The sequence below is a fragment of the Streptomyces sp. NPDC087440 genome (assembly GCF_044744005.1).
Taxonomy (GTDB): Bacteria; Actinomycetota; Actinomycetes; order Streptomycetales; family Streptomycetaceae; genus Streptomyces.
On sequence record NZ_JBIUXN010000034.1, the window covers coordinates 1 to 81,269 of the forward strand.

Sequence of the window (81,269 nt, forward strand, 5' to 3'; positions counted from 1 at the left end):
GGGCGGCACCCGGGCGGGCCGGGAGCGGGAGGGGCCGCCCCCTTGCCCGCCCGTCCCGCCCCCGGGGGGCGGCCCCGCCGCCCAAGGGGGCTGGGGGGGAGGGGGCCTGCCCCGCCGCCCAAGGGGGCTGGGGAAGGGGCCTGCCGTCGCCTAAGACTCCTGTTCGCGCTCGACCTGCTCGTTCCACTCCCTCTTCACCGCACGCCACGCGTCATCGTCCTGCCCCAGGCGCCAGTACCCCGAGATGGACAGCCGCTCGCGCGGGATCTCGCGCTCGACCCGCAGCAGCCGCCGCAGGTCCTTCACGAAGCCCGCCTCGCCGTGCACGAAGGCCTGGACGTCACCGGCCGGGAAGTCCAAGTCGCGGACCGCCGCGACCAGTTGCTCCCCCACCGGTGCCGCACCCCGGTGCAGCCAGGTCACCTCGACGCCCGCCGGGGACTCGATCTTCTGCTCCTCGGCCGCGTCCGCGACCTCCACGAAGGCGTGCACGACGGCACCCTCCGGCATCCGCTCCAGCGCCGCCGCGATCGCGGGCAGGGCGCTCTCGTCACCGACGAGCAGGTGCCAGTCGGCGGCGGCGTCCGGGGCGTACCCGCCGCCCGGGCCCAGGAAGCGGACCGTCTCGCCGACCTGGGCGCGGGCCGCCCACGGTCCGGCCAGGCCCTCGTCGCCGTGCACCACGAAGTCGATCGCCAGCTCGCACGCCTCCGCGTCCCAGCTGCGGATCGTGTACGTGCGGTTCGTCGGCCACTGCTCGGCCGGGAACTCCTCGCGGATGCGGGCCATGTCGAAGGGCTCCGGGTAGGTCACCCCGGGCGCCGGGAAGAGCACCTTGACGTAGTGGTCGGTGAACTCGTCGGCGGCGAGGCCCGCCAGAGCCTCGCCGCCCAGGACGACGCGCACCATGTGCGGGGTGATCCGCTCGGTGCGCACCACCTTGGCCTCGTGGGCTCGCGGTGCCTTGCGGGCCGGTCGTTCTGCCACGGTGTTCTCCCCAAACTGTGACTCAGGTACTTAGGTATACCTAAGCTAACAGCTCAGTCCTGGAGCACCGAGAGCAGGCGCTGCAAAGATCCGCCCAAGCCCCACTTCCCGGCCAGGGCCTCCAGCGCCGCCGGATCGCGCGGGGCGTGCGGCAGTGCCGCGTCGAAGTCGGGCACCGGAACGTCGTCCGCGACCCGCACCACCTTCGGCGCGACCGCGATGTACGGCCGGGCCTCGTCCAGCTTCTTGCGCTGCGACGGCGTGAGCTTGGCGGCGGGGTCGTCGACGGCGGCCATGATCCCGGCCAGGTCGCCGTACGCGTCCAGCAGCTTGGCGGCGGTCTTCTCGCCGATGCCGGGGACGCCCGGCAGGCCGTCGCTCGGGTCGCCGCGCAGCAGGGCCAGGTCGACATAGCCCGGGCCGTCCACCCCGTACCGCTCGCGGAGCCAGGCCTCGTCGGTGAGCTGGAGGGTGCCGACGCCCTTGATCGGGTAGAGGATGCGGCGCTTCCGGGCGTCGTCGACGAGCTGGAAGAGGTCGCGGTCGCCGGTGACGACGTCGACCGGGCCGGTGGCGCGGTGGGTGAGGGTGCCGATGATGTCGTCCGCCTCGTACCCGTCGACTCCCACCCGGGCGATGCCGAGCGCGGCGAGCACCTCCTCGATCACCGGGACCTGCGGGGAGAGCGTGTCCGGGGTTTCCTCGGCGTCGGGGGCGCCCTCGATCTCCTCGGCGACGCGGTGCGCCTTGTAGGAGGGGATGAGGTCGACCCGCCACTGGGGGCGCCAGTCGTTGTCCCAGCAGGCCACCAGGTCGTCCGGGCGGTGGTCCTGCACCAGGCGGGCGATGAAGTCCAGCAGGCCGCGCACCGCGTTGACGGGGGTGCCGTCGGGGGCGCGGACCGAGTCCGGGACCCCGAAGTAGGCCCGGTAGTAGAGGGAGGCGGTGTCGAGGAGCATCAGGCGTCGGGTCACCTTCCTGATGATGCCGTACGGCACTGACACCGGCCGGGCACGCGGCGGAGTCCGCCCCCTGCCCTACCGAAAAGAGGACAAAACCAGGCCGAACGTCACCTGTGAAGTGAACTGGATCACTTTCCGTTTGGCTCGTGTCACCCCGGGAAGCAGCGCAGTCGGAGCGGACCTCGTCCGAAGTTCAACTTCTTGATGTCACGTGCATCTGTCGCGTGCCTGGTCGGAAGCGGTGCTTCGGGGCGGGCGAAGCGGGCCGAATCCGCGCCGCTCCACGACCTGTGCACGGGGGTGACGGGTCGTCTTCGGTTCAACGCGTGAGGTGTATGTGTCCAGGCTTCAGGCCGAAAACCTGTACAAGGTGTTCGGCAGACGACCCAGCGAGGCGGTCCGCAAGCTCGAAGGCGGTGCGGACCGCGAGGAACTGCGCGCCGACGGGACGACCGCTGCGGTGATCGACGCCTCGTTCAGCGTCGAGCCCGGCCAGATCTTCGTCGTGATGGGCCTCTCCGGCTCCGGCAAGTCCACGCTGCTGCGCATGCTCAACGGGCTGCTGGAACCCACCTCGGGCCGCGTCCTGTTCGACGGCCAGGACGTCACCGCCCTGTCCGCCAAGGAACTCCGCGACGTACGCGCCAAGAAGATCTCCATGGTCTTCCAGCACTTCGCCCTCTTCCCGCACCGCAGCGTGCTGGAGAACGCCGCCTACGGCCTCGAAGTGCAGGGCGTCCCGCGCGCCGAGCGCGAGAAGCGCGCCCTGGAAGCACTGGAGATGGCCGGTCTCAAGGGCTGGGAGAAGTCCTGGCCCGACGAGCTGTCCGGCGGCATGCAGCAGCGCGTGGGCCTGGCCCGTGCGCTCGCCACCGACGCCGACCTGCTCCTGATGGACGAGTCCTTCTCGGCGCTCGACCCGCTGATCCGCCGCGACATGCAGGACCAGCTGCTCACGCTCCAGAAGACCCTGAAGAAGACCATCGTCTTCATCACCCACGACCTCAACGAGGCCATGCGCCTCGGCGACAACATCGCCGTGATGCGGGACGGCCGTATCGTCCAGCTCGGCACCGCCGAGGACATCCTCGTCACGCCCGCCAACGAGTACGTCGCCTCCTTCACCCAGGACGTCGACCGCTCCCGCGTGCTGACGGCCGGCGCCATCATGGCCGAGCCGCACACCGCGATCGGCACGCAGGACGACGCGGGCAAGGAACTGCGCACCCCGCAGGACGTGCTCGCCGCCGCCCCGGCGAAGGTCGGCGCGGACACCCCGATCATCGAGCTGTTCACGCCGTGCTCGACGAGCGGTGTGCCCGTCGCCGTGACCGACGCGAAGGGCTCCCTGATCGGCGTCGTCCCGCGCTCCCGCCTGCTCGCCGTGCTCGGCGAGCCGATGGAGCCGGCCGAGCCCCTTGCCGTACCGGAAGCCAAGGACCAGCAGGACGCCCAGAACGTGAAGAAGGTGTCCGCAGGTGCCTAGGCTCCCTCTCGGCCAGTGGGTCGACTCCGCCGTCGACTGGCTCATGGCCAACGTCAACTGGCTCTTCGACTTCATCTCCACCGTCATCGGCGGCATGCAGGAGGGCATCTACGCCGTCCTCGGCGCCCCGAACGCGCTGCTCATGGCGGGCATCCTCGCCGTCATCGCGTTCTGGCTGCGCGGCCTGACCGCCGGTGTCGCCTCCTTCGTCGGTTTCGCGCTGATCGACTCCATCGAGCTGTGGGACGACGCCATGTCGACCCTCTCGCTGGTGCTCGTCGCGACGATCATCACGATGATCATCTCGATCCCGCTGGGCATCTGGGCGGCGCGCTCCGACAAGGTCAGCGCCGTGGTGCGGCCCGTCATGGACTTCATGCAGACCATGCCCGCCATGGTCTACCTGATCCCCGGCGTCCTCTTCTTCGGCGTCGGCCCGGTCCCCGGCATCATCGCCACGATCATCTTCTCGCTGCCCCCGGGCGTGCGCATGACCGAGCTGGGCATCCGGCAGGTCGACGGTGAACTGGTCGAGGCGGCGCAGGCGTTCGGCACCAAGCCGGGCAACATCCTCAAGCGCATCCAGCTGCCGCTGGCCCTGCCCACCATCATGGCGGGCATCAACCAGAAGATCATGCTCTGCCTCTCCATGGTCGTCATCGCGGGCATGGTCGGCGCGGGCGGTCTCGGTGGCGCGGTCTACCGCGCGATCGGCAACGTCGACATCGGCCTCGGCTTCGAGGCGGGCATCTCCATCGTCATCCTGGCGATGTACCTGGACCGCATGACCAGCGCGCTCGGCACCGCCGTCTCCCCGCTGGGCCGCCGCGCCCTGGCCAAGGCCCGCGCGATGATGACCGGCGGCGCCAAGGTCTGGTCGTACCGTCCGCAGCCCGTCGTGGCCGTCGCGGGCATCGTCGTCCTCGCGCTGGTCGCGGGCAGCATGAGCCTGTTCGGCGGCAAGAAGGACGACACGGCCTCCGACCCGTCGCAGATCGGCAAGGGCAAGAAGATCTCCATGGGCTACATCCCGTGGGACGAGGGCATCGCTTCCACCTTCCTCTGGAAGGAGCTCCTGGAGCAGCGCGGCTTCACCGTCGACGCCAAGCAGTACGAGGCGGGCGCCCTCTACACCGGTCAGTCGACCGGCCAGATCGACCTGAACACCGACGCCTGGCTGCCCACCACGCACGCCCAGTACTGGGCCAAGTACAAGGACAAGCTGGAGGACATGGGCGCCTGGTACAGCCCGACCTCCCTGGAGCTGACCGTCCCGGCGTACATGAAGGACATCAACTCCCTCGACGACCTCAAGGGCAAGGCCGACCAGTTCGGCGGCAAGATCGTCGGCATCGAGCCGAGCGCCGGCGAGATGGGCCTGCTCAAGGACAAGGTGCTGGGCGCCTACGGCCTGGACAAGGAGTACAAGCTCGTCGAGGGCTCCACGCCCGGCATGCTGGCCGAGCTGAAGCGCGCGTACGCCAAGCAGGAGCCGATCGTCGTCCCGCTCTGGTCGCCGCACTGGGCGTACAACGACTTCAAGTTGAAGAAGCTCAAGGACCCGAAGGGCGCCTGGGGCAAGGGCGACGGCGTCCACACGCTGGCCTCCAAGGACTTCTCCAAGAAGAACCCCGAGGTCGCCAAGTGGATCAAGGACTTCAAGCTGACCGAGAAGCAGCTCACCAGCCTTGAGGCGCAGATCCAGAAGTCCGGCAAGGGCAAGGAGCAGGACGCCGTCCGCACCTGGCTGAAGGACAACCCGGGCCTGGTCGACAAGCTCGCCCCGGTCGCCAAGACCGCGAAGAACGCCGACGGCAAGGACGAGCGGGACCGCGCGGTCGAGATGGGCTGGTTCCCCTGGGAAGAGGACATCGCGGCCACGCACCTGTGGAAGAACGTCCTGGAGCAGCGCGGCTACAAGATCAACCTCAAGCAGTTCGAGGTCGGCCCGATGTACGCGGCCCTCGCGGGCGGTGACGTGGACGTCCAGCTCGACGGCTGGCTGCCGTACACGCAGAAGAACTACTGGGACAAGTACAAGGACAAGCTGACCGACGTCGGCTCCTGGTACGGACCCACCTCCATCGAGGTCGCCGTCCCGTCCTACGTCAAGGACGTGAAGTCCCTGGAGGACCTCGAGGGCAAGAGCGAGCAGTTCAAGGGCCGGATCGTCGGCATCGAGGCGGGCACCGCCACGATGAAGAACCTCAAGGAGAACGTCCTTCCCGGCTACGGTCTGGACAAGGAGTACGAGGTCGTCGACAGCTCCACGCCGGGCATGCTGGCCGAGCTGAAGCGCGCGTACGCCAAGAAGGAGCCGGTCGCGGTCCTGCTGTGGACGCCCCACTGGGCGTACAACGCGTACGACATGACCAAGCTCAAGGACTCCAAGAAGCTCTTCGGTGAGGGCGACCGCCTGCACATCATCGGCAACAAGGACTTCGGCAAGAACTACCCGCAGCTGACCAAGTGGTTCAAGGACTTCAAGCTGAGCGAGAAGCAGCTCGCCAGCCTGGAGGACGAGATCCAGAAGCGCGGCACCGGGCACGAGGACGAGGCCGTGAAGGCCTGGATGAAGGTCAATCCGGGCATCGCGGAGAAGATGGCCCCGGCCGCGGGCTGACCCTCCCCCTTCCGACCGCCGGGCCCCGCCGTTCCCATCGAACGGCGGGGCCCGGCGCTGTGCGTTCCGACCCGAACCGGCGCTCTGCGTTCCGGCCCGAGCGGGACCAAGGCCCCTGGCCCCACCTGCGGTCTTTGCTTAGACTTTGCGGAAGTATGAACGACGAAAGCCGCACTCCGCCCGCCCCTGCCCGCTCCCGCACCTGGTCCGCCCTCGGCTGGGGGCTGGTCCCCCTGCTCAGCCTCGGCTCCCTGACCGTCGTGCCCTTCGTCTGGTGGACCGCCAGGACGAAGAAGTGGATCTACGCCGCCGCGGGCGGCCTGTGGACGGTGCTGGTCGTCACCGCCGCCGTCCTGGTGCCCGACACGGAGGGCCCCTGGGACGTCCTGCCCCTGCTGCTGTGGCTGGGCGGCGTGGTCGCCGTCGTGCTCACCGGGCTGCTGGCGGTGCCCGCGGTCGGGCCCACCGTCGAGGACGGCAACCGCGACGCGGTCCGTGACGCGATGCGCCGCGAGGTCCGCCGCGAAGAGGCCCGCGCGCTGCTCGTCAAGAACCCCGGCGCCGCCCGCGACCTGCGCATCGGCCGCCCCGACCTGCCCCGCCAGTACGACGACGGCGGCCTCCTCGACGCCAACGCCGTCCCCGCCGCGACCCTCGTCGAGCACCTCGGCTGGACGCCCGAGCAGGCCGCGGACGTCGTGGCGGTACGCACCAGGCTCGGCCGGTTCGCCGATGCCACCGAGGTCATCGCCTACACGGACCTGCCCCCGGCGACGGTCGACGCGGCCCGCCCGCTGCTCGTCTTCTCCCGCTGACCGCCGGGGCGCCCGTGCCCCAAGTGGCCTCACGACCGCCTCTGTTGTGTCACCCAGGTGTGACATGTGTACGAAACCATGGCGTGAAGCTGCGTAGTCTGCTGTGCGTCGGTGGAAAGAACGAGATGGGGAAGGGAGACGAGCCGTGTCGATGCCCGAGGAACACCAGCGGGACAAGAAGGACGACAAGGAAATCCTCCGGGTCGGCACCGCCGTCCGGAGGCGGCGCCGCGCCCTGGAGCTCACCCTCGCCGTGGTGGCCGAGCGCAGCGGCCTCTCGGTGCCCTTCCTCAGCCAGATAGAGAACGAGCGGGCCCGCCCCAGCATGCGCTCCCTCCAGCGGGTCGCCGAGGCCCTGGAGACCACCACCGACCAGCTGCTCGCCGCCGCCGACTCGGCGCTCTCGGTCGGCCTGGTGCGCGCGGACGACGACCCCGGGCTCGAACTGGGTTCAGGGGTACGTCCGTTGGTGCGCGGCCACCACCAGTTGCACGCGCTGGAGTTCACCGGCATGCAGGACGCGGGCCGCGAGTACCAGCACCGCAACGACGAGCTGATGTACGTCGCGGAGGGCGCCGTCGAGGTCGAGGCCGAGGGCCGCGCCTACCGGCTCTCGCGCGGCGACGCCCTGCACCTGTCCGGGGGTGTGCGGCACCGGTGGCGGGCCACCGAGCCGGACACCAAGATCCTGGTGGTGGCGGTCGCCGAGCACATCGACGCCGCCGACGAATCCAGGCGGTGAGGCTGCGGTGCGGATCGTTGCGCCGGGCGACGGGCCCCGGGTGGTCTCCCTCGTCCCCTCGCTGACCGAGGCCATCGCGGTCACCGCGCCCGGTGTGCTGGTCGGCGCCACCGACTGGTGCACCCACCCCGCCGACCTCGGGCCCGGCGTCGTCCGGGTCCGGGGCACCAAGAACCCCGACGTGCCCGCGATCCTCGCCCTGCGCCCCGATCTCGTCGTCGCCAACGAGGAGGAGAACCGGGAACCCGACCTCGCCGCCCTCCGCGCGGCGGGCGTCGACGTCCTGGTGACCGAAGTGCGCACGCTGGAGCAGGCGTTCACCGAGCTGGAGAGGGTACTGCGCGCCTGCGGCGCGGACCCTCGGCCGCACTGGCTGGCGGTGGCCCGCACCGCCTGGGCGGACCTGCCCGCGGCGGCGGCACCGCGCCGGGCCGTCGTACCGGTCTGGCGCAAGCCCTGGATGGTGCTCGGCCGGGACACCTTCGCCGGGGACCTGCTGCGCCGCCTCGGCGTCGAGAACGTGTACGCCGGGCACCCCGACCGCTACCCGCGCGTCCCCCTCGACGAACTCCGCGCCCACGCACCCGAGATGGTGGTCCTCCCCGACGAGCCCTACCGCTTCACCGCCCAGGACGGCCCCGAGGCCTTCCCCGGCACCCCCTGCGCGCTCGTCGACGGGCGGATGCTCACCTGGTACGGCCCCTCGCTCGCCGAAGCCCCTACGCTGCTGGCCGGGGCGCTGCGAGCAGCACACCGCTGAGCAGGCCCCGTACCGTACGAAAAGCCGTCACCGCCCAGGCCAGGACCAGCCCGGCGAACAGGGCCGCCGCCAGCCAGCCCAGCGCGTCCAGGCCGGTGTGCCGGGCCAGGCCCGCCGCGCCCGTCACGCAGGTGCCGACGGGGAAGGTGAAGCCCCACCAGGTCATCGCGAAGGGCATCCCCGCGCGGGCCGCGCGGACCACCAGCAGCGCCGCCAGGGCCAGCCACAGCAGGGCGAAGCCCAGCACCGGCACCCCGTAGACGACCGCGAACACCTGGAAGCCGTGTGCGTACTGCTCCCCGACCGCACCCGGCGCGACGTCCGCGAGCTGGTTGACGGCGGTGGTCGACTGCCCGAGCGGGCCGAGCACCAGGAACAGGGTGGGGGTGAGCGCCAGGGGCAGCGGGCCGTGGGTGAGCAGCCGGGCGAAGACCAGCGGCAGCAGGAGCAGCGTGGCCAGCAGGCTCAGCCCGAACATCGCGTAGCAGCCGAGCAGCATCGCGGTCCTGGCCTGCCCCTCGGGCAGGTGCGGGATCAGCTGGGGGCCCAGCGCCGCCGCCACCATCGGGGCCACCACCGGCAGCAGCCACACCGGCGTCGCGCTGCCGACGCCGTCGATCCGGTGCCGTACGACCATGAGGTACGGGACGGCCAGCGCGGCCAGCAGGGACAGGACGGTGCCCGCCGTCCACAGCACCCAGGCGGCGGCGAGGGCCGCGCTGTCGCCGACGACGTCCCGGCCCGCGGCCATGGTCGCGCCGCCCACCGCCAGCACGCCCATTGCGAAGCAGCCGTAGAAGGGGGCGACGGAGGCGTCCGCGAGGTGGGCGCGGGCCTGGTCGCGGTGGTGGCGCCAGTGCAGGGCGCGCGCGGCGAGCAGGACCAGGAGGGCGAGGGCGGCCAGTGCCCAGGCGGCGGACAGGAGCGCGCGGGGCGGGGTGAAGGGGGCCGGGAGGGCGTTTCCGGCGGTGGCCAGGATCGCGGTGCCCATCACGGCGGCGTACCAGTTGGGGCCGAGATGACGGGTGCGAGGGGCCGGGGGACGTGCGGTGGTGACCATGTCTTTCATGCTCCGCCGGATGGATCGCCCCTGGTAGGAGCCGGTTTGCGATGAGGGCATAAGCTGGGGTTATGAGTCTGGAGCCGTCGATACCGCTGTCCCACCGGGTGCCCGAGCTGGGCGCGCTGGAGCTGTTGCTGGCCGTGGCCCGGCTGGGGAGTCTGGGGCGGGCCGCGAAGGAACTGGGCATCACGCAGCCCGCCGCGAGCGGCCGCATCCGGTCGATGGAACGGCAGCTCGGGGTGACCCTGGTGGAGCGCTCTCCGCGCGGGTCGCGGCTGACGGCCGCCGGGGCGCTGGTGACCGACTGGGCGGGGCGGATCGTGGAGGCGGCGGAGGCCTTCGACGCGGGCGCGCGGGCGCTGCGCGGGCGGCGGGACTCGCGGCTGCGGGTGGCGGCCAGCATGACCATCGCGGAGTACCTGCTGCCCGGGTGGCTGGTGGCGCTCCAGGCGGAACGGCCCGGCACGGCGGTGTCGCTGCTGGCCGGGAACTCCGCGGCGGTGGCCCGGCAGTTGCTGGAGGGGGCGGCGGACCTGGGCTTCGTGGAGGGGCTCGCGGTGCCGGAGGGGCTGGACGGGGTGGTGGTCGCCCGGGACCGGCTGATCGTGGTGGTCGCGCCGGGGCACGCGTGGGCGCGGGCGGGGCGGGTGGTGACGGCGGGGGAGCTGGCGGCGACGCCGTTGATCCTGCGGGAGGAGGGATCGGGGACGCGGCAGGTGCTGGACGCGGCGCTGGCCGCGTACGGGGGACTGTCGGCCCCGCTGCTGGAACTGTCCTCGACCACGGCGGTCAAGGCGGCGGCCGTGAGCGGGGCCGGGGCGAGCGTCCTCAGCGAACTGGCGGTCGGCGAGGAGGTCGGGGCGCGCAGGCTGGTGCGGGTGGAGGTCGCGGGGGTCGCGCTGACCCGGGACCTGCGGGCGGTGTGGCCCACGGGCCCGGGACCGGCGGGCCCGGGCCGGGATCTGCTGGCACTGACGCGCAGAGGGTCCGGGGGCTAGGGGGTGTGGGGGACGTTCAGGGCGTCGAGCCGGTCGGTGTGGGTGGCCAGGCGGCGGGTGAAGTCGGGGTAGGAGCGCTGGCCGGGGGCGGCCCAGGCGACCTCGGCGAGGGCGCACAGGCGGGGGAAGGCCAGGTATTCGGCGTGGGCGGGGGTGGACCAGTACTCGCTCCAGAGCTGGGCCTGGGTGCCCAGGACCCGGGAGGCGGCCTCCGGGGGCCAGTCGGAGGGGGCCGGTTCGAAGGCGTACACGTCTTCGAGGGTGACGATCACGCCCGGCTGGGCGGGGGGTTCGGCGGGGGCGGGGGACTGGGCGTAGTCCAGGTACGTCGAGCGGTGCGGGGCCATGATCACGTCGAGGCCCGACTCCGCCGCCGTGCGCCCGTGCTCCGCGTCCAGCCAGCTCATGGAGGTGAAACGGGGGCCCAGGTCCCGGCCGTCGGAGGTCCAGCCGATCGGCGTGCGGCCGTGTGCGGTGAGGAAGGACGCGATCTCGTTCATGAACCAGCCGTGCAGGGCCTCCGGTCCCGGCAGGCCGAGGGCGGCGGCGCGCTCGCGGGCGGAGGGGGTCGCCGCCCACTCCGTGGTCGGGCATTCGTCGCCGCCGACGTGGATGCGCCGGGAGGGGAAGATCGACAGGGTTTCGCGGAGGACCGCACGGCAGAAGGCGAGGGCCTCCTCGTGCACGCCGAAGGTGTTCTCGCAGACGCCCCAGCGGGTCCACACGTCGAGCGGTCGGGTGGGGTCGTTGCCCAGTTCGGGGTAGGCGGCCAGGGCCGCCCGCGCGTGGCCCGGCATCTCGATCTCCGGGACGACCGTCACGCCCCGCTCGCTCGCGTACGCCACCAGGCCGGTCAGTTCCTCGCGGGTGTACGCGCCGCCGTGCGGCGTGCCGTCGCCCAGCGTCTCGGACCGTACGGAAGCCACTTCCGTCAGCCTCGGGTAGCCCGGCACCGGCAGCCGCCAGCCCTGGTCGTCCGTCAGGTGGAGGTGGAGGACGTTCAGCTTGTGGAAGGCGAGGAGGTCCACGAAGCGGTGCAGGAAGGAGACCGGCTGGAAGTGGCGGGCCACATCCAGCATCGCCCCCCGCCAGGCGAACCGGGGTACGTCGGTGATCTGGGCGCAGGGGAGCGTCCAGCGGAAGCCCGGCAGGGGGACGTCCAACAGGGCTTCCGGCGGCAGGAGTTGGCGCAGCGTCTGGATGCCGTTGAGGAGGCCTGCCGGGCGGGCCGCGCGCAGCATCACCGCGTCCGTGCCCACCGTCAGCCCGTACCCCTCCTCGCCGAGCCCGCTCAGCGCCGGGTCCACGGCGAGGACGATCCGGCCGTCGGGGGACGCGGGCAGGGGCAGGCCGGTCGCCGGGCGCAGCAGCGTGCGCAGGAGGGCGGCCGCCGCCTCCGCGCCGGGGCCGACGCGCAGGGCGGTCGCCCCGTCGAGGACGAACTCGCCCTGGATGCGCGCGAACTGGGTGGGGCGCGGGACCAGGTTCAGTCCCGGGGAGGTGCGGGGTGCGGGCATGGCGGGTGGGGGCTCCTTGGTGGGAGTGGGGGCGAGTGGAACGCGTACCGCTGTCGGACCGTGGCGTCAGCCCTTGACGGCCCCGCCCGTCATCCCCGCGGCGACCCGGCCCTGGAGCACCAGGAAGAGCACCAGCACGGGCAGGGCGAAGAGCGTGGAGGCGGCCATCGTGGCGCCCCAGTCGGTGCCGAAGACGTTGGAGAAGGAGGACAGCCAGACCGGGAGCGAGCGGTCGTCCTGACTCTTGATGATCAGCATGTTGGCGTACGCGAACTCGTTCCACGCGGTGATCGTCCCGAAGAGGGAGGTGGAGAGCAGGCCGGGGGCCAGCAGCGGGAAGGTGATGCGGCGGAAGGCCCCGGCCCGGGTGCAGCCGTCGACCTGGGCGGCCTCCTCCAGCTCCACCGGGATGCCGACCAGGAAGCTGCGCAGCGTCACGATGGTGAAGGGCAGGTTGATCATGAAGTAGATCAGGGTCAGCATCGGGAGCTTGTCGAGCATGTCGGTGTCCCGCGCGATGATGTACATCGGGATCAACAGCGAGCCCCAGGGCGCCACTTGGGCCATGAAGACCAGCAGGTAGAAGCCGCGCCGGCCGCGCCAGCGCAGGCGGGCCACGGCGAAGGCCGCGCCGAGCGCCACCGCCAGCGCCATCAGCACGCTGCTGAAGGTCAGAAAGAGGCTGTTGCGCCAGAACATCCAGAAGCCGTCGGCCGCGATCGCCTTCGAGAAGTGGTCGAGAGTGAAGGAGGTCGGGAAGAACAGCGGGGTGTCGGCCTGGATGTCCTTCGTCGGCTTGAAGGCGGTCGTCACCATCCAGTAGACGGGGAAGACCGACAGGACGAAGGTCAGCAGGGCCGCCAGGTTCAGCGGCAGGCGGCGCAGGAAGCGGCGGGGCTCGCGGGCCGTCGCGGTGGCGGTGGTCGCGGCAACCGCCTTGTGGGGTACGGCGGTTGTCGGCGCGGTGGTGGTCACAGGTCCGCCTCTTCCTTGAACATCTGCCGGGCGTACGCGATGAGCATCACGACCAGGATCAGCACCGTGACGGTCGACGCCGCGCCCGCCAGGTCGTACCGGTGCAGCGACTGGGCGATCTGGTACGCGTACACCGGCAGTGTGGTGGTCGAGCCGTCCGGGCCGCCCTTGCTGATCGCCCAGATCTGCGCGAAGCAGGTGAAGGTCCAGATGATCTCCAGGCTCAGCACCAGGCCGAAAATGGGGCGCAGGATCGGCAGCGTGATCGAGCGGAACATGCGGGAGCCGCTCGCCCCGTCCAGCCGGGCCGACTCGTACAGCTCGCTCGGCACCGTGATCAGCGCGGAGTGGAGGGTGATCGCGGCGAACGGCACCGACTGCCAGACGATCAGGACGACCAGGATCGCGAAGGTGGCGGGGCCGTTCGCGAACCAGGAGTAGTTCTCGTACGAGGAGAAGCCCAGGTGGACCAGGACCCAGTTGACGACGCCGTAGCGGGAGGCGAAGAGCCACTGGAAGACGGTGGTGGTCGCGATGACCGGGCTCGCCCACGCCAGGACGAGCCCGCTCATCACGAGGATGCGCATCACCTTGCGCAGCCGCTGGATCATCAGCGCGACCAGGGTGGCGATCACCATGATCAGCGCGGTGTTGAGGGCCGTCCACCACAGGGTGCGCCAGACGACCGTCCAGAACTCCTCGTCGCCGAGGATCTTCCGGTAGTTCTCGAAGCCGACGAACTGGGCTTCACCCCGGATGAGTTCGCCCATGCCGTAGCGCTGGAACGAGATCACCACGTTGCGCACCAGTGGATAGACCAGCAGGTACGCGGCTCCGGCCACCGCCGGTGCGATCAACAGGTACGGCCAGAACGTGCGCGGCAGTGCGCGCGGCAGGGTAAGACTCATGGTCCGGGGCGCCAACCTTGCTCGTTTGTGCCGTTACTTGGTCAGGGTCTTGGTGATGCTGTCCGAGGCCTTCTTCGCCTCCGTGGCCATGTCCTTGCCGGTGAGCACCGCGGTCATGTAGCCCTTGATCGGGTTGGTGGCCTCGACGGCCGCCCACTCGGGGGAGTTGGGGGTGGCCCGGCCGTTGGCGGCGGCCAGCGCCATCGCGGCGCCGCCCGCGTCGCCGTCGAGCGCCTTGGCGAAGGACGTCTTGTTGGGGACGTAACTCATGGTCTTGGCCATGTCCGTCTGCCACTTCTCGCCGGTGAACGCCTTGATCACCTCGTACGCGGCGTCCTGGTGCTTCGACGCCTCGGGGATGATCAGGTCGGAGCCGCCGGTGAAGGACGCGCCGGGCTTGTCGGCGGTCTTGCCGGGGACCGGGAAGAAGCCGAACTTGCCCTTGAGCGCCGGGTTCGCCTCCTCGACCAGCTTCACGTTGCCGGGGACGGCGATGTACTGCGAGACGTCGCCCTTGGAGACCACGTCCGCCAGGTTCGGCTTGGCCTCGTCGGAGTCCTTGGGACCCTTGCCGAGGGCCTGGAGCTGCTGGTAGAACGCCATGCCCTGGAGCGCCTCGGGGGTGTCGAGGGCGCCCTTGTAGTTCTTGCCGTCCTTGACCGCGAGGTCGCCGCCCTCGTCCCAGATGAAGCCCGCGAGGGTGTACCAGGTCTGGCCGGGCAGGTAAATCCCCTGGTTCTTCCCGGTGTTGAGCTTCTTGGTGATGGTGATCCACTCGTCGCGGGTCTTCGGCGGGGCCGTGATGCCGGCCTTCTCGAAGTGGTCCTTGTTGTAGATCACCACGCGGTTGGCCGCGTACCACGGGATGCCGAACTGCTTGCCGTCGATGTTGCCCGGCTCGGCGAGACCGGGCAGCCAGTCGTCGCCCTTGAGGTCGGACTTCTTCCCGCTGAGGTCCTTCACGCCGCCGCTCGCCGCGTACTGGGCGACCTGGGTGTTGCCGACCTCGATCACGTCAGGGGCGTCGTTGCTGGCCAGGGCGGCGGTGACCTTCTCGCCGATGCCGTCCCACTCCTGGATCTGGACGTCCAGGGTGACGTCCTTGTGGGTGGCCGCGAAGTCCTTCTTGAAGCGGTCGAGGTACTCCTTGGTGACGCTGTCCTTCATCATCCACATCGTGACCTTCTGCGGTCCATCGGTGGAGGGCTTGTCGGAGTCGGAGCCGCACGCGGAGAGGGCCAGGGTCAGTCCGAGGACCGCGCAGCCCGCGACGAGGCGGAACGTCCGGGGGAGGGCTGAGGATGCAGAGGGCACTGTAGGCACTGAGGACACCTCGAAGGGGATGTGACCAGCTGGTCAATTGGTCAACTGGTGTAGACATTTCCAGAAGGTGGCATGGAGGTGGCGCAACGTCAATACCCTTGCGTACAAGGGGTTTTCGGGGTGCCGTCAATGGTTACGATGGCTTTACCAGTTCGCAATGAGTTGACCAGTTGACCGGAGACACGCCGTATGGAGATCCACAGTCGGAGCGGGCCGCCCGGTGCCGTGCTCAAGCGCGAATGGGTCCGCGAGCATCTGCTCGGCATGATCGAAACGCGCTCGGCCGGGGACCCGATCCCCTCCGAACGCGTCCTGAGCTCCGAACTCGGCGTCTCCCGGCCGACGTTGCGGGCCGCCGTGGACGAACTCGTCGCCACCGGACAGCTGGTGCGCGAACACGGGCGCGGCACCTTCGTCGCCCCCGCGAAGATCACTCAGGAGCTCGTCCTGGACGACGCGCGGTCCCCCCGCTTCCACGCCCCGATCGCCACCGGGGTGTGGACGAGTTCCGTACTCGAACTCACCACCCGGCAGGCGGGCGCCCGCATCGGCCGCAAGCTGCGGATCTCGCCCGCCGCCGACCTCGTCTACATCGCCCGGCTGCAACGCGTCGACGGCATCCCCATGGCCATCGAACACCTGCATTTCCCGGCCGCGCTGGTGCCGCACCTGAGCCGGGAGGAGCTGGAGGCGGGCGAACTGTACGACCACCTGCGCGACCGCCATCAGGTGTACGTCCGCGAGGCCAGCCAGTCCATCGAGCCGACTGTCGTCAACGAGGCGGAGGCGGCCGTGCTCGACGTGCCGGTGCTGTCGCCCGCGCTGCTGATCGAGCGGCTCACCACGGACACCTCGGGGCGGCCGATGGAGTACGTCCACTCCCTCTACCGGGGCGACCGGTACCGCATCATGTCCCGGCTCACCTTCGGTACGTCACCGGGGGCGCCGACGGCACCGCCCGCACCGGAGGCACACCTGCCGGGTCTGCCGCCGGGGGACTTCGCGGCGGGGGACCGGATCACGTCGTCGACGCGGGGGGACGTACAGGACGGAGGGTGAGGCTCGGGGGGTGGTGAGTGTTTGCGGCGCTCACTTGCGGTTACCCGATGGCCATGACTGCACAGAACGCTAACGCCAAGTCCACTGCCGCCACGGCGAAGAAGACCGCGGCGCGCGCCACCGACCAGGCCAAGGAGGCCACGGGTACGGCGAAGGACGCCACGACGAAGGCGTCCACGGCGGCCCAGACGGCGACGACGGCCGGGCTCAAGGGGGTTCAGGCCGGTAAGCAGGCGCTGGAGTCCGCTTCGGGGAAGGTCGTCTCGACGGCGACGACGGCGTGGACCCTCATCCAGAACCGCAAGGCGATTGTGGCGGGGGCTGGGGCGGGGGTTGTCGCCATCGGGGCGGTGTCCTTCGCTGTGGGGCGCAAGGTGGAGCAGCACAGCCGGGGGCCGCTGACGAAGATGCTTGCGGGCACGCGGCTCTGACGGCTCCGCCTCGGGTTCGGGGGTGTCCGGGTGCGGCCCGGGCCCTCGCCCGGCTGCGCCCGGCCCCTGCTTGTGCCGTCGCCCCGTACGGGGCCGTTTCCGCCCCAGCCCCACCCCTTCACCTAAACTCGCGAGGCTGGGTGGTGGGTTGCTGTTCCTGATGGGGCTACGCCCCTCGCCCCCTGCACGGCTGCGCCGCGCGTCCTCAAACGCCGGACGGGCTGAAGTGCCCGTTCCGGGCAGGGGGACAACCTAGGGGCGCGGGGAACTGCGCGACCAGCCACCCACCCACCCGCACGGAACCTGCAACCGCCCCGCGCCCTAGCGGCCCGCCGCCACCGCGATGTTCCGTACCATCCCCCCGAACACCACCCCGTGGAACGGCGCCACGCTCCACCAGTACGCATGCCCCGCCAGCCCGTGCGGGTGGAACACCGCCCGCTGGTGGTAGACCGTGCGGCCCTCCCCGTCCCGTCCCACCCCCAGCTCCAGCCACGCCAGCCCCGGCACCCTCATCTCCGCCCGCAGCCTCAGCAGGGTTCCCGGCTCGATCTCCTCGACCCGCCAGAAGTCCAGCGAGTCCCCGACCCGCAGACGTGCCTTGTCCCGGCGGCCCCGGCGCAGGCCCACGCCCCCCACCAGGCGGTCCAGCCAGCCCCGTACCGCCCAGGCCAGCGGGAACGAGTACCAGCCGTTCTCGCCCCCGATGCCCTCGATCACCCGCCACAGCCGCTCCGGCGACGCGTCCACGACCGCCTCCCGGACATCCGTGTACAGGCTGCCGCCCGCCCAGTCCGGGTCGGTGGGCAGCGGGTCGCTCGGGGTGCCCGGCACCGAGGCCGACGACCACCGGGTGGTCACGTTCGCGTCCTGCACCCGGCGCAGCGCCAGTTCCACCGCCCGGTCGAAGCCGACGGGGGCGTCCGGCGGAGTGGGGACGTACGACTCGATGTCGTACTCCGTACGGACCACCTCGTGCCGCAGCGACTCCGAGAGCGGGCGGGCGAGCGAGGCGGGCACCGGGGTGACGAGGCCGACCCAGTGGCTCGACAGGCGCGGGGTGAGCACCGGCACCGGCAGGATCAGCCGCTTCGGCAGGCCCGCCACCCGGGCGTACCGCTGCATCATGTCGCGGTAGGTGAGGATGTCGGGGCCGCCGACGTCGAAGCTCCGGTTGACGTCGGGCGGCAGGTCGGCGGAGCCGACGAGGAGGCGCAGGACGTCGCGGACGGCGATGGGCTGGATGCGGGTACGGACCCAGCTCGGGGTGACCATGAGCGGCAGCCGCTCGGTCAGATAGCGCAGCATCTCGAAGGACGCGGAGCCCGAGCCGATGATCACCGCCGCGCGCAGGACGGCCGTCGGCACCCCCGAGTCCAGCAGGATGCGGCCGACCTCGGCGCGCGAGCGCAGGTGCGGGGAGAGCTCGTCCTCCGGTACGCCCGACGGGGTGAGGCCGCCGAGGTAGACGATCCGGCGGACGCCCGCCCGCTGCGCCTCCTCGCCGAAGACGCGGGCCGCGCGGCGGTCCGTCTCCTCGAAGCGGGTGCCGGAGCTGAGGGCGTGGACGAGGTAGTACGCCACGTCCACCCCCTCCATCGCCCGGCGGGTCGACTCGGGGTCGGTGACGTCGCCCCGGACCACCTCGACCTGTTCCGCCCAGGGGAAGTCGCGGAGTTTGGCGGGCGTGCGGGCGAGGCAGCGGACGCGGTGGCCGGCGGCGAGGAGTTCGGGGACGAGCCGTCCGCCGATGTAGCCGCTGGCTCCGGTCACCAGGCAGTGCATGAGGGCTCCGTACGTCGTCGGGTGGGGCCTGCTTCCACTGTGGTCGACGGTGCGGGTACCCGCCCTTCCACCGCGCTGACCGGGCGGGTGCGGGAAATGTGTTGCCCGGGGCGCCGGGAGCGGTCGACCATGAGCCATGGAAAAGCCGTCCCCGCAGGTCACCTCCCCACCGGCCACCGGCGTCCGCCTGGAGTGGCACGCCCTGCCGCCCCACGTCCGCACCGCCGTCGAGCGCGACATCCTGGGTGCGGCCGTGGTCGGGGCCCGCACCCAGCCGGGCGGTTTCTCCCCCGGCGTCGCCGCCCGGCTCACCTGCTCCGACGGCACCCGCGCCTTCGTGAAGGCGGTCAGCTCCGAGGCCAACCCGCACTCCCCGAAGCTGCACCGCCGCGAGGCCCGCAACACCGCAGCCCTCCCGCCCGGCGTCCCCGCCCCGCGCCTGCTCGGTTCGTACGACGACGGCACCTGGGTGGTCCTGGTCCTGGAGGACGTCGAGGGCGTCCAGCCCCGCATCCCCTGGCAGCGCGCCGAACTCGACCGGGTGCTGGCCGCCCTCGCCGACCTGAGCACCGCCCTCACCCCGGCCCCCTACGACGCGCCCCGCACGGAGGATGCCGACGCGCACACCTTCCGCGGCTGGCAGCAGCGGCTGGAGTCGGGGGAGTGGGGCGGACTCGATCCGTGGGTGGCGGAGAACCTCCCCAGGCTCGTCGAACTCTCCTCCCGCTGGGCGGAGTTCGCCCACGGCGACACCCTCTGCCACGCCGACCTGCGGGCCGACAACATCCTGCTCACCCCCGACGGCGGTGCCGTCTTCGTCGACTGGCCGCACACCGTGCGCGCCGTCGCGTGGTTCGAGCTGCTGGTGATGCTGCCGAGCGTGGCGGCCCAGGGCGGCGGCGACCCGGAGGAGATCTTCGCAGCCCACCCGTCCGCCGAGGGCGCGGACCCGGACGGCGTCACCTGCGTGCTCGCCGCGCTCGCGGGCTACTTCGTCCACCACTCGCTGCTGCCCGCCCCGCCCGGCCTCCCCACCCTCCGCGCCTTCCAGGCCGCCCAGGGCGCGGTCACCGTGTCCTGGCTGCGGCGCAGGCTGGGGGAGTGAGGGGGAACCCTCCGGGGCAGCGCCGGGCGGCTCGGTGCAGTGCGGCTCAGTGCAGGGCGGCTCGGTGCCGGGCGGTGCGCTCGCCCGCCGCCTGCACCAGTGCCCGCATCACCCGCTGGTCCTGGCCCATCTCCGGATGCCACTGCACGCCCAACACCCAGTCCTCTCCCGGGAGTTCGACCGCCTCCACCGTCCCGTCCTCCGCGTGCGCCGAGGCGAGCAGGCCCTCGCCGAGCCGGTCCACCGCCTGGTGGTGGTAGGCGGGCACCAGGTCCAGGTCCGGCACGACGTCCGCGTACCGGGTGCCCGGGACCGGCTTCACCGGGTGCTCCCCGAAGACGCCCACCGTGTCCCCGTGCCCGTCGAGATGCTGCACGAGGGTCCCGCCGAGCGCCACGTTCAGCAGTTGCATGCCCCGGCAGATCCCCAGCAGCGGCGTGCCGGACGCCAACGCCGCCCGGATCAGGGCGAGTTCCCACGCGTCCCGCTCCGGTGCGGGCGGTCCGGTGCGCGGGTCGCGCTCGGCCCCGTACCGTACGGGATCGACGTCCTGACCGCCCGCGATCACCACGGCGTCCAGCCGGGCCACCACCTCGGCCGCGTCCTGCGGGTCGTCGGGCGGCAGCAGCACCGCGTGGCCGCCCGACGCCCGCACCAGCCGCGGATACCCCGCCGGGACCAGGGCGGCGGGCAGGTCCCACACCCGCCACTTCACGGACTCCTCCAGATACGTGCTGATACCGACGAGGGGCTTGCGCGGCACGGGCGGTTCCTCCATGAGGTGGTGCGGTACGGGGTTTACGTGCGTTCGAGTTCCGCCTCGGCGGCGGCGAGCGCCGCGAACTCCTCCTCCGGCGCGGACGCGACGAGGTGGTGCCGAGAGTAGAGCGCGAAGTAGCCGAGCGCGACGACGTACACGATCAGCGCGATGACCGCCGCCGTGATGTCCACCAGGAACGTCGCGACCAGCGCGAACAGGGCCAGCACAAAGGCCGTGCCCGAGGTCGCGATTCCGCCGGGAGTGCGGTACGGGCGCGGGAGTTCGGGCTCGCGGCGGCGCAGCACCAGGTGCGAGAGGGCCATCAGGGCGTACGAGATGGTCGCGCCGAACACGGCGATGTTGAGCATGCGGGCGCCGTCGCCCGTGGCGGCGGCGAGCGCGAAACCGATCGCGCCGGGGATGAGGAGGCCCAGGTAGGGGGCCTTGCGGCGGCTGGTGAGGGAGAGGAAGCGGGGCAGATAGCCGGCCCGGGAGAGCGCGAAGAGCTGGCGGGAGCCCGCGTAGATGAGCGAGAAGAAGGAGGCGACGAGCCCGGCGAGGCCCGCGTAGTTGACGAAACGGCTCAGGCCGGTGGCCGCGCCGTCGCCCTGGAGGGCCACCACCAGGGGGTTTCCGGCGTCCTGCACGGCCGCCGAGCCGCGCGCGCCGGTCGCGGCGAAGAACGTCAGCATGGCGAGGAGCACGAGGATGCCCATCGCGGTGGACAGGGCCTTCGGCATCGAGCGCACCGGATCCTTGGCCTCCTCGGCGGCGAGCGGCACGCCCTCCACGCCCAGGAAGAACCACATGCCGAACGGGAACGCCGACCAGATCCCGATCAGCCCGAACGGCAGCCAGGAGTTCGCCCCGAAGGCGTCCTTGTCGACCGGGATGTCGTTGAGGCTGTCCGCGGTGAACTCGGTAAAGGCCCCGACCGCGAAGATCAGCAGCGCGGCCACCGCGACGGCCGTCACCACCAGGCTGAAGCGCAGTGCCTCGCCGACGCCCCACAGATGGATGCCGATGAAGATCACGAAGCAGGCGAGGTAGACCGGCCAGCCCGCGGTCAGCCCGAAGAGGTTGAGCGACTCGACGTAGTCGCCGATGAAGATGGAGATCGCGGCCGGGGCCAGGATGTACTCGATCAGGATCGCGGTGCCGGTGAGGAAGCCGCCCCAGGTGCCCAGCGCCCGGCGGGCGAAGCCGTAGCCGCCGCCCGCGGTCGGCAGGATCGCGGACAGTTCCGCGAGGGCGAAGACCAGGCAGGCGTACATCACGCCCATCAGGAGGGTGGCGATGGCGAGCCCGCCGAAGCCGCCCTTGGACAGGCCCACGTTCCAGCCGGAGAAGTCCCCGGAGACGACGTACGCGACGCCGAGTCCGGTCAGCAGCAGCCAGCCCGCGCTGCCGCGGCGCAGGGCGCGCCGTTTGAGGTAGTCGGTGTCGTGGGAGGAGTCCTGCGAGACCTCCGACCCGTTCGCCTGTGGTGCCTCGTGTGCCGTTGGTCCGTCCGTGGCCATGGGCCGCTCCCGCCGTCGCCTGGCAAAGGTGTGGCTCCACACCTTTGCGGGCGGGGTCGTCGTTGGCAACCCCCTCAGGTGACAGGGGAGTTACGTCCTGGGCTCAGGTGAGGAATCCCCGCAGCAGCGCCGCCGTTCCCGAGCAGTGCTCCCGCATCACCTCGCGGGCGTCCTCCGCCTCCCCGGCCAGGACGGCGTCCACCAGGGCGGTGTGCTGGAACTGGGAGTGCTCCAGGTTCCGCACCAACAGCGGGATGCAGTCCAGGAGTTCGTTCACCTCGGCCCGCACCGCCGCGTACTGGGCGGCCAGCCGGGGCGAGCCCGACAGCTCCGCCAGGGTGAGGTGCAGCAGGGTGTCCCGGCGGCGGTAGTCGGCGAGCGGGGCGTCGTGGGTGGCGGCCAGGGCGTCGCGCAGCCGGGCCGCTTCCGGGCCGTGCAGGCCGCGTGCGGCGCACAGTCCGGCCGCGCCGACCTCCAGCACCTCCCGGAAGCGCAGGGCGTCCTCCACGTCCAAGTCGCCCACCCTGCGCCGCAGTTCCGCCTCGCCGGGGGTGTCCGGGCGGCGGCGCACGAACGTACCGCCGTAGCGGCCGCGCCTGCTCTCCACCAGGCCCTGCTCCTGGAGGACCTTCAGCACCTCGCGCAGGGTGACCCGGCTTATCCGCAGCCGGTCGGCCAACTCGCGCTCGGCGGGCAGGCGTTCACCGGGGGGCACCAGACCCAGGCGCAGCACCTGGAGAACCTGCTCCAGCGCCTCCTCGAAGCCGTTGCCCGCGCGCACCGGGCGCAGGACGGCCGTCAGCCTGTCGTCCCGCCCGTCGTGCTCGTACCCCTCGTCCGACCCAACACTCGACACGCGCCCGAACCCCCTTCCCAATCAATGGTCTTGGGCCATACCTTAGGGCTCCCGGTGGCTTCCGGCTGACCCAAGGAGGAACTTCCCGTGGCAGACCGCACACCCCCGCTCCTGCTCGAAGAGCTGCGCGCCCTGGTGGCGGGCGGAGAGATCGACACCGTCGTCCTGGCCTTCCCCGACATGCAGGGCCGGCTGACGGGCAAGCGGTTCGCCGCCCCCTTCTTCCTCGACGAGGTGCTGGAGCACGGCGCGGAGGGCTGCAACTACCTCCTGGCCGTCGACGTCGACCTCAACACCGTGGACGGCTACGCCATGTCCTCCTGGGAGAGCGGCTACGGCGACTTCGGGATGCGCCCGGACCTGAGCACCCTGCGCCGGGTGCCCTGGAACGACGGCACCGCGATGCTGATGGCCGACCTGACCTGGCACGACGGCTCGCCCGTCGTCGCCGCGCCCCGGCAGATCCTGCGCCGCCAGATGGAACGGCTGGCCGAGCTGGGTTACACCGCGCACGCGGGCACCGAGCTCGAATTCATCGTCTTCAAGGACACGTACGAGGAGGGGTGGGACGCCGGTTACCGGGACCTGACGCCGGTCAACCAGTACAACGTCGACTACTCCATCCTCGGCACCGGCCGGGTGGAACCGCTGCTGCGGCGCATCCGCAACGAGATGGCGGCGGCCGGGCTCGTCGTGGAGTCCGCCAAGGGGGAGTGCAACCCCGGGCAGCACGAGATCGCGTTCAAGTACGACGAGGTGCTGCGGACCTGTGACCAGCACGCCATCTACAAGAACGGTGCGAAGGAGATCGCCGCGCAGGAGGGCGTCTCGCTGACCTTCATGGCGAAGTACAACGAGCGGGAGGGGAACTCCTGCCACATCCACCTGTCGCTGCGGGACGGGGAGGGGCACAGCGCGATGGCGGGCGACGGCCCGGACGGGATGTCGCCCCTGATGCGGCACTTCCTCGCGGGGCAGCTCGCCGCGCTGCGGGACTTCTCGCTGCTGTACGCGCCGAACATCAACTCCTACAAGCGCTTCCAGCCGGGGTCCTTCGCGCCGACCGCCGTCGCGTGGGGGCTCGACAACCGGACGTGTTCGCTGCGGGTCGTCGGGCACGGGGCGTCGATGCGGTTCGAGAACCGGCTGCCGGGCGGGGACGTCAACCCGTACCTGGCGGTGTCGGCGATGATCGCGGCGGGGCTGTACGGGGTCGAGCACAAGCTCGAACTCCCTGCGGTGTGCGAGGGGAACGCCTACACGGCGGACTACGAGCACGTGCCCACCACCCTGCGGGAGGCGGCCGAGCTGTGGGGCGCCAGCCCCATCGCCCGGGACGCCTTCGGGGATGAGGTGGTGGCGCACTACGCGAACATGGCGCGGGTGGAGCTGGCGGCGTTCGACGCGGCGGTGACGGACTGGGAGCTGAGGCGCTCCTTCGAGCGGATGTAGGGGGCTCGTTGCCCGGTGGGGCCGGGCGGGTGCGGCCCGGCCCGCCCTTCCCGCCAGCCGTCTTGGGCGGCGGGGCCATCCTTCCCACGCTTCCTCGTAGCCCCCTTGGGCGGCGGAACCGCCCTCCACCTCCTTCTCCCTAGCCGCCTTGGGCGGCGGGGCCGCCCCCCGGGGGCGGGACGGGCGGGCAAGGGGGCGGCCCCTCCCGCTCCCGGCCCACCCGGGTGCCGCCCCTGGCCCAGCCCCCGTGCCGGACGCGCGTCCAGAGGGGTCCCGGCCAGGCCCCGACACCGGACGCCCGTCCAGGAGGAGCCCGGCACCTCCCGTACCGGAAAGGCAGGTCCCCAACCCCGCCCCTTCACCTAAACCCGCGGGGCAATTGCACGGTTCCCGTGCAGGCGCGTCGTGGCTGGTCGCGCAGTTCCCCGCGCCCCTAAAGGGGCACGAAGCGGTCGCGCCCGCGCGGCGGAGCCGCAGATCAAGCACAGTTCCGCGCCCCTGAAGGGGCGCATCCGCGCGGCGGAGCCGCAGATCGAGTACGGTCCCGCGCCCCTGACGGGGCATGGGCGAGTCACCCAGAAATCCCCCGACAAGGACACCCGTGAAGATTCTCAACCCCGCCACCGGCGAGACCCTCGCCACCGTCACCGCCTCCTCCCCCCAGGACGTCGACGCCGCCGTCACCCGCGCCGCGCACGCCCAGCAGGCGTGGGCCCGTGAGGCCCCCGCCGCCCGTGCCCGCCACCTCCACCGCTTCGCCGCCCTCGTCGACGACCACGTCGAGGAGCTCGCCCTCCTGGAGGTCCGGGAAGCCGGTCACACCCTCGGCAACGCCCGCTGGGAGGCGGGCAACGTCCGTGACCTGCTGACGTACTCCGCCGGCGGCGCCGAGCGGCTCAACGGCCGCCAGATCCCCACCCCCGGCGGCCTCGACGTCACCATCCACGAACCCCTCGGCGTCATCGGCGTGATCGCGCCCTGGAACTTCCCCATGCCGATCGCCGCCTGGGCCACCGCCCCCGCCCTCGCCGCGGGCAACGCGGTGATCCTCAAGCCCGCCGAGACCACCCCGCTGACCGCCCTGCGGCTCGCCGAGCTCGCTCTGGAGGCCGGTCTTCCCGAGCACCTCTTCCAGGTGCTCCCGGGGGAGGGTCCGGTCGCCGGGAACGCCCTCGTCGAGCACCCCGGCGTCGCCAAGATCGTCTTCACCGGCTCCACCCGTGTCGGCAAGCAGATCATGGCCAAGTGCGCCGAGCGGGTGAAGCGCGTGACCCTGGAACTCGGCGGCAAGAGCCCCAACATCGTCTTCGCGGACGCCGATCTGGAAGCCGCGGTGGCCGCGACCCCCATGTCGTTCCTCGACAACTCCGGGCAGGACTGCTGCGCCCGCACCCGCATCCTCGTCGAGCGCAGCGTCCACGACCGGTTCCTGGAACTGCTCGCCCCGCTCATCGAGCAGATCGTCGTGGGGGACCCGTCCGACGAGAAGACCCAGATGGGCCCGCTGATCTCGCAGGCCCAGCTGGAGAGGGTGCGGTCGTACGTTCCCGACGACGCCCCCGGCATCCGGGGCACCGCGCCGGAGGGGGCGGGGTTCTGGTTCCCGCCGACCGTCCTCACCGGACTCGCCCCCGACGCCCCCGCCGCCGTCGAGGAGATCTTCGGGCCGGTCGCCGTCGTGCTGCCCTTCGACGACGAGGCGGACGCGATCCGGCTCGCCAACGACACCGAGTACGGGCTTTCCGGGTCGATCTGGACCCGCGACGTGGGGCGCGCGCTGCGGGTCTCGCAGGCCGTCCGGGCGGGGAACCTCTCCGTCAACTCCCACAGCAGCGTCCGTTATTGGACGCCCTTCGGCGGCTACCGCCAGTCGGGGCTCGGCCGCGAGCTCGGCCCCGACGCCCTGACCGCATTCACCGAGACCAAGAACGTCTTCATCAGCACGGAGGCCTGAACCACCATGAGCAACACGAACAACGAGAACCAGGTCGTCTGCCGTCGTCTCGTCGGCCGCACCGCCGTCATCACCGGCGCCGGCAGCGGCATCGGCCTCGCCACCGCCCGGCGCCTCGCCTCCGAAGGGGCGAACGTCGTCTGCGGCGACATCGACGAGAGCGCGGGCAAGGCCGCCGCCGAGGCCGTCGGCGGGATCTTCGTCAAGGTCGACGTCACCGACGCCGAGCAGGTCGACGCCCTCTTCAAGGCCGCGTACGACACGTACGGCAGCGTCGACATCGCCTTCAACAATGCGGGGATCAGCCCGCCGGACGACGACTCCATCCTCACCACCGGGCTGGAGGCCTGGAAGCGCGTCCAGGACGTCAACCTCACCTCCGTGTACCTGTGCTGCAAGGCGGCCCTGCCCTACATGCAGCGGCAGGGGCGCGGCTCGATCATCAACACCGCCTCGTTCGTGGCGATCATGGGGGCGGCGACCTCCCAGATCTCGTACACCGCCTCCAAGGGCGGCGTGCTCGCCATGTCGCGCGAGCTCGGCGTGCAGTTCGCCCGCGAGGGCATCCGCGTCAACGCGCTGTGCCCGGGGCCCGTCAACACCCCGCTGCTGCAAGAGTTGTTTGCATCCGACCCGGAGCGGGCCGCCCGCCGTCTCGTGCACATCCCGCTCGGCCGGTTCGCCGAGGCGGACGAGATCGCGGCGGCCGTCGCCTTCCTCGCCTCCGACGACGCGTCCTTCGTCAACGCGACGGACTTCCTGGTCGACGGCGGCATCTCGGGCGCGTACGTCACGCCCCTCTAGCCCCGTCGCGGGTGCCGTCTAAGGTGTGCCGCATGAGCATGACGACCCCGCCCGGCTGGTACCAGGACCCCAGCGCTCCCACCCAGGAGCGCTGGTGGGACGGCAACGCCTGGAGCGCGCACACCCGGGCCCCCGGCCAGCCGCAGCAGGCGCCGCAGAATCCTCCCGGCCAGCCGCAGCAGGCGCCGCAGAACCCGTCCGCCCCGCAGTACGGCTACCCCCAGCAGCCGCCGCAGCAGGGGTACGGATTCCCGCCCGCCCAGCCGCAGTTCGGCACCCCCGCGCCCCCCGCCGCACCCCCGGCGGGCGGCGGCGGAGGGCTCAGCAAGGGCGGCCTGATCGCGGTGATCACCGCCGGAGTCGTCCTGGTCGCGGCCATCGTCACCGGCGTCGTCGTCCTCGGCGGCGAGGACGACCCGAAGCCGCCACCGGTGGCCGCCACCACGCCGCCCGTCCCCGGCGGCAGCGGCGCCCCGAGCCCGCCGCCCGCCACCACCGGCCCCTCGGGGGACGCCACCGTCCTCGCCGACCAGCTCAACGGCGTCACCCTGCCCATCCTCGACGGCTGGGAGATCCCCGAGTTCGGCGGCGACCGCGAGGCCGCCTCCATGCAGACCGAGGAGTCGTACGACTGCCCGGGCGAGCGCGGCTTCTGCTTCCACGGCGCGGTCAGCTCGCGCACCGCCCCCGCCGAGCAGACCACCCCCGAGGCCGTCGCCAAGGCCGACATCGGCAAGGCCGCGGAGCTCGCCTACGGCAAGGACGTCCTGGACCGCCAGAAGTACGGCGGCATCACGTCCCACCAGGAGGTCAAGGCCGAGGCGGTCACCGTCGCGGGCAAGCAGGGCTACCTGGTCCGCTGGAAGGTCGTCACGGGCAAGGGCCCCGGCGGATACGTCCAGTCGCTGGCCTTCCCCAGCAGCATGGGCCCGTCGTCGATCGTCCTCGTACGGTTCTCGTTCGACGCGGGCCCCGACGGACCGCCGCTGGACGGCATGGACAAGATCACCCAGGGCATCCGCAACGCCACCTGAACCCCTCCGGGGGTCTACAGGAAGGTGTGCCCCTCGCCCCGGTACGTCGGCGCGGTGCCCGTCACCCGGTCGCCCTCTATCAGCTGCAACTCCTCGAACCGTTCGCACAGTTCGCCCGCCTTGGCGTGCCGGAACCACACCTTGTCACCGATCAGCAGATCGTCCGCCGCCGCACCCAGCAGCGGCGTCTGCACCTCGCCCGCGCCCTCCTGCCCGTCGTACCGCAGCCCCTCGGGCAGGTACGGCACGGGGGAGCGGTCGGGGCCCGCCGCGCCCGACGCCGGGTAGCCGCCGCCGAGCACCGTCACCACGCCCACGCCAGGACGGCGTACGACAGGCATCGCGAACAGCGCCGCCGGACGTCCGTCGAACGCCCGGTAGTTGTCGAACAGCCGCGGCACGTACAGCCCCGACCCGGCCGCCACCTCCGTCACCGAGTCCTCCGCGACCGTGCTCTCCACGCTCCCGGTCCCGCCGCCGTTCACGAACTCCAGATCCGGTACGACGCCGCGCACGGCCCGCACCACGGCCGCCCGCCGCACCGCCAGCTCCCGGCGCGCCGCACCCTGCATGGCCCGCACCATCCGCGAGCGCAGCGGCCGCCCGGGGATCGTGTCCCCGACACCGGCCACATGCCCCTCGTACGCCATGATCCCCACCAGCCGGAAGCCCGGCCGCCGGTCGATCGACCGGGCCAGCTCCGCCAACTGGTCCGGCTCGCGCAGCGGCGAGCGCAGGGCGCCTATCCGCACCCGCCCGCCGAGCATCCGCAGCGAGGTGTCCATCTCCAGACAGACCCGGATCTCCTCGGTGCCGCCGTCCCGCGCCCGGTCGATCAGCTCCAACTGCGCGACGTCGTCCACCATCACCGTCACGGCGGCCGCCAGCTTCGGGTCCGCCGCCAGCTCCGCGTACCCCTTCCGGTCCGGCGACGGATACGCCAGCAGCACGTCCTCGAACCCGGACCGCGCCAGCCACAGCGACTCCGCGAGCGTGTACGACATCACGCCCGCGAAGCCGTCCGTCGCCAACACCCGCTCCAGCAACGCCCGGCAGCGCACCGACTTGCTCGCCACCCGCACGGGCTTGCCGCCCGCCCGGCGCACCAGGTCGGCGGCGTTGTCGTCGAACGCCTCCAGGTCGACGACGGCGAGGGGACCGTCCAGGTGCGCGGTCGCACGGTCGTAGCGGGCACGGTCGGCGGCCCGGGGGGCCTGGGCATGAGCAGCACGGAGAGTCATGGGCGCAGCTTGCCAGAGTCGATTACCCCCCGGTAGGCCCCGACCGGAGGACAACTCCGGAATCCGGCATGCGGACCGGCGGGCAGATCCCGAAGGGACGTTCCGGTCAGATCCGCCCCACGCCGCGCATCGGTTCCCGTCCCGGCGCGGCCAGCCCGTAGAGTGACGGAACTCCGCTGGAAGCCCCGGGTGACGGGACCCCGACGGGGTACGAGCCGGGAGAACGAGAAGAGACGGACCTGGGGGCCGGATGACCACCGAACCACACCGCCCCCACATCCCTCCCCGCCCCTCCTTCCCACCCGCTCCGCCCTCTTCCCACCCCGTCCCCCCGGACACGCGAACCACCCCGGCACCTCCGCACGACGCCCTGCGGCCTGCGGCCCCGGTGCTCCCGCACGACGGCTTGCGGCCCGCGGCCCCGGCGCTCCCGCACGACGGCTTGCGGCCCGCGGCCCCGGCGCTCCCGCATGACGCCCTGCGGCCCGCGGCTCCCGCCGCCCCGGCGTCACCGCACGACGGCCTTCCGGTCGCGCACTCCGGCGTATCGGCAGCGGCCTCCGGCGTTCGCGCGGCGGATGGCGGTCCGGTGGCGCGGGCCGGTGCGTTCGCGAGTGCTTCCGCAGACCTCGGGGCGCTCTCCCCTCCCCGGGCCGTGTCCGCACACCCGCAGGCCGAACGCGCCGGTGTCCCCGGCTCCGTGGCGGCGGCGCCGTCTCGTGAACCGGCCGGTGCGCCCCTGCCGTCGCCCCACCACGGCGGTGCGGGCACCGCGCCCACGTCGCCCCACCACGGCAGTGCGGGCACCGCCCCCACGTCGCCCCCGTACCCGCCCCCGGCAGCACTGCCCTCCCGTGTCGATACGATCGCGGGCCCCAGTCCCTCCGGGGACGCCGAGCACACCGGCGACGGGTCCCGACCCGTGCGCGACCCCCGGACGCCCGCGTCGCCCGCGCGCGGGGAGGCCGAGGTCCGTGCGCCGTCGCCCCGCGAGGCCGGGCGCGTCGACCTGACGCCCCGTACGGACGCAGCCGCCCCCCTGACCTTCGCACCGCCGCAGCACTGGGCCCGCGACGACGAGGAGAGTCCCGCCGAGCGCACCACCCGGCTGCGCCCCGTGGGAGCCCGAACTCCCGCCCGTATCGCGGCAGTCGCCGCCTGTGCCGTGCTCGGTGCGGGGCTTCTCGGCGGAGCAGTCGCCGGAAGCCTGCTCGCCGTCGACGACCCCGCGGCCGCCACCCCCGACAGCCGCTTCCAGAGCGCCCGCACCGCCTGGCACAACGTCCCCGTCGACACCCTCTTCCCCCGCACCCTCAAGGGCCAGGGTGCCGGTCCCGGCGGCGCCGACCGCGCCTGGACCCGGGTCGCCGTCGCCCCCGACGGACCCTGCGCGGACGCCCTCGACCCGCTCCTGCTCAAGGCCCTCGGGCCGGTCGGCTGCGCACGGCTGCTGCGGGCCACCTACACCGACGCCACCACCAGCAGCGTCACCACCGTCGGCATGGTCTTCACCCAGGGCGACCGCGCGGCGACCACCGCCCTGCGCACCCGCTTCGTACGCGAAAAGCTGGCGGAGCGCGCCGATCTGATGCCGCGTGCGTTCCCGGTGCCGGGAACCGTCGCCGCCGGATTCGGCGACCCGCAGCGGGCCAGCTGGACGGTGCGCGTACTCAAGGACGTACCGGTCGTGGTGTACGCGGTGTCCGGCTTCGCCGACGGACGCACCGTCACCGACCCCCAGCCCGCCCCCCTCGCGACCGCCGACGGCGCGACCACCGCCCCCGCCCAGTCCGGCCTCGGCCACGAGGCCAAGGGCATCGCCGACCGGGTCGAACGCGGCCTGCGCAAGACCGTCGAGACGCCCACGGAGCCACCCGGATGAACCGCCGCCGCCGCACCGTCTTCGCGGGCACCGCCGCCGCCCTGCTGGTCGCCCTGCCCGCCGCCCCCGCGTACGCCGACACCATCCGCGACAAGCAGTGGGGACTCGCGGCGATGCACACGCAGGAGGCGTGGCGCACCACCAAGGGGCAGGGCGTGACCGTCGCCGTCCTCGACACCGGCGTCGACGACAAGCACCCGGACCTGGCGGGCAACGTCCTGCCCGGACACGACCTCGTCGGCTTCGGCGCGAAGAGCGGCGACCGCTCCTGGGCCCGGCACGGCACCGCGATGGCGTCCATCATCGCGGGCCACGGACACGGCCCCGGCGGGGGCGAAGGCGTGCTCGGCGTCGCCCCCGAGGCGAAGGTGCTACCGGTACGGGTCATCCTCGAAGGCACGGACCCCTCCCGGGACAAGGCCCGCGAGTCGCGGGGCAACGCCCTGGCCAAGGGCATCCGTTGGGCGGTCGACCAGGGCGCGGACGTCATCAACCTCTCCCTCGGCGACGACAGCGAGTCCGCGCACCCGGAGGCCGAGGAGGACGCGGCCGTCCAGTACGCGCTGCGCAAGGGCGCGGTGGTCGTCGCCTCCGCCGGGAACGGGGGAGAGAAGGGCGACCACATCTCCTACCCGGCCGCCTACCCGGGCGTGATCGCGGTGACCGCGGTGAACTCGGCGGGCACGCACGCCTCCTTCTCCACCCGCCGGTGGTACGCGACGGTGGCCGCCCCCGGCGTCGACATCGTGATCGCCGACCCCGACCGCAGCTACTACGAGGGGTGGGGCACGAGCGCGGCGTCCGCCTTCGTCTCGGGGGCGGTGGCGCTGGTGCGTGCCGCGCACCCGGACCTTCCTCCGGCGGAGATCAAGCGGCTGCTGGCACGGACGGCGCGTGATGCTCCGGACGGGGGGCGGGACGACTCGCGGGGGTACGGGATGGTGGACCCGGCGGCGGCGATCGGGGCGGCGGGGCGGGGGCGGGAGCGGGTCCGCTCCACGGCGGCGGGGTATCCGAACGCCTACTTCGGGCCGGGGCCCGTGGCCCCCGCTGTGTCGTCGGCGGGGCCGGAGACATGGGCCCTCGTCGCCGGCGGGGCGGGCCTGGGGCTTCTCGCCGCGGGCGGCGTCCTCTGGCGTACGTCCCGGCCCCGATAGGGCCTTGCCCGGCACCGGGCTTGTTTCCGCCCCTGCCCCGCCCCTTCACCCAAACCCTGCGGGGCGTGGGGTGGGTGCTGTTCCTGATGGGGCTACGCCCCTTGCCCCCCTGCACGGCTTCGCCGCGCGTCCTCAAACGCCGGACGGGCCGAGGGACCGACTACCCTCGACCCCGTGCAGCTCAAGAACATCCCGGACCCCGGTTTCTCCGAAGACGACGGCTCCGCCCACCCCGCCCTCGCCGCCGCCCTCGCCTCCTGGGCGCAGGGCCCCAAGGACGCGCAGAGTCATCAGCGCGTCATCGAGGCCCTTCCCGGCGCCCGCCTCCTCGTTCCCGTCGTCGCCGTCCTCGGCGAGGTCGAGACCGACCCCGAGACCGGGCTGAAGCGCGAGAAGACCAGCGACATGGCCGTGCCGACGCTGCGCGCGGGGGAGCGGAAGGCCCTCCCGGCGTTCACCTCCACCGAGGCCCTCGCCCTCTGGGACCCCGCCGCCCGGCCCGTCGCCGTCCCCCTGCACCAGGCCCTCCAGGCCGCCGCCCACGAGCAGGCCGACACCGTCGTCCTCGACCTCGCGGGACCCGTTCCCTTCCAGCTCACCGGGCCCGCCCTGCGCGCCCTCGCCGAGGGGCGCACCAGCACCCGGCCGCTCGACGACCCCGCCGTCGTCGAAGCGGTCCGCGCCCTGGTCACCGCCGAACCCGCCGTGCTCCGCGCCCACCTCGGCCCCGGCGAGGCCGACGGCACCCTCGCCCTGGTCCTGGCCCCCGACGCCGCCCCCGCCGAGGCCGCCCGCCGCATCGCGAACGCCCTCGCGCAGGACGACGTCCTGCGCGCCCGCCTCGTACGCGGACTGGACCTGGCCCTGCTGCCGCCGGACAGCACCCCGCCCGGGGAGCCGCTCCTCACGCGCTGAACAGGCGCGACCACGCACACCGGCAGACAATGCGAAGACAGTCAACGATCTTCGCGAGGTGTGTCATGGACAGACGGACACTGGTCTCCGAATTCCTCGGGACGCTGCTTCTGGTCTTCTTCGCCGTCGGCTCGGCCGTCCTGGCGGGCGCCTACATCGGGACTCTCGGCATCGCGCTCGCCTTCGGCTTCACCCTGTTGGCCCTGGCGTACGCGCTCGGCCCGATCTCCGGTTGCCACGTGAACCCGGCGGTCACCCTCGGCATGCTGATGGCGGGGCGGATCAACTCCCGTACGGCAGTGGGCTACTGGGTCTCCCAGTTCCTCGGTGGCATCGCCGGAGCGGCCCTGCTGTTCCTGCTCGCCAAGCAGGTCCCGGGACTGAAGACCAGTGAGGCCTTCGGGTCGAACGGGTTCGGCGACCGGTCCGCCGTGGGCATCAACACCGGCGGTGCGTTCCTCGCCGAAGTGGTGCTCACGTTCCTGCTGGTGTTCGTGGTGCTCGCCGTCACGCACAAGGTGGCCGTCCTCGGCTTCGACGGGCTGCCGATCGGTCTCGCCCTCGCCGTCATCCACCTGGTGGGCATCCCGCTGACGGGTACGTCCGTCAACCCGGCCCGCAGCCTCGGGCCGGCCCTCTTCGCCGGGGGCGCGGCACTCTCCCAGCTGTGGCTGTTCATCGTCGCCCCGCTGGTCGGCGGGGTGCTCGCGGCGCTCGCGCACCGGCTGACGCACCCCGTCGGCGAGAACCGCATCCACGCGGACGCGACGGCGGCGGAACGGGGCAACCCCGTTCTGCCCTGAGCCGGGACCGGCTCAGCCGTAGACGGGACCCGTGTACTTCTCACCCGGGCCCTGACCCGGCTCGTCCGGTACGACCGAGGCCTCGCGGAAGGCGAGCTGGAGGGACTTCAGCCCGTCCCGCAGCGGGGCCGCGTGGAACGAGCTGATCTCCGTGGCGCTGGCCGTGATCAGACCGGCCAGTGCCTGGATCAGCTTGCGGGCCTCGTCCAGGTCCTTCTGGTCCTCGCCGCCCTCGGCCAGGCCGAGGTTGACGGCGGCGGCGCTCATCAGGTGCACGGCCACCGTGGTGATCACCTCGACGGCGGGCACGTCCGCGATGTCGCGGGTGATGTCGTCGAAGCCGGGGTTGTGGTCTTCGGTGGTGTCGGTGCTGCTGGTCGCGTCGCTCATGGCGTCAACGATAGGTCCCGGCCTGCGCGCCTTTGCACACCGGACCGGTTCGCCCGTTCCGCGTACCCCTGGTAGTCTGGTCAAGCGACCGGCCGGACACATCTGTGCCCGGCCCACAAGTGGAGGCTCCGATCTCCCACCTGACCGTCCCCCGGGACGGCGGGTCACCGGTCAGAAGACGGTCCCCATCGTTCCGTACGGACGATGGAGCTGTCCGATGTGTGCGCCCCGCGGTTTCAGACGCGGCGGTGCTCCGGTATATCCAGGAGCCCTGCCTGTGTCCCGTCCGGGGCATTTTTTGTATCCCGATGCGGTTGGTCCGAAGAGATAAGACGTCTCGCGGCTGTCTGCCAGACAGTCGTGTGGTGCTACTGAGGAGGATCCATCAGCGCCGAGCCCCGCATCAACGACCGGATTCGCGTTCCCGAGGTGCGACTTGTCGGACCCAGCGGCGAGCAGGTGGGCATCGTCCCGCTCGCTAAGGCCCTGGAACTGGCGCAGGAGTACGACCTCGACCTGGTCGAGGTCGCGGCGAACGCCCGTCCGCCCGTGTGCAAGCTCATGGACTACGGGAAGTTCAAGTACGAGTCGGCCATGAAGGCCCGTGAGGCGCGCAAGAACCAGGCGCACACGGTCATCAAGGAAATGAAGCTCCGCCCGAAGATCGACCCGCACGACTATGACACCAAGAAGGGTCACGTCGTCCGGTTCCTCAAGCAGGGTGACAAGGTCAAGATCACGATCATGTTCCGTGGTCGTGAGCAGTCCCGTCCCGAGCTTGGCTTCCGGCTGCTTCAGCGACTCGCCTCCGACGTGGAGGAACTGGGCTTCATCGAGTCCAACCCGAAGCAGGACGGCCGGAACATGATCATGGTTCTTGGCCCGCACAAGAAGAAGACCGAGGCGATGGCCGAGGCCCGTGAGGCCCAGGCCGCCCGCAAGGCGGAGCGTCAGGGCGTTGCCCAGGACGACGAGCCGGCGGCTGCCGAGGTCGTCGCCGAGGCCCCGGCCGAGGCACCTTCCGAGGCGTGATCCACGGGGCCGCCACCCAGGCGGCCCCAGGATTCCGTACCGGAAACCCCCAACCAAAGATCTGACGCTCCCGCAGTCCGGTGCCCGCACCGGGGGCCGGGGGAGCGGCACTGACGAGGAGATACGGCGCTATGCCGAAGAACAAGACGCACAGCGGTTCCAAGAAGCGCTTCAAGATCACCGGCTCCGGCAAGGTGCTCCGCGAGCGCGCCGGCAAGCGCCACCTGCTTGAGCACAAGTCGTCCCGCGTGACGCGTCGCCTCACCGGCACCGTTGAGCTGGCCCCGGGCGACGCCGCGAAGATCAAGAAGCTTCTCGGCAAGTGATCCCGCAGCCTCGGCTCTGACGCCGCAGGCACTGGATCGAGACCGGGACCAATTCATTTCCGGGTCGTGTGAACACCCCCACGACCCCGCTACAAGGAGTCAAAAGTGGCACGCGTCAAGCGCGCAGTAAACGCCCACAAGAAGCGCCGGGCAATCCTCGAGGCGGCCAAGGGCTACCGCGGCCAGCGTTCGCGCCTGTACCGCAAGGCCAAGGAGCAGGTCACCCACTCCCTGGTCTACAACTACAACGACCGCAAGAAGCGCAAGGGCGACTTCCGCCGTCTGTGGATCCAGCGCATCAACGCCGCTGCCCGCGAGAACGGCATGACGTACAACCGCCTCATCCAGGGTCTGAACGCCGCCAACATCGAGGTGGACCGCAAGATCCTCGCCGAGCTGGCCGTCAACGACCCGAACGCGTTCGCCGCGCTCGTCGAGGTCGCCCAGAAGGCGCTTCCGAGCGACGTCAACGCCCCGAAGGCCGCCGCCTAGTCCTCCCCGGACAGGCAGAGCCCTTCTTGGCTTGAAGCCGGACCCGCAGGCGCATTCCGCGCCTGCGGGTCCGGTTGTTTCCCGGCCGGGGGTCCGAGGGGCGTCCCCCGGGAGAACGCCGTCGCCCCCTCTCGTACGTACGCAAAGAAGTGAGCCGCACACCCATGGGCACCCCCGAGCTGATCTCCCCGCGTTCCCCCCGCGTCACCGCCGCCAAGCGGCTGGCCAAGCGCAGCTTCCGGGGCAAGGAGCGCCGGTTCATCGCCGAGGGCCCGCAGGCCGTGCGCGAGGCCGTCGGGCACCGGGGGCCCGACGGGACGCCCACGCTGATCGAGCTGTTCGCGACCGTGGAGACCGCCGAGCGGTACGCCGACATCGTGGACGCCGCGCACGCCGCCGGGGCCCGGGTGCACCTGGCCGGGGACGACGTCCTCGCCGAGATCTCGCAGACCATCACCCCGCAGGGCATCGTCGGCGTCTGCCACTTCCTGGACTCCCCGTTCGAGGACATCCTCGCGGCGAAGCCCAAGCTGGTCGCCGTCCTGGCGCACGTCCGCGACCCCGGCAACGCCGGTACGGTGCTGCGCTGCGCGGACGCGGCGGGCGCCGACGCGGTGGTCCTCACGGACGCCTCCGTGGACCTCTACAACCCGAAGTCGGTGCGGGCCTCGGTCGGCTCGCACTTCCACCTGCCGGTCGCCGTCGGCGTACCCGTCGAGCAGGCCGTGGCCCAGCTCCAGGCCGCGGGCGTGCGCATCCTGGCCGCCGACGGCGCGGGCGACAACGACCTCGACGACGAACTCGACGCAGGGACCATGGGCGTCCCCACCGCCTGGGTCTTCGGCAACGAAGCCTGGGGCCTGCCCGAGGAGACCCGGGCGCTCGCCGACGCCGTCGTCCGCGTCCCCATCCACGGCAAGGCCGAGAGCCTGAATCTCGCTACGGCAGCCGCCGTGTGCCTCTATGCATCCGCGCGGGCACAGCGGGTACGCACCACTGCCTGAGGGCCTCCCGGCCGGAGTAGGGTGACGGGCTCGGGGGCCCTACTGCGCTACTCGGAGAGTGGGGGACGGGGATGGCCGCGGAGATCACGGAACAGGCCGCTGTGGCAGGGGAGTTCGGCACGTCCGGGGTCGGGGCGGACGACCTCCCCGACGGCCTGGTCGTCGCCGACGAGGCCGGGCGCATCGTCTGCTTCAACGCCGCCGCCTCCCGGATCACCGCCGTCCCGGCCGATCTCGCGCTCGGGCGCGCGCTCGTCGACGTACTCCCGCTGGAAGACCTCAAGGGGCGGCGGTGGTGGACGCTCACCGATCCGTACGACGGGCTCGCCATCCGCGTCGGGCAGCCCGAGCGGAACCTGCTGCTGCCCGGCGGGCGCGAGGTGCTGGTCTCCGCGCGGTACGTACGCGAGCACCCGCGCGGACCGGTGCGGCGGGTCGTGGTGTCGCTGCGCGGGACCGAGGCCCGGCGGCGCACCGAGCGCAGCCACGCCGAGCTGATCGCCACCGTCGCCCACGAGCTGCGCTCGCCGCTGACCTCGGTGAAGGGGTTCACCCGCACCCTGCTGCGGAAGTGGGCACGCTTCACCGACGACCAGAAGCTGATGATGCTGGAGACCGTCGACAACGACGCCGACCGCATCGCCCGCCTCATCGCCGAACTGCTCGACATCGCACGGATCGACACCGGCAGGCTGGAGCTGCGCAGGCAGCCCGTCGATGTGGCCGCCGCCGTAGGACGCCATGTCCACGCACGCATCTCCGCAGGTCAGGCCGCCGATCGTTTTCTCGTGCGGATCGAGCACCCGCTGCCCGACCTGTGGGCCGACCCGGACAAGATCGACCAGGTGCTCGGGAACCTGCTGGAAAATGCGGTGCGCCACGGCGAGGGAATGGTCACCATTGAGGTGGCGCCCGCCACAGCCAAGGACGACGAGAAGGGAACAGCCGTGACCGTCAGCGACGAGGGCCCGGGAATTCCCGAAGAGTCGCTGAGCCGTGTCTTCACCCGTTTCTGGCGGGGCAGCAAGCGCGGCGGCACCGGTCTTGGCCTGTACATCGTCAAGGGCATCGTCGAGGCGCACGGCGGCACGATCACGGTCGGCCGCGGGCCCGGCGGTGGCGCCGAATTCCGATTTATTCTGCCCGTCGGGGCTCCCGCCTATCTGGCCTGAGCGCCCCACGGGCTTCTTCGCGTCCCACGGCCCTTTAGACTCGACTTTTGGCACCTTTGCGTCCTCATGCGTCGAGCGGGGCCGCCCATCAGCCATCGGAAGTACGGGAAGAGATGTCCGCACCCAATAAGTCGTACGACCCTGTCGAGGTCGAGGCGCTGAAACCCGAAGAGATCGAGCGCATGCGGGACGAGGCGCTCGCCGCCTTCGAGGCCGCCGCCGACCTCGACGCGCTCACGCACGCCAAGACCGCGCACACCGGGCCCACCTCGCCGCTGTCCCTCGCCAACCGCGAGATCGGCGCGCTCCCGCCCCAGGCCAAGGCCGAGGCGGGCAAGCGCGTCGGCATGGCGCGCGGCGCGGTGAACAAGGCCCTCGCCGCCCGTCTGGCGGTGCTGGAGGCCGAGCGCGACGAGCGCGTGCTGGTCGAGGAGGCGGTGGACGTCACGCTGCCGTACGACCGCACCCCGGCCGGCGCCCGGCACCCGCTGACCACCTTCATGGAGCGCGTCGCCGACGTCTTCGTGGCGATGGGCTACGAGGTCGCCGAGGGCCCCGAGGTCGAGGCCGAGTGGTTCAACTTCGACGCCCTGAACTTCGTGCCGGACCACCCGGCCCGGCAGATGCAGGACACCTTCTTCGTGCAGGGCGCGGACGGCGCCAAGAACGACGAGTCGGGTGTCGTGCTGCGCACGCACACCTCGCCGGTGCAGGCCCGCGCGCTGCTGGAGCGCCGTGAGCCGCCCGTGTACGTCGTGTGCCCCGGCCGCGTCTACCGCACCGACGAGCTCGACGCCACGCACACCCCGGTCTTCCACCAGATCGAGCTGCTGGCCGTCGACGAGGGCCTGACCATGGCCGACCTGAAGGGCACTCTCGACCACATGGTCCAGGCGCTCTTCGGCGAGGGCATGAAGACCCGGCTGCGCCCGAACTACTTCCCCTTCACCGAGCCGTCCGCCGAGATGGACATGGTCTGCTACGTCTGCCGCGGCGAGTCCGTCGGCAACCCGGACCGTCCCTGCCGCACCTGCGGCAGCGAGGGCTGGATCGAGCTGGGCGGCTGCGGCATGGTCAACCCCAAGGTGCTGACCGCCTGCGGCGTCGACCCGGAGAAGTACAGCGGGTTCGCCTTCGGCTTCGGCATCGAGCGGATGCTGATGTTCCGGCACAACGTGGAAGACATGCGAGACATGGTCGAGGGTGACGTGCGTTTCACTCGGCCCTTCGGGATGGAGATCTGATGCGGGTCCCGCTTTCCTGGCTGCGGGAGTACGTGGACCTCCCCGCCACCGAGACCGGCCGTGACGTGCAGGCCAAGCTGGTGTCCGCAGGACTTGAGGTCGAGACGGTCGAGGAGACCGGCGGCGGCATCAAGGGCCCGCTGGTCGTCGGCCAGGTCCTGACCATCGAGGAGCTGGAGGGCTTCAAGAAGCCGATCCGCTTCTGCACGGTCGACGTCGGCTCCGCCAACGGCACCGGCGAGCCGCAGGAGATCGTCTGCGGCGCCCGCAACTTCGCGGTCGGCGACAAGGTCGTCGTGGTCCTCCCGGGCGCGGTGCTGCCCGGCGACTTCGCGATCGCCGCGCGCAAGACGTACGGCAAGACCTCGCACGGCATGATCTGCTCCGGCGACGAGCTGGGCATGGGCGACGACGGCACGCACGGCATCATCGTGCTGCCGCCGGAGTACGAGCCGGGCACCGACGCCATCGAGCTGCTTGAGCTCGTGGACGAGGTGCTCGACATCGCGGTCACGCCTGACCGGGGTTACGCCCTGTCGATGCGCGGCATCGCCCGCGAGACCGCCACCGCGTACGGCCTGCCGCTGCGCGACCCGGCGCTGCTCGACGTCCCCGCGCCGAACTCGTACGGCTACCCGGTGAAGATCAGCGACCCGCAGGGCTGCGACCGCTTCACCGCCCGCACGGTCACCGGGCTCGACCCCGAGGCCCGCTCGCCGATCTGGATGCAGCGACGCCTCCAGAAGGCGGGCATGCGTCCCATCTCGCTGGCCGTCGACATCACGAACTACGTGATGCTGGAGCTGGGCCAGCCGCTGCACGCCTACGACCGCTCGCGCGTCCAGGGCACCATCGGCGTCCGCCGCGCCGAGCAGGGCGAGAAGTTCACGACGCTCGACGGCGCCCAGCGCGTCCTGGACGCCGAGGACCTCGTCATCACCGACGACCGCGGGCCCATCGGCCTCGCGGGCGTCATGGGCGGCGCGAACACCGAGGTCGCCGACGTCGAGATCGACCCGGAGACCGGTGAGGCCAAGGGCACCACCGAGCTGGTCATCGAGGCGGCGCACTTCGACGCGCTCACCATCGCGCGGGCATCGCGCCGGCACAGGCTGACCTCCGAGGCGTCCAAGCGCTTCGAGCGCGGCGTCGACCCGCAGGCAGGTCCGGCCGCGGTCCAGCGCACCGTCGACCTGCTCGTGCTGCTCGCGGGCGGCACCGCCGAGGCCGGGGTCACCGAGGTCATCGCGCCCTCCGCGCCCCGCTCCATCTCCATGAAGGCGGACCACCCGGACCGCGTCGCGGGCGTGGCCTACGGCCGCGAGACCGTCGTGCGCCGCCTCCAGGAGGTCGGCTGCGACGTCTACGGCACCGACGAGCTGGTCGTCACCGTGCCGTCCTGGCGTCCCGACCTGGCGTTCCCCAACGACCTGGCCGAAGAGGTCATCCGGCTGGAGGGCTACGAGAACCTGCCCTCCACGCTGCCGACCCCGCCGTCCGGCCGTGGTCTCACCGAGCGCCAGCGCCTGCACCGCCGCATCGGCCGCGCCCTCGCGGGTGCCGGTTACGTCGAGGCGCTGAACTACCCGTTCGTCGGGGACGCCGCCTTCGACCAGCTCCAGCTGGCCGCCGACGACGCCCGCCGCACCACCGTCAAGCTGGTCAACCCGCTCGCCGACACGGAGCCCGCGCTCCGTACGACGCTGCTCCCGGGCCTGCTCGGCGCGCTGCGCCGCAACGACGGACGCGGGTCGCACGACCTGGCGCTCTTCGAGACCGGTCTGGTCTTCCTGCCCTCCGGCGAGGAGACCCGGGCGGTGCGCCTGCCGGTCGACCGTCGTCCCACCGACGAGGAGATCGCGCAGCTCAACGCCTCGCTGCCGGCCCAGCCCCGGCACGCCGCCGTCGTCCTCGCGGGCGCCCGCGAGCAGGCCGGCTGGTGGGGCAAGGGCCGCCCGGCGACCTGGGCCGACGCCGTCGAGTCCGCTCGTACGCTGGCCCGTGAGGCCGGTGTCGAGCTGATCGTGGCCGCCGCCGCGAACGCGCCGTGGCACCCGGGCCGGTGCGCCGCGCTGTCGGTCGTCGTGGACGGCACGGAACAGGTCATCGGGTACGCCGGTGAACTGCACCCGCGCGTCGTCAAGGCGATGAACCTGCCGGAGCGCACCTGCGCGACGGAGCTGGACCTGGACGTGCTGGAGAAGGCCGGTCAGGGTGCGCTGCAGGCGCCCCGGATCTCCACCTTCCCCGTCGCCACCCAGGACGTCGCCCTGGTCGTCGACGCGGACGTCCCCAACGTCGTCGTCGAGGACTGGCTGCGCACGGGCGCGGGTGAACTCCTGGAGGACATCCGCCTGTTCGACGTCTACACCGGCGAGCAGCTCGGCGAGGGCAAGAAGTCCCTCGCGTACGCGCTGCGCTTCCGCGCCGCCGACCGCACGCTCACCGTCGAGGAGGCCTCGGCCGCCCGCGACGCGGCGGTGGCCCTCGCGGCCGAGCACACGGGAGCCGTCCTGCGCGGCGCGTAACACCCGTCAGGGCAACCCCTGTTGAGGGAGTTACCGAGGGGCACATCCGGGACACGGGTGTGCCCCTCACTCATTTGGGTGAGATCCACGGGCGATGTACGCATAGCGGCACGAACGGTAGACACAATCGTTCCGGCCGACCGGCCGTACCGCAGCCAAGCGCTCCGAGGGGGCCGTCCGGAAATGATCAGTCAGAGGGTCGGCCGCGGGGCGGGGGCGCGGCTCCTTCTGCGCCGGGGACTTCCGGGCCCGCGACTTCCGCGCCCGCGGCTTCCGCGCCTGCGACATCGGAGGGTGCGCGTCACCCCGCCCGCCGCACGCCTGTCCTGGTACGCGTACGGGGCCGTGCTCCTCGGCCTCCTGCTGGCCGTCCTCGTCGCCTGGGAACTGGCCCGCCCGCTCTCCGACCTCGTCACCTGCGGCTGCTTCGTGCTGGGCGCGGTGCTGGTGGGCGTGGGGGTGCGGCTCGGCCCGCTGCGCGAGCTGCGCCGCTTCAAGGAGGTCGCGCGGGCCGCCCAGGAGGTGCTGCTGCGCCCGCTGCCCGCCCGCCTCGACGGGATCGCCCTGGCCGCCGGACAGCTCTCGGTGAGCCAGGGGGCGGTCGTGGGAGGGGATCTGTACGAGGTGATGGCGACCGTGCACGGGGTGCGGGTCGTCATCGGCGACGTACGGGGCCACGGCCTCCCCGCGATCGGAGCCGTTGCCGCACTGCTCGGCAGCTTCCGCGAGGCCGCGCACGACGAGCCCGAACTCGGCCGTGTGATGCGGCGGTTGGAGCGCGCCCTGCAACGCCACCTGCGGGAGCGGGCCCGTGACGAGCACCCCGCGACCGAGGGGGCGCAGGCGGACAGCCCGCTGCTGGAGGAGTTCGTCACCGTACTGCTGCTGGAGGTCCAGGAGGACGGCGAGGTGCTCGCGCTCAACTGCGGCCACCCCTGGCCGTACCGGGTGGGCCGGACCGTCGAGCCGGTGGCGGGCGGGGACCCGCTGCCGCCGCTGGGCCCCTTCCCGCTCCCCGCCGAGCTGCCCGTCCGGCACCTGGCGACGCTGCTGCCCGGGGAACTGCTGGTGCTGCACACGGACGGCGCGGAGGACGCCCGGGACGCGCACGGCCGTTTCTTCTCGCTGCGGGAGGCGCTCGCCGGGGCCGTCGCCCTGCATCCGGCGACGCCCGCGGCGGTCGTCCAGCGGGTGCAGCGCGCCCTGCTGCGGCACACGGGCGGGCAGGTGTCCGACGACGTGGCGCTGGTGGTACTGCGCAACGACCGGCTGCGGGTGCCGGCCCAGGGCGGCGGTCTCGCCGCCTGGCACCAGCACCCCGAACCCTCCCGCCACTGACGGGAATTGACGCGGGCCGCCCGCCCCGCCGCGGAGATGCAGGTCGGCCGGGCGGAGCGGGCGGGGGTGGGAACGGGCCGCCGCACTGATGGAGGGGGGAGCCGACGGCCCGGCCGCCTCTTGCGAGGCAGTTCAGTCAACCGACTCGACGGGTGCGGCGGGAGTGGGTGAAGGGGGTGGATGCTGGCATTCCGTTCACCCCCCGTGTGAATGCCCCGGTACTACGCTGGTGCGCGACTGACGTCATCCGGAGGCGCTCCCATGCAGCCCAATGCACTCCTCGACGCCCTGCTCGACGAAGCGGGGATCTCCCAGGCGGGCCTTGCCGCCCACGTCAACCAGGCGGGAAAGAAACGGGGGTTGGCCCTCCGCTACGACCACACGGCGGTACGCCGGTGGCTCAAGGGGCAACGGCCGCGCGGCCAGGCCCCGGACCTGATCTGCGAGGTGCTCAGCACCCGGCTGCACCGGCAGGTCGCGCTCGACGACATCGGACTGGGCGGAATGCGGGGGGAGTCGACGTCCCCGGACACCGGTTCCAGCTCCACCCTCTCCGGGTTCGTGGAGCGGGCCACCGCCCTGTGGCGCTCCGACGAACAGCAGCGCCCGCACGTGCTCGGCGCACCCGCCGTCACGGGCACGCCCGCCGTGATGCCGGTCTGGGAGTGGGAGAACCCGCCCGAGGACAGCGACGTGTCCCGGTCCGGGCTGGCCCAGGTGAACCTCGCGGACATCGAGACCCTCAAGGCCGCCCGGGCGCACTACGAGCAGATGTACCGCAAGGCCGGCGGGATCGCGACCCGCACCCGCATCGTCGGCTTCCTCAACTCCGAGACCGCGCCCCTGCTGCGCGGCGGCTACAACGACGCGACGGGCCGTCAACTGCACCGCGCCACCGGCGGGTTGGTGGCCATCGCGGGCATCTGCGCCTACGACTCCGACGCCCAGGGGCTCGCCCAGCGCTACTTCCACCAGGCCCTGCGGCTCGCCAAGGCCAGCTGCGACCGGGGGCTCGGCGCGTACGTCATCGCCCTGCTCGTCAACCAGTCGCTGTTCATGCGGGAGTACCGCCAGGCGGTCGCCTTCGCCGAGGCCGCCCTGCGGACCGCCGGGCGTGAAATCACCCCGGCGCTCGCCGCCGACCTCTACGCGATGCAGGCCAAGTCCTACGCCCACCTCGGGGACGGGACGAGCGCGCTCGCCTGCATCCGGCGGGCCGAGAAGGCCGCCGACCGCATCCGCCCCGGCAGCGAGCCGGACGAGACCGGGTACGTACAACCGGGCCTGGTCAATGTGCAGGTGGCGGAGGCGCTGCTCAGCATGGGGGACCTCACGACCGCGCGGGAGCACGCGGCGGCGGCGGTCGACACCCGCGCACACGACCGCGGCCGGGTGCACCGGCTCGCGATCCTCACCCATGTCGAACTGCGGCAGGGGGAGGCCGACCGGGCCGTGGCCACCGCGGTCGAGATGGCCGAGCAGGCGCGGGGCATGGAGTCCCAGCGGCTGAGAGACCGACTGCGGGCCGTGCGCGAACATCTGGCGGCCAGCGGCTGTGCCGAGGCCGACGAGGCGGCCGAAATGATCGACGGGGCGTTGCGCATTCCCCTGTAAGGCCGCCGCAAAGGGCCGCCGGGCGCTGGTTCCCCCAGCGCTGCGCTACTGCGATGTTGCCATCTACGTGCATCTCCATGCCGGAAGGTGGCAGAACTGTGCAGTGGACGAACCTAAACGAACAAACTGTGTATGAGAACCCGTGGTTCCGGGTGAATCTCGCGGACGTCGAACTCCCCAACGGCCGTCATCTGGACCACTTCCTCATCCGCCTGCGCGCGGTCGCCGTCGCGACGGCCGTCAACGAGGCGAACGAGGTGCTGATGCTCTGGCGCCACCGCTTCATCACCGACAGCTGGGGCTGGGAACTGGCCGCGGGCGTCGTCGAGGACGGGGAGGACGTCGAGGCGGCCGCGGCCCGCGAGATGGAGGAGGAGACGGGGTGGCGGCCGGGGCCGCTGCGCCACCTGCTCACCGTCGAGCCGTCCAACGGCCTCACCGACGCCCGGCACCACCTGTACTGGGCGGAGGGGGCCACGTACACCGGCTACCCCGAGGACGACTTCGAGTCCTCGCGCCGCGAGTGGATACCGCTGAAACTGATCCCGGACATGATCGCCCGGGGTGAGGTCCCGGCCGCCAACATGGCGGCCGGGCTGCTGATGCTGTATCACCTCAGGCTGGGCCAGGGGGAGTTGGCCTCCGGCTCCAGCAGGTAGGCACGGCTTTCGGTCAGCTGGTCACGGCTGTGGTCAGCGCCCGAGGGCCTGCCACACGGCGACGGCGAGCGCACCGAGTGCGGTGAGCGCCGCCACCGCGGGCAGCGGCCAGCGGGCGTGCTCCAGGGCGCTGACGCGGGCGACCAGATCGGCGAGATCCTTGTCGTTCTGGTCGTCCCGCAGCGTCTGCACGGCGAGCCGTCCCTCGATGTGGGCCAGTCCCACGTCGAGGCGGCGGCGCACCTCCGCGAGTTCGTCTACGACCACGCTCTGTTCCGGGTCGGTGGTCACGATGTTCCGCTCCTTCACGGGAGAGTCGACTCAGTTGTTGTGACGGTGAGTCAACTCCCTTTGCGTGCAGGGCGGGAGCGTGTGTTCGGGGCATATGCGAGCACACCCCGCACACCGCGCGCGCCCCCGCACACTCCGTGCGAATCAGGAGTGCGGGGGGCGCCGGTCACGCTGTGTACCGGGCGGGGATCAGCCGTACGGGTAGAAGCCCGAGCCCGTCTTGCGGCCGAGGCGGCCGGCGTCGACCATCCGCTGGAGCAGCGGCGGGGCCGCGTACAGCGGCTCCTTGAACTCGGCGTACATCGAGTCCGCCACCGAGGCGACCGTGTCCAGACCGATCAGGTCCGCCAGCTTCAGCGGGCCCATCGGGTGGGCGCAGCCCAGCTCCATGCCGTTGTCGATGTCCTCGCGGGACGCGATGCCCGACTCGAACATCCGGATCGCCGAGAGCAGGTACGGGATCAGCAGCGCGTTCACCACGAAGCCCGAGCGGTCCTGGGCGCGGATGGCGTGCTTGCCGAGGATCTTCTCCACCATGGCGTGCGCCCGGCTGATCGTGCCCTCGGAGGTGGTGAGGGCCGGGATCAGCTCGACGAGCTTCTGCACCGGGGCCGGGTTGAAGAAGTGGATGCCGATGACGGCGTCCGGCCGGGAGGTGGCGACGGCCAGCTTCACCAGCGGGATGGAGGAGGTGTTGGAGGCCAAGATCGCGTCCGGGCGGGTCACCACCTGGTCCAGGACCTGGAAGATCTCCGTCTTGACCTGCTCGTTCTCCACGACGGCCTCGATCACGAGGTCGCGGTCGGCGAACTCGCCGAGGTCGGTGGTGAAGCTCAGGCGCCCCAGCGCCGCGTCGCGCTCCTCCTCGGAGATCTTGCCGCGCTCGGCGGCCTTCGAGAGGGAGTTGTAAAGGCGCGTGCGGCCGATCTCCAGGGCCTCGCCCGTGGTCTCGGCGACCTTGACCTCAAGGCCGCTGCGGGCGCACACCTCCGCGATGCCGGCGCCCATCTGGCCGCAGCCCACCACTCCGACGCGTTCGATGTCGGTCACATCGTGCCTTTCGCTCTACGTCACGCTCTAGGGTCCGGGGGCCCTGCCGGTGTCTCCGGGGGCCCGCCGTGAACCCCCGACGTTACTCCGCGCCTGACGGGTTCCGGCCGGGAGGGCGGGCATGCTGGGCCGGACAGCGGGTCCGTACCGGAGCGGTGAGGTGTTGTTTTGTGGGACATGTCGCACGAAGGCGGCTTGTGGCCGGAGCGGTCGGAGCGCTCTCCGCGCTGACCCTGACGGGCAGTGCCGCCGGGCGCCCGAGACCGCCCCGGCGAGACGGGATGCGGGGCATGTGGCTGGCCTCCGTCGCCAACCGGGACTGGCCGTCCCGCACGGGCCTCACCGCTGATCAACAGCGCGCTGAGCTGCTGGTTCACCTGGACACGGCGGTACGCAGGAAGCTGAACGCGGTGATCTTCCAGGTCCGTCCGACCGCCGACGCGCTGTGGCCGTCGCCGTACGAACCCTGGGCGGAATGCCTCACCGGGAAGCAGGGCCAGGACCCCGGCTGGGACCCCCTCGGCACGGCCGTCGAGGAGGCCCACCGCAGAGGGCTGGAACTGCACGCCTGGTTCAACCCGTACCGGGTGGCGAATCACACAGACCCCGGGCGGCTCGTGGCGTCCCATCCGGCACGGGTGCACCCGGAGTGGGTGATCCCGTACGGCGGAAAGCTCTACTACCACCCGGGGCTCCCGGAGGTCCGCCGCTTCGTGCAGGACGCGATCCTCGACGCGGTGCGGCGCTACCCCGTGGACGCCGTGCACTTCGACGACTACTTCTACCCGTACCCGGTGCAGGGCGAGACCTTCGACGACGCGGCCGCCTTCGCGCGCCACGGGCGCGGCTTCGCCTCGCTGGCGGACTGGCGGCGGCACACGACGGACGTGCTCGTACGGGAGACGGGGGAGCGGCTGCGGAAGGTGCGGCCCGGGGTGCGCTTCGGGATCAGCCCCTTCGGGGTGTGGCGCAACGCCGACCGGGACCCCGAGGGGTCGCGGACCCGGGCGGGCGCGGCCACGTACGACGACCTCTACGCGGACACCCGCACGTGGGTGCGGGAGGGCTGGGTGGACTACATCTGCCCGCAGCTCTACTGGAACGTCGGCTTCGAGGCCGCGGACTACGCGGAACTGCTGAAGTGGTGGGCGGGCACGGTGCGCGGGACGGGAGTCTCCCTGTACGTGGGCGAGGCGCTCTACAAGGCGGGGGACCCGGCGCAGCCCGCGGCATGGCAGGACCCGGCGGAACTGTCGCGTCACCTGACGCTGGCGAAGACGTATCCGGAGGTACGGGGGCACGTCTTCTTCTCGGGGCGGGAAGTGGGGGCGGACCGGATCGGGGCGATGGCGAGGGTGGTGGCGGACCACTACTGACCCCGGGAGGGACAGTGGCGGTCGCTGTTCTTTCGCGCCCCTGCGGGGCGCCCGGTCAGGGCGCAGAATGCGGGCATGAGTGATCACGGTGGCAGGTCCTGGGAAGCCCTCGATGCCGAAGCGCGGCGGGTGCGGCTCGGGGAGGTGCAGGAGACGTACTTCGCGGAGGTCCTCCAGGAGGACGACCGGCCCGCCGGGGCGACGTACACCCTGGAGGGCCAGCACATCACCGACCGGTCCGCCCTCTTCCTCGCCCTCGGCGAGGCGATCAACGGGCCCGGCGGATACTTCGGGGGCAACCTCGACGCCCTCAACGACTGCCTGCGCGGCGGCTTCGGGGCCACCGCCCCCTTCGTCCTGGAGTGGCGGGACTCCGAGGTCGCCCGCACCCACCTCGTCGCCTACTTCGACTCCGCCCTCGACGTCTTCCGCGACCACGCCGTCGAGGTGCGGCTGACGTGAACCCCGGCCCCCGGGGCGGACCGGGCCGCCGGTTCAGACCAGGGAGTCGTAGGCCGTACGCAGTCTCCGTACGCCCTCGGTGAGTTCCGCCGTGCTCGCCACCGCCGCGAAGCTCAGCCGGACATGCTGCGCCGGGGGCTCCGCGCTGAAGTACGGGCGGCCCGGCGCGATCGCCACCCCCGCGCGCAGGGCCGCCGACACCATCGACGGCTCGTCCACCCCGTCCGGCAGGCGCAGCCACAGGTGGTAGCCGCCCGAGGGGACGTGCGGGAGGGCCAGTTCCGGCAGGTGCAGGCGCAGGGCGGAGACCAGGGTGTCGCGGCGGACCCGCAGCTCGGCGGACACCGTGCGCAGGTGGCGCGGCCAGGCCGGGGAGCCGACCAGTTCCACCGCCGCCTCCTGGAGGGGGCGCGGCACGAAGAAGTTCTCCACCACCTGGATGGCCCGCAGCCGCTCCAGGACCGGGCCGCGCGCCGCCAGCGCGCACACCCGGAAGCTGGGCGAGGTCGCCTTCGTCAGCGAACAGACGTGCACGACGACCCCCTCGTGGTCGTCCGAGGCGAGCGGGCGGGGCAGCGGGCCCGCGTCCGCGTGCACCAGTCGTCGTACGAAATCGTCCTCGACCAGGAAGGCCCCCGCCGCCCGCGTGATGCGCAGCACCTCCGGGCGGCGCGCGTCCGAGAGCACCGCGCCGGTCGGATTCTGGAAGAGGGGCTGGCAGATGAAGACCCGGGCCCCGGTGGCCCGGAAGGCGGCCTCCAGCAGGTCCGGACGTACGCCGTCGGCGTCCACCGGCACGGGCACCGGCCGCAGCCCGGCGGCCCGCGCGACGGCGAGCAGCCCGGGGTACGTCGGGGACTCGACCAGCACGGCCGAGCCGGGCGGCGCGAGGGCGCGCAACGTGGTGGTCAGGGCGCTCTGGCCGCCCGCCGCGATCAGCACGTCGGCGGCGGTGATCGCCCCGCCGATGCCCCGGGCGAACCACTCGCGCAGCTCGTCGATGCCCTCGACGGGCGGCCGCCCCCACGCCCCCGGACGGCGTCCGGCCCGGGCGAGGGCGGCGGCCATGGCCTGCTCCGGCTGGAGGGAGGCGTGCAGATAGCCGCCGTTGAACTCGGTCACCCCGACGGCGGGCGCGGACAGGGTGACCAGCAGGCCCGTCGCGTCGACGGCGCGCGGCGCGGGATCGGTGGCGCCCTCGGCGCTGAGCGTGACCTCCTGCCAGGACGTGTCACCGGCCGCGCGCGCCTCCGTCCGCGGGTCCGCGGTGCGGAACGCCCCGGCGCCGGGCCGCGTCTCCACGAGCCCCTCGGCCGCGAGCCGGGCCAGCGCCCGGGAGACGGTCACCGGACTGACCCGGTACTGCTCGACGAGGGCCCGGCTGGACGGCAGCTTTCCACCGGGGGAGTAGCGGTGAAGATCTGCGCGAAGGGCTGAGGCCAGTTCAGAGACGCTGCTACGCTCATGCATGAACGCAGAGAATAGCGCTACTGCCCACAATGCGATAGCAGTTGACGGCCCCTCCCAGCACCCGGGGCGCATGCCGGGGGCGCCCGCCGGTGCACAGCACACGCAGATCCCGGCCCAGGCCTCCGGCGCGGGCATCGCGACGGAGCGGGCTGACGCGGCGGGCCCGGTGGGGCGGACGTGCGGGGCGGGCTCCGCGGAGCAGACGGGCCCGGTGGGCTCGGTGGAGCGGACGAGTGCGGCAGGCCCGGTGGGACGGACGGACGCGGCGGGGCCGGTTCGGTGGGGTCGTCCCCGGGGGCGGCGGACCCGCGCGGCAGAGTTCCCGGTGCGCGGGGGAGTTCCGGCCCGCAGCGGCACCGTGCTCGCCGCGCTCGGGGTCGTGGCGTTCTCGCTCACCTTTCCCGCCACCGCCTGGGGTCTCGACGGCTTCGGGCCCTGGACGCTGGTGTCAGTACGGAGCGTGCTCGCCGCCCTCGTCGCGGGCGGCGCCCTGCTCGCCCTGCGCGTGCCCGTGCCCGAGCGGCGGCACTGGGGCGGCCTGGCCGTCGTCGGCATCGGGGTCGTCCTCGGCTTCCCGATGCTGACCACCCTCGCCCTCCAGACCTCGACCACCGCCCACGCGGCCGTCGTGGTGGGCCTGCTGCCGCTGACCACCGCCGTCTTCTCGGCCGTACGCACCGGCCACCGCCCCTCCCGCGCCTTCTGGGCGGCGGCGCTCGCCGGGGCGGCCGTCGTGATCACCTTCACCGTGCAGCAGAGCGGCGGCGCCCTGTCCGGCGCGGACCTCCTCCTCTTCGGGGCGCTGCTGGTGTGCGCCGCCGGGTACACCGAGGGCGGCCGACTGGCCCGGGTGATGCCGGGCTGGCAGGTCATCGGGTGGGCATTGGTCATGTGCCTGCCGGTGGCGCTGCCCACGGCGGTGGTCGCGCTGGCGGTGGAGCCGTCGCACCTGACGGGGAAGGCACTGGCCGGGCTGCTGTGGGTGGCGATCGGCTCGCAGTTCCTGGGCCTGGTGGTCTGGTACCGGGGAATGGCGGAGATCGGGGTGGCCCGGGCCAGCCAACTCCAGCTCGCACAGCCGCTGTTGACCCTGGTGTGGTCGGTGCTGCTGCTGGGCGAGGTGCTGCCGGTGGCGGCGCCGGCCGCGGCGGTGGCGGTGCTGGTGTGCATCGCGGTCACCCAGCGGGTGCGGGCCTGAGTGGCGTCAACTCCCTTGCCGCGCACTAGACTTGGCGCTTCCGAGCCGACCTCTGGAGGTCAGTGGCGATGCGGGCGAACGTGGGCGACCGGTTGCTGACGCACGGCAGGATCGTGGGGCAGCGGGACCGGGTCGCGGAGATCGTGGAGGTGCTCGGGGCGGACGGGCTGCCGCCGTACCGGGTGAGGTTCGAGGACGGTCACGAGACGGTGATGTCGCCGGGGCCGGACACGGTGGTGCGCCACCGGGAGGGCCCGTAAGGGGTGGGGGCTGTTCCGATGTGCGGGGCTGTTCCGATCTGCGGCTCCGCCGCGCGGGCGCGCCCAGCAGGCTCACCGCCGTCAGGGAGCGCCCCGTCAGGGGCGCGGGGAACTGCGCGACCAGCCACCCACTCACCCGCACGGAACCGTGCAATGGCCCCGCGGGTTTAGGTGAAGGGGCGGGGCTGGGGACCCCCTTGCCCCGGCGGGCCGGGGCTGAACGCACCCCAGTGCCGGGAGGCGGGCCGGGGGCCCCGGCGTCGCGGGCGTCCGGCACGCAAGGTGCGGGCGGGGGCCGGTATCCGGGTGGGCCCGGATCGGGCGGGCCGCCCCCTTGCCCGCCCGTCCCGCCCCCGGGGGGCGGCCCCGCCGCCCAAGGGGGCTGGGGGAAGGGGAAGGGGAGTGTGACCGCCGCCCGAGGGGCAGGGGGAAGAGGAGGGCGAGCTGCCGCCCAAGGGGGCTAGGGGGAAGGGGAGGGAGCGCGGCCCCGCCGTCCAAGCGGCCCGGGCTGGGCGGCGTCAGTAGAAGTGGCGCAGGCGGGGCCACACCGTGGACCACGGGCCCGTCGTCCCCGCGCAGAGGACCACCACCGCACCCTGCTCCTCGTTCGCCACCCCCGCCCCGTTGTCCACCCGCCCCACCTCCTCGCACCCGCGGAAGAACTCCCCGGCGCCCCCCTCCGTGCCCCGCTGCCGCACCACCAGCACCCGCCCCGTCGCGGAGTCCGGCGGCGGCCCCCAGTCGGCGAAGCTCATGTGCCCCGAGTACGGCGCGGGCAGACCCCGCGCAGGCCCGTACCGTACGAGAGCACCCGCCTGCCCGTAGTTCTGCGTGAAGATCACCGACCGGGCCCGCTCGCCCGGCGGCACCTTCGCCCACCCCGCCGCCACCGCGTCCGCGAACTCCGGCCAGCCCACCTGCTCGCCCTGCTCCGGGTTGATCCCGTTCACCCACGACACCTGGCTCACCGGCAGCACCGGCAGCCCCACCGCCAGGCTCATCGCCGCCGTCACCGCGACCGCCCCGGCCAGCAGCCCCCGCCGCACCCGGCCCACCAGCCACTCCACCACCGGCGGGCACCCCGCCGCCAGCAGGACCAGCAGCAGCGGCAGCGCGTAGTACGGCTTGCCGCCCGTGCCGATCACCTGGAGGCAGAGCAGCGGATACGCCCACGCCACCGCCCGCGCCCACCCCACCCGCTCGTCCCGCCACAGCCGCAGCCACCCCGCCACGCACAGCGGTACGTACAACGGCGACAGGAACAGCAACTGCTGCGGCACGAACAGCAGCCGGTTCTCCGTCCCGTCGTCCGCCACGATGCCGCCCGCGACGGTGAGTTGGGGCCAGCCGTGCTGCTCCTGCCACCACAGGTTGGGCCAGGCGATCAGCACCGCGAGCGCCACCCCCACCCCCAGCCACCCGCTGCGCAGCAGCCGCCGGGGCCCGGCCACCGCGAGCCCGCCGAGCAGGGCGGCGACCAGCATCGCCACCAGGTACTTGTTCTGGATGCCGATCCCGACGGCCGCCCCCACCGGCGCCCACCAGCGCGGATCGCGGGTGCGCAGCAGCCGCAGGAACAGCCAGCCGATCGCCAGCCACGCCACCAGGTCGTACGTTGCCGTGGTGACGATGTGCCCCACGGCCAGCACGAACGTCGACGTCGCCGCGAGCACCGCCGCCAGCACCTGCGCCCGCCGGTCCCCGGCCAACTCCCGTGCCACACCCGCCACCAGCAGCACCAGCACCACGCAGGCCAGCGTCCCGGCGACCCGCAGCCCCGCCGGTCCGTCCCCGAAGACGGAGCTGAACGCCCTGGTCAGCAGCGGGGTCAGGGGTGGCTGGTCGACGTACCCCCAGTCCGGATGGTCCCCGGCGACCAGGAAGTACAGCTCGTCGCGGTGGTAGCCGTACCGGCCCGACAGGGCGGTGAGGAGCCCCGCCGCGGCGGCGCACACGGCGACGACGGGAGCGGTGGCGAAGGGGTGGAGCGCGCGGGCCTCGGAGAGGGTCTGACCCTTGTCGTACACGGCCCGGAGCCTACGGCCGCGACGCCCCCGCCAGAAGACCTCGTACCGCAACGAATCGGTCAAGTCGGATACGGGGCGGGCGGTGCGCTTGCTGCGGTGCATCCTGCACGCGTGCTGCGGGTCCGTCCTGCACGCGTGCTGCGGGGCGGCCCGGGTGTCCTGCGCCCCGCCCCGGGCTGCGCCCCGCCCCGGGCTGCGCCCCGCCCCGGGCTGCGCCCCGGGCTGCGCCCCGGGCTGCGCCCCGGGCTGCGCCCCGGGCTGCGCCCCGGGCCCTCGCCCGATATTCCCGTGAACGGCGGCGCGTTGGCCGCTACGGTGGCCCCTCGCCCACCCCACGCACGCCAGGAGCCGTATCCGTATGCCGCAGTCCGCCCCGTCCCGTCCCGGCCCCGTCATCCGTCTGCGGGAGGGGCTCGTCCGAGGGGTGGAGACCGCTCCGGGCGTCGTGTCCCACCTCGGAATCCCGTACGCCGCACCGCCGTTCGGTCCCCGTCGCTTCCGGGCCCCGCAGCCGCCCGCGCCCTGGGACGGCGTACGCGACTGCACCGCCTTCGGGCCCATCGCCCCGCAGTCCGCCGAACTGCCCGGCGCGCCCGCCTGGTCGCCGGGTGACGAGGACGTACTGACCCTCAACACCTGGGCCCCGGCGGGGAGTTCGGGACTGCCGGTCTTCGTCTGGCTGCACGGCGGTGCGTACACCTTCGGCTCCAGCGCTCAGCCCGACTTCGACGGTACGGTGCTGGCCCGTGCCGGACTGGTGGTCGTCACCGTCAACTACCGCCTCGGCTTCGAGGGGTTCGGGCACGTGCCGGGCGGCGCAGCGGAACTCCCCGAGAACCGGGGTCTGCTCGACCAGGTCGCCGCCCTGCGCTGGATTCGTACGAACATCGCGGCCCTCGGCGGCGACCCCGACCGCGTCACCGTCGCCGGACAGTCCGCCGGGGCCACCTCCGCCGTCAGCCTGCTGCTGCGGGAGGAGGCGCGCGGCCTGTTCCACCGGGTCGTCGCGCACAGTGCGGTCGGGCCGTGCTTCTCGCGGGAGCTCGCCGAGGACGTCACCCGTGAGGTGGCGGCCGAGGCCGGGGTCCCGGCCACCGCCGAGGGGCTGCTCGGGGCGTCCCCCGCGGCGCTCGTGGCCGCCTCCGACCGGGTGGCGGCGTCCTGGAAGCAGGACGCCGGGAGGGGCCGCAGGCGCTACGACCCGGTTCTGTACGGTCCGGTCGCCGACGGCGCGGACCTGCCCGCCGATCCCCTCGCCGGGCACGCCGGGGCCTCGCTCGCCGGGGTGGACCTGCTGGTCTGCCACACCACCGAGGAGCAGTGGCTCCTCGACGCCGTCGGCAACATCGCCAAGGTGACCACGGAGGCCGAACTCGCCCGTTTCCTGGCCGACTTCGACCTCCCTGCCTCCCTCCTCGCCGCCTACCGGGACCGGATGCCGGGCGCGTCCGTCCTCGACCTGTACCTCGCGCTGATGGGCGACCGGTTCTTCTCCGAGTACAGCCACCGCGTCGCCGACGCCCATGTCCGGGCCGGGGGCCGCACCTTCCTGTCCCGCTACGCCCGGCGACGTACCGCAGCCGACGGAACGCCCCAAGTGCGGGCCTGGCACTGCGCGGACGTCCCCTTCGCCTTCGGCAACCACCACGACCCCGCGCTGGAGTTCCTCATCGGCGGCCCGCCCGTGCCCGATGACGACGCCCTGTCCGTCCAACTGGTGAACGCCTGGGCCGAGTTCGCGGCAACCGGCGACCCGGGGTGGAAGCCCTACGAGGGCCGGGCGGACGACGCGGTACGGATCTGGGGTGCGGCCACCGCGGACGGCCCGCCGCGCGAGGCCTGGCGGGACGTGGACCTCGGGGCCGAACGCCCCTGAGCGGGAAGGGCGTTACCTGGGGAGTAATCGACGCCCGGGTCCGGTTGGGAGACCGTGGGCACGTCGCCGGGGGAACGCACCGGGCGCCCCCGGACCCGTACACCTGACAGAACAGAGGACACCACCATGAGCGTCGACTTCCGCACCTCCCTCCAGAACTACTTCGCCGCCTGGAACGCCACCACCGGGCCCGACGACCTCGCCAAGGCCGTCGCGGTCGCCTTCACCGAGGACACCGCGTACACCGACCCGGTCGCCGACGTGCGCGGGCACGCGGAGGTCACGGAGATGATCGCCGGGGCGCACACCCAGTTCCCCGGCTTCGAGTTCCGGCTCGCCGGCGAGCCCGACGGGCACCACGACATCGTCCGGTTCCACTGGGAGCTGGTCTCCCTGACGGACGGGTCCGCGCCCATCGCGGGCTTCGACGTGGCCACCGTCGCGACGGACGGCCGGGTCTCCTCGCTCAAGGGCTTCCTGGACCGGCTGCCGGGGGCCTGAGCTACGGTACGCAAGATCGTCGCACGGGGGCGGGCGGGGCCAAATGGTCGCGTTCGGAGCGCTGTTGGCCCGGCCCGTCACATCGTCCGGGCGGCGATCGTCAACCAGTTGCGACCGTACGACGACAGGCGGCCGCGACCTCACGACGAGAGACTCCGGGGGACCCGATCATGGAACCGACACGCACCGCAGCCGACAGCCCCGACTTCCTGGCGGGCCAGTTCGAGGCCAACCGGGACCGGCTGCGCGGGGTCGCCTACCGGATGCTGGGCTCCTCCGCGGAGGCGGAGGACGCCGTGCAGGAGGCCTGGCTGAGACTCGGCAGACAGGATCCCGCCACCATCGACAACCTGCCCGGCTGGCTGACCACCGTCGTCGCCCGGGTCTGCCTCGACCAGCTGCGTTCGCGCACGACGCGCCGCGAGGACCCGCTGGACCCCCTCTCCGACACCCATGTGCCGGACCCGATCCTGCGCAGGGACGACGAGGCCGACCCGGAGCAGCAGGCGCTGCTGGCGGACTCGGTGGGGCTGGCGCTCCTGGTCGTACTGGAGACCCTGGGCCCGGCCGAACGCCTGGCCTTCGTCCTGCACGACATGTTCGCGGTGCCCTTCGAGGAGATCGCCCCGCTGGTCGACCGGACCCCGGCGGCCACCCGGCAGCTCGCCAGCCGGGCCCGGCGGCGGGTGCAGGGCACGGCCCCCGCGCCGGACACGAACGCGTCCCGGCAGCGCGAGGTGGTCTCGGCCTTCCTCGCCGCGTCCCGGGGCGGGGACTTCGACGGGCTGCTCTCCCTCCTCGACCCGCAGTGCGTGCTGCGCGCGGACGCGGGGACCTCGCCGCTGTCGAAGGTGGTGCGGGGGGCGCGGGAGGTCGTCTCGAACGCGCTCATGTTCCGGCAGGCGGCCCAGTACGCGCGGCCGGCGCTGGTGAACGGGGTGCCGGGCCTGATCAACGTGATCGACGGGAAGGTCATGGGCGTCATGGACTTCACGATCGTGGACGGCAAGATCCTCGAACTGAACATCCTCGCGGACCCGCCCCGCCTGGCCTCGCTGGACGCGAGCTTCCTGGAGGCGTAGCCCTCGTTCCGCCGCCAGGAAGCGCCCCGTCAGGGGCGCGGGGAACTGCGCGACCAGCCACGACGCTCCCGCACGGAACCGTGCGATGGCCGCGCGGCGAGCGCTTGCGGGAAGGGGCGGGGAGGGGAGCCCCTCGCCGAAGGCGGCCTGAACAGCAACCCACCACGGCCCGGGGGCGGGCCCCACTCACCGCCCCCGGCCCCCCAGGCGGGGGCGGGGCGCGCCCCCACCCCCGACGTGCCCCGGCACCGAAATTGCCTGCGGCGCCGCCCCAGCCCCACCCCTTCACCTCAACCCGCGGGGCAATGGACGGTTCCGTGCGGGTGCGTGGGTGGCTGGTCGCGCAGTTCCCCGCGCCCCTGAAGCGGCACGGACAGCGCCCAGCACAGGACGGTCCGGAGCCGCACCGCGAAACAGCCCCACACCCCCACACCCCGTACGCCCCCCACGTCACCCCCACCCGCCCCCACGAGATATCTTGACGTCAAGCAATGTTGCAGACGTGGAGCGGAGTACCCGGTGACTGACTCGACCATCATCTATACGCACACCGACGAGGCCCCGGCCCTCGCGACCTATTCGTTCCTGCCCGTCGTCGAGGCCTACGCCTCCACGGCCGGTGTCACGGTCGAGAGCCGCGACATCTCCCTCGCAGGCCGCATCATCGCGAGCTTCCCCGAGCGCCTGAAGGAGGAGCAGCGCATCGATGACGCCCTCGCCGAGCTCGGCGAGCTGGCCAAGACGCCCGGCGCCAACATCATCAAGCTGCCCAACATCTCGGCCTCGATCCCGCAGCTGAAGGCCGCGATCGCCGAGCTCCAGGCGCAGGGTTACGCCCTCCCGGACTACCCGGACGACCCGAAGTCCGACGAGGACAAGGACGTCCGCGCCCGTTACGACAAGGTCAAGGGCTCCGCCGTCAACCCGGTCCTGCGCGAGGGCAACTCCGACCGCCGCGCCCCCGCCTCGGTCAAGAACTACGCCAAGGCCCACCCCCACCGCATGGGCAAGTGGACCCCGGAGTCCAAGACCAACGTCGCCACCATGGGCGCCGACGACTTCCGCTCCACCGAGAAGTCCGCCGTGATCGCCGACGCGGGCTCGCTCCGCATCGAGCTGGTCGGCGACGACGGCTCCACCACCGTCCTGCGCGAGTCCGTACCGGTCCTCGCCGGTGAGGTCGTCGACGCCTCGGTCATGCGCGTCGCCGCCCTGCGCGAGTTCTTCACCGCGCAGCTCGCCCGCGCCAAGTCCGAGGGCGTCCTGTTCTCCGTGCACCTCAAGGCCACGATGATGAAGGTCTCCGACCCGATCATCTTCGGCCACGTGGTCCGCGCCTTCTTCCCCAAGACCTTCGCCCAGTACGGCGACGTCCTGGCCACCGCCGGTCTGACCCCGAACGACGGCCTCGGCGGCATCTACAAGGGCCTGGAGGCCCTGCCCCAGGGCGCCGAGATCAAGGCCTCCTTCGACGCCGAGCTCGCCGAGGGCCCGGAGCTGGCCATGGTCGACTCCGACAAGGGCATCTCCAACCTGCACGTGCCGTCCGACGTCATCGTCGACGCCTCGATGCCGGCCATGATCCGCACCTCCGGCCACATGTGGGGCCCGGACGGCAACGAGGCCGACACCCTCGCCGTCCTCCCGGACTCCTCGTACGCGGGCATCTACCAGGTCGTCATCGACGACTGCCGCGCCCACGGCGCCTACGACCCGGCCACCATGGGCTCCGTCCCGAACGTCGGCCTGATGGCGCAGAAGGCCGAGGAGTACGGCTCCCACGACAAGACCTTCGAGATCCAGACCACCGGCACTGTCCGCGTCGTCGACGCCAACGGCACCGCCGTCCTGGAGCAGGCCGTCGGCGCCGGTGACATCTTCCGCATGTGCCAGACCAAGGACCTCCCGATCCAGGACTGGGTCAAGCTGGCCGTCACCCGCGCCCGCGCCACCGGCGTCCCGGCCGTGTTCTGGCTGGACGAGGAGCGCGCCCACGACGCGCAGCTCATCACCAAGGTGAAGAAGTACCTGGGTGACCACGACACCGACGGTCTGACGATCGAGATCATGTCGCCGGTCAAGGCCATCGCGTACTCCCTGGAGCGCATCCGCCGCGGCGAGGACACCATCTCCGTCACCGGCAACGTCCTGCGTGACTACCTGACGGACCTCTTCCCCATCCTGGAGCTGGGCACCAGCGCCAAGATGCTCTCCGTCGTCCCGCTGATGAACGGCGGCGGCCTCTTCGAGACGGGCGCCGGCGGCTCCGCCCCCAAGCACGTCCAGCAGCTCGTCAAGGAGAACTACCTCCGCTGGGACTCCCTCGGTGAGTTCCTGGCGCTGGCCGTCTCCTTCGAGCACCTCGCCACCACCACGGGCAACGCGCGCGCCCAGGTGCTCGCTGACACCCTGGACCGCGCCACGGGCACCTTCCTCAACGAGGACAAGTCCCCGAGCCGCAAGCTCGGCGGCATCGACAACCGCGGCAGCCACTTCTACCTGGCCCTGTACTGGGCCCAGGAGCTGGCCAAGCAGACCGACGACGCCGCGCTCGCCGAGGCGTTCGGTTCGCTGGCGGCCAAGCTCGCCGAGCAGGAGGAGGCCATCGTCTCCGAGCTGATCGCCGTGCAGGGCTCGCCGGTCGAGATCGGCGGCTACTACCAGCCGGACGCCAAGAAGGCCTCGGCCGTCATGCGCCCGTCGAAGACGCTGAACGAGGCCCTGGCGACCCTCGCCTGAGCTTCTGACCGCAGCCTCTGACCGCAGCCTCTGACGCTGCGTCGACAGGACTGCCCCGGCCGGTACTTCACCGGCCGGGGCAGTCCTGCGTTCATCCCAGGAAGCCCCAGGCGAGCGCCCCCGCCGCCGCGATCCCGTACGCCCACACCCCGCCCCGCACGGCCCGTTCCCGTACCGGCGCACCCCATGTCGTACGGACGTCCATCAGCCACGCCAGCGCGGGCAGCACCAGCACCGCGTGCAGGCTGACCCCGTGCAGGGGCTTGAGCACGCCCGTCGAGGCGTACGCGTCCACCTGGTGTCCGGTACGGGTGAGGATCACCCCGCGCGCGATCATCGCCGCCCCCGACGCCAGCCCCACCAGCAGGAACGCGAATCCGGCCCGCAGTGCGAGCGGCATCCCGGCGGGGCCTCCCGCACCCCGCCGGAAGCACGCCACGGCCAGCACCGTCAGCAGCACCACCAGCAGTCCGCCGCCCACGGCGAGCGCCATGGACACGACCGTGTCGAAGCCGGTCTCCATGTTGAGGTGCGAGGGCCGGTGCCGCCACGCCTGGAGGGTGATCCCGCCGACCTCCAGCACGCAGTCCGCCGCGAACAGTCCGAGCACCACTGTCCGCGTGCGCTCGGTGATGCGCAGGTACGACGCCACCCACGCCACCGCGAGCAGCGTCACCCCGAAGGAGAGCCCGAAGGTGACGGGCTTGCGCCAGGACACGGGGCCGGTCCAGGGCCCGCCGTCCACCGCGAAGACCGCCAGGTGCAGCAGCCCGGAGGCGAGGAGCAGCAGGCCGACCAGGACGCAGGCGCGCTCGACGGGAAGCAGGGCGCGCGGGGCGGGGGCGAGGGTCGTCGTCATGCCGTCCAGGCTCCGCTGCGGGCGCGTGCGGGTCATCGTCCCCGGGGAGGCAGGCGTACTGCTTCGTCGGCAGTACGGGCAACGGGCGACCCGGCCGTCAGGGGGCGTCCGCCCCGGAGCCGAGACCTGTCAGGGGTCCCGGCGGGCGACCCGTGCGTCAGCGTGCGCCGTTCTTCCCTGCGGCGCGGTCGCCCTGCGGTGCGGGCTGCTGCTCGGAGTCCTGCGCAGATCCGGAAGCGAGCATCTCGGCCAGATTGTCGGTGGACAGCACCAGCACCGCCCCGACCAGCCCGGCGACGACGGCCGCCACCACTCCCGTCCAGTGGGCATCGCTCTCCCACGGCGTCCGGCAGAGCAGCCCGGCCGCGACCACGGCCAGCAGCGCCGCGTTGCGCACCACGTGGCGGGGGCCGATCGGCGCGGTGGTGGAGCCGAAGCAGTTGCAGGACTGGTCCTTGCCCCGCAGCAGCACTCCCGCGATCCCGGCGGTGAACCCCACCAGCAGCACCCCGGCCACGACGAAGCCCGCCACCCCGCCCGGCCACCACACCAGGAGCACCACCGAGGCGACCTCTCCCGCCACCACGCCCACCGCCACGGCGGGAGCGATCGCGGCGGGCACCGCCATGTCACGGGTCGCGGTAACGAACGACCGGAACGACGCGGCCGAGAGCAGCTTGCTCGCCGCCGAGGCCACGAACACCATCGCGACGAGTACGCGGCACGCCAGTACGACGTGGTCCACCGGCCGACCTCACTTCCCCCGGTAATGCGGCAGCCGCCATCTAACCCCATGCGCCCCACCCGCAACAGGTGCGATTCCGTCAACACGGCTCCCGCCGGGCCCCGTTGACCGGCGACTGTCCATCGCACCCGATCCAATGTTAGGTTTGCCTAACCTAAGTACATCGGGGAGTGAACGGCATGGCCAAGGACGGCAAGTACCGCAAGCCCGAACAGCGGGAGTTCCTCGTCCTGCGCGTCGTGGCCCGCAAGCAGATCAGCCCGAGCTTCGTCCGCGTCACCCTGGGCGGCGAGGCCCTGAAGAACTTCGTGCCGATGGGGTACGACCAGTGGTTCCGGGTCTTCCTCCCCACTGCCGCGGGCGTCCTCCGCCTCCCCAAGCGCACCAACGGTCTCTGGGTCGCCGAGTACATGCTCATGTCCAAGGACACCCGCCCCATCGGCCGCAACTACACCGTGCGCCGGCACCGCACCGAGGGCCTGTACGGCGAGGGCCCCGAACTGGACGTCGACTTCGTCCTCCACGAGGACGCCGAAGGCAAGCTCGGCCCCGCCTCGCAGTGGGCCCGCGACGCCGCACCAGGCGACGAGATCGGCATCTTCGACGAGGGCATCACCTTCCTGCCCCCGCCCCGTACGACCTGGCGCCTCCTGGTCGGCGACGAGAGCGCCCTGCCCGCCGTCCTCGGCATCCTCGCCTCGGCCACCGACGACACCCCCACCGAGGCCTACATCGAGGTCCCGGACCCCGAGGACGCCCAGCCCCTCCCCGACCCGCGCCCCCACACCACGATCCACTGGCTGACCAGGCCTCCGGGCACCCCCGTCGGCGACACCGCCCTCGCCGCCGTCCGCGCCGCCACCTTTCCTTCCGGCCCCGGCTACGCCTGGGCGGCGGGCGGCCAGCGGCTCGCCACCGGAATCCGCCGCCACCTGGTCACCGACCGGGGCTTCACCAAGGACACGGTGACCTTCACCGGCTACTGGCGCTGACGGCGCCCGGCCTCAGAGCGCGAGCACGGGCCGTACGCGAAAGTCCTCCCAGGCGTCCTCCCCCTCCTCCCCGTACACGAACTCCGCCGTCCCCGGATTGCGGTGCGCGGTGGCCAACGGCAGCCAGGCCAGCAGGTTCCCGTATCCGCCGCACACCGACTCGCCGCCGTCCCCGCCGTGCACCGAGGCGGGGTCGCTGCTCAACTCCGCGTGATAGGTGTCGTACGCGATCCGCAGCCCGAAGGCGTTCGGCTCCCGGTGCGGGCCGGTCGTGCTCCGGTACGGATCGCGGTCCAGCGGGCACTCGTCGCCCCACCGGAACAGGGTGTCCGCGCCCGCCCCGCACGCGTGCTCCCACTCGTCCGCACCCGGCAGCCGCAGACCCCGCACAGCGAGGGCGGCCGGTATCTCCTCGGGCGGCCCGCCCAACTCCTCCGCCTCGACGGCCATCAGCAGCGTCGGGAGCACCACCTTCCGGCGCGGGCTGAGCACCTCGGCGAGATGGGTCCGCAGGTCGGGCCCCGGCGCGAACCTCTGCGCCGCGCTCGCCGCGTAGTCCGCCTCCTGCGCGGGCGTCGGCCGCCAGGCCCCCACGTCGACCCCGAGCATCACCGGCCCACCGGGTATCAGCCCGTACTCCCGCCCCGCACGCTCGATCCGCACCCGGTGCCACGGGCCACCGAGATGCCGGACGGCGTCCACGGCGACCACCCGCCCGCCCACCCGCCGCGCGGCCTCTTCGGCGGCACGGTGCACGAAGGGCGGGGGGAGAGCCCGCCACTGCTCGAAAGTCAGCTCGACCACGTTCATGTGACGCAGTGTGACACCCCGGTCTGACAATGCCCGCCCGCCCTCGGCCTCCTCCTCGGCCCGACCTCGCCGACTACCCTTCCCCCATGGTCGGTGCAGAGCTCGTGACGGCGGTCCAGCGGGGGGACGCGGAGGCCGTCATCGCGTTGCTGGAGGCGGGAGCGGGCCCGGACACGGTCACCAGTGACGGCCTGCCCGTGCTGTGCCTGGCGATCGACGCCTATGACGCCGCTGTCGCGGAGGCGCTGGTCGGGGGCGGCGCGGACCCGGACCGCAGGCTGCCGGACGGAACGACCCCGCTGGTACGGGCAGTCGACGGCGGCTCCCCGGCAGTGGTCGACGCCGTGCTGGGCCGGGAGCCCCGACTGCGCCTCCCGGCGACCGAACGCGCGCACCTGCTCACCCTGGCCCGACGCTGGTACGAGCGGGGCGCGTCGGACGAACTCCGGGACCGTACAGGTCGGTCCGGTCCCGTGCACCAGGCCCGCGTGAGCGACGACGCGTGCGATCACGTGACGCAGGTGACGCTCGGCGGCCGCACGGCCCGCGCCGGGCACGGCGCGATCCTGACCAACCTGGAATGGGCCTTCCGGATCCTGACGCCGGTCGACGAACTGGTGGCCAGGGCCGTGGCACAGCGCGACCCGGACCATGTCGACTGGTCGGCCACCCGGTGGGTCCTCAACGAACGCCGCAGCAAGGAGACGTGGTCGGCCGTCACGGCGTACCGCCACAGCCCGTGTCCGGTGCACCGCCACTTCGTCCTCGACGTCCTCCGCTGGTACCTGCTGTTGCAGTCGAGCCGGCGCAACTCCTACGAGAAGGAGACGGCGGAACTCCTGGTCGCCTGGGCCACCGACGGCGAGGACGACCCCGGCGTCCTCGCCGAGGTGCTCCGCGTCCTGAACGAGACGGAGCACCGGGAAGCGGAGGCCGTGGGGTTGCGGCACGCCGGTCATCCGGACGCACGGGTCCGCGCCCGGACCCCCGACCTCCTGCTCGCCTGGGACACCGCACCCGCCCCCTCTCTCCGCGCGGAGGCCCGGACCGCGCTGCTGGTGCTCGTCGGGGACGAGGACCCGGCGGTGCGTGCCGAAGCGGGCGGGGCGCTGGCCGCGGCTCACGACGGCAGCTCCGCGTCCACGGACGCCGTCGTCGCTCTGCTCCAGGACGCGGTGGCCGAGGTGCGGGCCCGCACCTCGGCGGCTGTCGCGAGCGGCCCGGACCGTACGGCGACGGTCGCCGACGCCCTGCTGACCCTGCTCGACGAGGACGACTTCGCCACGCGGCTCAACGCCGTCCACGCTCTCCTTCGGCGGGACGACCCACGCACGGGGGAGGCGATCGAACGGCTGGGCCCGCTCTCCCGCCCCGGTTTCGAGGACGACCACCGGCTCGACGCGATCCTGAGATGGCAGTGGGACCGGCAGGACCGTTCCGCCGCCGAATAACACGCCCGGCCGTCCCGCTCCCTGTCACCCCCAGCCCCTCTTTGCATAAAACTGCGTTCGTACGTATAGTCATGCCATCAACGAGGAGGGTCCGATGGTGGTCAGGGCAGCAGTGGCGGGAGCGAGTGGATACGCGGGCGGAGAGCTGCTGCGTTTCCTCCTCGTGCACCCCGAGGTGGAGATCGGCGCGCTGACCGGGCACTCCAACGCAGGTCAGAAGCTCGGCACCGTGCAGCCGCACCTCGCCCCGCTCGCGGACCGCGTCCTGGAGCCGACCACTGGCGAGGTCCTCGCCGGTCACGACGTCGTCTTCCTCGCGCTGCCGCACGGCCAGTCCGCCGCCGTCGCCGAACAGCTCGGGGACGAGGTGCTGGTCGTCGACATGGGGGCCGACTTCCGGCTCGCCGACGCCGCCGACTGGGAGAAGTTCTACGGCTCCCCGCACGCCGGCACCTGGCCCTACGGCCTGCCCGAACTGCCGGGCGCCCGCGCCGCGCTGGAGGGGTCCAAGCGCATCGCGGTGCCCGGTTGCTACCCCACGGCCGTCTCGCTCGGCCTCGTACCGGCGTACGCGGCAGGGCTTGTCGAGCCCGACGCCGTGATCGTCGCCGCGTCCGGCACCTCCGGCGCGGGCAAGGCCGCCAAGCCGCACCTGCTCGGCTCCGAGGTCATGGGCTCCATGTCCCCGTACGGCGTGGGCGGCGGCCACCGGCACACCCCCGAGATGATCCAGAACCTCAGCGCGGTCGCGGGGGAGCGGGTCACCGTCTCCTTCACCCCGACCCTGGCCCCGATGCCCCGCGGCATCCTCGCCACCAGCAGCGCGAAGGCGAAGCCCGGGGTGACGGAGCAGGACGTACGGGCCGCGTACGAGAAGGCGTACGCCGACGAGCCGTTCGTGCGCCTCCTCCCCGAGGGGCAGTGGCCCGCCACCGCCTCCGTGTACGGCTCCAACGCCGCACAGATCCAGGTCGCGTACGACGAGGCCGCCCGGCGCGTCATCGTCGTCAGCGCCATCGACAACCTCGCCAAGGGCACCGCCGGCGGCGCGGTCCAGAGCATGAACATCGCCCTCGGACTCGACGAGTCCACGGGCCTTTCCTCGATCGGAGTAGCACCGTGAGCGACGCACGCGCAGCCGCCCGGCCGCACCCGACCATGAAACCCGCGCCGCTGCGCTGCGCGAGCGGAGAAGCGAACAAGGAGAAGCAGTGAGCGTCACGGCAGCACAGGGATTCACGGCGGCGGGCATCGCCGCCGGGATCAAGGCGAACGGCAACCCGGACCTGGCCCTCGTGGTCAACACCGGCCCGCGCCGCGCCGCCGCGGGCGTCTTCACCTCCAACCGCGTCAAGGCCGCCCCCGTCCTCTGGTCCGAGCAGGTCGTCAAGTCCGGCGAGATCGCCGCCGTCGTCCTCAACTCCGGTGGCGCCAACGCCTGTACGGGCCCGAAGGGCTTCCAGGACACCCACGCCACCGCCGAGAAGGCGGCCGACGTGCTCGGCATCGGCGCGGGCGAGGTCGCCGTCGCGTCGACCGGCCTCATCGGCGTCCTGCTGCCCATGGACAAGCTGCTCCCCGGCATCGAGAAGGCCGCCGCCGAACTCTCCGCCCACGGCGGCGAGAAGGCCGCCATCGCCATCAAGACCACCGACACCGTGCACAAGACGTCCGTGTACGAGGGCCAGGGCTGGACCGTCGGCGGCATGGCCAAGGGCGCGGGCATGCTCGCCCCGGGCCTCGCCACCATGCTCGTCGTCCTCACCACCGACGCCGACCTCGAAGCCCCCGTGCTGGACAAGGCGCTGCGCGACGCCACCCGGCAGACCTTCGACCGGGTCGACTCCGACGGCTGCATGTCGACCAACGACACCGTGCTGCTGCTCGCCTCCGGCGCCTCCGAAGTCGCCCCCGGCCACGAGGAGTTCGCGACTGCCGTACGTACCGTCTGCGACGACCTCGCCCGCCAGCTCATCGGCGACGCCGAGGGGGCCAGCAAGGACATCCGGATCGAGGTGATCAACGCGGCCACCGAGGACGACGCCGTCGAGGTCGGCCGGTCCATCGCCCGCAACAACCTCCTCAAGTGCGCCCTGCACGGCGAGGACCCCAACTGGGGCCGGGTCCTGTCCGCCATCGGCACCACGAAGGCCGCCTTCGACCCGAACGAGCTCAACGTGGCCATCAACGGCGTCTGGGTCTGCAAGAAGGGCTCCGTCGGCGACGACCGCGACCTGGTCGACATGCGCTACCGGGAGATCAAGATCACCGCCGACCTCGCCGAGGGCTCCGAGTCCGCCGTGATCTGGGCCAACGACCTCACCGCCGACTACGTCCACGAGAACAGCGCGTACTCCTCATGAGCACCCCTGCGAAATCCACCGCCCGCAAGCACACCGCCCTCCCCAAGGCGCAGATCCTCATCGAGGCGCTGCCCTGGTTGACCCGCCATCAGGGCAAGACCGTCGTCATCAAGTTCGGCGGCAACGCCATGATCGACGAGGACCTCAAGGCGGCCTTCGCCCAGGACGTCGTCTTCCTGCACCACGCGGGCCTGAGGCCCGTCGTCGTGCACGGCGGCGGCCCGCAGATCAGCAAGCAGCTGGACGCGGCGGGCATCGTCAGCGAGTTCAAGGCGGGCCTGCGGGTCACCACGCCCGAAGCCATGGACGTCGTACGCATGGTCCTGGCCGGACAGGTCCAGCGCGAGCTGGTCGGCCTGCTCAACCAGCACGGCCCCCTCGCGGTCGGCCTCACCGGCGAGGACGCGCACACCATCACCGCCACCCAGCACTTCCCGCAGATCGACGGCGCGGCCGTCGACATCGGCCGGGTCGGCGAAATCACCGCGATCGACACGGGCGCCATCGAGGCGCTCCTGGCGGACGGCCGCATCCCGGTCGTCTCCTCGATCGCCCGCTCCCAGGACGACGGCCATGTCTACAACGTCAATGCTGATACGGCGGCTGCGGCACTCGCTGCGGCGCTGGACGCCGAAACGCTGATGGTCCTCACCGACGTCGAGGGCCTCTACGAGGACTGGCCCAACAGCGACGACGTCATCAGCCGCCTCACCGCCACCGAGCTGGAGAAACTCCTGCCCGAGCTGGCCAGCGGCATGGTCCCCAAGATGCAGGGCTGTCTGCACGCCGTGCGCAACGGCGTCCACACCGCCCGCGTCATCGACGGGCGGGTCCAGCACTCGATCCTGCTGGAGATCTTCACGGACGAAGGAATCGGCACGATGGTCGTGCCCGACGAGCCCCAGGGGGAGCACCAGTCATGAGCAACGCCGACCTCGCCGGACGGTGGCAGAACGCCCTCACCGACAACTACGGCACCCCCACGCTCGCCCTCGTGCGCGGCCAGGGATCCACCCTCTGGGACGCCGACGGCAAGGAATACGCCGATTTCGTCGGCGGCATCGCGGTCAACGCCCTCGGCCACGCCCACCCGGCGATCGTCACGGCGGTCTCGCACCAGATCGCCTCCCTGAGCCACGTCTCCAACCTCTTCGTCGCCGAGCCGCCCGTCGCGCTCGCCGAGCGGATCATCGAGCTCTCCGGCCGCCCCGGCAAGGTCTACTTCTGCAACTCGGGCGCCGAGGCCAACGAGGCCGCCCTCAAGATTGGCCGGCTCACCGGCCGCACCCACATGGTCGCCACCACCGGCGGCTTCCACGGCCGCACCATGGGCGCCCTCGCCCTCACCGGCCAGCAGGGCAAGCGGACGCCCTTCCTCCCGCTCCCCGGCGACGTCACCCACGTACCGTACGGAGACGTGGAAGCCCTCCGCGAGGCCGTCACCGAGGACACCGCGCTGCTGGTCATCGAGCCCATCCAGGGCGAGATCGGCGTCGTCGTACCCCCGCCCGGCTACTTGTCGGCCGCCCGGGAGATCACCCGGGCCACCGGCACCCTCCTGGTCCTCGACGAGGTCCAGACCGGCACGGGCCGCACCGGCCACTTCCTCGCCCACCAGGCCGAGGAGGGCATCGACCCCGACATCGTGACCCTCGCCAAGGGCATCGGCGGCGGACTCCCGCTGGGCGCCACCGTCGCGTACGGAGCGGCCGCCGACCTCCTCAAGCCCGGCCAGCACGGCTCCACCTTCGGCGGCAACCCGACCGCCTGCGCCGCCGGACTCGCCGTCCTGGACACCATCGCGGCCGACGGACTCCTCGACGAGACCAAGCGCAAGGGCGAGAAACTGCGGGACGGGATCCAGTCACTGGGACACCCGCTGGTCTCCCACGTCCGGGGTGCGGGCCTGCTCCTGGGTATCGTCTTGTCCGAGTCCCTCGCTCCCCAGGTGCAGCAGGCGGCTCAGGACGCCGGTTTCCTGGTGAACGCGCCCGCCCCGGATGTCGTACGGCTCATGCCCGCCCTGACCATCGGCGACGACATCCTGGACGCGTTCCTCCAGGCCCTGCCAGGCGTTCTCGACACGGCACACGGGGACCAACGATCCGGAGAATGACGCAGATGACCGAGGCGCACGCGCGGGACAACGAACACGGCGGCAACGGCGGCCCCGCCGTACCCCAGACCCGGACCGCACGGCACCGCCGGATCGTGGACATCCTCAACCGGCAGCCGGTGCGCTCGCAGAGCCAGCTCGCCAAGCTGCTCAGCGACGACGGGCTGAGCGTCACCCAGGCGACGCTCAGCCGCGACCTCGACGAGCTCGGCGCGGTGAAGATCCGCAACACCGGCGGCGAGCTGATCTACGCGGTGCCCAGCGAGGGCGGCTTCCGCACCCCGCAGGCGCCGCTGGGGGAGTCCGCCAAGGAGGAGCGGATGCGCCGCCTCTCCGCCGAGCTGCTGATCTCGGCGGAGGCCTCGGCCAACCTGGTCGTCCTGCGCACCCCGCCGGGCGCCGCCCAGTTCCTGGCCTCGGCCATCGACCAGGCGGAGCTGCGGGCCATCCTCGGCACGATCGCGGGCGACGACACGCTGATGCTGATCAGCCGCGACCCCGCGGGCGGCCAGGCGCTGGCCGACCACCTGCTGCGCCTCGCGCAGAAGGAACGCTAGGCCGTCCGCTCCTCGTCCTTCCTGCTGCGGTACGACATCCAGGCGGCCACCAGCGCCCCCGACACGTTGTGCCACACCGAGAAGACCGCGGAGGGCAGCGCGGCCAGCGGGCTGAAGTGGGCGGTGGCCAGCGAGGCGGCGAGCCCCGAGTTCTGCATGCCGACCTCGAAGGCCATCGCCCGGCTCGCGGGCTTCCCGAGGCGGCCGAGCTTCCCGGCCCCGTACCCGAGGGCGAGCCCCAGCCCGTTGTGCAGCACCACGGCGACGAAGACGAGCAGGGCCGCCGACTTGATCGCGGCGGCGCTGCCCGCCACCACCACCGCCACGATGACGGCGATCGTCGCGGCCGACAGCCACGGCAGCGTGCCGAGCACCCGCGCCAGCCACCGCCCCGCCACCAGTCGTACGACGAGCCCCGCGATCACCGGCAGCAGCACGGTCTTGAGGATGTCCCCGACCATCGCCCCGGCGTCGACCGGCAGGTACTCCCCGGCCAGCAGCAGCGTCAGCGGCGGCGTGACCAGTGGAGCCAGCATGGTGGACACGGTCGCCACGGACACCGACAGCGCCACGTCGCCGCGCGCCAGGTACGTCACCACGTTCGACGCGGTCCCACTGGGCGCACAGCCCACCAGGATCACACCCGCCGCGAGTTGCGGCGGCAGGTTCAGCGCGTGGGCGATGAGCCACCCGAGTCCCGGCATGATCACGTAATGGGCGACGAGCCCGAGCAGCACCGCCCACGGCCGCTGGGCGACCCCCTTGAAGTCCACCGGTGTCATCGTCAGCCCCATGCAGAACATGACGATGCCGAGCAGATACGGCACGGAGGTCTTCCAGTCGGCGAAGGTGCCCGGGGTCAGCAGCCCCAGGGCACCGGCGAGAAGCACCAGTACGGGAAAGACGGTGACGGCCCGCCTGGCCGTACGTTCGGCAGCATCCGGGCTGGTGGGAGCGGGTGTCTCGGTTTCGGTACGCACGTCGTGATGCAACGCCCGGACGGCCCGCCCACGCAACACCGTCTCGATATGTGGTCGCTACACGTACGCATCAGTAGCGGGTGATCGCCGTCGCCCCGCCCGCCGTCCCGATGGCGACATGAGGCTTACGTCCGGGATCGACCCAGCGCAGGATCCGCCGCATCGCCTCCTTCGGCACGGACACGCAACCGGCCGTCGCACCGGGCCCGTTGACGTGCAGGAAGATGCCCGCACCCCGACCCCGTACGGGCCGGTCGTAGTTGAACCCCACCACCAGCGCGTGCGCGTACTGCACCCCGTAGGCGTCCAGCTTCTCGGACTCGCTCGCCCGGCAGTCCTTCGGGAGCCCCTCCACCCACCGGTTGTACGCGCGCGACAGGTTGTCCTGGCACCACCACGACCTCGCCCCGACCCGCCGGTAGCGGACCTGCGTCCCCACCGGCGCGGCCTCGGTCCCGAACCCGTACGGCAACTCGTACAGCCCCGTCGGCGTCGTGTTGGTGCTCTGCACCCGCGTCGCCCCCTCGACCAGCCCCTTCGCCCCGAACCGCGCCGGCGCGCTCCCCGCCGCGACCCACCGGGAGCCCCTGCGCTCCCACCAGGTCACGGTCCCCGCGCTGGACCGACCGCTGTCGGCCACGGCGGTGACGAGCTGGTGCCCGCCGCCGGTGTCGGCCATCCGCTCGGGAAGCGGGACTTCGGGGGCGCCCGCCCCCAGCAGACAGGACACCAGGACGGCACAACCGGCGGCGACGCGCGCGAGGATCATCCCCCGACGTTACGAAGCCTTCAGCGGCGGAAGCGGCAACGGCACTCCGGGAAGTCCGTCGATGCTGGTGGCGATGTCGTCCTTCTTCTCGAAGTACGCCGACAGCGACGCGTCGTCCTCCCGCGCGAACCGCGAGGTGTGCAGCGTCCGGTCCTCGTCGTACGTCATGAACGGCACCGCGTACCCGCACGTGTCCCGGACCTTCTCGGCGGTCACCACGATGACGGCCCGCAGCCCGTTGCGCGTGACGTCGTACCCGGTGAACCGCTCCAGCAGCCCCGGGAACCGCGGGTCGTCGCGGAAGACCGGCTCGCCGCGCCCGTGCACACGGACGATGTTCGGCGGTCCCTCGAAGGCGCACCACATGAGCGTGATCCGCCCGTTCTCGCGCAGGTGCGCCACGGTCTCGGCGTTGCTGCCCGCGAAGTCCAGATAGGCGACGGTGTGCTCGTCCAGCACCACCCAGGACCCCTTGAGGCCCTTGGGCGAGAGATTGATGGTCCCGTCACCGGCGAGCGGCGCGGTGGCCGTGAAGAACACCGGCTGCGCTTCGATGAAGGCGCGCAGCCGCCCGGATATGTCTGCGTATGACTTGCCCATGGGGTCATTCTTCGGCTCATGTGCGATGCGGACCAGAGTATTCACCAGCTGGACGCCTGCTTCCGGGTGCGGCTCGGTACAGCCGCACCCGGCCGTAAACCTACAGCTGGGCCCGCACGCCCGCGCCGTACTCCTGGACCTCCTCCGGGGACAGGTAGGCCTTCGTGCGTTCGAAGTCCTGGAGGGTCTTGGGGCGGTTGTCCTGGAAGCCGGTGCGGACGAAGTCGTCGCCGGCGACCGCGTTGAGGCCCCAGTTCACGACCACGCGGGCCCGGGCCGTCAGTGTGGGGAGGGCCATCACGTGGTAGCCGCGGGCCACCACCTGGGCGGGGAGGCCGTGGAGTTCGATGCCGAGCGGCTTGGAGACCGCGTCCGCGCCGCCCAGGTCCACCACCAGGCCCAGGTCCTTGTGGATGTACGGCTTCAGGGGGGTGCCCGTCATGCTCGCCACGATGTTGTCCGCGAGGACCTTGCCCTGGCGCTGCGCGTGCTGCGCGGTCGGGGGGCAGATCGCGTCGCCGCCCTTGGCCACGTCCGGCACCGCCGCCACGTCGCCCGCCGCGTACAGGCCGTCGTAACCCGGCACCTTCAGCTGGTCGGAGGAGATGATGCGGCCCCGGACGGTCTCCGCGCCGAGCGTGTTGACCAGCGGCGACGCGGCGACGCCCGCCGTCCAGATGAGGGTGCGGGAGGGGAGGGTGCGGCCGTCGGTCAGCTTGACCGTGGTCTCGTCGACGGCGGCGACGGAGGTGTTGAGGGAGAACTCGATGCCGCGTTCGCGCAGCATCGCCATCGCCTTCACGCCGAGCCGATCGCCCAGCTCCGGGAGCAGGCGCGGGGCCACGTCGACCAGGTGCCAGCGCACCAGGGACGGGTCCAGGCGGGAGTAGCGCTTGAGGGCGTTCGTGGTGAGGCGCTGGAGGCAGGCGGCCGTCTCCACGCCCGCGTAGCCGCCGCCCACGACGACGAACTGGAGGCGCGCCCGGCGCTCCTCCTCGTCCACGGCCGCCGCCGCCAGGTCGAGCTGCTCGATCACGTGGTCGCGGATGTACGCGCCCTGGCTGAGCGTCTTGACGCCCAGCGCGTGGTCGGTGAGGCCCGGGATGTCGAAGGTGCGGGTCGTGGACCCGGCGGCGATGACCAGGTGGTCGTACGGCTTGGCGGTGATCTCACCCGTCGTCTTGCGGACGATGCACACCTTCGCCTTGGCGTCGATGCCGATGGCCACGCCCGGCACGATCTTCGTACGCCGCAGACGGCGGCGCAGCGAGACCGCGACGGACTGGGGGGTCAGGACGCCCGCCGCCACGTGGGGGAGCAGGGGGAGGTAGAGCTGGTAGTCCTGCGGGGAGATCAGGATCAGTTCGGCGTCGCGCGGGGAGAGCTTGCGCTCCAGCCGGTGCAGGCACTCGATCCCGACGAAGCCTGCGCCGACCACCACAATCCTCGGTCGCGTCATCGTGTCCACTGCTCCTTCGCTCCGGCGGGAATCGCGGAAATCGTCTCCAGCATCGGCGTTGTTGCGCCTGCCCGCTCGTTGGCGGGGGATTCGCACGGCATCCGGGGCACCGGGACAGGGCTTTGACAAAACATACGGAGCTCTGCATAGTTATGCCTATCGCTTACGGGCCCGCCGCGCGGTCCTCGGCCTGTCCCCGAAGGGTGCGGCGGCCCGGCGCGACCTCGCCCGACCGCCACTCGTTACCCGTACGACGTGCCGCCTCCCCGTTCCTCCGCGCGGGGAGGCGGCAGCACATCGACACTTCCTGAGGAGTCTCTGCTGTGAGCAGCAACACCGGTGAAGGCCGGCTCTGGGGCGGCCGGTTCGCCGACGGTCCGGCCGAGGCGCTCGCCAAACTGTCCGCGTCCGTCCACTTCGACTGGGTGCTCGCCCCGTACGACATCGCCGGTTCCCGCGCCCACGCCCGCGTCCTGAACAAGGCCGGACTGCTCACCGCCGACGAACTGACCCGCATGCTCGCCGGACTCGACCTGCTCGAAGCGGACGTGGCGTCCGGCGACTTCGTCGGTACGGTCGCCGACGAGGACGTCCACTCCGCCCTGGAACGGGGTCTCATCGAGCGCCTCGGCGCCGACCTCGGCGGCAAGCTGCGGGCCGGGCGGTCCCGCAACGACCAGGTCGCCACCCTCTTCCGGATGTACCTGCGCGACCACGCCCGCACCATCGGCGGGCTCCTCGCCGAACTCCAGGACGCCCTGGTCGGGCTGGCCGAGGCACACCCGGACGTCGCGATGCCGGGCCGCACCCACCTCCAGCACGCGCAGCCGGTCCTCTTCGCGCACCACGTCCTGGCCCATGTGCAGTCCCTGTCCCGGGACGCGGAGCGGCTGCGGCAGTGGGACACCCGCACGGCCGTCTCTCCGTACGGTTCGGGCGCGCTGGCCGGGTCCTCGCTGGGCCTGGACCCGGAGGCGGTCGCCGCCGACCTCGGCTTCGAGCGGGGTTCGGTCGGCAACTCCATCGACGGGACGGCCTCCCGGGACTTCGTCGCCGAGTTCGCGTTCATCACCGCGATGGTCGGCGTGAACCTCTCCCGGATCGCCGAGGAGATCATCATCTGGAACACGAAGGAGTTCTCCTTCGTCACCCTCCACGACGCCTTCTCCACCGGCTCCTCGATCATGCCGCAGAAGAAGAACCCGGACATCGCGGAGCTGGCGCGCGGCAAGTCGGGGCGGCTGATCGGCAACCTCACCGGCCTGATGGCCACCCTGAAGGCGCTGCCCCTCGCGTACAACCGCGACCTCCAGGAGGACAAGGAGCCGGTCTTTGACTCCTGCGAGACCCTCGAAGTCCTGCTGCCCGCCTTCACCGGCATGATGGCCACCCTCACCGTCAACCGCGAGCGGATGGAGGAGCTGGCCCCGGCGGGCTTCTCGCTCGCCACCGACATCGCGGAGTGGCTGGTCAAGCAGGGCGTCCCGTTCCGGGTCGCGCACGAGGTCGCGGGCGAGTGCGTGAAGGTGTGCGAGGCGGAGGGCATCGAGCTGGACCAGCTGACGGACGATCAGTTCGCCAAGATCTCCGAGCACTTGAAGCCGGAGGTGCGGACGGTCCTGAACGTCCCGGGCGCACTGGCTTCCCGCAGCGGCCGTGGCGGCACGGCCCCCTCGGCGGTCGCCGCCCAGCTCGCGGAACTGAAGGCGGACCTGGCGACACAGCACGCGTGGGCCGAGGCCAAGAAGTAGCCCTCGATACGATCCCCAGGGGCCCGGACGTCACCCGTCCGGGCCCCTTCCGCTTGCTCCTCACCCTCCGAGTGAGACACCCGCGTCTCATTCGGGCTATCCTCGTCTCATGACAGTCGACCGCGACCGCGTCCTCCACTCCGCCGCCGCCCTCCTCACCCGCAAGGCCACCGCGACCATGGACGAGGTCGCCAAGGCCGCCGGCATCGGCCGTGCCACCCTGCACCGCCACTTCGCCGGGCGCGACGCCCTCATCAAGGCCCTGGAGGACCTCGGCATCCGGGAGCTGTACGCCGCCCTCGACAAGGCCGCCCTCGACGAGGGCACCGCCACCGAAGCCCTGCGCCGCCTCATCGCGGGCTCGGAGCCCGTCGCGGGTCTCTTCGCCTTCCTCATCACCGAGAACCAGCTCTTCGAGGGCGAGCAGAACGAGGGCTGGGACCAGATCGACGCCCGCATCGCCGCCCTCTTCCGGCGCGGCCAGGAGAGCGGCGAGTTCCGCATCGACCTCGGCCCGGCCTGGCTGACCGACGCCCTGTACGGGCTGGTCACCTCCGCCGCCTGGTCCATCCAGGACGGCCGGACCGCAAGCAAGGACTACCAGCACATGGTCGCCGAGTTGCTGCTCGGCGGCGCACGACGGAGCGTGGAGAAATGACAAGCACCGAACAACGGCACGCGGGAGCGGCGGAGTCCGGAGGCATAGCCAGTCCGGGCCGCTGGCTCGCCCTGGCCGTGCTCGTCTTCGCGGTGCTCCTGGTGGCCGTCGACGCCACCGTCCTCGGCCTCGCGACACCGTTCCTGAGCGAGGACCTGAAGCCCTCGGGCACCCAGCTCCTGTGGATCGGCGACGTCTACTCGTTCATCATCGCGGGCCTGCTGGTGTCCATGGGCAGCCTCGGCGACCGGATCGGACGCAAGAAGCTCCTACTCACCGGTGCCGTCGCATTCGGCGCGGTGTCCGTGCTCAACGCGTACGCCACCAGCCCCGAGATGATGATCGTCGCCCGTGCCCTGCTCGGTGTCGCCGGTGCGACCCTCATGCCGTCCACGCTCGCGCTGATCCGCAACATCTTCCACGACCCCAAGGAACGCAGCCTCGCCGTCGGCATCTGGGGCGCGGCGGCCTCGGCCGGTGCCGCGGTCGGACCCGTCGTCGGCGGTTTCCTCCTGGAGAACTTCTGGTGGGGCTCGGTCTTCCTGATCAACCTCCCCGTCATGGCCGTCCTCGTCGTCGTCGGCATCAAGCTGCTGCCCGAGTCCAAGGACCCCTCGCCCGGCCCCTGGGACCTCCTCAGCGTGCTGCTCTCGCTGGTCGGCATGGTCGCCGTCGTGTACGCCATCAAGGAAGCGGCCGTGCACGGCTTCCGCTGGGACATCGCGGCGGCGGGCGTCGTCGGACTGGGCGCGCTCTACTGGTTCGTACGCCGTCAACGCACCCTGAAGTCCCCCCTGTTGGACATGCGCCTGTTCCAGCACCGGGGCTTCTCGGGGGCCGTGCTCGCCGACCTCCTCACCATCCTCGGCCTCTCCGGGCTGGTCTTCTTCCTCTCCCAGTTCCTCCAACTGGTCCAGGAACGCTCGCCGTTGAACGCCGGACTCATCGAACTCCCGGCAGCCGTCGGCGCGGTGGGCGCGGGCCTGACCGCCGGATTCCTGGCCCGTCGTACGTCGGTGCGCCTCGCGGTGTCGGGCGGACTGACCGCCGTCGGGCTCTCGCTCCTGGCCTGCACCCTGCTCACCGCCGACACCGGGGTCGTGGCACTGGGCTGCGCCCTGTTCCTCGGCGGACTCGGCGCCGGACTGGCCTTCACCGTCACCGCCGACGTGATCCTCTCCAGCGTCCCCAAGGAGCAGGCGGGCGCCGCCTCCGCCGTCTCCGAGACCGCGTACGAACTCGGCGCGGCCCTCGGCATCGCCCTGCTCGGCTCCATCGTCACCGGCATCTACCGGGGTTTCCCGGTGCCGGACGGGGTGCCCGCCGACGTGTCGGCCGCCGCACACGACTCCCTCGGCGGGGCCGTGGAATCGTCGGCCGCCCTGCCCCAGGACCAGGCGGCCGCGCTCCTCGCCTCGGCCCGCGACTCCTTCACCGACGGCTTCCAGACCGCCGCCCTCGTCGGCGCGCTGGTGCTGTTCGCGACGGCGTGCGCGGCCTGGTTCATGCTGCGCGGCCAGAAGCTGGAAGAGGGCATCGAGCACTGACGTACGCCGACGCATGCAGACGAAAGGGGGCCCGCCGGACGATTCCGGCGGGCCCCCTCCCGTATCAACTCCTGCGCGGTCAGGCCGCCTTGGCCTTCGTGGCGTACATGTCCACGTACTCCTGGCCGGACAGCTGCATGACCTCCGACATCACCGAGTCGGTCACCGCGCGCAGCACGTACCGGTCGCGGTCCATGCCCTCGTAGCGGGAGAACTCCATCGGCTTGCCGAAGCGCACCGTCACCTTGCCCGGGCGCGGCAGACCCGCGCCGCCCGGCTGGATCTTGTCGGTGCCGATCATCGCGAACGGGACGACCGGGGCGCCGGTCATCAGGGTCAGCCGCGCGATGCCGGTGCGGCCCCGGTACAGACGGCCGTCGGGGGAGCGGGTGCCCTCGGGGTAGATCGAGAACATCTTGCCCTCCTCCAGCACCCGGCGGCCGGTCATCAGGGCCGCGACGCCGCCGCGCCCGCCGTCCCGGTCGACCGGGATCATGCCGCAGCTGGTGAAGAACCACGCCATGAGGCGGCCCTTGAGGCCCTTGCCCGTGACGTACTCGTCCTTGCCGATGTAGTGGACCTGGCGCTCCAGGCAGATCGGCATGATCATCGAGTCGATGAAGGTGAGGTGATTGCCGGCGAGGATCACCGGACCCGTCCCCGGGATGTTCTCCGCGCCCTCCACCTGGGGGCGGAACATCAGACGCAAGATCGGTCCGAGCACTGCCTTGATGAGCCCGAGACGGGACAACGGTTCCTCCGAAGTCGTGGGTTTCCGGCGAGCGGAATCAGGTTTACGCGGGACGGCGCAGGTGAGGACGATACTCGCGGGTCGCTGCTGATCGCACATCGGGTTCACCAGTTGGATACGCAGTGTTGACGTGTGTTTGCGGTGCGTTCCGTCCAGTGTCTCCCCTCCTTCATGCGTACGCGTCTACGATCGGGCCCCCATCAGGGCACGGGCCGGTCAAGCCCGGGTCAAGAACTCGCCGGGACAACGAGGAGATTTCATGACACACGGTGCGGAATTCGGCCCCGGGCGGCGGGCGTTGCTCGGTGCGGCGGTTCTCGGCGCGTCCGGCGCGGCGCTCGGAATGTCCGGTACGGCACAGGCCGCGGAATCCGCGAGACGTGGCGACGGTCACGGTGGACCCGCCTACAAGCGGCTGCCGGTCCCGACCGTCGTCGCGCACCGGGGAGCGAGCGGCTACCGCCCCGAGCACACCCTCGGCTCCTACCAGCTCGCCCTGGACATGGGCGCGCACGTCGTCGAGCAGGACCTCGTCCCCACCAAGGACGGCCACCTGGTCTGCCGCCACGAGAACGACATCACGGGCACGACGGACGTCGCCGACCACCCCGAATTCGCGCCCCGCAGGACCACCAAGACCGTGGACGGCGTGCAGCTCACCGGCTGGTTCACCGAGGACTTCACCCTCGCCGAGCTGAAGACCCTGCGCGCCAAGGAGCGCATCCCGGCCGTCCGCCAGCGCAACACGGTCTACGACGGCCGCTGGCAGATACCCACCTTCGAGGAGGTGCTGCGCTGGGCCGAGAAGGAGGGCCGCAGGCGCGACCGCTCGGTCTGGCTGCACGTCGAGACAAAACACCCCACCTACTTCCGCGGCCTGGGCCTCGGCCTCGAAGAACCCCTCGCCCGCCTCCTCCGTAAATACGGCCGCCACACCACGAACTCCCCGACCTTCCTCCAGTCCTTCGAGCCCAGCAGCATGCAGCGCATGGCCAGGCTGGTCTCGGGCCCCCGCGTCGTCCTCCTGGGCGCCGCCACCGACCGCCCCTGGGACTTCGTCCAGGCGGGCGACCCGCGCACGGTCGCGGACCTGGTCAAGCCCGAGGGCCTGAAGTGGATCTCCACGTACGCCCAGGGCATCGGCCCCACTCTGGACCTGGTCATCCCGCGCGACGCCGCGGGCAAGCTGGGCAAGCCCACCACCCTGGTCCGCGACGCCCACGCCCGCGGCCTGGTCCTCCACCCGTACACGGCCCGCAACGAGAACGCCTTCCTCCCCGCCGACTTCCGCAGGGGCGCCGACCCCACCGCGTACGGCGACGTCTTCGCGGCCTTCCGCACCTACTTCGCCACGGGCATCGACGGCATCTTCTCCGACAACCCGGACACGGCCCTCCTCGCAGCCGCCGACCACCGCCCGCAGTAACTGCGCACCGTAATCAATCCGTTACCCGTACGAGTGAGACGCGCCCGGATCGGCAACCGCCCCCGGTCCGGGCCGCGTCCCGCCGGGCATGGATCTACAGCCGCAAGAGGTGCAGGCCCTCACCCCCCTCCTCGCCGCCGAGGCCGCGGCGGAGGCGCCGGGCGCGGGGGTCGACGCCGCCGACCTCGAACAGGCCGTCTGGGTACGGCTGTTGGAGCACCCGGACGCCGCCCTCCCGCCGGAGCCCGCGGGCTGGGTGCGCGGCGCCGTCCGCGCCGAGGCCCGCCTCGCCCGCCGCCGGGTGCGACGGGAGGCCCCGTACGCCACCGAGCCCCCCGCGTCCCACGACGCGGGCCCCGAACCCGCCGTGCTCGCCGCCGAACGCCGCCGCGTGCTGCGCGCGGCGGTCGGCCGCCTCCCGGCCCGCTGCCGCCCCCTGCTGGCTCTGTTGTTGTCCCCCTCCGACCCCACCTACCGGGAAATCGCAGGGGAGTTGGGAATGTCACAAGGGAGTTTGGGGCCCATGCGTTCCCGTTGCCTGGGATGCCTGCGCAGAATGCTCGCGGCGGAGGTTGCGCCCCCTGTGCGCAGGGGAATGGAGCCGTAGAACCGGCCGGTGGAGCGGGCGAGCAGGAGGCAGCACATGGGCACGAGCGTGATCATCTCTGCGGTGGCGGACGAGCGGGACGCCGAGCAGATCCTCAAACTCCAGTACCTCTGCTACCAGAGCGAGGCGGAGCTGTACGACGACTACACCATCGAACCCCTCACCCAGTCCCTGGCGGACCTGACGGCCGAACTCGGCCGGGGCCACGCACTGGTGGCCCGCCTGGGCGGCGAGGTGGTCGGCTCGGTCCGGGCGACGGTCGACGCCGACGGCACGGCACACATCGGCAAACTCATCGTCCACCCCCGGATGCGCCGCCACGGCCTGGGCGGCCGCCTGCTCGCGGCCATCGAGGCACACGTGGCCGCGTCCCTGGACGCGAAGCGCTTCCGCCTCTTCACCGGCCACCGCAACGAGACGAACCTCCGCCTCTACCGCAACAGGGGCTACGCGACGGTCTCCCAGCACCAGTCCACCCCGAAACTGACCCTGATCACCCTGGAAAAGGAAGCCGAGTCCTACGCCACGAGCGCCTAGCCCCGCAGACGCCCCTGAAGGGAGCTGCGAAGCAGCAACCCTTCAGGGGCGCGGGGAACTGCGCGAGCAACCAAACAACAAGCCGCGCGGCGAGCGCTTTAGGGAAGGGGCGGGTCAGGGGCCGAATCCGGGGGTCCGGGGGCAGCGCCCCCGGCCTGAACCGCAACCACCAACCCCCCCCCCCCCCCCCCCCCCCCCCCCAAACCGCCCCCCCCCCCCCCCCCCCCAAAAACCCCCCCCCCC

Annotated in this window: 73 protein-coding genes; 48 read left to right on the forward strand and 25 right to left on the reverse strand. The window is 72.1% G+C overall.

Annotated features, from left to right (window positions below; genetic code table 11):
* Window positions 1-150 precede the first annotated feature (150 nt).
* Window positions 151-987 (reverse strand): siderophore-interacting protein, encoded by an 837-nt coding sequence (locus tag ACIO3O_RS40260; RefSeq protein WP_401755153.1) that lies wholly within the window; start codon window positions 985-987, stop codon window positions 151-153.
* 53 nt (window positions 988-1,040) lie between these two features.
* Window positions 1,041-1,946 (reverse strand): 5'-3' exonuclease H3TH domain-containing protein, encoded by a 906-nt coding sequence (locus ACIO3O_RS40265; protein ID WP_401755315.1) that lies wholly within the window; start codon window positions 1,944-1,946, stop codon window positions 1,041-1,043.
* A gap of 340 nt (window positions 1,947-2,286) precedes the next feature.
* Here ACIO3O_RS40265 and ACIO3O_RS40270 point away from each other — a divergent pair, with 340 nt between their 5' ends.
* The 5 genes from ACIO3O_RS40270 to ACIO3O_RS40290 all read left to right on the forward strand — a co-directional run bounded on the left by ACIO3O_RS40270 (window position 2,287) and on the right by ACIO3O_RS40290 (window position 8,375).
* Entirely contained in the window at window positions 2,287-3,435 is a 1,149-nt protein-coding gene (locus tag ACIO3O_RS40270) for a glycine betaine/L-proline ABC transporter ATP-binding protein (RefSeq protein WP_401755156.1), read from the forward strand.
* Window positions 3,436-3,478: 43 nt separating this feature from the next.
* Window positions 3,479-6,058: an ABC transporter permease/substrate binding protein gene (locus tag ACIO3O_RS40275; RefSeq protein WP_401755318.1), complete on the forward strand. Its 2,580-nt coding sequence runs from the start codon at window positions 3,479-3,481 to the stop codon at window positions 6,056-6,058.
* Between the two features lie 155 nt (window positions 6,059-6,213).
* Complete coding sequence (locus ACIO3O_RS40280; RefSeq protein WP_401755158.1) at window positions 6,214-6,873, forward strand: hypothetical protein; 660 nt, start codon at window positions 6,214-6,216, stop codon at window positions 6,871-6,873.
* A gap of 151 nt (window positions 6,874-7,024) precedes the next feature.
* Complete coding sequence (locus ACIO3O_RS40285) at window positions 7,025-7,615, forward strand: helix-turn-helix domain-containing protein (protein ID WP_401755321.1); 591 nt, start codon at window positions 7,025-7,027, stop codon at window positions 7,613-7,615.
* A gap of 7 nt (window positions 7,616-7,622) precedes the next feature.
* On the forward strand, window positions 7,623-8,375 hold the full coding sequence (locus ACIO3O_RS40290; protein ID WP_401755161.1) for a helical backbone metal receptor: 753 nt from the start codon (window positions 7,623-7,625) through the stop codon (window positions 8,373-8,375).
* Here ACIO3O_RS40290 and ACIO3O_RS40295 read toward each other — a convergent pair.
* Entirely contained in the window at window positions 8,335-9,435 is a 1,101-nt protein-coding gene (locus ACIO3O_RS40295; protein WP_401755164.1) for a TDT family transporter, read from the reverse strand. The two genes, ACIO3O_RS40290 and ACIO3O_RS40295, sit on opposite strands and share 41 nt — an antisense overlap.
* Before the next feature lie 71 nt (window positions 9,436-9,506).
* Here ACIO3O_RS40295 and ACIO3O_RS40300 point away from each other — a divergent pair, with 71 nt between their 5' ends.
* Window positions 9,507-10,436, forward strand: a complete 930-nt coding sequence (locus ACIO3O_RS40300) for a LysR family transcriptional regulator (RefSeq protein ID WP_401755166.1) — start codon at window positions 9,507-9,509, stop codon at window positions 10,434-10,436.
* On the opposite strand, the gene ACIO3O_RS40305 is transcribed toward ACIO3O_RS40300, so the two are convergent.
* The 4 genes from ACIO3O_RS40305 to ACIO3O_RS40320 form a co-directional block, all read right to left on the reverse strand.
* On the reverse strand, window positions 10,433-11,953 hold the full coding sequence (locus tag ACIO3O_RS40305) for a beta-N-acetylhexosaminidase (protein ID WP_401755169.1): 1,521 nt from the start codon (window positions 11,951-11,953) through the stop codon (window positions 10,433-10,435). The genes ACIO3O_RS40300 and ACIO3O_RS40305 overlap by 4 nt on opposite strands.
* A gap of 66 nt (window positions 11,954-12,019) precedes the next feature.
* Complete coding sequence (locus tag ACIO3O_RS40310) at window positions 12,020-12,928, reverse strand: carbohydrate ABC transporter permease (protein WP_401755172.1); 909 nt, start codon at window positions 12,926-12,928, stop codon at window positions 12,020-12,022.
* Window positions 12,925-13,836: a carbohydrate ABC transporter permease gene (locus ACIO3O_RS40315; protein WP_401755174.1), complete on the reverse strand. Its 912-nt coding sequence runs from the start codon at window positions 13,834-13,836 to the stop codon at window positions 12,925-12,927. Before ACIO3O_RS40315 ends, ACIO3O_RS40310 begins: the two co-directional genes overlap by 4 nt.
* Before the next feature lie 33 nt (window positions 13,837-13,869).
* Window positions 13,870-15,150 (reverse strand): extracellular solute-binding protein, encoded by a 1,281-nt coding sequence (locus ACIO3O_RS40320; protein WP_401755177.1) that lies wholly within the window; start codon window positions 15,148-15,150, stop codon window positions 13,870-13,872.
* A 198-nt stretch (window positions 15,151-15,348) separates the two neighbouring features.
* Between ACIO3O_RS40320 and ACIO3O_RS40325 the strand changes: the two genes are divergently transcribed.
* Together ACIO3O_RS40325 and ACIO3O_RS40330 are read left to right on the forward strand one after the other, a co-directional pair.
* Window positions 15,349-16,218, forward strand: coding sequence for a GntR family transcriptional regulator (locus tag ACIO3O_RS40325; protein ID WP_401755179.1), 870 nt, complete (start codon window positions 15,349-15,351; stop codon window positions 16,216-16,218).
* Window positions 16,219-16,271: 53 nt separating this feature from the next.
* Window positions 16,272-16,649, forward strand: coding sequence for a hypothetical protein (locus ACIO3O_RS40330; RefSeq protein WP_401755182.1), 378 nt, complete (start codon window positions 16,272-16,274; stop codon window positions 16,647-16,649).
* Between the two features lie 321 nt (window positions 16,650-16,970).
* Here the strand turns inward: ACIO3O_RS40330 and ACIO3O_RS40335 are convergent, their stop codons facing one another.
* A complete protein-coding gene (locus ACIO3O_RS40335) occupies window positions 16,971-18,434 on the reverse strand; it encodes an SDR family oxidoreductase (protein ID WP_401755184.1) in 1,464 nt (487 codons plus the stop codon).
* Window positions 18,435-18,570: 136 nt separating this feature from the next.
* Here ACIO3O_RS40335 and ACIO3O_RS40340 point away from each other — a divergent pair, with 136 nt between their 5' ends.
* Complete coding sequence (locus ACIO3O_RS40340; RefSeq protein WP_401755187.1) at window positions 18,571-19,539, forward strand: phosphotransferase family protein; 969 nt, start codon at window positions 18,571-18,573, stop codon at window positions 19,537-19,539.
* A 46-nt stretch (window positions 19,540-19,585) separates the two neighbouring features.
* Here the strand turns inward: ACIO3O_RS40340 and ACIO3O_RS40345 are convergent, their stop codons facing one another.
* From ACIO3O_RS40345 to ACIO3O_RS40355, 3 genes are all read right to left on the reverse strand, one after another.
* A complete protein-coding gene (locus ACIO3O_RS40345; RefSeq protein ID WP_401755190.1) occupies window positions 19,586-20,317 on the reverse strand; it encodes a gamma-glutamyl-gamma-aminobutyrate hydrolase family protein in 732 nt (243 codons plus the stop codon).
* A gap of 20 nt (window positions 20,318-20,337) precedes the next feature.
* Window positions 20,338-21,819 (reverse strand): ethanolamine permease, encoded by a 1,482-nt coding sequence (gene eat / locus ACIO3O_RS40350; protein WP_401755193.1) that lies wholly within the window; start codon window positions 21,817-21,819, stop codon window positions 20,338-20,340.
* A gap of 103 nt (window positions 21,820-21,922) precedes the next feature.
* Window positions 21,923-22,675: a FadR/GntR family transcriptional regulator gene (locus ACIO3O_RS40355; RefSeq protein ID WP_401755196.1), complete on the reverse strand. Its 753-nt coding sequence runs from the start codon at window positions 22,673-22,675 to the stop codon at window positions 21,923-21,925.
* Between the two features lie 87 nt (window positions 22,676-22,762).
* Here ACIO3O_RS40355 and ACIO3O_RS40360 point away from each other — a divergent pair, with 87 nt between their 5' ends.
* The 4 genes from ACIO3O_RS40360 to ACIO3O_RS40375 all read left to right on the forward strand — a co-directional run bounded on the left by ACIO3O_RS40360 (window position 22,763) and on the right by ACIO3O_RS40375 (window position 27,919).
* Window positions 22,763-24,127, forward strand: coding sequence for a glutamine synthetase family protein (locus ACIO3O_RS40360; protein ID WP_401755198.1), 1,365 nt, complete (start codon window positions 22,763-22,765; stop codon window positions 24,125-24,127).
* Window positions 24,128-24,689: 562 nt separating this feature from the next.
* Window positions 24,690-26,081, forward strand: a complete 1,392-nt coding sequence (locus ACIO3O_RS40365) for an aldehyde dehydrogenase family protein (RefSeq protein ID WP_401755201.1) — start codon at window positions 24,690-24,692, stop codon at window positions 26,079-26,081.
* Window positions 26,082-26,087: 6 nt separating this feature from the next.
* Window positions 26,088-26,885, forward strand: coding sequence for a 3-oxoacyl-ACP reductase (locus tag ACIO3O_RS40370; protein ID WP_401755203.1), 798 nt, complete (start codon window positions 26,088-26,090; stop codon window positions 26,883-26,885).
* A 38-nt stretch (window positions 26,886-26,923) separates the two neighbouring features.
* Window positions 26,924-27,919 carry a DUF2510 domain-containing protein gene (locus tag ACIO3O_RS40375; protein WP_401755324.1) on the forward strand — a complete coding sequence of 332 codons (996 nt, stop codon included), beginning with the start codon at window positions 26,924-26,926 and terminating at the stop codon, window positions 27,917-27,919.
* A 14-nt stretch (window positions 27,920-27,933) separates the two neighbouring features.
* Here ACIO3O_RS40375 and ACIO3O_RS40380 read toward each other — a convergent pair whose 3' ends face one another.
* A complete protein-coding gene (locus ACIO3O_RS40380) occupies window positions 27,934-29,160 on the reverse strand; it encodes an amino acid deaminase/aldolase (protein ID WP_401755205.1) in 1,227 nt (408 codons plus the stop codon).
* 655 nt (window positions 29,161-29,815) lie between these two features.
* On the opposite strand from ACIO3O_RS40380, the gene ACIO3O_RS40385 reads away from it, so the two are divergent.
* From ACIO3O_RS40385 to ACIO3O_RS40400, 4 genes are all read left to right on the forward strand, one after another.
* Window positions 29,816-31,042, forward strand: a complete 1,227-nt coding sequence (locus ACIO3O_RS40385) for a hypothetical protein (protein ID WP_401755208.1) — start codon at window positions 29,816-29,818, stop codon at window positions 31,040-31,042.
* Window positions 31,039-32,199 carry a type VII secretion-associated serine protease mycosin gene (mycP, locus tag ACIO3O_RS40390; protein WP_401755211.1) on the forward strand — a complete coding sequence of 387 codons (1,161 nt, stop codon included), beginning with the start codon at window positions 31,039-31,041 and terminating at the stop codon, window positions 32,197-32,199. The genes ACIO3O_RS40385 and mycP overlap by 4 nt, the downstream gene beginning before the upstream one ends.
* Window positions 32,200-32,373: 174 nt before the next feature.
* Window positions 32,374-33,114, forward strand: a complete 741-nt coding sequence (locus tag ACIO3O_RS40395) for an SseB family protein (protein ID WP_401755212.1) — start codon at window positions 32,374-32,376, stop codon at window positions 33,112-33,114.
* Window positions 33,115-33,179: 65 nt separating this feature from the next.
* Window positions 33,180-33,917, forward strand: coding sequence for an MIP family channel protein (locus ACIO3O_RS40400; RefSeq protein ID WP_401755215.1), 738 nt, complete (start codon window positions 33,180-33,182; stop codon window positions 33,915-33,917).
* Window positions 33,918-33,929: 12 nt separating this feature from the next.
* Here ACIO3O_RS40400 and ACIO3O_RS40405 read toward each other — a convergent pair whose 3' ends face one another.
* Entirely contained in the window at window positions 33,930-34,307 is a 378-nt protein-coding gene (locus ACIO3O_RS40405) for a DUF1844 domain-containing protein (protein ID WP_401755218.1), read from the reverse strand.
* Between the two features lie 384 nt (window positions 34,308-34,691).
* On the opposite strand from ACIO3O_RS40405, the gene infC reads away from it, so the two are divergent.
* The 10 genes from infC (at window position 34,692) to ACIO3O_RS40455 (ending at window position 45,716) form a co-directional block, all read left to right on the forward strand.
* Window positions 34,692-35,339 carry a translation initiation factor IF-3 gene (gene infC / locus ACIO3O_RS40410; protein ID WP_229898163.1) on the forward strand — a complete coding sequence of 216 codons (648 nt, stop codon included), beginning with the start codon at window positions 34,692-34,694 and terminating at the stop codon, window positions 35,337-35,339.
* Window positions 35,340-35,470: 131 nt separating this feature from the next.
* Window positions 35,471-35,665: a 50S ribosomal protein L35 gene (rpmI, locus tag ACIO3O_RS40415; RefSeq protein ID WP_189827454.1), complete on the forward strand. Its 195-nt coding sequence runs from the start codon at window positions 35,471-35,473 to the stop codon at window positions 35,663-35,665.
* Between the two features lie 105 nt (window positions 35,666-35,770).
* Window positions 35,771-36,157, forward strand: a complete 387-nt coding sequence (gene rplT, locus ACIO3O_RS40420) for a 50S ribosomal protein L20 (RefSeq protein ID WP_266655864.1) — start codon at window positions 35,771-35,773, stop codon at window positions 36,155-36,157.
* A gap of 164 nt (window positions 36,158-36,321) precedes the next feature.
* On the forward strand, window positions 36,322-37,161 hold the full coding sequence (locus ACIO3O_RS40425) for an RNA methyltransferase (protein ID WP_189827482.1): 840 nt from the start codon (window positions 36,322-36,324) through the stop codon (window positions 37,159-37,161).
* A gap of 71 nt (window positions 37,162-37,232) precedes the next feature.
* The gene (locus ACIO3O_RS40430; protein ID WP_401755221.1) at window positions 37,233-38,333 is read left to right on the forward strand and encodes an ATP-binding protein; all 1,101 of its coding nucleotides are present in this window, start codon (window positions 37,233-37,235) and stop codon (window positions 38,331-38,333) included.
* A 113-nt stretch (window positions 38,334-38,446) separates the two neighbouring features.
* Window positions 38,447-39,577 (forward strand): phenylalanine--tRNA ligase subunit alpha, encoded by a 1,131-nt coding sequence (gene pheS, locus ACIO3O_RS40435; RefSeq protein WP_401755224.1) that lies wholly within the window; start codon window positions 38,447-38,449, stop codon window positions 39,575-39,577.
* On the forward strand, window positions 39,577-42,105 hold the full coding sequence (pheT, locus tag ACIO3O_RS40440) for a phenylalanine--tRNA ligase subunit beta (RefSeq protein WP_401755227.1): 2,529 nt from the start codon (window positions 39,577-39,579) through the stop codon (window positions 42,103-42,105). Before pheS ends, pheT begins: the two co-directional genes overlap by 1 nt.
* A 228-nt stretch (window positions 42,106-42,333) precedes the next feature.
* Window positions 42,334-43,443 carry a PP2C family protein-serine/threonine phosphatase gene (locus ACIO3O_RS40445; protein ID WP_401755329.1) on the forward strand — a complete coding sequence of 370 codons (1,110 nt, stop codon included), beginning with the start codon at window positions 42,334-42,336 and terminating at the stop codon, window positions 43,441-43,443.
* A 261-nt stretch (window positions 43,444-43,704) separates the two neighbouring features.
* Window positions 43,705-45,057, forward strand: a complete 1,353-nt coding sequence (locus ACIO3O_RS40450) for a transcriptional regulator (RefSeq protein ID WP_401755230.1) — start codon at window positions 43,705-43,707, stop codon at window positions 45,055-45,057.
* 98 nt (window positions 45,058-45,155) lie between these two features.
* The gene (locus ACIO3O_RS40455) at window positions 45,156-45,716 is read left to right on the forward strand and encodes an NUDIX hydrolase (protein ID WP_401755233.1); all 561 of its coding nucleotides are present in this window, start codon (window positions 45,156-45,158) and stop codon (window positions 45,714-45,716) included.
* A 33-nt stretch (window positions 45,717-45,749) separates the two neighbouring features.
* On the opposite strand, the gene ACIO3O_RS40460 is transcribed toward ACIO3O_RS40455, so the two are convergent.
* Entirely contained in the window at window positions 45,750-46,007 is a 258-nt protein-coding gene (locus ACIO3O_RS40460; protein ID WP_401755236.1) for a hypothetical protein, read from the reverse strand.
* Between the two features lie 189 nt (window positions 46,008-46,196).
* The gene (locus tag ACIO3O_RS40465) at window positions 46,197-47,057 is read right to left on the reverse strand and encodes a 3-hydroxybutyryl-CoA dehydrogenase (protein ID WP_189827445.1); all 861 of its coding nucleotides are present in this window, start codon (window positions 47,055-47,057) and stop codon (window positions 46,197-46,199) included.
* 170 nt (window positions 47,058-47,227) lie between these two features.
* Here ACIO3O_RS40465 and ACIO3O_RS40470 point away from each other — a divergent pair, with 170 nt between their 5' ends.
* Both ACIO3O_RS40470 and ACIO3O_RS40475 read left to right on the forward strand, forming a co-directional pair.
* A complete protein-coding gene (locus ACIO3O_RS40470; protein WP_401755238.1) occupies window positions 47,228-48,433 on the forward strand; it encodes a glycoside hydrolase family 10 protein in 1,206 nt (401 codons plus the stop codon).
* 75 nt (window positions 48,434-48,508) lie between these two features.
* Window positions 48,509-48,895, forward strand: a complete 387-nt coding sequence (locus ACIO3O_RS40475; RefSeq protein ID WP_401755241.1) for a barstar family protein — start codon at window positions 48,509-48,511, stop codon at window positions 48,893-48,895.
* Window positions 48,896-48,928: 33 nt separating this feature from the next.
* Here the strand turns inward: ACIO3O_RS40475 and ACIO3O_RS40480 are convergent, their stop codons facing one another.
* Window positions 48,929-50,365: a PLP-dependent aminotransferase family protein gene (locus tag ACIO3O_RS40480; protein WP_401755244.1), complete on the reverse strand. Its 1,437-nt coding sequence runs from the start codon at window positions 50,363-50,365 to the stop codon at window positions 48,929-48,931.
* Window positions 50,366-50,690: 325 nt separating this feature from the next.
* Here ACIO3O_RS40480 and ACIO3O_RS40485 point away from each other — a divergent pair, with 325 nt between their 5' ends.
* Window positions 50,691-51,563, forward strand: a complete 873-nt coding sequence (locus ACIO3O_RS40485; RefSeq protein WP_401755332.1) for a DMT family transporter — start codon at window positions 50,691-50,693, stop codon at window positions 51,561-51,563.
* A 68-nt stretch (window positions 51,564-51,631) separates the two neighbouring features.
* Window positions 51,632-51,823, forward strand: coding sequence for a DUF1918 domain-containing protein (locus tag ACIO3O_RS40490; RefSeq protein WP_401755246.1), 192 nt, complete (start codon window positions 51,632-51,634; stop codon window positions 51,821-51,823).
* A 518-nt stretch (window positions 51,824-52,341) separates the two neighbouring features.
* On the opposite strand, the gene ACIO3O_RS40495 is transcribed toward ACIO3O_RS40490, so the two are convergent.
* A complete protein-coding gene (locus tag ACIO3O_RS40495) occupies window positions 52,342-53,850 on the reverse strand; it encodes a glycosyltransferase family 39 protein (RefSeq protein ID WP_401755249.1) in 1,509 nt (502 codons plus the stop codon).
* A gap of 358 nt (window positions 53,851-54,208) precedes the next feature.
* On the opposite strand from ACIO3O_RS40495, the gene ACIO3O_RS40500 reads away from it, so the two are divergent.
* The 4 genes from ACIO3O_RS40500 (at window position 54,209) to ACIO3O_RS40515 (ending at window position 60,048) form a co-directional block, all read left to right on the forward strand.
* Entirely contained in the window at window positions 54,209-55,726 is a 1,518-nt protein-coding gene (locus tag ACIO3O_RS40500) for a carboxylesterase/lipase family protein (protein WP_401755252.1), read from the forward strand.
* A 126-nt stretch (window positions 55,727-55,852) separates the two neighbouring features.
* Window positions 55,853-56,227 (forward strand): nuclear transport factor 2 family protein, encoded by a 375-nt coding sequence (locus tag ACIO3O_RS40505; protein ID WP_401755255.1) that lies wholly within the window; start codon window positions 55,853-55,855, stop codon window positions 56,225-56,227.
* 170 nt (window positions 56,228-56,397) lie between these two features.
* Window positions 56,398-57,309 carry a sigma-70 family RNA polymerase sigma factor gene (locus tag ACIO3O_RS40510; protein ID WP_401755257.1) on the forward strand — a complete coding sequence of 304 codons (912 nt, stop codon included), beginning with the start codon at window positions 56,398-56,400 and terminating at the stop codon, window positions 57,307-57,309.
* A gap of 519 nt (window positions 57,310-57,828) precedes the next feature.
* Window positions 57,829-60,048 (forward strand): NADP-dependent isocitrate dehydrogenase, encoded by a 2,220-nt coding sequence (locus tag ACIO3O_RS40515; RefSeq protein WP_401755260.1) that lies wholly within the window; start codon window positions 57,829-57,831, stop codon window positions 60,046-60,048.
* Window positions 60,049-60,139: 91 nt separating this feature from the next.
* On the opposite strand, the gene ACIO3O_RS40520 is transcribed toward ACIO3O_RS40515, so the two are convergent.
* Together ACIO3O_RS40520 and ACIO3O_RS40525 are read right to left on the reverse strand one after the other, a co-directional pair.
* Window positions 60,140-60,907, reverse strand: coding sequence for a hypothetical protein (locus ACIO3O_RS40520; protein WP_401755263.1), 768 nt, complete (start codon window positions 60,905-60,907; stop codon window positions 60,140-60,142).
* A 157-nt stretch (window positions 60,908-61,064) separates the two neighbouring features.
* Window positions 61,065-61,652, reverse strand: coding sequence for a MauE/DoxX family redox-associated membrane protein (locus tag ACIO3O_RS40525; protein ID WP_401755266.1), 588 nt, complete (start codon window positions 61,650-61,652; stop codon window positions 61,065-61,067).
* A 179-nt stretch (window positions 61,653-61,831) separates the two neighbouring features.
* Here ACIO3O_RS40525 and ACIO3O_RS40530 point away from each other — a divergent pair, with 179 nt between their 5' ends.
* Window positions 61,832-62,644: a siderophore-interacting protein gene (locus ACIO3O_RS40530; protein WP_401755269.1), complete on the forward strand. Its 813-nt coding sequence runs from the start codon at window positions 61,832-61,834 to the stop codon at window positions 62,642-62,644.
* A gap of 12 nt (window positions 62,645-62,656) precedes the next feature.
* Here the strand turns inward: ACIO3O_RS40530 and ACIO3O_RS40535 are convergent, their stop codons facing one another.
* The gene (locus tag ACIO3O_RS40535; protein WP_401755272.1) at window positions 62,657-63,454 is read right to left on the reverse strand and encodes a hypothetical protein; all 798 of its coding nucleotides are present in this window, start codon (window positions 63,452-63,454) and stop codon (window positions 62,657-62,659) included.
* A gap of 86 nt (window positions 63,455-63,540) precedes the next feature.
* On the opposite strand from ACIO3O_RS40535, the gene ACIO3O_RS40540 reads away from it, so the two are divergent.
* From ACIO3O_RS40540 to ACIO3O_RS40565, 6 genes are all read left to right on the forward strand, one after another.
* On the forward strand, window positions 63,541-64,905 hold the full coding sequence (locus ACIO3O_RS40540) for an ankyrin repeat domain-containing protein (protein ID WP_401755275.1): 1,365 nt from the start codon (window positions 63,541-63,543) through the stop codon (window positions 64,903-64,905).
* Window positions 64,906-64,999: 94 nt separating this feature from the next.
* A complete protein-coding gene (argC, locus tag ACIO3O_RS40545) occupies window positions 65,000-66,028 on the forward strand; it encodes an N-acetyl-gamma-glutamyl-phosphate reductase (RefSeq protein ID WP_401755277.1) in 1,029 nt (342 codons plus the stop codon).
* 88 nt (window positions 66,029-66,116) lie between these two features.
* Window positions 66,117-67,268 (forward strand): bifunctional glutamate N-acetyltransferase/amino-acid acetyltransferase ArgJ, encoded by a 1,152-nt coding sequence (gene argJ / locus ACIO3O_RS40550; protein WP_401755280.1) that lies wholly within the window; start codon window positions 66,117-66,119, stop codon window positions 67,266-67,268.
* On the forward strand, window positions 67,265-68,191 hold the full coding sequence (gene argB, locus ACIO3O_RS40555) for an acetylglutamate kinase (RefSeq protein WP_401755283.1): 927 nt from the start codon (window positions 67,265-67,267) through the stop codon (window positions 68,189-68,191). Before argJ ends, argB begins: the two co-directional genes overlap by 4 nt.
* Complete coding sequence (locus ACIO3O_RS40560; RefSeq protein ID WP_401755284.1) at window positions 68,188-69,384, forward strand: acetylornithine transaminase; 1,197 nt, start codon at window positions 68,188-68,190, stop codon at window positions 69,382-69,384. The genes argB and ACIO3O_RS40560 overlap by 4 nt, the downstream gene beginning before the upstream one ends.
* A gap of 5 nt (window positions 69,385-69,389) precedes the next feature.
* A complete protein-coding gene (locus ACIO3O_RS40565; protein ID WP_189827480.1) occupies window positions 69,390-69,941 on the forward strand; it encodes an arginine repressor in 552 nt (183 codons plus the stop codon).
* Here the strand turns inward: ACIO3O_RS40565 and ACIO3O_RS40570 are convergent.
* The 4 genes from ACIO3O_RS40570 to ACIO3O_RS40585 all read right to left on the reverse strand — a co-directional run bounded on the left by ACIO3O_RS40570 (window position 69,938) and on the right by ACIO3O_RS40585 (window position 73,749).
* Complete coding sequence (locus tag ACIO3O_RS40570; protein WP_401755287.1) at window positions 69,938-70,921, reverse strand: bile acid:sodium symporter family protein; 984 nt, start codon at window positions 70,919-70,921, stop codon at window positions 69,938-69,940. The genes ACIO3O_RS40565 and ACIO3O_RS40570 overlap by 4 nt on opposite strands.
* Before the next feature lie 70 nt (window positions 70,922-70,991).
* Window positions 70,992-71,690 carry a L,D-transpeptidase gene (locus ACIO3O_RS40575; protein WP_401755290.1) on the reverse strand — a complete coding sequence of 233 codons (699 nt, stop codon included), beginning with the start codon at window positions 71,688-71,690 and terminating at the stop codon, window positions 70,992-70,994.
* A gap of 9 nt (window positions 71,691-71,699) precedes the next feature.
* A complete protein-coding gene (locus ACIO3O_RS40580) occupies window positions 71,700-72,290 on the reverse strand; it encodes a pyridoxamine 5'-phosphate oxidase family protein (protein ID WP_401755292.1) in 591 nt (196 codons plus the stop codon).
* A gap of 100 nt (window positions 72,291-72,390) precedes the next feature.
* Window positions 72,391-73,749, reverse strand: a complete 1,359-nt coding sequence (locus ACIO3O_RS40585; RefSeq protein ID WP_401755295.1) for an NAD(P)/FAD-dependent oxidoreductase — start codon at window positions 73,747-73,749, stop codon at window positions 72,391-72,393.
* Window positions 73,750-74,072: 323 nt separating this feature from the next.
* On the opposite strand from ACIO3O_RS40585, the gene argH reads away from it, so the two are divergent.
* The 3 genes from argH to ACIO3O_RS40600 all read left to right on the forward strand — a co-directional run bounded on the left by argH (window position 74,073) and on the right by ACIO3O_RS40600 (window position 77,705).
* Complete coding sequence (gene argH, locus ACIO3O_RS40590) at window positions 74,073-75,500, forward strand: argininosuccinate lyase (RefSeq protein WP_401755298.1); 1,428 nt, start codon at window positions 74,073-74,075, stop codon at window positions 75,498-75,500.
* A gap of 109 nt (window positions 75,501-75,609) precedes the next feature.
* Entirely contained in the window at window positions 75,610-76,158 is a 549-nt protein-coding gene (locus ACIO3O_RS40595; RefSeq protein ID WP_401755301.1) for a TetR/AcrR family transcriptional regulator, read from the forward strand.
* Window positions 76,155-77,705, forward strand: a complete 1,551-nt coding sequence (locus ACIO3O_RS40600; RefSeq protein WP_401755304.1) for an MFS transporter — start codon at window positions 76,155-76,157, stop codon at window positions 77,703-77,705. Before ACIO3O_RS40595 ends, ACIO3O_RS40600 begins: the two co-directional genes overlap by 4 nt.
* A gap of 79 nt (window positions 77,706-77,784) precedes the next feature.
* On the opposite strand, the gene ACIO3O_RS40605 is transcribed toward ACIO3O_RS40600, so the two are convergent.
* Complete coding sequence (locus tag ACIO3O_RS40605) at window positions 77,785-78,456, reverse strand: 1-acyl-sn-glycerol-3-phosphate acyltransferase (RefSeq protein ID WP_189827421.1); 672 nt, start codon at window positions 78,454-78,456, stop codon at window positions 77,785-77,787.
* Window positions 78,457-78,715: 259 nt separating this feature from the next.
* Here ACIO3O_RS40605 and ACIO3O_RS40610 point away from each other — a divergent pair, with 259 nt between their 5' ends.
* The 3 genes from ACIO3O_RS40610 (at window position 78,716) to ACIO3O_RS40620 (ending at window position 81,026) form a co-directional block, all read left to right on the forward strand.
* Window positions 78,716-79,882: a glycerophosphodiester phosphodiesterase gene (locus ACIO3O_RS40610; protein WP_401755307.1), complete on the forward strand. Its 1,167-nt coding sequence runs from the start codon at window positions 78,716-78,718 to the stop codon at window positions 79,880-79,882.
* Between the two features lie 88 nt (window positions 79,883-79,970).
* On the forward strand, window positions 79,971-80,489 hold the full coding sequence (locus ACIO3O_RS40615; protein WP_401755310.1) for a sigma-70 family RNA polymerase sigma factor: 519 nt from the start codon (window positions 79,971-79,973) through the stop codon (window positions 80,487-80,489).
* Between the two features lie 36 nt (window positions 80,490-80,525).
* Window positions 80,526-81,026, forward strand: coding sequence for a GNAT family N-acetyltransferase (locus tag ACIO3O_RS40620; RefSeq protein ID WP_401755312.1), 501 nt, complete (start codon window positions 80,526-80,528; stop codon window positions 81,024-81,026).
* Window positions 81,027-81,269 lie beyond the last annotated feature (243 nt).

What these genes read in the sequence shown, in the direction of transcription:
- ACIO3O_RS40565 (WP_189827480.1), top strand. Translation starts at nt 69,390, where the DNA reads ATGACCGAGGCGCACGCGCGGGACAACGAACACGGCGGCAACGGCGGC.
- ACIO3O_RS40600 (WP_401755304.1), top strand. Translation starts at nt 76,155, where the DNA reads ATGACAAGCACCGAACAACGGCACGCGGGAGCGGCGGAGTCCGGAGGC.
- ACIO3O_RS40405 (WP_401755218.1), bottom strand. Translation starts at nt 34,307, where the DNA reads ATGAGCGACGCGACCAGCAGCACCGACACCACCGAAGACCACAACCCC.
- ACIO3O_RS40285 (WP_401755321.1), top strand. Translation starts at nt 7,025, where the DNA reads ATGCCCGAGGAACACCAGCGGGACAAGAAGGACGACAAGGAAATCCTC.
- ACIO3O_RS40595 (WP_401755301.1), top strand. Translation starts at nt 75,610, where the DNA reads ATGACAGTCGACCGCGACCGCGTCCTCCACTCCGCCGCCGCCCTCCTC.
- ACIO3O_RS40480 (WP_401755244.1), bottom strand. Translation starts at nt 50,365, where the DNA reads ATGCATGAGCGTAGCAGCGTCTCTGAACTGGCCTCAGCCCTTCGCGCA.
- ACIO3O_RS40610 (WP_401755307.1), top strand. Translation starts at nt 78,716, where the DNA reads ATGACACACGGTGCGGAATTCGGCCCCGGGCGGCGGGCGTTGCTCGGT.
- ACIO3O_RS40500 (WP_401755252.1), top strand. Translation starts at nt 54,209, where the DNA reads ATGCCGCAGTCCGCCCCGTCCCGTCCCGGCCCCGTCATCCGTCTGCGG.
- ACIO3O_RS40280 (WP_401755158.1), top strand. Translation starts at nt 6,214, where the DNA reads ATGAACGACGAAAGCCGCACTCCGCCCGCCCCTGCCCGCTCCCGCACC.
- ACIO3O_RS40585 (WP_401755295.1), bottom strand. Translation starts at nt 73,749, where the DNA reads ATGACGCGACCGAGGATTGTGGTGGTCGGCGCAGGCTTCGTCGGGATC.
- ACIO3O_RS40535 (WP_401755272.1), bottom strand. Translation starts at nt 63,454, where the DNA reads ATGAACGTGGTCGAGCTGACTTTCGAGCAGTGGCGGGCTCTCCCCCCG.
- mycP (WP_401755211.1), top strand. Translation starts at nt 31,039, where the DNA reads ATGAACCGCCGCCGCCGCACCGTCTTCGCGGGCACCGCCGCCGCCCTG.
- ACIO3O_RS40560 (WP_401755284.1), top strand. Translation starts at nt 68,188, where the DNA reads ATGAGCAACGCCGACCTCGCCGGACGGTGGCAGAACGCCCTCACCGAC.
- ACIO3O_RS40475 (WP_401755241.1), top strand. Translation starts at nt 48,509, where the DNA reads ATGAGTGATCACGGTGGCAGGTCCTGGGAAGCCCTCGATGCCGAAGCG.
- ACIO3O_RS40425 (WP_189827482.1), top strand. Translation starts at nt 36,322, where the DNA reads ATGGGCACCCCCGAGCTGATCTCCCCGCGTTCCCCCCGCGTCACCGCC.
- ACIO3O_RS40400 (WP_401755215.1), top strand. Translation starts at nt 33,180, where the DNA reads ATGGACAGACGGACACTGGTCTCCGAATTCCTCGGGACGCTGCTTCTG.
- ACIO3O_RS40325 (WP_401755179.1), top strand. Translation starts at nt 15,349, where the DNA reads ATGGAGATCCACAGTCGGAGCGGGCCGCCCGGTGCCGTGCTCAAGCGC.
- ACIO3O_RS40375 (WP_401755324.1), top strand. Translation starts at nt 26,924, where the DNA reads ATGACGACCCCGCCCGGCTGGTACCAGGACCCCAGCGCTCCCACCCAG.
- ACIO3O_RS40490 (WP_401755246.1), top strand. Translation starts at nt 51,632, where the DNA reads ATGCGGGCGAACGTGGGCGACCGGTTGCTGACGCACGGCAGGATCGTG.
- ACIO3O_RS40365 (WP_401755201.1), top strand. Translation starts at nt 24,690, where the DNA reads ATGGGCGAGTCACCCAGAAATCCCCCGACAAGGACACCCGTGAAGATT.
- ACIO3O_RS40305 (WP_401755169.1), bottom strand. Translation starts at nt 11,953, where the DNA reads ATGCCCGCACCCCGCACCTCCCCGGGACTGAACCTGGTCCCGCGCCCC.
- ACIO3O_RS40530 (WP_401755269.1), top strand. Translation starts at nt 61,832, where the DNA reads ATGGCCAAGGACGGCAAGTACCGCAAGCCCGAACAGCGGGAGTTCCTC.
- ACIO3O_RS40575 (WP_401755290.1), bottom strand. Translation starts at nt 71,690, where the DNA reads ATGATCCTCGCGCGCGTCGCCGCCGGTTGTGCCGTCCTGGTGTCCTGT.
- rpmI (WP_189827454.1), top strand. Translation starts at nt 35,471, where the DNA reads ATGCCGAAGAACAAGACGCACAGCGGTTCCAAGAAGCGCTTCAAGATC.
- argB (WP_401755283.1), top strand. Translation starts at nt 67,265, where the DNA reads ATGAGCACCCCTGCGAAATCCACCGCCCGCAAGCACACCGCCCTCCCC.
- pheT (WP_401755227.1), top strand. Translation starts at nt 39,577, where the DNA reads ATGCGGGTCCCGCTTTCCTGGCTGCGGGAGTACGTGGACCTCCCCGCC.
- ACIO3O_RS40580 (WP_401755292.1), bottom strand. Translation starts at nt 72,290, where the DNA reads ATGGGCAAGTCATACGCAGACATATCCGGGCGGCTGCGCGCCTTCATC.
- ACIO3O_RS40615 (WP_401755310.1), top strand. Translation starts at nt 79,971, where the DNA reads ATGGATCTACAGCCGCAAGAGGTGCAGGCCCTCACCCCCCTCCTCGCC.
- ACIO3O_RS40620 (WP_401755312.1), top strand. Translation starts at nt 80,526, where the DNA reads ATGGGCACGAGCGTGATCATCTCTGCGGTGGCGGACGAGCGGGACGCC.
- ACIO3O_RS40275 (WP_401755318.1), top strand. Translation starts at nt 3,479, where the DNA reads ATGGCCAACGTCAACTGGCTCTTCGACTTCATCTCCACCGTCATCGGC.
- ACIO3O_RS40315 (WP_401755174.1), bottom strand. Translation starts at nt 13,836, where the DNA reads ATGAGTCTTACCCTGCCGCGCGCACTGCCGCGCACGTTCTGGCCGTAC.
- argC (WP_401755277.1), top strand. Translation starts at nt 65,000, where the DNA reads ATGGTGGTCAGGGCAGCAGTGGCGGGAGCGAGTGGATACGCGGGCGGA.
- ACIO3O_RS40265 (WP_401755315.1), bottom strand. Translation starts at nt 1,946, where the DNA reads ATGCTCCTCGACACCGCCTCCCTCTACTACCGGGCCTACTTCGGGGTC.
- ACIO3O_RS40430 (WP_401755221.1), top strand. Translation starts at nt 37,233, where the DNA reads ATGGCCGCGGAGATCACGGAACAGGCCGCTGTGGCAGGGGAGTTCGGC.
- ACIO3O_RS40340 (WP_401755187.1), top strand. Translation starts at nt 18,571, where the DNA reads ATGGAAAAGCCGTCCCCGCAGGTCACCTCCCCACCGGCCACCGGCGTC.
- ACIO3O_RS40335 (WP_401755184.1), bottom strand. Translation starts at nt 18,434, where the DNA reads ATGCACTGCCTGGTGACCGGAGCCAGCGGCTACATCGGCGGACGGCTC.
- ACIO3O_RS40345 (WP_401755190.1), bottom strand. Translation starts at nt 20,317, where the DNA reads ATGGAGGAACCGCCCGTGCCGCGCAAGCCCCTCGTCGGTATCAGCACG.
- ACIO3O_RS40510 (WP_401755257.1), top strand. Translation starts at nt 56,398, where the DNA reads ATGGAACCGACACGCACCGCAGCCGACAGCCCCGACTTCCTGGCGGGC.
- ACIO3O_RS40370 (WP_401755203.1), top strand. Translation starts at nt 26,088, where the DNA reads ATGAGCAACACGAACAACGAGAACCAGGTCGTCTGCCGTCGTCTCGTC.
- ACIO3O_RS40380 (WP_401755205.1), bottom strand. Translation starts at nt 29,160, where the DNA reads ATGACTCTCCGTGCTGCTCATGCCCAGGCCCCCCGGGCCGCCGACCGT.
- ACIO3O_RS40450 (WP_401755230.1), top strand. Translation starts at nt 43,705, where the DNA reads ATGCAGCCCAATGCACTCCTCGACGCCCTGCTCGACGAAGCGGGGATC.
- eat (WP_401755193.1), bottom strand. Translation starts at nt 21,819, where the DNA reads ATGGCCACGGACGGACCAACGGCACACGAGGCACCACAGGCGAACGGG.
- ACIO3O_RS40330 (WP_401755182.1), top strand. Translation starts at nt 16,272, where the DNA reads ATGACTGCACAGAACGCTAACGCCAAGTCCACTGCCGCCACGGCGAAG.
- pheS (WP_401755224.1), top strand. Translation starts at nt 38,447, where the DNA reads ATGTCCGCACCCAATAAGTCGTACGACCCTGTCGAGGTCGAGGCGCTG.
- ACIO3O_RS40505 (WP_401755255.1), top strand. Translation starts at nt 55,853, where the DNA reads ATGAGCGTCGACTTCCGCACCTCCCTCCAGAACTACTTCGCCGCCTGG.
- ACIO3O_RS40540 (WP_401755275.1), top strand. Translation starts at nt 63,541, where the DNA reads ATGGTCGGTGCAGAGCTCGTGACGGCGGTCCAGCGGGGGGACGCGGAG.
- ACIO3O_RS40520 (WP_401755263.1), bottom strand. Translation starts at nt 60,907, where the DNA reads ATGACGACGACCCTCGCCCCCGCCCCGCGCGCCCTGCTTCCCGTCGAG.
- ACIO3O_RS40300 (WP_401755166.1), top strand. Translation starts at nt 9,507, where the DNA reads ATGAGTCTGGAGCCGTCGATACCGCTGTCCCACCGGGTGCCCGAGCTG.
- ACIO3O_RS40295 (WP_401755164.1), bottom strand. Translation starts at nt 9,435, where the DNA reads ATGGTCACCACCGCACGTCCCCCGGCCCCTCGCACCCGTCATCTCGGC.